General features: G+C 73.7%; 94 protein-coding genes and 1 tRNA gene (2 of these 95 cut by a window edge). 51 read left to right on the top strand and 44 right to left on the bottom strand.

Going from position 1 to position 115343, the window contains the following annotated elements; translation table 11 throughout:
- Nucleotides 1–50, top strand: partial view of an NAD(P)-dependent oxidoreductase gene (locus tag ABZO31_RS11485; RefSeq protein ID WP_406861050.1) — the end only. Its footprint begins 1072 nt before the window's first position; only the last 50 of its 1122 coding nucleotides appear in the window; its start codon lies beyond the left edge, outside the window; it ends in the stop codon at nt 48–50.
- Nucleotides 51–246: 196 nt separating this feature from the next.
- Here ABZO31_RS11485 and ABZO31_RS11480 read toward each other — a convergent pair whose 3' ends face one another.
- Nucleotides 247–1749, bottom strand: a complete 1503-nt coding sequence (locus tag ABZO31_RS11480) for a PucR family transcriptional regulator (protein ID WP_406861049.1) — start codon at nt 1747–1749, stop codon at nt 247–249.
- A gap of 120 nt (nt 1750–1869) precedes the next feature.
- Between ABZO31_RS11480 and ABZO31_RS11475 the strand changes: the two genes are divergently transcribed.
- The 8 genes from ABZO31_RS11475 (at nt 1870) to ABZO31_RS11440 (ending at nt 12583) form a co-directional block, all read left to right on the top strand.
- Entirely contained in the window at nt 1870–2712 is an 843-nt protein-coding gene (locus ABZO31_RS11475) for a nitrilase-related carbon-nitrogen hydrolase (protein ID WP_406861048.1), read from the top strand.
- A 55-nt stretch (nt 2713–2767) separates the two neighbouring features.
- Entirely contained in the window at nt 2768–3745 is a 978-nt protein-coding gene (gene speB / locus ABZO31_RS11470) for an agmatinase (protein ID WP_406861047.1), read from the top strand.
- 76 nt (nt 3746–3821) lie between these two features.
- Entirely contained in the window at nt 3822–5504 is a 1683-nt protein-coding gene (locus ABZO31_RS11465) for a thiamine pyrophosphate-binding protein (RefSeq protein WP_406861046.1), read from the top strand.
- 140 nt (nt 5505–5644) lie between these two features.
- Nucleotides 5645–6034 (top strand): hypothetical protein, encoded by a 390-nt coding sequence (locus ABZO31_RS11460; RefSeq protein WP_406861045.1) that lies wholly within the window; start codon nt 5645–5647, stop codon nt 6032–6034.
- Nucleotides 6035–6194: 160 nt separating this feature from the next.
- The gene (locus ABZO31_RS11455; protein ID WP_406861044.1) at nt 6195–9923 is read left to right on the top strand and encodes an ABC transporter ATP-binding protein; all 3729 of its coding nucleotides are present in this window, start codon (nt 6195–6197) and stop codon (nt 9921–9923) included.
- Between the two features lie 88 nt (nt 9924–10011).
- Nucleotides 10012–10494 carry a hypothetical protein gene (locus tag ABZO31_RS11450; protein WP_406861043.1) on the top strand — a complete coding sequence of 161 codons (483 nt, stop codon included), beginning with the start codon at nt 10012–10014 and terminating at the stop codon, nt 10492–10494.
- Between the two features lie 96 nt (nt 10495–10590).
- On the top strand, nt 10591–12033 hold the full coding sequence (locus ABZO31_RS11445) for a S28 family serine protease (protein WP_406861042.1): 1443 nt from the start codon (nt 10591–10593) through the stop codon (nt 12031–12033).
- Between the two features lie 166 nt (nt 12034–12199).
- The gene (locus ABZO31_RS11440; RefSeq protein WP_406861041.1) at nt 12200–12583 is read left to right on the top strand and encodes an LppU/SCO3897 family protein; all 384 of its coding nucleotides are present in this window, start codon (nt 12200–12202) and stop codon (nt 12581–12583) included.
- An 80-nt stretch (nt 12584–12663) separates the two neighbouring features.
- Here the strand turns inward: ABZO31_RS11440 and ABZO31_RS11435 are convergent, their stop codons facing one another.
- Entirely contained in the window at nt 12664–14484 is a 1821-nt protein-coding gene (locus ABZO31_RS11435) for a glycoside hydrolase family 3 protein (protein WP_406861040.1), read from the bottom strand.
- A 326-nt stretch (nt 14485–14810) separates the two neighbouring features.
- Nucleotides 14811–15722 carry a LysR family transcriptional regulator gene (locus ABZO31_RS11430; protein ID WP_406861039.1) on the bottom strand — a complete coding sequence of 304 codons (912 nt, stop codon included), beginning with the start codon at nt 15720–15722 and terminating at the stop codon, nt 14811–14813.
- A 93-nt stretch (nt 15723–15815) separates the two neighbouring features.
- Between ABZO31_RS11430 and ABZO31_RS11425 the strand changes: the two genes are divergently transcribed.
- A complete protein-coding gene (locus ABZO31_RS11425) occupies nt 15816–16739 on the top strand; it encodes an EamA family transporter (RefSeq protein ID WP_406861038.1) in 924 nt (307 codons plus the stop codon).
- Between the two features lie 35 nt (nt 16740–16774).
- Nucleotides 16775–17332: an AAA family ATPase gene (locus ABZO31_RS11420; RefSeq protein ID WP_406861037.1), complete on the top strand. Its 558-nt coding sequence runs from the start codon at nt 16775–16777 to the stop codon at nt 17330–17332.
- A 97-nt stretch (nt 17333–17429) separates the two neighbouring features.
- Here the strand turns inward: ABZO31_RS11420 and ABZO31_RS11415 are convergent, their stop codons facing one another.
- Nucleotides 17430–18476 (bottom strand): LacI family DNA-binding transcriptional regulator, encoded by a 1047-nt coding sequence (locus ABZO31_RS11415; RefSeq protein WP_406861036.1) that lies wholly within the window; start codon nt 18474–18476, stop codon nt 17430–17432.
- A 118-nt stretch (nt 18477–18594) separates the two neighbouring features.
- On the opposite strand from ABZO31_RS11415, the gene ABZO31_RS11410 reads away from it, so the two are divergent.
- The 4 genes from ABZO31_RS11410 (at nt 18595) to ABZO31_RS11395 (ending at nt 22090) form a co-directional block, all read left to right on the top strand.
- Nucleotides 18595–19746 (top strand): Gfo/Idh/MocA family protein, encoded by a 1152-nt coding sequence (locus tag ABZO31_RS11410; protein ID WP_406861035.1) that lies wholly within the window; start codon nt 18595–18597, stop codon nt 19744–19746.
- Nucleotides 19743–20903, top strand: a complete 1161-nt coding sequence (locus ABZO31_RS11405; protein ID WP_406861034.1) for a dihydrodipicolinate synthase family protein — start codon at nt 19743–19745, stop codon at nt 20901–20903. The genes ABZO31_RS11410 and ABZO31_RS11405 overlap by 4 nt, the downstream gene beginning before the upstream one ends.
- 26 nt (nt 20904–20929) lie before the next feature.
- Nucleotides 20930–21733 carry a sugar phosphate isomerase/epimerase family protein gene (locus ABZO31_RS11400; RefSeq protein ID WP_406865320.1) on the top strand — a complete coding sequence of 268 codons (804 nt, stop codon included), beginning with the start codon at nt 20930–20932 and terminating at the stop codon, nt 21731–21733.
- Nucleotides 21734–21883: 150 nt separating this feature from the next.
- Entirely contained in the window at nt 21884–22090 is a 207-nt protein-coding gene (locus tag ABZO31_RS11395; RefSeq protein ID WP_406861032.1) for a hypothetical protein, read from the top strand.
- Here ABZO31_RS11395 and ABZO31_RS11390 read toward each other — a convergent pair.
- Both ABZO31_RS11390 and ABZO31_RS11385 read right to left on the bottom strand, forming a co-directional pair.
- Nucleotides 22065–22289 carry a DUF397 domain-containing protein gene (locus tag ABZO31_RS11390; protein WP_406861031.1) on the bottom strand — a complete coding sequence of 75 codons (225 nt, stop codon included), beginning with the start codon at nt 22287–22289 and terminating at the stop codon, nt 22065–22067. The genes ABZO31_RS11395 and ABZO31_RS11390 overlap by 26 nt on opposite strands.
- Nucleotides 22276–23097: a helix-turn-helix domain-containing protein gene (locus ABZO31_RS11385; protein WP_406861030.1), complete on the bottom strand. Its 822-nt coding sequence runs from the start codon at nt 23095–23097 to the stop codon at nt 22276–22278. Before ABZO31_RS11385 ends, ABZO31_RS11390 begins: the two co-directional genes overlap by 14 nt.
- Nucleotides 23098–23349: 252 nt before the next feature.
- Here ABZO31_RS11385 and ABZO31_RS11380 point away from each other — a divergent pair, with 252 nt between their 5' ends.
- Complete coding sequence (locus tag ABZO31_RS11380; RefSeq protein ID WP_406861029.1) at nt 23350–25572, top strand: ATP-dependent RecD-like DNA helicase; 2223 nt, start codon at nt 23350–23352, stop codon at nt 25570–25572.
- Between the two features lie 133 nt (nt 25573–25705).
- Nucleotides 25706–26995: a citrate synthase gene (locus ABZO31_RS11375; RefSeq protein WP_406861028.1), complete on the top strand. Its 1290-nt coding sequence runs from the start codon at nt 25706–25708 to the stop codon at nt 26993–26995.
- Between the two features lie 503 nt (nt 26996–27498).
- Here the strand turns inward: ABZO31_RS11375 and ABZO31_RS11370 are convergent.
- The 3 genes from ABZO31_RS11370 to ABZO31_RS11360 all read right to left on the bottom strand — a co-directional run bounded on the left by ABZO31_RS11370 (nt 27499) and on the right by ABZO31_RS11360 (nt 30875).
- Nucleotides 27499–29709, bottom strand: a complete 2211-nt coding sequence (locus tag ABZO31_RS11370; protein WP_406861027.1) for a heavy metal translocating P-type ATPase — start codon at nt 29707–29709, stop codon at nt 27499–27501.
- Nucleotides 29710–29839: 130 nt separating this feature from the next.
- Entirely contained in the window at nt 29840–30154 is a 315-nt protein-coding gene (locus ABZO31_RS11365) for a heavy-metal-associated domain-containing protein (RefSeq protein WP_406861026.1), read from the bottom strand.
- A 76-nt stretch (nt 30155–30230) separates the two neighbouring features.
- The gene (locus tag ABZO31_RS11360; protein ID WP_406861025.1) at nt 30231–30875 is read right to left on the bottom strand and encodes a TetR/AcrR family transcriptional regulator; all 645 of its coding nucleotides are present in this window, start codon (nt 30873–30875) and stop codon (nt 30231–30233) included.
- 169 nt (nt 30876–31044) lie between these two features.
- Between ABZO31_RS11360 and ABZO31_RS11355 the strand changes: the two genes are divergently transcribed.
- Nucleotides 31045–33273: an MMPL family transporter gene (locus tag ABZO31_RS11355; RefSeq protein WP_406861024.1), complete on the top strand. Its 2229-nt coding sequence runs from the start codon at nt 31045–31047 to the stop codon at nt 33271–33273.
- Nucleotides 33274–33297: 24 nt separating this feature from the next.
- Here the strand turns inward: ABZO31_RS11355 and ABZO31_RS11350 are convergent, their stop codons facing one another.
- Nucleotides 33298–33564 (bottom strand): helix-turn-helix transcriptional regulator, encoded by a 267-nt coding sequence (locus ABZO31_RS11350; protein ID WP_406861023.1) that lies wholly within the window; start codon nt 33562–33564, stop codon nt 33298–33300.
- A 193-nt stretch (nt 33565–33757) separates the two neighbouring features.
- Complete coding sequence (locus tag ABZO31_RS11345; protein WP_406861022.1) at nt 33758–34687, bottom strand: sugar phosphate isomerase/epimerase family protein; 930 nt, start codon at nt 34685–34687, stop codon at nt 33758–33760.
- 123 nt (nt 34688–34810) lie between these two features.
- Between ABZO31_RS11345 and iolC the strand changes: the two genes are divergently transcribed.
- From iolC to mmsA, 5 genes are read left to right on the top strand one after another with little or no spacing between them, the layout of a single operon-like run.
- Nucleotides 34811–35977, top strand: coding sequence for a 5-dehydro-2-deoxygluconokinase (gene iolC / locus ABZO31_RS11340; protein WP_406861021.1), 1167 nt, complete (start codon nt 34811–34813; stop codon nt 35975–35977).
- Complete coding sequence (locus ABZO31_RS11335; protein WP_406861020.1) at nt 35974–36876, top strand: Cgl0159 family (beta/alpha)8-fold protein; 903 nt, start codon at nt 35974–35976, stop codon at nt 36874–36876. The genes iolC and ABZO31_RS11335 overlap by 4 nt, the downstream gene beginning before the upstream one ends.
- A gap of 8 nt (nt 36877–36884) precedes the next feature.
- Complete coding sequence (gene iolB, locus ABZO31_RS11330) at nt 36885–37697, top strand: 5-deoxy-glucuronate isomerase (protein ID WP_406861019.1); 813 nt, start codon at nt 36885–36887, stop codon at nt 37695–37697.
- Complete coding sequence (gene iolD, locus ABZO31_RS11325; protein ID WP_406861018.1) at nt 37694–39568, top strand: 3D-(3,5/4)-trihydroxycyclohexane-1,2-dione acylhydrolase (decyclizing); 1875 nt, start codon at nt 37694–37696, stop codon at nt 39566–39568. The genes iolB and iolD overlap by 4 nt, the downstream gene beginning before the upstream one ends.
- A 13-nt stretch (nt 39569–39581) precedes the next feature.
- The gene (gene mmsA, locus ABZO31_RS11320; protein WP_406861017.1) at nt 39582–41084 is read left to right on the top strand and encodes a CoA-acylating methylmalonate-semialdehyde dehydrogenase; all 1503 of its coding nucleotides are present in this window, start codon (nt 39582–39584) and stop codon (nt 41082–41084) included.
- Nucleotides 41085–41150: 66 nt separating this feature from the next.
- On the opposite strand, the gene ABZO31_RS11315 is transcribed toward mmsA, so the two are convergent.
- On the bottom strand, nt 41151–42341 hold the full coding sequence (locus tag ABZO31_RS11315; RefSeq protein WP_406861016.1) for a S8 family peptidase: 1191 nt from the start codon (nt 42339–42341) through the stop codon (nt 41151–41153).
- A gap of 202 nt (nt 42342–42543) precedes the next feature.
- Here ABZO31_RS11315 and ABZO31_RS11310 point away from each other — a divergent pair, with 202 nt between their 5' ends.
- Nucleotides 42544–45216, top strand: coding sequence for an alpha/beta fold hydrolase (locus ABZO31_RS11310; RefSeq protein WP_406861015.1), 2673 nt, complete (start codon nt 42544–42546; stop codon nt 45214–45216).
- Nucleotides 45213–46115, top strand: a complete 903-nt coding sequence (locus ABZO31_RS11305) for an ABC transporter permease (protein ID WP_406861014.1) — start codon at nt 45213–45215, stop codon at nt 46113–46115. The genes ABZO31_RS11310 and ABZO31_RS11305 overlap by 4 nt, the downstream gene beginning before the upstream one ends.
- A gap of 36 nt (nt 46116–46151) precedes the next feature.
- Here the strand turns inward: ABZO31_RS11305 and ABZO31_RS11300 are convergent, their stop codons facing one another.
- Nucleotides 46152–46889 carry a helix-turn-helix transcriptional regulator gene (locus tag ABZO31_RS11300; protein WP_406861013.1) on the bottom strand — a complete coding sequence of 246 codons (738 nt, stop codon included), beginning with the start codon at nt 46887–46889 and terminating at the stop codon, nt 46152–46154.
- Nucleotides 46890–47099: 210 nt separating this feature from the next.
- Between ABZO31_RS11300 and ABZO31_RS11295 the strand changes: the two genes are divergently transcribed.
- Together ABZO31_RS11295 and ABZO31_RS11290 are read left to right on the top strand one after the other, a co-directional pair.
- Nucleotides 47100–48650: a vWA domain-containing protein gene (locus ABZO31_RS11295; protein WP_406861012.1), complete on the top strand. Its 1551-nt coding sequence runs from the start codon at nt 47100–47102 to the stop codon at nt 48648–48650.
- A 55-nt stretch (nt 48651–48705) separates the two neighbouring features.
- The gene (locus tag ABZO31_RS11290) at nt 48706–49176 is read left to right on the top strand and encodes a DUF1772 domain-containing protein (RefSeq protein ID WP_406861011.1); all 471 of its coding nucleotides are present in this window, start codon (nt 48706–48708) and stop codon (nt 49174–49176) included.
- Here ABZO31_RS11290 and ABZO31_RS11285 read toward each other — a convergent pair.
- Nucleotides 49169–50140 (bottom strand): ScbA/BarX family gamma-butyrolactone biosynthesis protein, encoded by a 972-nt coding sequence (locus ABZO31_RS11285; RefSeq protein WP_406861010.1) that lies wholly within the window; start codon nt 50138–50140, stop codon nt 49169–49171. The two genes, ABZO31_RS11290 and ABZO31_RS11285, sit on opposite strands and share 8 nt — an antisense overlap.
- Before the next feature lie 363 nt (nt 50141–50503).
- Between ABZO31_RS11285 and ABZO31_RS11280 the strand changes: the two genes are divergently transcribed.
- The 4 genes from ABZO31_RS11280 (at nt 50504) to ABZO31_RS11265 (ending at nt 53879) form a co-directional block, all read left to right on the top strand.
- On the top strand, nt 50504–51199 hold the full coding sequence (locus ABZO31_RS11280) for an HAD family phosphatase (RefSeq protein ID WP_406861009.1): 696 nt from the start codon (nt 50504–50506) through the stop codon (nt 51197–51199).
- Nucleotides 51200–51252: 53 nt separating this feature from the next.
- Complete coding sequence (locus ABZO31_RS11275; protein ID WP_406861008.1) at nt 51253–52023, top strand: glucose 1-dehydrogenase; 771 nt, start codon at nt 51253–51255, stop codon at nt 52021–52023.
- Nucleotides 52024–52123: 100 nt separating this feature from the next.
- A complete protein-coding gene (locus ABZO31_RS11270; protein ID WP_406861007.1) occupies nt 52124–52759 on the top strand; it encodes a ScbR family autoregulator-binding transcription factor in 636 nt (211 codons plus the stop codon).
- Between the two features lie 283 nt (nt 52760–53042).
- A complete protein-coding gene (locus tag ABZO31_RS11265) occupies nt 53043–53879 on the top strand; it encodes an AfsR/SARP family transcriptional regulator (protein WP_406861006.1) in 837 nt (278 codons plus the stop codon).
- 107 nt (nt 53880–53986) lie between these two features.
- Here the strand turns inward: ABZO31_RS11265 and wrbA are convergent, their stop codons facing one another.
- The 5 genes from wrbA to ABZO31_RS11240 form a co-directional block, all read right to left on the bottom strand.
- On the bottom strand, nt 53987–54604 hold the full coding sequence (gene wrbA / locus ABZO31_RS11260) for an NAD(P)H:quinone oxidoreductase (protein WP_406861005.1): 618 nt from the start codon (nt 54602–54604) through the stop codon (nt 53987–53989).
- Nucleotides 54605–54732: 128 nt separating this feature from the next.
- The gene (locus ABZO31_RS11255; RefSeq protein ID WP_406861004.1) at nt 54733–55611 is read right to left on the bottom strand and encodes an arylamine N-acetyltransferase family protein; all 879 of its coding nucleotides are present in this window, start codon (nt 55609–55611) and stop codon (nt 54733–54735) included.
- A 58-nt stretch (nt 55612–55669) separates the two neighbouring features.
- Complete coding sequence (locus ABZO31_RS11250) at nt 55670–56431, bottom strand: aquaporin (RefSeq protein ID WP_406861003.1); 762 nt, start codon at nt 56429–56431, stop codon at nt 55670–55672.
- Nucleotides 56432–56576: 145 nt separating this feature from the next.
- On the bottom strand, nt 56577–58433 hold the full coding sequence (gene asnB / locus ABZO31_RS11245) for an asparagine synthase (glutamine-hydrolyzing) (protein WP_406861002.1): 1857 nt from the start codon (nt 58431–58433) through the stop codon (nt 56577–56579).
- Nucleotides 58434–58476: 43 nt separating this feature from the next.
- On the bottom strand, nt 58477–60063 hold the full coding sequence (locus tag ABZO31_RS11240) for a carboxylesterase family protein (RefSeq protein ID WP_406861001.1): 1587 nt from the start codon (nt 60061–60063) through the stop codon (nt 58477–58479).
- 238 nt (nt 60064–60301) lie between these two features.
- On the opposite strand from ABZO31_RS11240, the gene ABZO31_RS11235 reads away from it, so the two are divergent.
- The 5 genes from ABZO31_RS11235 to ABZO31_RS11215 all read left to right on the top strand — a co-directional run bounded on the left by ABZO31_RS11235 (nt 60302) and on the right by ABZO31_RS11215 (nt 65726).
- Nucleotides 60302–60844 (top strand): SRPBCC family protein, encoded by a 543-nt coding sequence (locus ABZO31_RS11235; RefSeq protein WP_406861000.1) that lies wholly within the window; start codon nt 60302–60304, stop codon nt 60842–60844.
- Nucleotides 60845–61124: 280 nt separating this feature from the next.
- Nucleotides 61125–62300 carry a 3-deoxy-7-phosphoheptulonate synthase gene (locus ABZO31_RS11230; RefSeq protein ID WP_406860999.1) on the top strand — a complete coding sequence of 392 codons (1176 nt, stop codon included), beginning with the start codon at nt 61125–61127 and terminating at the stop codon, nt 62298–62300.
- 53 nt (nt 62301–62353) lie between these two features.
- Nucleotides 62354–63136: a 2,3-dihydro-2,3-dihydroxybenzoate dehydrogenase gene (locus ABZO31_RS11225; protein WP_406860998.1), complete on the top strand. Its 783-nt coding sequence runs from the start codon at nt 62354–62356 to the stop codon at nt 63134–63136.
- Nucleotides 63137–63174: 38 nt separating this feature from the next.
- Nucleotides 63175–63801 carry an isochorismatase family protein gene (locus ABZO31_RS11220; protein ID WP_406860997.1) on the top strand — a complete coding sequence of 209 codons (627 nt, stop codon included), beginning with the start codon at nt 63175–63177 and terminating at the stop codon, nt 63799–63801.
- Nucleotides 63798–65726 (top strand): anthranilate synthase family protein, encoded by a 1929-nt coding sequence (locus tag ABZO31_RS11215; protein ID WP_406860996.1) that lies wholly within the window; start codon nt 63798–63800, stop codon nt 65724–65726. Before ABZO31_RS11220 ends, ABZO31_RS11215 begins: the two co-directional genes overlap by 4 nt.
- Before the next feature lie 58 nt (nt 65727–65784).
- Here ABZO31_RS11215 and ABZO31_RS11210 read toward each other — a convergent pair whose 3' ends face one another.
- The 7 genes from ABZO31_RS11210 to ABZO31_RS11180 form a co-directional block, all read right to left on the bottom strand.
- A complete protein-coding gene (locus tag ABZO31_RS11210) occupies nt 65785–66900 on the bottom strand; it encodes an NAD(P)/FAD-dependent oxidoreductase (RefSeq protein WP_406860994.1) in 1116 nt (371 codons plus the stop codon).
- Entirely contained in the window at nt 66897–68456 is a 1560-nt protein-coding gene (locus ABZO31_RS11205; RefSeq protein ID WP_406860992.1) for an FAD-dependent oxidoreductase, read from the bottom strand. Before ABZO31_RS11205 ends, ABZO31_RS11210 begins: the two co-directional genes overlap by 4 nt.
- Complete coding sequence (locus ABZO31_RS11200) at nt 68453–70846, bottom strand: molybdopterin oxidoreductase family protein (protein ID WP_406860991.1); 2394 nt, start codon at nt 70844–70846, stop codon at nt 68453–68455. The genes ABZO31_RS11205 and ABZO31_RS11200 overlap by 4 nt, the downstream gene beginning before the upstream one ends.
- Nucleotides 70839–72218: an MFS transporter gene (locus ABZO31_RS11195; RefSeq protein WP_406860990.1), complete on the bottom strand. Its 1380-nt coding sequence runs from the start codon at nt 72216–72218 to the stop codon at nt 70839–70841. Before ABZO31_RS11195 ends, ABZO31_RS11200 begins: the two co-directional genes overlap by 8 nt.
- Nucleotides 72215–73723, bottom strand: coding sequence for a lyase family protein (locus tag ABZO31_RS11190; RefSeq protein ID WP_406860989.1), 1509 nt, complete (start codon nt 73721–73723; stop codon nt 72215–72217). Before ABZO31_RS11190 ends, ABZO31_RS11195 begins: the two co-directional genes overlap by 4 nt.
- Nucleotides 73720–75717 carry an FAD/NAD(P)-binding protein gene (locus ABZO31_RS11185; protein ID WP_406860988.1) on the bottom strand — a complete coding sequence of 666 codons (1998 nt, stop codon included), beginning with the start codon at nt 75715–75717 and terminating at the stop codon, nt 73720–73722. Before ABZO31_RS11185 ends, ABZO31_RS11190 begins: the two co-directional genes overlap by 4 nt.
- A 140-nt stretch (nt 75718–75857) precedes the next feature.
- Nucleotides 75858–76349, bottom strand: coding sequence for a GNAT family N-acetyltransferase (locus ABZO31_RS11180; RefSeq protein ID WP_406860987.1), 492 nt, complete (start codon nt 76347–76349; stop codon nt 75858–75860).
- A gap of 174 nt (nt 76350–76523) precedes the next feature.
- Between ABZO31_RS11180 and ABZO31_RS11175 the strand changes: the two genes are divergently transcribed.
- On the top strand, nt 76524–78491 hold the full coding sequence (locus tag ABZO31_RS11175; protein ID WP_406860986.1) for a helix-turn-helix domain-containing protein: 1968 nt from the start codon (nt 76524–76526) through the stop codon (nt 78489–78491).
- A gap of 27 nt (nt 78492–78518) precedes the next feature.
- Here ABZO31_RS11175 and ABZO31_RS11170 read toward each other — a convergent pair whose 3' ends face one another.
- Together ABZO31_RS11170 and ABZO31_RS11165 are read right to left on the bottom strand one after the other, a co-directional pair.
- Nucleotides 78519–79709: an IS701 family transposase gene (locus ABZO31_RS11170; RefSeq protein ID WP_406860985.1), complete on the bottom strand. Its 1191-nt coding sequence runs from the start codon at nt 79707–79709 to the stop codon at nt 78519–78521.
- A gap of 500 nt (nt 79710–80209) precedes the next feature.
- Nucleotides 80210–81298, bottom strand: a complete 1089-nt coding sequence (locus ABZO31_RS11165; RefSeq protein WP_406860983.1) for an LLM class flavin-dependent oxidoreductase — start codon at nt 81296–81298, stop codon at nt 80210–80212.
- A 167-nt stretch (nt 81299–81465) separates the two neighbouring features.
- Between ABZO31_RS11165 and ABZO31_RS11160 the strand changes: the two genes are divergently transcribed.
- Genes ABZO31_RS11160 through crcB (ABZO31_RS11150) form a run of 3 tightly spaced genes read left to right on the top strand, consistent with a single transcriptional unit; the run spans nt 81466 to nt 82967 of the window.
- The gene (locus ABZO31_RS11160) at nt 81466–82194 is read left to right on the top strand and encodes a DsbA family oxidoreductase (protein WP_406860981.1); all 729 of its coding nucleotides are present in this window, start codon (nt 81466–81468) and stop codon (nt 82192–82194) included.
- Between the two features lie 9 nt (nt 82195–82203).
- Entirely contained in the window at nt 82204–82620 is a 417-nt protein-coding gene (crcB, locus tag ABZO31_RS11155; RefSeq protein WP_406860980.1) for a fluoride efflux transporter CrcB, read from the top strand.
- Nucleotides 82617–82967: a fluoride efflux transporter CrcB gene (gene crcB / locus ABZO31_RS11150; RefSeq protein ID WP_406860978.1), complete on the top strand. Its 351-nt coding sequence runs from the start codon at nt 82617–82619 to the stop codon at nt 82965–82967. The genes crcB (ABZO31_RS11155) and crcB (ABZO31_RS11150) overlap by 4 nt, the downstream gene beginning before the upstream one ends.
- Nucleotides 82968–82988: 21 nt before the next feature.
- On the opposite strand, the gene pucL is transcribed toward crcB (ABZO31_RS11150), so the two are convergent.
- From pucL to ABZO31_RS11135, 3 genes are all read right to left on the bottom strand, one after another.
- Nucleotides 82989–83933, bottom strand: a complete 945-nt coding sequence (gene pucL, locus ABZO31_RS11145; RefSeq protein ID WP_406860977.1) for a factor-independent urate hydroxylase — start codon at nt 83931–83933, stop codon at nt 82989–82991.
- A 204-nt stretch (nt 83934–84137) separates the two neighbouring features.
- Entirely contained in the window at nt 84138–84935 is a 798-nt protein-coding gene (locus ABZO31_RS11140; protein ID WP_406860976.1) for a thymidylate synthase, read from the bottom strand.
- Between the two features lie 341 nt (nt 84936–85276).
- Nucleotides 85277–85531: a hypothetical protein gene (locus ABZO31_RS11135; RefSeq protein WP_406860974.1), complete on the bottom strand. Its 255-nt coding sequence runs from the start codon at nt 85529–85531 to the stop codon at nt 85277–85279.
- A 207-nt stretch (nt 85532–85738) separates the two neighbouring features.
- Between ABZO31_RS11135 and ABZO31_RS11130 the strand changes: the two genes are divergently transcribed.
- A complete protein-coding gene (locus tag ABZO31_RS11130) occupies nt 85739–86866 on the top strand; it encodes a hypothetical protein (RefSeq protein ID WP_406860973.1) in 1128 nt (375 codons plus the stop codon).
- A 38-nt stretch (nt 86867–86904) separates the two neighbouring features.
- On the opposite strand, the gene ABZO31_RS11125 is transcribed toward ABZO31_RS11130, so the two are convergent.
- Nucleotides 86905–87768 carry an MBL fold metallo-hydrolase gene (locus ABZO31_RS11125; RefSeq protein WP_406860972.1) on the bottom strand — a complete coding sequence of 288 codons (864 nt, stop codon included), beginning with the start codon at nt 87766–87768 and terminating at the stop codon, nt 86905–86907.
- Nucleotides 87769–87834: 66 nt separating this feature from the next.
- On the opposite strand from ABZO31_RS11125, the gene ABZO31_RS11120 reads away from it, so the two are divergent.
- The 3 genes from ABZO31_RS11120 to ABZO31_RS11110 all read left to right on the top strand — a co-directional run bounded on the left by ABZO31_RS11120 (nt 87835) and on the right by ABZO31_RS11110 (nt 89361).
- Entirely contained in the window at nt 87835–88257 is a 423-nt protein-coding gene (locus ABZO31_RS11120; RefSeq protein WP_406860971.1) for a MerR family transcriptional regulator, read from the top strand.
- 98 nt (nt 88258–88355) lie between these two features.
- The gene (locus ABZO31_RS11115; protein WP_406860970.1) at nt 88356–89165 is read left to right on the top strand and encodes an alpha/beta fold hydrolase; all 810 of its coding nucleotides are present in this window, start codon (nt 88356–88358) and stop codon (nt 89163–89165) included.
- Between the two features lie 52 nt (nt 89166–89217).
- Nucleotides 89218–89361 (top strand): integrase, encoded by a 144-nt coding sequence (locus tag ABZO31_RS11110; protein ID WP_406860969.1) that lies wholly within the window; start codon nt 89218–89220, stop codon nt 89359–89361.
- A 166-nt stretch (nt 89362–89527) separates the two neighbouring features.
- On the opposite strand, the gene ABZO31_RS11105 is transcribed toward ABZO31_RS11110, so the two are convergent.
- Nucleotides 89528–89600: transfer RNA gene (locus ABZO31_RS11105), tRNA-Arg, on the bottom strand.
- A gap of 336 nt (nt 89601–89936) precedes the next feature.
- Here ABZO31_RS11105 and ABZO31_RS11100 point away from each other — a divergent pair.
- From ABZO31_RS11100 to ABZO31_RS11070, 7 genes are all read left to right on the top strand, one after another.
- Nucleotides 89937–91535, top strand: coding sequence for a dynamin family protein (locus tag ABZO31_RS11100; protein ID WP_406860968.1), 1599 nt, complete (start codon nt 89937–89939; stop codon nt 91533–91535).
- Nucleotides 91532–93313 (top strand): GTPase, encoded by a 1782-nt coding sequence (locus ABZO31_RS11095; RefSeq protein ID WP_406860967.1) that lies wholly within the window; start codon nt 91532–91534, stop codon nt 93311–93313. The genes ABZO31_RS11100 and ABZO31_RS11095 overlap by 4 nt, the downstream gene beginning before the upstream one ends.
- A 141-nt stretch (nt 93314–93454) precedes the next feature.
- The gene (locus ABZO31_RS11090; protein ID WP_406860966.1) at nt 93455–93934 is read left to right on the top strand and encodes a single-stranded DNA-binding protein; all 480 of its coding nucleotides are present in this window, start codon (nt 93455–93457) and stop codon (nt 93932–93934) included.
- Nucleotides 93935–94144: 210 nt separating this feature from the next.
- Entirely contained in the window at nt 94145–95533 is a 1389-nt protein-coding gene (locus ABZO31_RS11085) for a Cys-Gln thioester bond-forming surface protein (RefSeq protein ID WP_406860965.1), read from the top strand.
- A 277-nt stretch (nt 95534–95810) separates the two neighbouring features.
- A complete protein-coding gene (gene ettA, locus ABZO31_RS11080) occupies nt 95811–97475 on the top strand; it encodes an energy-dependent translational throttle protein EttA (RefSeq protein WP_406860964.1) in 1665 nt (554 codons plus the stop codon).
- 7 nt (nt 97476–97482) lie between these two features.
- Nucleotides 97483–97908 carry an acyl-CoA thioesterase gene (locus ABZO31_RS11075; protein ID WP_406860963.1) on the top strand — a complete coding sequence of 142 codons (426 nt, stop codon included), beginning with the start codon at nt 97483–97485 and terminating at the stop codon, nt 97906–97908.
- Complete coding sequence (locus ABZO31_RS11070) at nt 97905–98579, top strand: hypothetical protein (protein ID WP_406860962.1); 675 nt, start codon at nt 97905–97907, stop codon at nt 98577–98579. Before ABZO31_RS11075 ends, ABZO31_RS11070 begins: the two co-directional genes overlap by 4 nt.
- A gap of 23 nt (nt 98580–98602) precedes the next feature.
- Here the strand turns inward: ABZO31_RS11070 and ABZO31_RS11065 are convergent, their stop codons facing one another.
- The 11 genes from ABZO31_RS11065 to ABZO31_RS11015 form a co-directional block, all read right to left on the bottom strand.
- Nucleotides 98603–99550 carry an ABC transporter ATP-binding protein gene (locus tag ABZO31_RS11065; protein ID WP_406860961.1) on the bottom strand — a complete coding sequence of 316 codons (948 nt, stop codon included), beginning with the start codon at nt 99548–99550 and terminating at the stop codon, nt 98603–98605.
- Complete coding sequence (locus ABZO31_RS11060; RefSeq protein ID WP_406860960.1) at nt 99547–102324, bottom strand: FtsX-like permease family protein; 2778 nt, start codon at nt 102322–102324, stop codon at nt 99547–99549. Before ABZO31_RS11060 ends, ABZO31_RS11065 begins: the two co-directional genes overlap by 4 nt.
- 213 nt (nt 102325–102537) lie before the next feature.
- Nucleotides 102538–105876 carry an FtsX-like permease family protein gene (locus tag ABZO31_RS11055; RefSeq protein WP_406860959.1) on the bottom strand — a complete coding sequence of 1113 codons (3339 nt, stop codon included), beginning with the start codon at nt 105874–105876 and terminating at the stop codon, nt 102538–102540.
- A 196-nt stretch (nt 105877–106072) separates the two neighbouring features.
- On the bottom strand, nt 106073–108268 hold the full coding sequence (locus ABZO31_RS11050) for a hypothetical protein (RefSeq protein ID WP_406860958.1): 2196 nt from the start codon (nt 108266–108268) through the stop codon (nt 106073–106075).
- Nucleotides 108265–108957 carry an ABC transporter ATP-binding protein gene (locus ABZO31_RS11045; protein WP_406860957.1) on the bottom strand — a complete coding sequence of 231 codons (693 nt, stop codon included), beginning with the start codon at nt 108955–108957 and terminating at the stop codon, nt 108265–108267. Before ABZO31_RS11045 ends, ABZO31_RS11050 begins: the two co-directional genes overlap by 4 nt.
- A gap of 2 nt (nt 108958–108959) precedes the next feature.
- Nucleotides 108960–109307: a hypothetical protein gene (locus ABZO31_RS11040; protein WP_406860956.1), complete on the bottom strand. Its 348-nt coding sequence runs from the start codon at nt 109305–109307 to the stop codon at nt 108960–108962.
- Between the two features lie 172 nt (nt 109308–109479).
- On the bottom strand, nt 109480–109884 hold the full coding sequence (locus ABZO31_RS11035) for a globin (RefSeq protein WP_406860955.1): 405 nt from the start codon (nt 109882–109884) through the stop codon (nt 109480–109482).
- A 137-nt stretch (nt 109885–110021) separates the two neighbouring features.
- Nucleotides 110022–111521 carry an FHA domain-containing protein gene (locus ABZO31_RS11030; RefSeq protein WP_406860954.1) on the bottom strand — a complete coding sequence of 500 codons (1500 nt, stop codon included), beginning with the start codon at nt 111519–111521 and terminating at the stop codon, nt 110022–110024.
- 67 nt (nt 111522–111588) lie between these two features.
- Entirely contained in the window at nt 111589–112941 is a 1353-nt protein-coding gene (locus ABZO31_RS11025; protein ID WP_406860953.1) for a vWA domain-containing protein, read from the bottom strand.
- A gap of 30 nt (nt 112942–112971) precedes the next feature.
- Nucleotides 112972–114633 (bottom strand): protein phosphatase 2C domain-containing protein, encoded by a 1662-nt coding sequence (locus ABZO31_RS11020; RefSeq protein ID WP_406860952.1) that lies wholly within the window; start codon nt 114631–114633, stop codon nt 112972–112974.
- Between the two features lie 2 nt (nt 114634–114635).
- Nucleotides 114636–115343 carry the 3' end of a serine/threonine-protein kinase gene (locus tag ABZO31_RS11015; RefSeq protein WP_406865319.1) on the bottom strand. The gene runs 2073 nt beyond the window's last position, so the window shows 708 of its 2781 coding nt (coding positions 2074–2781); its start codon lies beyond the right edge, outside the window — the gene reads right to left on this strand; the stop codon is at nt 114636–114638.

Raw genomic sequence — 115343 nt, 5'->3', positions numbered from 1 at the left:
GCGACCAGGGCTTCTCCAGCCTCTTCGAGCTGCTCCCGCCGCAGGCCTGACGACGGCGGGAGCGGGGGACGTGGAGGGGGTCGTGTTCGGGACGTAGAGCGTGATTTGTGGCGCGTAAGAAACGCTCACAACACCAGTGACCCGAGCGCGCCGTAAATCATGCAGTCCCGGACACGACCCCCGGAACGTCCCACGCGCCACCCACCGAGGTCACAACGCGACACCACACCGCACCCACAGAACAGATCACAACGCCGCCCGCCGAGCCCGAGCAGCCAGCCACAGATCGAACCGATCGTCCCCGTCGTCGATCCGCCGCCCCGTGAGCCGCATCGCCTTGTCGAGCCGGTTGCGCACCGTATGCCGGTGCAGCCCCAGCCGCCGCCCGGTCTCGTCCCAGGAGCACCCGGAGTCGAGCCAGGTGACCAGCGTCTCGACGAGCTCGCCCGACGGATCGGCAACATCCAGCGGCCCCAGCACCGTATCCGCGTACCCCGCCAACGCGTCCCGCTCGCCCAGCCCCAGCAGCAGCCGACTGGAGTGGCTCCGCTGCGCCTCCGCCGGCCGCCCCGAGCGCCGGCTCACCTCCAGCAGCCCGCTCGCCTGCCGCAGCGAGGTGACGGCCGCCTCCGGCGCGACCGCCGCCCCGATCCCGGCCGGACACCCCGGCGCGAACCGTTCGAGCAGCTCCAGCACCTCCGTGTCCCCCGCGGCGACCGCCTCCACGACACCACCCCCGGTGGTACGCGTCAGCCCACCCGGCAGCGCGAGCGCCAGGCCCGCCGCGACCTCGGAGGCGTCCTCCTCCGCCCCCGCCGCCACGACCACCACCCGCACCGCAAGCCCCGCCGCAAGCCCCGCCGCCGCCAGCGCATCGCCTGCCGCCTCCGCCGACCCCGCCTCGTCGAGCAGCCGCCCCAGCAGCGCCGCGCGCCGCCGCCGCTCCGGCTCGTCCGCCAGGTGCCGCCGCTCCAGCTCCAGCGACAGCAACGCGACGAGCCCCGACACGAGCAGCCGGGTCTCGGGCGACAGCTCGCCCACCAGTACCAGCACCCCCCGCAACCGCCGCGCCCCCAGCGGCTGCACCTCCACGTGCGCCCCGCCCTCCACGCTGACCGCACTCGCCTGCATGCCCCGCACCGCGACCCGCTGGATCAGCTCGTCGGCCACCGGGGGCACCCCGGCAGCGCCTCCCGCCAGCACCCGCCCCACCGGGTCCGTCACCACCGCCGGAACCCCGGTCGCCCGCGTCCACGCCTCCAGCGTCGGCGCGAGCCCCCGCCCCGAGGCCGCCGCAGCGGTCAGCCGGCGCTGCGTCTCGAAGGCGTCCTCCAAGGCCGCCCGCTGCTCCGCCGCCCGCGCCGCGAACACCGCCTTGGTGACGGCGATGAACGGCACCTCGTCCGCCACGGTCAGCAACGGCAGCCCCGCCGCCTCCGCCGCCGCGACCAGCACCGGCGGCGCGGACTGGTGGGGGAGCGCCGCACCGAGCCCCAGCGCCAGCGCACTCGCCCCGCTCGCTCGCACATCGTCCACGTACGCCCGGCACGCCTCCGCCTCCATCGGCAGCAGCAGTCCGATCGTCATCAGCAGCTCGCCGCCCTGGAGCCAGCGCCCCGGCCGGACCAGCTCGGAGGCGTGCGCCGCGAGGACCGGCCGGTCGAGGGCCGCGGCCCCCGCGACCACGGACAGCCGGAGTTCGGACCGGGCGACAAGATCGGCAAGCGTGAGACCGGCACGGGGATCCATGGACACAGTGTCCACCCACTCGGCCCAGTTTCGCCCTGCGGGCGATCGTCCGGGCGCCGCACCCGGCATACGGTGCAGGACGATCACCCGTCCCACGCCGTGAACGGAGGGCACCCGCCCATGGAGGACACGCACGCCCCGGACACCGTCCTCGTCGCCTGCGCCCAGCTCTCCCTCGCCGTCGGCGACGTGGCCGGCAACCGCGCCGCCGCCGACCGCGCGATCGAGGCCGCCGCGGCCGCCGGCGTCCGCGTCCTCGTCCTCCCGGAGCTCGCCAACACCGGCTACGTGTTCCGCGACGCCGCGCACGCCGCCGAGCTGGCCGAACCGGCCGACGGCCCGACGGTCACCGCGTGGGCGGAGGCGGCGGCCCGCCACGACATGGTCCTGGTCGCCGGCTTCTGCGAGCGCGACGAGACGGGCGCGACCCGCAACTCCGCCGTCCTCGTCGACCCCACCGGCGTCCGCGCGGTCTACCGCAAGGCGCATCTCTTCGGCGCCATCGAGAAGGCCGCCTTCGTACCGGGCGACCAGCGCCCGCCGGTCGTCGACACGGCCGTGGGCCGGATCGGCGTGATGGTCTGCTACGACGTGGAGTTCCCCGAGTGGGTCCGCGACGCCGCCCTCCGCGGCGCGGAGCTCCTGTGCGCCCCGGTGAACTGGCCGCTGTTCCCGCGCCCCGAGGGCGAGCGCGCCGCCGAGGTGATCCGGGTCCAGGCCGACGCCGCCGTGAACCGGATGTTCGTCGCGGCCTGCGACCGCGCCGGGACGGAGAACGGCGTCGAGTGGACGGGCGGCTCCGTGATCACGGACCCCGACGGCTTCCCGCTCGCGGGCCCGGCGACCGAGACCGGCGAGTCGCTGCTGATCGCGGCCTGCGCCCTCGGCCAGGCCCGCGACAAGCGGATCGGCGAGCACAACGACGTACTGGCGGACCGCCGCCCCGAGCTGTACGACCTCTGACCTGGCGAAAGCCGCACTGAACCCCCTGTCCCAGGCACCCCGGAAGGCACCCGTCATGACCACCGAGCAGCAGCCCCAGTTCCGCGGCCCCGTCGACTCCTCCCGCATCCCCCGCTACGCGGGCCCCGCGACCTTCGCCCGGCTGCCGCGTCTCGACGAGGTCGGCACCGCGGACGTCGCCGTCGTCGGCGTGCCCTTCGACTCGGGTGTCTCGTACCGCCCCGGCGCCCGCTTCGGCGGCAACGCGATCCGCGAGGCGTCCCGCCTGCTCCGCCCGTACAACCCGGCGCAGGACGCCTCCCCCTTCGCGCTCGCGCAGGTCGCCGACGGCGGCGACATCGCGGTCAACCCGTTCAACATCAACGAGGCCGTCGAGACGATCGAGGCGGCCGCGGACGACCTGCTCGGCACCGGCGCCCGCATGATGACCCTCGGCGGCGACCACACCATCGCGCTGCCCCTGCTCCGCTCCGTCGCGAAGAAGCACGGCCCGGTCGCCCTGCTGCACTTCGACGCGCACCTGGACACCTGGGACACCTACTTCGGCGCCGAGTACACGCACGGCACCCCGTTCCGCCGGGCCGTCGAGGAGGGCATCCTCGACACGGAGGCGCTGTCGCACGTCGGCACGCGCGGCCCGCTGTACGGCAAGCAGGACCTCACCGACGACGAGAAGCTCGGCTTCGGCATCGTGACGTCGTCCGACGTGTACCGCCGCGGCGCGGACGAGGTCGCGGACCAGCTGCGCCAGCGGATCGGCGACCGTCCGCTGTACATCTCCATCGACATCGACTGCCTGGACCCGGCGCACGCGCCCGGCACCGGTACGCCGGAGGCGGGCGGCATGACGTCCCGCGAGCTGCTCGAGATCCTGCGGGGCCTGTCGTCCTGCAACCTGGTCTCCGCGGATGTCGTCGAGGTGGCCCCGGCGTACGATCACGCCGAGATCACCTCGGTCGCGGCCTCGCACACCGCGTACGAGCTGACCACGATCATGAGCCGCCAGATCGCGGCGGCGCGACAGCAGGGCTGACCGCCCGACCGCAGGCTGCCGGCCCGACAGGAGGGCTGACAGCCGTGGCGGGCGCAGACGAAGGGGACGTACGCGCGTGACGCACGACCACGACCTGGTACTCCGACCGACCGAGGCGCAGACGGCGGCCGCACTCGCGCCGCCGCCGGGCCGGACCGGCGGGGACCTGGTCGTGGAGACGCTGCGCAGCCTGGGCGCGACGACCGTGTTCGGGCTGCCGGGGCAGCACGCGCTGGCGGTGTTCGACGCGGTCCGCCGCTCCGACCTGCGGCTGGTGGGGCTGCGGGTGGAGAACAACGCGGGCTTCGCGGCGGACGCGTACGGCCGGGTCACCGGCGAGGCGGCGCCGCTGCTGCTGTCCACCGGCCCGGGGGCGCTGACGGCGCTGCCCGCGCTGCAGGAGGCGGCGGCCGCGTCGGCGCCGGTGCTCGCGATCTCCTCGCAGATCCCGCTCGCCGGGCTCGGTGGCGCGCGCCACGGCTACCTGCACGAGCTACGGGACCAGCAGGCGTCGTTCCGGGACGTCGTGAAGTCGGTCCACACGGTGCGGGCGGCGTCCCAGATCCCGTCCGCGATCGCCGCCGCGTGGCAGTCCGCGCTGACGGCCCCGCACGGGCCCGTGTGGGTGGAGATCCCCGAGGACGTCCTGCGCGCGGAGACCGTGCTGCCGCAGGTCACGGGCGTGGACGCGACGCCGCCGGAGCTGGCGCCGCGCCCGGAGCTGACGGCCCTTGCCGCGCACTGGCTCACGCAGGCGGCGCGGCCGGTGATCGTCGCGGGCGGCGGGGTGATCCGGTCGGACGCCGCGGGCAAGCTGAAGCAGCTCGCGGAGCGGCTGGACGCACCGGTGGTCACCACGTACGGCGGGAAGGGCGCGTTCCCGTGGGCGCACCCGCTGTCCCTCCGGTCCTGGGTGGAGGACCGCCATGTGACGGACCACCTGGAGGACGCGGACGTCCTCCTGGTCGTCGGCAGCGGCCTGGGCGAACTCTCCTCGAACTACGGCACGTTCGCCCCGCGCGGCCGGATCGTGCAGATCGAGGCGGACCTCGGCAAGCTGGAGTCGAACTACCCGGCGCTGGGCATCCACGCGGACGCGCGACCGGCGCTGCAGGCGCTGCTGGAGACGGTGGGCGAACGCACCGATCCGCAGGCGCCGAAGCGGGTCGAGGAGACCCTGACGAAGGTCCGGACCCGCATCGAGGGCCAGGACCGCGCCCTGGAACAGAACCTCCTCACCGCGATCCGCAAGGCCGTCCCCGACAGGTCGCCCACCTTCTGGGACATGACGATCCTCGGCTACTGGGCGTGGGCCGGCTTCGACGCCCGCCGCCCCAACACGATGCACTCCGCCCAGGGCGCGGGGGGCCTCGGCTACGCCTTCCCGGCGGCCCTCGGCGCGGCGGTCGCCGAACCGGACACCCCGGTCCTCGCGGTGTCGGGCGACGGCGGCGCGATGTACGGCCTGGCGGAGCTGGCTACGGCGCAGCAGTACGGCCTGGACGTCACCTGGCTGATCGTGGACGACGGCGGTTACGGGATCCTGCGTGAGTACATGACCGACGCGTACGGCGCGTCGACGGCCACGGAACTCGGCCGCCCCGACTTCGTGGCCCTGGCGGAATCCTTCGGCGTCCCGGCGGTCCGCAGCACCCCCGACACCCTGACGGCGGACCTGAAGCGGTGCCTGACCACCCCGGGCCCGTCCGTCGTGGTCCTTCCGGAGACTCTGCGGATGTTCGCCCCAACCCACGAGTAGACATGGGCATGAGGCATATGCGGGCGTAGCCTGGAACCACCCGTACGTCCTCCCGGACGCGCCCGCGTCATGCTCAGCGCTTACCCGATGAGGCGAGCACCATGCGTCGTCGTCATTCAGTATTCCTACTGCCCGCCGGGGTGGCCATAGGCATCCTGGGCCTCCTCGCCCCCACCGCCGAGGCGGGAAGCGCGCACTTCGTCGGCACCCCGACGGCCAGTGCCTCCGGCAGCACCCTGACGGTCAAGGGCAAGGAGGCAGGCCTCGGGAACCTCGCGCAGATCACCGTCACGGTCTCGGCCGACGCCCAGTGCATCAACAAGGGCGGCAACAAGCCGTCGGCCGAGAACAAGCAGTCCTTCGGCGGGGGCGCCACCGTGCCCGTCCAGAACGGCAAGGCGAACTTCAGCATCACGGTCACGGCGAACTTCCAGCCGAAGTGCAGCCCTCCGATGACCCTCCAGTGGTCGAACGTCGTGGTCACTGACGTGACCAACAGCCTCTCGGTGACCCTGCCCGGTCCCTTCTAGCCCGTCCGGAGCGTCAGCCCCGTCCTGGCCGCCGCCGGGGGCGGGGCTCTTCGCGTCGCCGGTCCTAGGACCAGCGACCGTACTTTGTTGCGGCGGGATGAAATCCCTGGCCGGCCGCGTTGGTGACTTCCGGTAGAGCAGCGGAAACGGGAGGTATCACGTGGCGGCGGGGCGGAAACAGGACGGGTGGGCGCACCGGCTCGCCGGGTATGCGTGGCGGTACCGGCTGAACGTGATCATGGCGCTCGGCTCCTCGCTGGCCGGTATGGCGCTGCTCGCGCTCGTCCCGCTGATCACCAAGGTGATCATCGACGACGTGATCGGGGCGAAGACCCGGTCCCTCTCCGTGTGGACCGGGCTCCTCATCGCCGCCGCCGTCCTCGTCTACGTCCTCACCTACATCCGCCGCTACTACGGCGGGCGGCTCGCGCTCGACGTGCAGCACGACCTGCGGACCGAGATGTTCGGCACGATCACCCGGCTCGACGGGCGGCGGCAGGACGAGCTGTCCACCGGGCAGGTCGTCGGGCGGGCCACCAGTGACCTGCAGCTGATCCAGGGGCTGCTGTTCATGCTGCCCATGACGATCGGCAACATCCTGCTCTTCCTGATCTCCCTGGTCGTCATGGCCTGGCTGTCGATCCCGCTGACCCTCGTCGCCCTCGCCGTCGCCCCCGCGCTCTGGTTCATCGCCAAGCGCAGCCGCACCAAGCTGCACCCCGCCACCTGGTACGCCCAGGCGCAGGCCGCGCACGTGGCCGGCGTGGTCGACGGGGCGGTGACCGGCGTCCGCGTGGTGAAGGGCTTCGGACAGGAGGACCAGGAGACCGGGAAGATCCGGGAGGCCGGGCGGAAGCTGTTCGCGGGACGGCTGCGGACCATCCGGCTGAACGCGAAGTACACCCCGGCCCTCCAGGCCGTCCCCGCCCTCGGCCAGGTCGCCGTGCTCGCGCTCGGCGGCTGGCTGGCCACGCGGGGGCAGATCACCCTCGGCACCTTCGTCGCCTTCTCGGCCTACCTGGCCTCCCTCGTCGGCCCGGTCCGCATGCTCGCCATGGTCCTCACCGTCGGCCAGCAGGCGCGCGCCGGCGTCGAGCGCGTGCTGGAGCTGATCGACACCGAGCCCGCCATCTCCGACGGCACCAAGGAGCTGCCCGCCGACGCACCCGCCACCGTCGAGTTCGACGACGTGTCGTTCGCGTACGAGGACGCCTCCGGCAGGACCAGCCCCGTCCTCGACGGGTTCTCGCTCCGGATCCGCCCCGGCGAGACCGTGGCCGTCGTCGGCGCGTCCGGCTCCGGCAAGTCCACCGTCTCCCTCCTCCTGCCGCGCTTCTACGACGTCACCCACGGCGCCGTCCTCGTCGGCGGCCACGACGTTCGCGAGCTCACCCAGTCCTCGCTGCGCGCCGCCATCGGCCTCGTCCCCGAGGACAGCTTCCTGTTCTCGGACACCGTCCGCGCCAACATCGCCTACGGCCACCCCGACGCCACCCAGGAGCAGATCGAGACCGCCGCGCGCGCCGCGCAGGCCGACCGGTTCATCGCCGAGCTGCCCGCCGGCTACGACACCAAGGTCGGCGAGCACGGCCTCACCCTCTCCGGCGGCCAGCGCCAGCGCATCGCGCTCGCCCGCGCCATCCTCACCGACCCCCGGCTGCTGCTCCTCGACGACGCCACCTCCGCCGTCGACGCCCGCGTCGAGCACGAGATCCACGAGGCGCTGAGGTCGGTGATGGCGGGCCGCACGACCCTCCTCATCGCCCACCGCCGCTCCACCCTCGGCCTCGCCGACCGGATCGCCGTCCTCGACGACGGCCGGCTCTCCGACATCGGCACCCACGAGGAGCTGGAGCGCCGCTCCCCGCTGTACCGCCGGCTGCTCACCGACCCCGACGAGCTCGGCGGCGTCTCGCCCGGCCACGTCCTGCCGGCCGAGACCGAACCCGACGAGGACCACCTCCTGCGCGCCGAGCTCGACGCCGAGTACGACGCCGAGCGCGGACTGACCCCCGCCCTGTGGGTGCGGGAGGAGCAGGCCGACGACGACAGCGCCGTGCCCGGAGCCACCCCTGAGCTGCTCGCCGCCGTCGAGGCCCTGCCGCCGGCCGTGGACACCCCGGACGTCGACGAGCGGCGGGCCGTCGCGCCGGAGGACTCGTACGGGCTGCGCCGCCTGCTGCGCGGCTTCGGCCTCGTGCTGCTCGCCAGCCTCGGCCTGGTCGCCGTGGACGCCGGCATGGGCCTGCTGCTGCCGGTCCTGATCCGGCACGGCATCGACGACGGCGTCAACCGGCTCGCCGTCGGCGCGGTCTGGGCGGCCTCCGCGCTCGCCCTGGTGACCGTGCTCGTGCAGTGGGTCGCGCAGACCGCCGAGACCCGGATGACCGGCCGCACCGGCGAGCGGATCCTCTACTCGCTGCGCCTGAAGATCTTCGCCCAGCTCCAGCGCCTCGGCCTGGACTACTACGAGCGCGAGCTCACCGGCCGGATCATGACCCGGATGACCACGGACGTGGACGCCCTGTCCACGTTCCTGCAGACCGGCCTGGTCACCGCCTTCGTCTCCGTCGTGACCTTCTTCGGGATCATGGTCGCGCTGCTGGTGCTCGACGTGCAGCTGGCCCTCGTCGTCTTCGCGACGCTGCCGGTGCTCGCCGTCGCCACGTACTTCTTCCGCCGCGCCAGCGTGAAGGCGTACGAGCTGGCCCGCGAGCGGATCAGCGTGGTCAACGCCGACCTCCAGGAGTCGGTGTCCGGGCTGCGGATCGTGCAGGCCTTCGGCCGCGAGCAGGACGGCGCGGCCCGGTTCGCGGAGCGCAGCTCCGGCTACCGCGAGGCCCGGGTGCACGGCCAGTGGCTGATCTCGGTCTACTTCCCGTTCGTCACCCTGCTGTCCTCCGTCGCCGCCGCGGCCGTCATGATCGTCGGCGCGAACCGGATCGAGGCCGGCACCCTGACGACCGGCGCGCTCGTCGCGTACCTGCTCTACATCGACCTCTTCTTCGCGCCGGTGCAGCAGCTGTCGCAGGTCTTCGACGGGTACCAGCAGGCCGCGGTCTCGCTGGGGCGGATGCAGGAGCTCCTCCAGGAGCAGACCTCGACGCCGCAGTCCGCGAAGCCGATGGACGTGCCGTCCCTGCGCGGCGAACTCGCCTTCGAGGACGTCTCGTTCCGGTACGGCTCCGACGAACCCGCCCTGCGCGACATCGAGCTGCGTATTCCGGCCGGCCAGACCGTCGCCTTCGTCGGCGAGACCGGCGCGGGCAAGTCGACGCTGGTCAAGCTGGTCGCCCGGTTCTACGACCCGACCGCGGGACGGGTCACCGTCGACGGCACCGACCTGCGGGACCTCGACCTGACCGCGTACCGGCACCGGCTCGGCGTCGTCCCCCAGGAGGCGTACCTGTTCCCCGGGACGATCCGGGACGCCATCGCGTACGGCCGGCCGGACGCGAGCGACGCCGAGGTGGAGGCCGCGGCCCGCGCGGTCGGCGCGCACGACATGATCGCCACGCTGGACGGCGGCTATCTGCACGAGGTCGCTGAGCGGGGCCGGAACCTGTCGGCCGGTCAGCGCCAGCTGGTCGCCCTCGCCCGCGCCGAGCTGGTCGACCCGGACGTGCTGCTGCTCGACGAGGCCACCGCGGCCCTGGACCTGGCCACCGAGGCCCAGGTCAACGCGGCGACGGACCGGCTCGCCGGGCGCCGTACGACGCTGGTCGTCGCGCACCGGCTGACCACGGCCGCCCGCGCCGACCGGGTGGTCGTGATGGCGGGCGGCCGGGTCGCCGAGGACGGCACGCACGACGAACTGCTGGCCCGCGACGGCCGGTACGCGTCGCTGTGGCGCACGTTCATCGGCGAGGAGGAGCCGCAGCGGGTCTGAGGCGGTGGCGGGTCCTCGCCACCGCGCAACCGAAGGGTCCCTTCCCGCGTCGTACGCATGTACGGCTCTGATGCGGGAGGGGACCCACGTGTTCGACGGCACTGGCGCGAGGAAACGCAGCGGGCGGGGCGGACGCGGCGGACAGAGCGGTCACAGGGAAGAGGGCGGACGCAGTGGACAGGGCGGACGCGGCGGGCGGCTGGTCGCACGGATCCTCGCGGTGTGCCTCGCGGCCGGCGCGCTGACCGTCGCCGCCCCGGGCACGGGACAGGCCGACGCCGCCTCCGTGTGCACCGGCCGGCCCGCCAAGACCGTCGCCTTCGCCACCGGCGAGCTGCGCCTCTACCGCACCCGCCACTACGCCTGCGCGATCGCCGTGGCCAAGGCGCCGGGCGCGCGCCGGTACATGAGCGTGCAACTGCAGCCGCGCGGCGGCCGGGCCGCCGTCGACGAGGGCCGCTTCACCCGGCAGGCCGGCCCGGTCACCGTCCACGCCCTCAACCGCTGCGTCCGCGCCACCGGCAACGTCGGCGGCGCCACCGTCTCGACCGGCTGGATCCTGTGCCGATGAGGAGCAGGAACGACAGGTAAGGGGCAACTGGGTCTGGCGATACGCACGTTGCCCCCGCTAGGTTCGCGACACCGTTGTGAATCAAGGGGAGGGTGAATGCGCAAGGCGCTGACAGGGATCCTGTCGCTCGCGGTGCTCATGGGCACCGTCGGCGCGACCGGTGCGGCCACCGCCGCCGAGCCGGCGGCCGAGTTCGCGTCCACGACCGCGGACGCGAACAGCACGGACATCAAGGACCGCATCCTGGCGATCCCCGGGATGAGCCTGATCGAGGAGAAGCCGTACGCCGGTTACCGATTCTTCATCCTGAATTACACTCAACCGGTCGATCACCGCCGCCCCTCCGCGGGCACGTTCCAGCAGCGGATCACGGTCCTGCACAAGGACACCGGCCGGCCGACCGTGTTCCACACGAGCGGCTACGGCCTGAGCACCACGCCCAGCCGGCGCGAGCCCACCCGCATCATCGACGGCAACCAGGTCTCCATGGAGTACCGATTCTTCACGCCGTCCCGGCCGCAGCCCGCCGACTGGAGCAAGCTGAACATCTGGCAGGCGGCCAGCGACCAGCACCGCATCTTCACCGCGCTGAAGGCGATCTACGCGGAGAACTGGCTGTCCACCGGCGGCTCGAAGGGCGGCATGACCGCCACGTACTACGAGCGCTTCTACCCGCGCGACATGGACGGCGTCGTCGCGTACGTGGCGCCGAACGACGTGGTGAACAAGGAGGACTCGGCGTACGACCGCTTCCTCGCCACCGTCGGCACCAAGGAGTGCCGCGACCGGCTGAACGCGCTGCAGCGCGAGGCGCTGGTCCGCCGCGTGCCGCTGCAGAAGAAGTACAAGGCGTGGGCCGAGGAGAACGGCGCGACGTTCAACACGGTCGGCTCCCTCGACAAGGCGTACGAGGCCGTCGTCCTCGACTTCGTCTGGGGCTTCCGGCAGTACTACGGCGAGGCCGACTGCGGGAGCATCCCGGAGGCCGCCCAGGCCACCGACGACCAGGTGTACGAGACCATCGACGCCTACTCCGGCTGGTCGTTCTACAGCGACCAGGGCCTGGAGCCGTACACGCCGTACTACTACCAGGCGGCCACCGAGCTCGGCTCGCCGGACATCCGGCAGCCGCACCTCGACGGCCTGTCCCGGTACGGCTACCAGCCCGCCCGGAACTTCGTGCCGCGCGACATCCCGATGACGTTCAAGCCGCGGGTGATGCGCGACGTGGACGACTGGGTCCGCAAGAACGCGAACCGGATGCTGTTCGTGTACGGCGGCGACGACCCGTGGGGCGCGGAGCCGTTCCGGCTCGGCAAGAAGGCCAGGGACAGCTACGTCATGACGGCGCCCGGCGCCAACCACGGCGCGAGCGTCGCCCAGCTGACGGACGCGGACCGGGAGAAGGCGACCGCCCGCATCCTGGCCTGGGCGGGCGTCGAGGCCCCGGCGGCCGCGGCCGCACCGCTGGCCCGCTTCGACGCGACGCTGGACACGGCGGACCCGGAGGTCGTGCGCAGGCAGGTGCGCCTCCCGTAGGGGACCGGCCGCGGTGACCGGACATCAGCCCGACCCGGCTGATGTCCGGTCAGAATCACGAGTTCACAACTGATCAGGAAGTGGATCTTCGGAGTCCGTTTTGCCTGGGGCGGGCGATGTAGCGTTCGCGTCCGATCATGTACACGTTCTCCAGAAAGCTCCTCCCATGACGACTCCTCCCGCCGCCCCCGACCAGCCGCTCACGCCCGCCGAGCCGGAGAAGAAGAAGCGGGGGATCGGCAAGAAGATCCTCGGCGTCGTCGTGGCGATCGCCGTCGCCCTGGCCGTGAAGCTCGGCCTCCCGTACCTCACCGGCGACACCCCCGTGCACGCCAAGGCCGGCGACTGCGTGACCGTGAGCGGTCCGGAGAACGCCCCCGAGGTCGAGAGCGTGTCGTGCGGCGAGAAGGCCGCCGACCTGTACAAGGTCGTCAAGGTCTACGACAACACCTTCGACGTGAACAAGTGCGGCGAGGCGAGCGAGGTCGCGCTCGCGCAGCAGTGGGACGCGGACAAGTTCGTGCTCTGCCTGAACGCCGTCAAGAACTGACGACGGGTACGGCGTGACGAACGCCGGTCTCCACGATCCGGATGCGGTCGTGGAGGCCGGCGTTCCTTTCTGCTTCTGCGCTACGTGTACGAGAGCCCGTACCCGACCGGGTACAGGACCGTCTTCGGGTCGTCCGCGCGGACGACCGGTACCGGCAGCCGGCCCTGCGGGCGGGCCGCGCCGGCGATCACCCGGGCGGCGGCGCGCAGTTCGACGTCCGTCCAGGAGTACGTGGCGACGGTGGCCCGCTGACCGGCGAGCTGGGCCACGTCGTACGGGTTGCGGATCGCGACCGTCACGACCGGGACCCCGGTCGCGACCAGCCGGGACACCAGGGTCCGCTGGGTGCCGGCCGCGGTCACGTTGTACGTGCCGACGACGACCACGTCCTGCCCGGCCGCGGCCGCCACCGCCTCGTCGATCTTCGCGGCGGTCGGGGTGATCCCGGTGGACAGCGCGCGGGCGGTGAAGCCGAGTTCGGCGAGCGCCCCGGCCAGGGTGGCGGTCGGCGGACCGGTCGTGCCGGACGGGGAGGCCGGGTCCGCGCCGACGACCAGCACCTTGGAGTGGGTGCGGCGGTCCAGCGGCAGCAGTCCGCCCTCGTTGCGCAGGAGGGTCGTGGTCTCCTCGGCGATCCGGTCGGCGGCGGCGAGGTGCGTGGCGGTGCCGACGGTCAGGTCGATCTCGGAGGGCTTCACGAAGGGCTCGCGGAACAGCCCGAGCTTCCACTTCAGCCGCAGGATCCGGAGGATCGATTCGTCGAGCCGGCTCTCCGTCAGCTCGCCGCTCTTCACGGCCTGGAGCACGGCGTTCCAGGCGACGCCCAGGTTCGGCGGATTGAGGAGCTGGTCCACGCCCGCCTTGAGGGCGAGTACGGGCACGCGCTCGTCGCCGTACTTGGTCCGCACCCCCTCCATGCCGAGCGCGTCGGTGACGACGACGCCGTCGTAGCCGAGTTCCTCGCGGAGGATGCCGGTGAGGATCGGGCGGGAGAGCGTGGCCGGGTCCTCGCTCGGGTCGAGGGCCGGGACGACGATGTGCGCCGTCATGATCGAGTCGATGCCGGCGGCGATGGCGGCGCGGAACGGCGGGGCGTCCAGCTCGTCCCACTGCGCGCGGGTGTGGGTGATGGTCGGCAGGCCGTAGTGGCTGTCGGTGGCGGTGTCGCCGTGGCCGGGGAAATGCTTCGACGTCGCGGCGACGCCGCCGCTCTGGTAGCCCCGTACCTGGGCGGCGACCAGGCCGGCGACGGCCTCCGGGTCGGAGCCGAAGGAGCGGACGCCGATGACGGGGTTGGCGGGGTTGACGTTGACGTCGGCGACGGGCGCGTAGTTCTGCCGGATGCCGACGGCGGCCAGTTCCGTGCCGGCGATCTGCGCGGCCTTGCGCGCGTCGGCGTGCGAGCCGCCCGCTCCGAGGGCCATTGCACCGGGCACGAGCGTGGCGGGCTTGCCGACCCGGCAGACGATGCCGTGCTCCTGGTCGGTGGAGATCAGGAGGGGGAGGGGCGTGGCCTGGCCGAGCCCGGCCCGCTGGATGCCGTTGGACAGCTCGGCGATCTGGTGCGGGTCGCGGGTGTTGTGCGCCCAGGCGAAGTAGATGATGCCGCCGACGTGGTACTTCGCGATCAGCTCGGCGGCGGTGCGGACGCCGATCTCCTTGAGGTTGGCGTCGACGTCCGCCTGGTCGGGTGCGGTGGCGGAGTGGCCGTACACCCGCATGACGAAGAGCTGGCCGACCTTCTCCTCGAGGGACATCCGGGAGATCAGCCGTCTGAGCGCATGCTCGTGCCCCGCGGCGAACGCGCTGCCCGCGGGCAGCGCGGCGCCGGTGACGGCGACGACGGCGGTCGCGGCGGAGGCGGTGAGGAGGGTACGTCGGGAGGTGGCGCGGTGGTGCACTGGTGCTCCTTCCGGCCGTGCGGGGGAAACTGAAGGAAACTTCCAAGGTGCAGGGTTAGCCCGAAAGTAACTGCCAGGTCAAGGACCGGCGCACGAACACGTACCCGTTGTGGGGGTTCGTTCCGCCGGGGGCGGGGGTGCGACGGCCGGCCCTTTCGGCCGTCGGCCCGCGGGAACCGACCTCCGCGCCGTCCCGTCCAAGGGCCGCTGGACGGCCTCGCGATGCGCTCCCCCTCCCAGCCGCTCGCGCCCGACAGCACGCCGCCACCGGTGCGCCCCCCAACCTGCGCCGGTGGCGGCCCTCTGACGGACCCTTTGACGCGGCCTCACGCGGCCGACGCGACTCCAGGCCACAGCTCCTGCAGCAGCCGGACCGTCTCCCGGATCGCCGGCCGGCGGGCCGCCCCCTCCCGCCACAGCGCGCTCAGCCGCCGCACCGGCACCGGGTCGAGCCGTACGGCCGTCACCTCCGGGGGCAGCGGCCCGCGTCCGAGCCGTGGCACCAGCGCCACGCCGAGCCCGGCCGCCACCAGGGCCACCTGGGTGTGGTTCTCCTCCGCCTGGTGCGCGATCCGCGGCTCGCAGCCGGCCGCCCGCATCGTCCGGACCAGCCAGTCGTGACAGACGGTCCCCGGGGGCTGGGTGATCCAGCGCTCGCCGGCGAGGTCCTCGCGCCGGATCGCCGCCCGCTCCGCCAGCGGATGGCGGCGCGGGACGAGCACGTCGCACAGGTCGTCGCCGATGACGGCCTGCTCGACGCCGGGCGGCGCCGGCAGCGGCGCGATGTCCCAGTCGTGCGCGACCGCCAGGTCGAGCGCGCCGCGCGCCACGAGGTCCACGGACAGGTGCGGGTCCACCTCCGTCAGCCGGGCGTCGAGCGCCGGGTGCCGGCGTGCCAGCTCGGCGAGCGCGCCGGGCATCAGCCCGCGCGCGGCGCTGGCGAAGCAGCCGATGGCGAGCCGCCCCGAGGGCTGCCCGCGGCGCTCCTCCAGCCGTACCTCGGCCTCCTCCACGAGGGCCATCAACTGCTGTGCGGTACGCGCGAGTTGGTGCGCGTCGTCGGTGAGCCGCACGCCCCGGCCCCGACGTTCGAGCAGCGTCGTCCGGGTCTCCCGTTCCAGCTTGGAGATCTGCTGCGAGACGGCGGAGGGCGTGTAGCCGAGAGCCGCCGCGGCCGCGCCGACGCTGCCGTGCACGGCGACGGCGTGCAGTGCGCGGAGCCGTCCGAGATCGAGCACGCTTCCCACCTCCCACACGTAAGGGCTGCTACATCCAACCATGAAGAAATCCGCGCTGGTGCTACATGGTTCGGCGGCGCGATGCTCGACGTCATGCGCCCCGTACACATCGCCCTCGCCGCGCTGGTCGCCGCGGTCTGGGGGGTCAACTTCGTCGTCATCGAGATCGGTCTCGACCACTTCCCGCCGCTGCTCTTCTCCGCCCTGCGCTTCCTGGCCGCCGCGCTGCCCGCGGTGTTCCTGGTCGGCCGCCCGAAGGTCGCCTGGAGGTGGATCGTGGCCGTCGGGCTGACGCTCGGCGTGGCCAAGTTCGGCCTGCTGTTCACCGGCATGGACCTGGGCGCGCCGGCCGGTCTGTCCTCGCTGATCCTGCAGGTCCAGGCGGTGTTCACGGCGCTGTTCGCCTTCGTCGCGCTGGGGGAGCGGCCGCGGCGGCTCCAGGTCGCGGGGATGGCGGTGGCGCTCGCGGGGATCGGCGTGGCCGCGTACGACGAGGGCGCGTCGGGGCCGCTTGCGGGCTTCACGCTCTGCGTGGCCGCGGCGGCGTGCTGGGGCGTCTCCAACGTCCTGACCCGCAAGGCGTCCCCGCCGGACGCGCTCAACTTCATGGTCTGGACGTGCACGGTCCCGGTCCTGCCGCTGCTGGCCCTGTCGTTGCTCCTGGAGGGCCCGGAACAGGACCTGGCGGCACTCCGCGCGCTCGACCCGACCGGCGCCGGCGTGATCGTCTACGTCGCCTGGATCACCACGGTCTTCGGCTTCGGCGCCTGGTCCTGGCTCCTGCGCCGCTACCCCGCCTCGTCCGTGGCCCCCTTCTCCCTCCTGGTCCCCGTCTTCGGCATGTCCTCGGCGGCCCTGTTCCTCGGCGAGACGGTGACCCCTCTCCGCTGGTGCGCGGCGGCGCTGCTGGTGGGGGGCGTGGCCCTGACGTCCCTGAAGCCGCGGGGCCCCGTGCCGCGGACGCGGCCCGACGGGGCGGCGCTCGCCCCGGTCGCCGCGGGCCGCCCCGAGGGCTGACGGCCGTACGGGGCGGGGGCGTTACGGTGGGCCGCATGGAGCTCGTACCGATCGACCGTGCCGCCGCCCCCGCCGTCGTGCTGCTCAGCGGGATTCCCGGCAGCGGCAAGACCACCGTGGCGGCGGCGCTCGCCGCGCGGTTCGCCCGGTCCGCGCACATCGAGGTGGACAAGCTCCAGTCGCTCATCGTCTCCGGCGGCCACTGGCCCACCCCGGACGGCGACCCGGAGGCGGACCGGCAGATCTTCCTGCGCGCCCGCCACGCCTGCCTGCTCGCCGAGAGCTTCGGCGCGGCGGGTTTCCTGCCCGTCGTCGACGACGTCGTGGTCCGCCGCAGCCACCTCGCCTTCTACCGCGACCGGCTGAAGGCCCACCGCTTCCACCCGGTCTTCCTCGCCCCGGGCCCGGACAAGGCGTGGGAGCGCAACAACGCCCGCCACAAGCGCCTCACCACCGACTGGTCCTTCCTGGACGAGGCGATGCGCGCGGAACTGTCCGCCGACGGCGTATGGATCGACAACGCGGCCCTGACGGCCGACGAGACCGTCGACGCCGTCATCGAGGCCACGGGACTCACGCCCGAGGACCGCTGACGCCCGAGGACCGCTGACGTCGAGGACCGCTGAGGCCCGATGACCGCTGACGCCCGAGGGCGCTGACGCCCGATGACCGCAGACGTCGGTCGGTCCGTCAGGCCCGCGGCGGGGCCGTCGACTCCCGTACGACCAGTTCCGCCTCCACCGTCGTCAGCCCGCCCGCCGGGACGTCTCCCGTGCCCATCGCCAGGAGCCCCGCGCGCCGGCCGGCGTCCTGGAGGGGGAGGCGGACCGTGGTGAGGGCGGGGGAGGCGTCGATGGCGAAGGGGAGGTCGTCGAAGCCGGTCACCGAGACGTCGCCGGGAATGCTCAGGCCCAGGTCGCGCAGGGCCGCGCAGGCGCCCAGCGCGACCGTGTCGCTGGCCGCGACGATCGCCGTCAGGTCCGGGGCGCGGCGCAGGAGTTCGCGCGTCGCCTCGTAGCCCGAGGCCCGGTCGTACAGGCCGTGGACCGTCGGCACGTCGCCCAGGCCCGCCGCCGCGAGCGCCGCCCGGTGGCCGTCCAGACGGTGGCGGGTCGTGGTGTACCGCTCGGGGCCCATGATGAGGGCGATCCGGCGGTGGCCCAGCGACAGCAGGTGCTCGGTGAGCTTCCGCGCCCCGCCCCGGTTGTCGAAGGCCAGCGTCGTCGCCGTCGCGTCGCCCGGGACCGGCGGCCGGCCGCACAGAACCACCCGCGTCCCCGCCTCCGACAGCCGCGCCAGCTTCGTCGCCGTCGCCGCCAGATGCTCCGGATCGTCGTACGAGCCGCCGGTCAGCACCACCGCCGCGGCCCGCTGGCGCTGCAGCAGCGTCAGGTACATCAGCTCCCGCTCCGGCGAGCCGCCCGTGTTGCAGACCACGGCCAGCTTCTCCCCGCCGGCCCGCCCGGACGCGCACGCGCCGATCGCGTTCTGCGCCGCGCCCGCGATGATCCCGAAGAAGGGGTCGGCGATGTCGTTGACCAGGATCCCGACCAGGTCGGACGTGGCGGCGGCCAGCGAGCTCGCGGGGCCGTTCAGCACGTAGTCCAGCTCGTCCACCGCCTGCAGCACCCGCTCGCGGGTGGCCTCGGCGACCGGGTAGTTGCCGTTCAGGACGCGGGAGACGGTGGCCGGGGACACCCCTGCGTGCGCCGCCACATCCGCCAGCGTGACGGTCATCGCGTACCTCCGGGGAGACGGGGGAGAGTCGGGCCCACCCCTTGTCCGGGGTGTTCTCGGCAGGCTAGCGTCAGCCAGCGTAGAAAGCGCTTTCTATCCGAGCTATCGGAGGCAACTCGTGACACGCAGGACCGTGCGCATCGCCATGAACGGCGTCACCGGACGCATGGGGCACCGCCAGCACCTCGTCCGTTCCGTCCTCGCGATCCGCGAGCAGGGCGGGCTGCCGCTCGGCGACGGCACCGTGATCTGGCCCGAGCCCGTGCTCGTCGGCCGCCGCGCGCACGCGCTGCGCGCGCTCGCCGAGCGGTACGGCCTCACCGAGTGGTCGACCGACCTCGACGCCGTGCTCGCCGACGACTCCGTCGAGATCTACTTCGACGCGCAGCTCACCTCCGCCCGCGCCGACGCCCTCAAGAAGGCCGTCGCCGCCGGCAAGCACGTCTACACCGAGAAGCCCACCGCCGCCGATCTCGCCGGCGCGCTGGAGCTGGCCCGCCTCGCCGAGACGGCCGGCGTCCGCCACGGCTGCGTCCAGGACAAGCTCTTCCTGCCGGGTCTGCGCAAGCTGAAGCGGCTGGTCGACGGCGGCTTCTTCGGCGAGATCCTGTCCGTACGGGGCGAGTTCGGCTACTGGGTCTTCGAGGGCGACTGGCAGCCGGCGCAGCGTCCGTCGTGGAACTACCGCGCGGAGGACGGCGGCGGGATCGTCGTCGACATGTTCCCGCACTGGGAGTACGTGCTCCACGAGCTGTTCGGCCGGGTCACGAGCGTGACCGCGCACGTCGCCACGCACGTCCCGCGCCGCTGGGACGAGGACGGCAAGCCGTACGCGGCGACCGCCGACGACGCCGCGTACGGGATCTTCCGCCTGGAGGGCGGGGCGATCGCGCAGATCAACTCCTCCTGGGCGGTCCGCGTCCACCGCGACGAACTGGTGGAGTTCCAGGTCGACGGCACCCACGGCTCCGCCGTCGCGGGCCTGCGCGGCTGCCGCGTCCAGCACCGCTCGGCGACCCCGAAGCCGGTCTGGAACCCGGACCTCCCCTCCGCCGAGTCCTTCCGTGCCGGGTGGCAGGAGGTCCCCGACAACGAGGAGTTCGACAACGGCTTCAAGGTTCAGTGGGAGCTCTTCCTGCGCCATGTCGTGGCCGGTGAGCCGTACCACTGGGACCTGCTGGCCGGCGCCCGCGGCGTGCAGCTCGCGGAACTGGGCCTGCGCTCGGCGGCCGAGGGCCGCACCCTCGACGTCCCGGAGCTGACCCTGTGATCGGCCTGCCGCAGCCGGACGGGAGCCTGCGGGCGTACGAGCCGAAGCGCCCGGCGCCGCTCGCGTCCGTACCCCCCGACCGCGCCCCCCTCCTCTCCCGCACCGTCTACTCCGCCGCCCACGTCGTCGCCGACCCGTACGCCGACGTGTCCCCCGACGGGCCCGCCGTCGTCGACTGGGACGCCACGCTCGCCTTCCGGCGGCACCTGTGGGCGCACGGGCTCGGCGTCGCCGAGGCGATGGACACCGCGCAGCGCGGCATGGGCCTCGACTGGGCGGGGGCGGCCGAGCTGATCCGGCGGTCCGCCGCCGAGGCGAAGGCCGTCGGCGGTCGGATCGCCTGCGGCGTCGGCACCGACCAACTCACCGTCCCCACCGACCTGGTGACCGTCCGCGAGGCGTACGAGGAGCAGCTCGCGCTCGTCGAGGAGACCGGCTCCCGGGCGATCCTCATGGCCTCCCGGGCCCTCGCGGCCGCCGCCGAGGACCCGGACGACTACCTCGACACGTACGCCCACCTCCTGCGCCAGTCCGCCGAGCCGGTGATCCTGCACTGGCTGGGCCCGATGTTCGACCCGGCCCTGGAGGGGTACTGGGGCTCGTCGGACCTGGACGCCGCCACCGAGACGTTCCTCCAGGTCGTCGCCGCACACCCGGACAAGATCGACGGCGTCAAGATCTCGCTGCTCGACGCGGAGCGCGAGATCGAACTGCGTCGCCGTCTGCCCCCGGGTGTCCGCTGCTACACGGGCGACGACTTCCACTACCCGGAGCTGATCGCCGGAGACGCGAAGGGCTTCAGCCACGCGCTGCTCGGGATCTTCGACCCGCTGGGCCCGCTCGCCGCCCGGGCCGTACGCGTCCTGGACACGGGCGACACCGCCGGCTTCCGCGCCCTCCTCGACCCCACCGTCGCCCTCTCCCGTCACCTGTTCCAGCCGCCCACCCGCTACTACAAGACGGGCGTGGTGTTCCTCGCCTGGCTGGCCGGCCACCAGGACCACTTCGCGATGGTCGGCGGCCTGCAGTCCGCCCGCTCCCTCCCGCACCTGGCCCGCGCCTACGAACTCGCCGACGGACTGGGCCTGTTCCCGGACCCGGAACTCGCCGAGGCCCGCATGAAGTCCCTCCTCACGGTGTACGGAGTCGACGCGTGAACCGTGACCGCTTCTCGATCAACCAGATGACCGTCCGGCAGCTCGCCCTGCCCGAACTGGTCGCCCACTGCGTCCGGCTCGGCATCGGCGGCGTCGGCCTGTGGCGCGAGCCGGTGCAGGAGTACGGGCTCGGGGCCGCCGCCGCGCTCGTCCGCGACGCCGGGCTGACCGTCACCAGCCTGTGCCGCGGCGGCTTCTTCACCGCCGACGGCCGGGAGGCCGACAACCGCGCCGCCGTCGACGAGGCGGCCGCCCTCGGCACGGACACCCTCGTCCTGGTCTCCGGCGGGCTGCCCGCCGGCAGCCGCGACCTGCCCGCCGCGCGGGCCCGGATCGCCGACGGGATCGCCGACCTGGCCCCGTACGCCGCCGAACGCGGCGTCCGCCTCGCGATCGAACCCCTCCACCCGATGTACGCGGCGGACCGCTGCGCCGTGTCCACCCTGGACCAGGCCCTGGACCTCGCCGCGCCCTTCCCCGCCGCACAGGTCGGCGTGGTCGTGGACACGTACCACGTCTGGTGGGACGACCGCGCCCCGGCGGCCGTGGCCCGCGCGGGCGCCGAGGGCCGCCTGCACTCCTTCCAGCTGGCCGACTGGACCACCCCGCTCCCGGCGGGAGTCCTCACCGGCCGCGGGCAGTTGGGCGACGGCGTGATCGACCTGGCGGCCTGGTGCGAGCAGGTCGCGGCGGCCGGGCACACCGGCCCGGTGGAAGTGGAGCTGTTCAACGAGGAGTTGTGGCAGCGGGACGGCGTGGAGGTCCTGGAGGAGACCCTGGACCGCTTCGGAGAAATAACTCCCCGCAGCCGTACAACCATCCCCGGGTGACGGGTGTCGTACTGGGTGTCGGGACTTCCGGGGAGGGGATCCGGGGGGATCAGGGAAGCCCGACATGGAGGGGGAGTACGTGGGGCCCGGTCTGGGGGGACCGGGCCCCAAGCAGTCTGCGGAACGGATCCTGAGATCGATGGGGAACGCATGACCGTACGACGCATCGGCACCGCCTGGTCCGTCACCGCCTGGTGGATGCTGCTGACCCTGTTCCTGTGGTTCCTGGGCACGGTCTTCGACCAGCCGGCGTCCCTCGCGGCGTACGCCGCCTCCGCCGCACTCATGGTCGCCATCGGCGAGGCCGGTGACTGGCTGCGCCGACGCCTGGTCAGGCTTCGAAGCACCCGCCCTTGACGGCGGCGACGAAGACCGACCAGCCGTCGGCGGAGAAGACGACGGCCGGACCGGCCACGGCCTTGCTGTCGCGGACGGGCACGCGGGCGTGGCCGCGGGCCACTTCCAGGCATTCGCCCTGGCCGCCTCCGCTGTAGCTGGACTTGTACCACCCCTCAAGGGTGGACGAGTCGGAGACTGTGCGCTCACTGCTGACCATGTGCGTAATCCTCTGCTGCCGCCCTGACCAGGGCGAGTGACTCCTGCTGCGACAGAGCGTCGCTCAGAGCCAGAGCGTAGGCGGTCTGACAGGTACTCACCAGGGCGGGATCATCCATCAGGTTGCCTGTCAGGAAGCCCTCGACGTAGGCCACCGGCGCGGAATCCTCGAAGCTCATCAGCGTCAGCAGACTCTCCATGAGCGCATGCGCTCCGACGCCGTACGGAAGGACGTGCATGCGAAGTCGGCCCGTCTGGGCGAGGTCGGCGACTCTCCCCAATTGCTCTGCCATGACATGTCGGCCGCCGCCTTCGCGTCGCAGAACAGCCTCGTCGAGCAGCGTCCAGATGACCGGTTGGGCCGGCCCGTCGAGAACGTGACGGCGCTTCGTGCGGATGGCAACGGCCTCGTCAAGCTGTTCGGCGGTGTGGTTGGGGCTGTAGGCGCGGAACAGCGCGCGTGCGTACGCGTCGGTCTGCAGCACCCCTGGGACGAGAGTCAGCGCGAACTGCCGGATCAGCGTGGCCTGCTGTTCGAGCTGCGCCGCCGACGCGAAGTGATCCGCGTATTTGGACTCCAAGTCCTCCAGCCACCGTTCGAAGAACCCGTCCGTCCCCAGCGCCCGGTCGATCCGCCGGGCGTCGTCCCGGTTCGGGAGGCGTCTTCCCGCCTCGAAGTGGGCGATGTGCGTGCGCGAGCACACCACCTGCTCGCTCAGCTGCTCCTGCGTGAGTCCGGCGGCCGCTCGCCGGAGTCTCAGTTCCTCCCCGTACTTCTCGCGAGCCGTCCGCGGTTTCCGGCGCTGCATGCGATCAACTCCCCACCCGAACCAGCCCGATCCGACCGAAGCGCTGTCACGGCTTCGCCCCCTGCAGCGTAGCCACGGTGCTGCCGCTCCGTGACGGGTTGTCCACAGATGGCGACGGTTGCGCGAACCGTGCCGGACCGCGATGTCCGAGGTCTTCGCTAACGTCGGAGCATGTCCAGTCCCACGTCTGGCCCCACGTCCGGTCCTACGTCCGGTCCCACGAGCGGTCCCGCGCCCGTTCCCGGCCCGCGGATGGCCGTGCTCGAAGGCGTGCTCGAGCGGATCACGTACGCCAACGAGGAGAACGGGTACACCGTCGCCCGCGTCGACACCGGGCGTGGCGGCGGTGACCTCCTGACGGTGGTCGGTTCGCTGCTCGGGGCCCAGCCGGGCGAGTCGCTGCGGATGGAGGGCCGGTGGGGCTCCCATCCGCAGTACGGCAGGCAGTTCACCGTCGAGAACTACACGACCCTCCTGCCCGCCACGATCCAGGGCATCCGCCGCTATCTGGGCTCCGGGCTCGTGAAGGGCATCGGGCCGGTCTTCGCCGACCGCATCACCAGCCACTTCGGGCTCGAGACCCTGGACATCATCGAGCAGGAACCGGCCCGTCTGATCGAGGTGCCCGGCCTCGGGCCGAAGCGGACGAAGAAGATCGCCGCCGCCTGGGAGGAGCAGAAGGCCATCAAGGAGGTGATGGTCTTCCTGCAGACCGTCGGCGTCTCCACCTCCATCGCGGTGCGGATCTACAAGAAGTACGCGGACGCCTCGATCTCCGTGGTGAAGAATCAGCCCTACCGGCTGGCCGCCGACGTCTGGGGCATCGGCTTCCTCACCGCCGACCGGATCGCCCAGGCGGTCGGCATACCGCACGACAGCCCCGACCGGGTCCGGGCCGGCATCCAGTACGCCCTGTCGCAGTCCACCGACCAGGGGCACTGCTTCCTGCCCGAGGAGCAGCTGATCTCCGACGCGGTGAAGCTGCTCCAGGTGGACACCGGCCTGGTCATCGACTGCCTCGGCGAGCTGGCCGAGGACCCGGAGGGCGTGGTGCGGGAGAAGGTGCCGGGGCCCGACGGGCAGCCGGTCACGGCCGTGTACCTGGTCCCGTTCCACCGGGCCGAACTCTCCCTCGCCGCCCAGGTGCTGCGCCTGCTGCGCACCCCCGAGGACCGGCTGCCGGGCTTCGCCGACGTGGACTGGGGCCGCGCCCTGGACTGGCTGGCCCGGCGTACGGGTGCCACGCTCGCGCCCGAGCAGGAGGAGGCCGTCCGGCTGGCCCTGACCCGCAGGGTCGCGGTGCTCACCGGCGGCCCGGGCTGCGGCAAGTCGTTCACGGTCCGCTCCGTGGTGGAGCTGGCCCGCGCCAAGAAGGCCAAGGTGGTGCTCGCCGCGCCCACCGGCCGGGCCGCCAAGCGGCTGGCCGAGCTCACCGGAGCGGAGGCCTCCACCGTCCACCGCCTCCTGGAGCTCAAGCCCGGCGGCGACGCCGCGTACGACCGGGACCGGCCGCTGGACGCGGACCTGGTCGTCGTCGACGAGGCGTCGATGCTGGACCTGCTGCTCGCGAACAAGCTGGTCAAGGCGGTGGCTCCGGGCGCGCATCTGCTCCTGGTCGGCGACGTGGACCAGCTGCCGTCGGTCGGCGCCGGCGAGGTGCTGGGCGATCTGCTGGCCCCGGACAGTCCGGTGCCCGCCGTCCGGCTGACCCGGATCTTCCGGCAGGCCCAGCAGTCCGGCGTGGTCACCAACGCGCACCGGATCAACGCGGGGCAGCACCCGCTCACCACCGGCCTGCCGGACTTCTTCCTCTTCGCCGAGGACGAGACGGAGGACGCCGGCCGGCTCGCGGTGGAGGTCGCGGCCCGCCGGATCCCCGCGAAGTTCGGCCTCGACCCGCGCCGGGACGTCCAGGTCCTCGCCCCGATGCACCGCGGCCCGGCCGGCGCGGGGACGCTCAACGGTCTGCTCCAGCAGGCCATCACCCCGGCCCGCCCCGACCTGCCCGAGAAGCGCTTCGGCGGCCGGGTCTTCCGCGTCGGCGACAAAGTCACCCAGATCCGTAACAACTATGACAAGGGAGCGAACGGCGTCTTCAACGGCACCGTCGGGGTGGTCACCGCGCTCGACCCGGAGGAGCAGCGGCTGACCGTCCGCACGGACGAGGACGAGGAGATCCCGTACGACTTCGACGAGCTGGACGAGCTGGCCCATGCCTACGCTGTGACCATCCACCGTTCGCAGGGCAGCGAGTACCCCGCGGTCGTGATCCCGATCACCACGGGGGCCTGGATGATGCTCCAGCGGAACCTGCTCTACACCGCCGTGACCCGGGCGAAGAAGCTGGTCGTACTGGTCGGCTCGCGCAAGGCGATCGGTCAGGCGGTACGCACGGTCTCGGCGGGCCGGAGGTGTACGGCACTCGCCCATCGGCTCGGCGGACTTTCCCCAACCGGGGCGAAGGGGGCAGGATGAGCAGGTTGACGGCACTGAGTGCCGCCAAATGGCCTATTGGCCGACCCCGAGTGCACTCTGCTGAGCCAAATGGGGGATGGTAGAGACAGTCAGGGCACCTCGAAGAAGAGGCACTACGTCGGTGAGGGATGACGTGAGCGACAACTCTGTAGTACTGCGGTACGCGGACGGTGAATACACCTACCCGGTGGTCGAGAGCACCGTCGGCGACAAGGGCTTCGACATCGGGAAGCTCCGGGCCCAGACCGGTCTGGTCACGCTGGACAGCGGTTACGGCAACACCGCCGCCTATAAATCCGCCATCACCTACCTGGACGGCGAGCAGGGCATCCTGCGGTACCGCGGCTACCCCATCGAGCAGCTCGCCGAGCAGTCCACCTTCCTGGAGGTGGCGTACCTCCTGATCAACGGTGAGCTGCCGAAGGCGGACGAGCTCAGCGTCTTCCAGAACGAGGTCACCCAGCACACGCTGGTCCACGAGGACGTCAAGAACTTCTTCCGCGGTTTCCCGCGGGACGCCCACCCGATGGCGATGCTGTCGTCGGTGGTCTCCGCGCTGTCCACCTTCTACCAGGACAGCCACAACCCGTTCGACGAGACGCAGCGTCACCTGTCGACGATCCGGCTGCTGGCCAAGCTGCCGACGATCGCGGCGTACGCGTACAAGAAGTCGGTCGGCCACCCGTTCGTCTACCCGCGCAACGACCTCGGCTACGTCGAGAACTTCCTGCGGATGACCTTCTCGGTGCCGGCGCAGGACTACGACCTCGACCCGGTCGTGGTCTCCGCCCTGGACAAGCTGCTGATCCTGCACGCGGACCACGAGCAGAACTGTTCGACCTCCACCGTGCGTCTGGTCGGCTCCTCGCAGGCGAACATGTTCGCCTCGATCTCCGCGGGCATCTCGGCCCTGTGGGGCCCCCTGCACGGCGGCGCCAACCAGTCCGTCCTGGAGATGCTCGAGGGCATCCAGGCCAATGGCGGCGACGTCGACTCCTTCATCCGCAAGGTGAAGAACAAGGAGGACGGCGTCCGCCTGATGGGCTTCGGCCACCGGGTGTACAAGTCCTTCGACCCGCGCGCCAAGATCATCAAGGCGGCGGCGCACGACGTCCTCTCGGCGCTCGGCAAGTCCGACGAGCTGCTGGACATCGCGCTGAAGCTGGAGGAGCACGCGCTCTCCGACGACTACTTCGTCTCGCGCAACCTCTACCCGAACGTGGACTTCTACACGGGTCTGATCTACCGCGCGATGGGCTTCCCGACGGAGATGTTCACCGTCCTCTTCGCCCTGGGCCGCCTGCCGGGCTGGATCGCCCAGTGGCACGAGATGATCAAGGAGCCGGGCTCCCGCATCGGCCGCCCGCGCCAGATCTACACGGGCGAGGTCCTGCGCGACTTCGTGCCGGTCGAGGAGCGCTGAGCGCGAGGGACCGCGACCCCGAGGGCCCTCTGCCGGGGGTCCGGGGGTTGTGCTCCGGGTGGAGGCGCCACGGGCGAGGTCCTGCGCGACTTCGTCCCGGTCGAGGAGCGCTGAGCGCCTTCGGGCCGCGCCTCGTGAGGGCTCGCTGAGCCCCGTACGACTGGCCCCGTACGACGAAAAGCGCCCCGCCGCCGATCCCCCCACGGGTCGACGAGCGGGGCGCTTCCCATATTCCCGGTGCGGATTCCCCCCACGGGATCCGGGCCGGGCGCCTGTGCGCGGTCTGCCGGGGTACGTACGTACGGGAGGGCCGCTCAAAGCTCCCCGGTGCACGTGCCCCGGCCAACGCTTGCCTGGGACGTCCCCCAAGACATCCCATGAACGTCCCCCAAGACGTTCTCGGCATCGCCCACTTAGACTCGCGAACAGCCCAGATGGTTACCCCCAAATATCTGTGATCTAGGTCTCTTTGTGAAGGTCTTGTGCGTCACGTGAACGTGAATTCACGTGAACGTCCGAAGTCGCAGGCTATTTGTCACCACAAAAACGGATGAAAAGGCCATCGCGAGCCCCGCGATCATCGGGTTGAGCAGTCCGGCCGCCGCGAGCGGCAGCGCGGCCACGTTGTAGCCGAAGGCCCAGAACAGGTTGCCCTTGATCGTCGCGAGGGTTCGCCGGGAGAGCCGGATCGCGTCCGCCGCGACCCGCAGGTCCCCGCGGACGAGCGTCAGGTCGCCGGCCTCGATCGCGGCGTCGGTCCCCGTCCCCATCGCCAGGCCCAGGTCCGCGACGGCCAGCGCGGCCGCGTCGTTGACCCCGTCGCCGACCATGGCGACCGTCCGGCCCTCGCCCCTCAGCCGCTCGATCACCGCGACCTTCTCCTCGGGCAGCACCTCCGCGATCACCTCGTCGACGCCGACCTGAGCCGCCACCTCCTCGGCGACGGCCCGGTTGTCGCCGGTCAGCAGCATCGGGGTCAGACCCAGGGCGCGCAGCCGGGCGACCGCCTCGGGGCTGGTCTCCTTGACGGCGTCCGCGACGGTGAGGACGCCGCGGGCGACCCCGTCCCAGGCGACCGCGACGGCGGTGCTCCCGTGGTCGTCCGGCAGCGGCGGCGGCGCGATCCCGGCCGCCTCCAGGAGCGCCGGGCGCCCGGCGAGGACGCGGTGGCCTTCGACCGTGCCGCGGACGCCGAGGCCGGGCACGTTCTCGAAGTCCGTCACCGCGGGGAGGGTGCCCAATCGCTGCGCCGCCCCGCCGGCGAGCGCGCGGGCGACCGGGTGCTCCGAGGCGTGCTCCAGTGCGCCGGTGAGGCGCAGCAGCTCGTTCTCGTCGGTGTCGCCCTCGGCGTACGCCTTGCGCAGCTCCATGCGGCCGGTGGTGACCGTGCCGGTCTTGTCGAGGACGACCGTGTCGACGCGGCGGGTGGACTCCAGCACCTCGGGGCCCTTGATCAGGATGCCGAGCTGCGCGCCGCGGCCGGTGCCGACCATCAGGGCGGTGGGCGTGGCCAGGCCCAGCGCGCAGGGGCACGCGATGATCAGTACGGCCACGGCGGCGGTGAACGCGACGGTCGGGCCCGCTCCCGTACCGAGCCAGTAGACGAGCGTGGCCAGGGCGATCACCAGGACGACGGGGACGAAGACGGCGGAGATCCGGTCGGCGAGGCGCTGCACCTCGGCCTTGCCGTTCTGGGCGTCCTCGACCAGCTTCGCCATCCGGGCGAGCCGGGTGTCGGCGCCGACCCGGGTGGCCTCGACGACGAGCCGGCCGCCCGCGTTCAGGGTCGCCCCGGTGACGGCGTCGCCGGCGGTCACGTCCACGGGGACGGACTCGCCGGTGAGCATCGAGGCGTCCACGGCCGAGGCGCCCTCGACGACCGTACCGTCGGTGGCGATCTTCTCCCCGGGGCGTACGACGAACCGGTCGCCGACCCGCAGTCGCGTCACGGGTACGCGGACCTCCGCGCCCCCGCGCAGGACGGCGACGTCCTTCGCGCCGAGCTCCATGAGGGCGCGCAGGGCGGCGCCCGCCTTCCGCTTGGCGCGGGCCTCCAGCCAGCGGCCGAGCAGGATGAAGGTGGTGACCCCGGCCGCGACCTCCAGGTAGATCGTGGAGGCGGCGTCGGAGCGGGAGACCGTGAGGTCGAAGCCGTGCCGCATCCCGGGCATGCCGGCGTCGCCGATGAAGAGCGCCCACAGGGACCAGCCGAAGGCGGCGATCGTGCCGAGCGAGACGAGGGTGTCCATGGTGGCCGCGCCGTGCCGGGCATTCGTCCAGGCGGCGCGGTGGAAGGGCAGCCCGCCCCAGACCACGACCGGCGCGGCGAGGGTGAGGCTGAGCCACTGCCAGTTGTCGAACTGGAGGGCAGGGACCATGGCGAGCAGGATCACGGGCGCGGCGAGGACCGCGGAGACGAGGAGGCGCTGCCGGAGGGAGGCGGCCTCGTCGGCGGGTTCGTTCGTACGGGAATCGGGTTCCGGTTCCGGTTCCGGCGGAGGGGGCGGTTCGGCCGTGTAGCCGGTCCTGACGACCGTGGCGATGAGGTCGTCGACGGAGACCTCTGCCGGATGCTCGATCCGTGCCTTCTCGGTCGCGTAGTTGACGGTGGCGGTCACGCCGTCCATCCGGTTGAGCTTCTTCTCCACGCGGGCCGCGCAGGAGGCGCAGGTCATGCCGCCGACGAGGAGCTCGGTGGTGGTGCTGGAGGTCATGTGCCTTCCCGACGCGAACAGGGTCGTACCGTTGCCACGGTACGACCCTGCGGGGGTGGTGCGGGTGCCGGGCCCGCGCGGCGGGTTTCCGGCGGGCGCCGGGGGGTGCCCGGCGCGTGCCCGGCGCGTGTCAGGCCTGGACGCCGACCAGTTCGTAGCCGGCCTCGTCGACGGCGGCGGCCACGGCGGCCCGGTCGAGCGGCGCCTCGGAGACCACGGTGACCTGGCCGGTGGCGGCCACGGCGGTCACGGAGGTGACACCGGCGAGCTCGGAGATCTCGCTGCGGACCGCGCCCTCGCAGTGCCCGCAGGTCATGCCCGTGACCTCGTAGACCGTGGTGACGCCGCCGGCCTGCACGTCGGCCGCGCCGTCGTGGCAGGAGCCGGTGGACGAGCAGCAGGAGCCGGTGGCCTGGGGGAGCTCGGTCTTCGTCTCGGCGGTCATGGCGTTCTCCTCTTTCGGGACAGTGCGGTGTGGTGCCCGGTACGGAACCACACTCTATACCCCTGGGGGGTACCTTTCAACGTCGCGGCGCGCCGAGCTCCCGCGGGGCGAGCAGCGGGTCGAGGTAGCGGACGAGCGCGCGCTTCAGCTCGGCGACCGTCCCGTCCCGCTCCTGCCCCTCGGGGGCGGCGAGGACCAGGTCGAGGCCGGCCTTGACGATCCCGAGGGCCATCGCGGCGACCCGCCGCCGCTCGCCGGCGTCCAGGCCGGGGGCGAGGGCCTCGATCAGCCCGTCGACGCGGGCCAGCATCGACTCGTGCACCGCCTCGTGCTCCTCGGCGATCCGGCCGGGGACGTCGCCGCTGCCGTGCATGAGGGCGAGGAAGGCCGGGTTGCGGCAGTTGAACGCGATCACCGGCTCCAGCACCGCGTCGACCAGCTCGGGCAGCGGGAGGTCCAGGTCGGCCCGCTCGAAGGCCAGGCCCTCGGCGTCCCGCATCTCCTGCAGCAGGCGGTCGCCGAGCTCGACGGCGATCGCCTCCTTGTTGGGGAAGTACTGGTAGAGCGTGCCGGGCGAGACCTTCGCCTCGCGGGCGATCGCGTTGGTACTGGCCGCCGCGTATCCCGTCCGGCAGAAGACGCTCGCGGCGGCCTGCAGCAGCTGCGCGATGCGACGCTCGCCGCGGGCCTGCCGGCGGCGCGGCGCGGGTTCCTCGGACATGGATGTCCCCAGCTTTCGTGACGCGTTTGACAAACACGAGCGGTCACTCGCATTCTTGAAAAACGCGAGCGATGTCTCGTGTTTGCCAGTGTATGGCAATGGTCGACTCCTGCGGCCTGCCCGGAATCGGGTACAGGCGCACGGGTCTCGGTGAAGGGGACACCGCGTCATGGCCGAAGTCAAGAATTCAGCGCCGCCGCGGGGCGGGGGGTGGACGCGGTTCGTCGCCGCGCGCCCGCGCCTGACGCTGCTGGTCGCGCTGATGATCACCGCCCTGGCGGTGCTCGCCGGGAGCGGGGTCGCGGACCGCATGGGCAGCGGCGGCTGGCAGGACCCCGACGCGGAGTCCACGTACGCCACCGAGGTGCTGCAGCGCGAGTTCCCGGGCTCCCAGCCCAATCTGCTCCTGCTCGTCGACGCCGGGAAGACGGGGGTGGACACCCCGGCCGTCGCCGCCGAGGCGGCCCGGCTGGCGGAACGGCTCGACGCCGAGCCGGGCGTCACGGGCGTCGGCTCGTACTGGGCCGCCAAGTCCCCGGCGCTGCGCTCCGAGGACGGCCGGCAGGCCGTGATAGCCGCCCGGATCCAGGGCGACGAGAAGGCGGCCGGCGAGACGCTGGAGCGGATCGCGCCCCACTTCCGCGGCGCACAGGGGCCGGTGGAGGTGAGCCTCGGCGGGCCGGTGGCCGTGCAGCACGAGATGCAGACGGTCATCCAGGAGGACCTGCTGCGGGCCGAGCTGATCGCCCTGCCGATCACGCTGATCCTGCTCGTGATGGTCTTCGGCAGCGCCGTCGCCGCCCTGCTGCCGCTGGGCGTCGGCATCGTCGCGATCCTGGGGACGAACGCGGTGCTGCGCGGACTCACCGAGTTCACCGACGTCTCCGTCTTCGCGATGAACCTGACCACGGCCCTCGGCCTCGGACTGGCCATCGACTACGCGCTGTTCATCGTCCGCCGGTTCCGGGAGGAGCTGGAGACCGGGGCCGACACCCGTACGGCCGTGGCGACGACGCTGCGCACGGCGGGGCGGACGGTGCTGTTCTCCGCGCTGACCGTCGCGGTCTCGCTCGCGGCGATGATGGTCTTCCCGCAGTACTTCCTGCGCTCCTTCGCCTACGCCGGCATCGCCGTCGTGCTGCTGGCCGCGGCCGCCGCGCTGACCCTGCTGCCCGCCGCACTGCTGCTGCTCGGGGACCGGGTGAACGCGCTGGACCTGCGGAAGCTGTTCCGGCGCCGCAAGGACGCCGCCGGAGCCGGGCCGGGCAAGCCCGCGGGGGCGGGCTGGGCGCGGGCGGCGACACTCGTCATGCGGCGGGCCCCGGTCTTCGCGGTGGCCACGGTCGTGGGCCTGGTCCTGCTCGGACTGCCGTTCCTGAACATCGCGTTCGGCACCGCCGACGACCGGCAGCTGCCCGTGAGCTCCGAGCCCCGGGTCGTCCAGGACGCGCTGCGGCACGACTTCCCCGCCAGCCCCGGGGGTGCGCTGACGGTGCTCGCCGAGGGCCGGGGCACGCCCGCGCAGTACGCCGACTACCGGAGCCGGATCGACGCGCTGCCGCACACGGTCCGGGTGGACGGGCCGCTGGTGCAGGGCACGGACGCGTACTTCACCGTGCTGGTGGAGGGCGAGGCCGTCGGGCCCGAGGTCAAGGCGCTCGTGGACGACCTGCGCGCCGAGCCGGCCCCCTTCGACACCTCGGTGACCGGCACGGCCGCGGTGCTCACCGACTCCCAGGACGCGATAGCGGAGCGGCTGCCCTGGGCGCTGGGGATCATCGTGGTGGTCACGCTGCTGCTGGTCTTCCTGCTCACCGGAAGCGTGCTCATCCCCGTGCAGGCCGTCGTACTGAACGCGCTCAGCCTGACCGCGATGTTCGGCGCGATGGTGTGGGTGTTCCAGGAGGGACATCTGTCCGGGCTGCTCGGCTTCACCCCGACCGGCGACATCGAGACCACCCTGCCGGTGCTGATGTTCTGCGTGGCGTTCGGACTCTCCATGGACTACGGGGTGTTCCTGCTCTCCCGGATCAAGGAGGAGTACGACGCCACCGGCGACCACGAGCACTCCGTACGGTTCGGCCTCAGCCGCACCGGCGGGCTGATCACGGCCGCCGCGGTGATCCTGGCCGTGGTGATGGTGGCGATCGGCACCTCGCGGGTGACCAACACCAAGATGCTCGGGCTCGGGATCGCGCTCGCCGTCCTCATGGACGCGATGGTGGTGCGCAGCCTGCTCGTCCCGTCGGTGATGAAGCTGACCGGCCGGCTGACCTGGTGGGCCCCCGGCCCGCTGCGCCGGCTCCACGACAGGTTCGGCATCAGCGAGGGCGGCGAGCCGGTGTCCGTCCCGGCGAAGGCCGCGGACGACCGGGAGAAGGAGCCGGTGGGGACCTGACGGTCCCCACGGTCCCGCCGGGTGTCACGCTCTGCGGGACCGGTTGCCGGGGCGGTTGGCGACCCAGGTGCGGATCGTGTCCACGTACCAGTACGGCTTGCCGTTCTCGACCCGGTCGGGGGGCGGGAGCAGGCCGTGCTTGCGGTAGGAGCGGACCGTGTCCGGCTGCACCCGGATGTGCGCGGCGATGTCCCTGTACGACCAGAGCCTTCTGTCGGTCATGCGTGGTACCTCCCTGCGTGCGGCGCAGGTGCGGCCGGGGGGTGCCGTCGGGGGAGCTGCGCCGCGCACGCTGGCGATCACCGAGCCTGTGCCCCGCGTGCGGCGGGCGTCTTCCGGGAGAGCGGCCTTGTCGATCTCCTGTGACGGAAAGCCCGTGAAACGGAGATATACGTGACGAGGACGGGATCCAGGTGATGAAAGTGACGTGTGGTTATATGCGTGGCTCTTCAGGTCGCTTGGGTCCCGTAGGTCCGGTACGCCCTCAGGCGCCGCAGGAGCGGAGATAGCGCCTCGTCCGTGCGGCGATCGGGTACGGCTTGTCCGGCGGGCAGGGGTACATGTCCTGCTCCACGATGGCGAACAGCTCCACGCCCAGTGCCTGCGCCGCCGCGAGGACCGGCTCCAGGGCCGGCACCCCTGCGGGCGGCTCGCACATCACGCCCTGCGCCACCGCCGGGCCGAACGGCACCTCGTCCGCGGCCACCCGGGCCAGGACCTCCGGGGCGACCTGCTTGAGGTGGAGGTAGCCGATCCGCTCGCCGTACGTCTCGATCAGCTTGACGCTGTCCCCGCCGCAGTACGCGTAGTGGCCGGTGTCCAGGCAGAGCGCGACCAGGCCGGGATCGGTGGCGTCCAGGAAACGGGTCACGTTCTCCTCGGTGTCGATGTGTGTGTCCGCGTGCGGGTGGACGACGATGCGCAGGCCGTACTCGTCCTGCACCCGGCGCCCCAGGCGCTCCGTCAGGGCGGTCAGATCGCGCCATTGCGCGGGGGTCAGCGTGCGGTCCTCCAGGACCTCGCCCGTCTTGTCGTCCCGCCAGAACGACGGGATCACGACCAGGTGTTCCGCCCCCATGGCCCGGGCCAGCGCCGCGTTGTCGGCGACATGCGCCCAGGTGCGGTCCCAGACCGCGGGGCCGTGGTGCAGGCCGGTGAAGACCGTGCCGGCCGAGACCCGCAGCCCGCGCCGCCGCGTCTCCTCGGTGAGCCGCGCCGGATCGGTGGGCAGATAGCCGTACGGGCCGAGTTCGATCCACCCGTACCCGGCCCGCGCGACCTCGTCGAGGAACCGTTCCCAGGGGACCTGGCGGGGGTCGTCGGGGAACCACACCCCCCAGGAGTCGGGGGCGGAGCCGATGCGGATGCGGGAGAGGAGAGGGTGCGCGGGCGACTGCGGGGGCGTCGGCGTCATGCGGCTCAGCTTGGCCGGGGGCCCGGAAGCGGTCAAGAGTTCGTCCGAATGTAAGGACAAAATGTTGACAGGCTTCCGAGCCCGGACTAGATCTGGTGCCGGGCCACACGAGAGGCGGCACGCATGCGGCGGCAGGACGACGCGTACGACGTGATCACCATGGGGCGGATCGGCGTGGACCTCTACCCCCTGCGGACGGGGGTGCCGATCGCGGACGTGGACGCCTTCGGCAAGTTCCTCGGCGGCTCCGCCACCAACGTCGCGGTCGCCGCCGCCCGGCTCGGGCGGCGCACCGCCGTCGTCACCCGCACCGGTGCCGACCCCTTCGGCGACTACCTGCACCGCGAACTGCGCGCGTTCGGGGTCGACGACCGCTGGGTGACCCCGGTTGACGGGCTGCCGACGCCCCTCACCTTCTGCGAGCTGTTCCCGCCGGACGACTTCCCGCTGTACTTCTACCGCCGCCCCAAGGCCCCCGACCTGGAGATCCGCGCCGACGAGCTCGACCTCGACGCGATCGCCGCGGCGCGGGTCTTCTGGATGACCGGCACCGGCCTCAGCGCCGAGCCCAGCCGCGGCGCGACCCTGGAGGCCCTGCGCGCCCGCGGCCGGGCCGAGCACACCGTCTTCGACCTCGACTGGCGGCCGATGCTCTGGGACGACCCCGACCCCGAGGACGTACGACGGCACTACCGCGAGGCGCTGCGGTACGCGACCGTCGCCGTCGGCAACCTCGAGGAGTGCGCGATCGCCACCGGCGAGCACGAACCGCACGCCGCCGCCCGCGCCCTGCTCGCCGCCGGCGTCCGCCTCGCCGTCGTCAAACAGGGCCCCAAGGGCGTCCTCGCCCTCGCCGCCGACGGCGAGAGTGCCGACGTCCCGCCCGTCCCGGTCGACGTCGTCAACGGACTCGGCGCCGGCGACGCCTTCGGCGGCGCCCTCTGCCACGGACTCCTCGCGAAACGCCCCCTGGAGCACGTCCTGCGTTACGCCAACGCCGCCGGCGCCCTCGTCGCCTCCCGCCTCGCCTGCTCCTCGGCCATGCCCTACGACGGGGAGATCGAGGAGACGCTGGCCAAGGGCGCGGTCGTCGCCGACCTCGCGCCCGCCGCAGGCGACCCGGCCGCCCCGGCCCGCCACGACGGCTCCGCGAGCCCCGGCCGGTCCCGCGACTCCGCCCGTCCGGCGGCGGCCCGGCCCGGCGACCCCACCCACCCCGACGACCCCACCCACCCCGACGACCCCACCCACCCCGACGACCCCACCCACCCTGGCGGAGGCGTCTCATGACCTCCCGCGCCCCCATCGACGTCGCCGAACTCGTCGACGTCCGCGTCCGGCACCCGGAGGCCGTCGCCGAGGCGGCGGGCCGGCGCAAACGACGGGCGCTGGTGGGGGAGCGCGGGCGGGTCCTGATCATCGCGGCCGACCACCCGGCCCGCGGGGCCCTGGCCGTCGGCGGGCGGCGGCTCGCCATGGCCCACCGGATCGACCTGCTCGAACGGCTGCGGCTCGCGCTGTCCCGGCCCGGGGTCGACGGCGTGCTCGCCTCCGCCGACATCCTCGACGACCTGCTGCTCCTCGGCGCCCTCGAAGAACGCCTCGCCGTCGGGTCCATGAACCGCGGCGGCCTCGCCGGGGCCGCCTTCGAACTGGACGACCGGTTCACCGGACACCGCCCCGAGGACCTCGCCCGGCTCGCCTTCGACGCCGGGAAACTGCTGCTCCGCCTCGACTACGACGACCCCGGCTCCCTCGACACCCTGCACTCCGCCGCCCGCACCGTCGACGCCATGGCCGCGCTCCGGCTGCCCGTCTTCGTCGAGCCGTTCGTCTGCCGCCGCGGCCCCGACGGGCGGCTGCGCACCGATCTGTCCGCCGAGGCCGTCACCACCTCCCTCGCCGTCGCCTCCGGGCTCGCCGGCACCTCCGCGTACACCTGGCTCAAGGTCCCCGTCACCGACGACCCGGACGACATGGCCGCCGTCATGGAGACCTCGACCCTGCCCGCCGTGCTGCTCGGCGGCGACGTCGGCCCCGACCAGGACGCCACGTACGAGCGATGGCGCGCCGCGCTGCGGCTGCCCACCGTCCGCGGCCTGGTCGTCGGCCGCTCGCTGCTCTACCCGCCCGACGGCGACGTGGCCGCCGCCGTCGACACCGCCGCGGACCTGCTCGCCGGACCCTGAGAGGGACCATGGACACGACCCTTCACCTGCCCGCCGGCACCGCCGCCGACGGCCCGTACGCGCTGCGCGTCGAGCCCGCGTGGGCCGGCTGGGACCACTCCGCGCTGCGCGTCCTCGACCTCGTACCCGGCGGGAGCCACACCCTCGACAGCGGGGAGTTCGAGTGGATCGTGCTCCCCCTGTCAGCCCGCGACGGTACGGTGCAGGTGAACGGTGAGAGCTTCAAACTGCGGGGCCGGACAAGCGTGTTCGACGGGGTCACCGACTTCGCGTACGTGCCCAGGGACGCCCGCGTGCTGATCGCCTCCGGTGCGGGAGGCCGCTTCGCCCTGGCAGGAGCGAAGTGCGAGCGACGACTCCCCGCCCGCTACGGCCCCGCGCCGGAGGTTCCGGTCGAGCCCCGCGGCAGCGGCGGCACGGCCCGCGAGGTACGCGGCTTCGCCGCCGCCGACGCGTTCGACTGCGACCGGCTGATCGCCGTCGAGGTCGTCACCCCGGGCGGCAACTGGTCCTCCTACCCGCCGCACAAGCACGACGAGCACGTGCCCGGCGAGGAGTCCGCACTGGAGGAGATCTACTACTACGAGATCGCCGGCGAGGGCTACGGCTACCAGCGCGTCTCGCCCTCCCGGCCCGGCGGCGCGGACCTGCTCGCCGAGGTCCGCACGGGTGACGTCGTCCTCGTCCCCGACGGCTGGCACGGCCCGTCGATCGCCCAGCCCGGCCACACCATGTACTACCTGAACGTGATGGCGGGCCCGGGCGCCGAGCGGGAATGGCGGATCCGCTTCCACCCCGACCACACGGAGGGCTACCGATGACCGTCGAGCGGCTGACCGTCGCACAGGCCCTGGTGCGCTTCCTCAGTCACCAGTACACGGAGCGGGACGGCGTCCGGCGCCGGCTGATCCACGCGACCTGGGGCATCTTCGGCCACGGCAACGTCGCCGGCGTCGGACAGGCACTCGTCGAGTACGCCGACGACATGCCGTACCTCCAGGGCCGCAACGAACAGGCCATGGTGCACGCGGCCGTCGGCTTCGCCCGGCAGAACGGCCGGCTCTCCGCCCAGGCCGTCACCACCTCCATCGGCCCCGGCGCGACCAACCTCGTCACCGGCGCCGCGCTCGCCACGATCAACCGGCTGCCCGTCCTGCTGCTCCCCGGCGACGCCTTCGCCACCCGCCCCGCCGACCCCGTGCTCCAGCAGCTCGAAGTCCCCTCCGCGGGCGACGTGTCCGTCAACGACTGCCTGCGGCCGGTCTCCAGGTACTTCGACCGGATCACCCGCCCCGAGCAGCTGATCCCCGCCGCGCTCGCCGCCATGCGGACCCTCGCCGACCCCGCCGAGACCGGCGCGGTCACCCTCGCCCTGCCGCAGGACGTGCAGACCGAGGCGTACGACTGGCCCGTCGAGTTCTTCGCCGAGCGCAACTGGCGGGTGCGCCGCCCGCTGCCCGACGAGACCGAACTCGCCGCCGCCGTGCACGCGATCCGTGCCGCCGAGCGGCCGCTGATCGTCGCCGGGGGAGGGGTGAAGCACAGCGGCGCCGAATCCGCCCTCGGTGTCCTCGCCGCCGCCACCGGCATCCCCGTCGCCGCCACCCAGGCCGGCAAGGGCGCCCTTCAGCACGGCCACCCCTCCGACGTCGGCGGCATCGGCCACACCGGCACCGCCGTCGCCGACCACCTCGCCCGCACCGCCGACCTGATCCTCGGCGTCGGCACCCGGTACACCGACTTCACCACCGCCTCGGGCACCCTCTTCGCCCGCCCCGGCGTCCGCTTCGTCAACCTCAACATCACCGGCTTCGACGCCCACAAGGCGGCCGCCCTGCCGCTGGTCGCCGACGCCCGCGCCGGCCTGGAACGGATCCGCCGCGACCTCTCCGGACACGGAGTCCCGGCCGGCTACGAGCACGAGTACCGCGCCGAGCGGGACCGCTGGGAGGCCCGCGTCTCCGCCGCGTACGCCCCCGGCCGGGAGGACGCCCGGCCCACCCAGCCGCAGGTCCTCGGCGTGCTCGACACCCTGGTCACCGAGGACGACATCCTGATCAACGCGGCCGGCTCGCTCCCCGGCGACCTGCACAGGCTCTGGCGCACCCGTTCCGCGGACCAGTACCACGTCGAGTACGGCTACTCCTGCATGGGCTACGAGATCCCGGCGGCCGTCGGCGTCGCCCTCGCCGCGCCCGGCCGGCCCGTCTGGGCCCTGGTCGGCGACGGTACGTACCTCATGAATCCCACCGAGATCGTCACCGCAGTCCAGGAGGACCTGCCGATCAAACTGGTGATCCTGCAGAACCACGGCTACGCCTCGATCGGCTCGCTCTCCGAGTCCGTCGGCGCCGAGCGGTACGGCACCGCCTACCGCTTCCGGGCCGCCGACCGCACCTACACCGGCCCCCCGCTGCCGGTCGACCTGGCCGCCAACGCGGCCTCCCTCGGCATGCGGGTGCTGCGCGCCCGCACCATCCGTGACCTGCGGGAAGCACTTGCCGATGCCCGTGCCGCGACCGTCCCCACATGTGTCTACGTCGAGACCGAAACGGCAGACACAGTGTCGGGCGCGCCCCCGGCCGAGGCGTGGTGGGATGTGCCCGTGGCCGAGACCGCCACCCGCCCGTCGGCGGTCAAGGCACGCGAACAGTACGACCGGCACGTCACGGCCCGACGCCGCCATCTGTGAAGGAGCAATCGTCATGACGAAGTCCGTCCACCACTGGATCGGTGGCAAGACCGTCGAGGGCACGTCGGGCAACTGGGGCCCGGTCACCGACCCGGCCACCGGCGCCGTGACCACGCAGGTGGCGCTCGCCTCCGTCGACGAGGTCGACGCGGCGGTGGCCTCCGCGAAGGCCGCGTTCGCGACCTGGGGCCAGTCCTCGCTGGCGCAGCGCACCACGATCCTGTTCCGCTTCCGGGCGCTGCTCGACGCCAACCGCGACGCCATCGCCGAGCTGATCACCGCCGAGCACGGCAAGGTGCACTCCGACGCGCTCGGCGAGGTCGCCCGCGGCCTGGAGATCGTCGACCTGGCCTGCGGCATCACCACCCAGCTCAAGGGCGAGCTGTCCACCCAGGTGTCCAGCCGGGTCGACGTCGCCGCGATCCGCCAGCCCGTCGGCGTCGTCGCCGGCATCACGCCGTTCAACTTCCCGGCCATGGTGCCGATGTGGATGTTCCCGCTGGCCATCGCCTGCGGCAACACCTTCGTGCTCAAGCCCAGCGAGAAGGACCCCTCGCCGTCGCTGAAGATCGCCGAGCTGCTCGCCGAGGCGGGCCTGCCGGACGGCGTGTTCAACGTCGTGCACGGCGACAAGGTGGCCGTCGACCGGCTCCTGGAGCACCCCGACGTCGCCGCGATCTCCTTCGTCGGCTCCACCCCGATCGCCCGCTACATCCACACCACCGCCTCCGCCAACGGCAAGCGGGTGCAGGCCCTCGGCGGCGCGAAGAACCACATGCTCGTGCTGCCGGACGCGGACCTCGACGCGGCCGCCGACGCGGCGGTCTCCGCGGCGTACGGCTCGGCCGGCGAGCGCTGCATGGCGATCTCCGCGGTCGTCGCGGTCGGCGCCATCGGCGACGAGCTGGTCGAGAGGATCCGCGAGCGGGCCGAGAAGATCAAGATCGGTCCCGGCGACGACCCGACCTCGGAGATGGGTCCGCTGATCACCAAGGTCCACCGCGACAAGGTCGCCTCGTACGTGCACGGCGCCGCGGCCCAGGGCGCGGAGGTCGTCCTGGACGGCACCGGGTACACCGTCGAGGGCTACGAGGACGGTCACTGGATCGGCCTGTCGCTGCTCGACAAGGTCTCCACCGACGCGGACGCCTACCGCGACGAGATCTTCGGCCCGGTGCTGTGCGTGCTGCGCGCCGACACGTACGAGGAGGGCCTCGCCCTCATCAACGCCTCGCCGTTCGGCAACGGCACCGCGATCTTCACCCGCGACGGCGGCGCGGCCCGCCGCTTCCAGCTGGAGGTGGAGGCGGGCATGGTCGGCGTGAACGTGCCGATCCCGGTGCCGGTGGGCTACCACTCCTTCGGCGGCTGGAAGGACTCGCTCTTCGGCGACCACCACATCTACGGCAACGACGGCGTGCACTTCTACACCCGCGGCAAGGTCGTCACCACCCGCTGGCCGGACCCGTCCGAGGCCCCGGCGGGCGTGGACCTGGGCTTCCCGCGCAACCACTGAGGCCCCTCGCGCCGAGGCCCCGTACGGATCGACCGTCCGATCCGTACGGGGCCTCGGCCGTGGTCGCTACCGGGTGTGGAGGAGCTTGTTCGGGGAGCCGGTGAGCGGGTTCTGGACCTTGTCCGGGGTGGCGTTGTCCACCAGGGCCGCGTTCACGTGGGCCGGGGCGGCCGTGGGGTGGGTGGCCAGGTAGAGGGCGGCGGCGCCGACGGTGTGCGGCGTCGCCATGCTCGTACCGGAGATGGTGTGGGTGGCGGAGTCGCCGTCCTTCCAGGCCGAGGTGATGTTCACGCCCGGGGCGAACAGGTCGACGCAGCGCCCGTAGTTGGAGAAGGAGGCGCGGCGGTCGGTGCTGTCCGTCGCGCCGACCGTGAGGGCCTCGGGGACGCGGGCCGGCGAGTAGTTGCAGGCGTTCGCGGGCAGGCCGAGCAGCGGCAGGCCGTTGCCCGCGGCCACGCCGTAGGTGACGCCCGAGGCGATCGAGCGCTTCACCGCGTCGTCCAGGGAGGCGTTGGCGCTGCCGCCGAGGCTCATGTTGGCGACGGCCGGCTTCTGCGCGTTGGCGGTGACCCAGTCGACGCCGGCGATGACGCCCGCGGTCGTGCCGGAGCCGTCGCAGCCCAGGACCCGGACGGCCACCAGCTTCACGCCCTTGGCGACGCCGTACTTCGCGCCGCCGACCGTGCCCGCGACATGCGTGCCGTGGCCCTGGCAGTCCTGGCCGTTCTGCCCGTCGCCGACGGTGTCCTTGCCGACCGAGGCGCGGCCGCCGAACTCGCCGTGCGAGGTGCGGATGCCGGTGTCGATGATGTACGCCGTCACGTTCGAGGCGGTGGTGTCGTACGTGTACGTCGTCGACAGCGGCAGGTTCCGCTGGTCGACCCGGTCCAGGCCCCAGGTCGCGTTCGGCTGGGTGTCGGCGGCCATCCGCACGACGGCGTTCTGCTCGACGTACTTCACCCGCGGGTCGGCGGCGAGCCGCGCGGCCCGCGTCCGCGACATCGAGGCGGAGAAGCCCTTGAGGACGGAGCGGTACTCGTGCTGCGGCGTCACACCGAGGTCCGCCGCGCGCGTCGAGCCGTCCTTGAGGACGACGATCCAGCTGCCGTCCACGGCCACGGCCTCGGGCGCGAGCCGGAGCTCGCCGATCGTCGCGCTCTGCGCGGTGGGGGAGGCGGCGAACTGGACGCCGCCCACCAGCGCGACGACGGGTATCAGCGCGCCGAGACGGCGGGACCGGCGGGATGCGGAAGTCATGAAAGGGGCACCTGACCTTTCGTTTGTCCGATCGGGGGTGCCACAGGGTCTCTTGTTGTCATGTGCGGCACAAGAGGGGATCACGCGACGTCCACATACCGCAGCGGGTGTACGCGGAACCTCCTCGTACGCCTCAAGGAGGCCGCCCGGTTCCGCCTGACGGGCCGCGCCGCGCACAGGAGCGCCGCTTAGGGTTTGGCGCATGAAGCCCCGACTTCCCCGGTGGACCGCGGTCCTCGCCGTCCTCGCCGTCCTCGCGGGCGGCGGGGCCTGGGCCGCCGCCGCCTCGGACCGACCCCCGCCCGTGCAGCGCGCCGACCGGGTCCTCGACCTGCCCGGCGCGCAGATCGACACCTCGTACTTCACCGCCGGCGGTGACGGCCGCCGCCCCGCCGTGCTCCTCGGGCACGGCTTCGGCGGCAGCAAGGACGACGTGCGCGCCCAGGCCGAGAAGCTCGCCCGCGACGGGTACGCCGTGCTCACCTGGTCCGCCCGCGGCTTCGGCCGGTCCACCGGGCGGATCGGGCTCAACGACCCCGCCCACGAGGTCCAGGACGTCCGCCGGCTGATCGACTGGCTGGCCGCACGCCCCGAGGTCCGTCTCGACGAGAAGGGCGACCCGCGGGTCGGCGTCGCCGGCGCCTCCTACGGCGGGGCGATCGCGCTCCTCGCCGCCGGGTACGACCCGCGCGTCGACGCGATCGCCCCGGCGATCACGTACTGGAACCTCGCCGACGCCCTGTTCCCGAACGGGGTGTTCAAGAAGCTCTGGGCCGGGATCTTCTTCTCCACCGGGTCCACCTCGGCGACCCCCGGCGGCCCGGGTGCCGGCGCCGGCCGCCCCGTCGCCGCTCCCTCCGCCTGCGGGCGGTTCACCGACGAACTCTGCGCCCTCTACCAGCGCGTCGCCGTCAGCGGAAAGCCCGACGCCGCCGCCCGCGCGCTCCTGGAGGCCCGCAGCCCCTCCGCCGTCGGCGCCAGGATCAAGGTCCCGACGCTGATCGTCCAGGGGCAGGCCGACTCGCTGTTCCCGCTCTCCCACGCCGACGCCATGGCCCGCACCATCGCCGCCAACGGCGCACCGGTCGCGGTCGACTGGATCGCCGGCGGCCACGACGGCGGCGACCGCGAGACCGACCGGATCGAGTCCCGCGTCGGCGCCTGGTTCGACCGCCACCTCAAGGGCGAGGCGAACGCCGACACCGGTCCCGCCTTCCGCGTCAGCCGCACCGGCGGCGTCGACTCCACCGACGGCCGGGCCACCCTGCGCGGCGCGACCGCCGACCGCTACCCCGGCCTCGCCGCAGGCGCCCGCACCGTCGAACTCGCCGGCCGGGCGCAGACCTTCGCCAATCCGGCCGGCGCCAACCCGCCCGCCATCTCCGCCGTCCCCGGCGTCGGCGGCGCGCTCGGCTCCTTCTCCTCCCTCGGCGTCGGACTCTCGCTGGACTTCCCCGGCCAGTTCGCCGCCTTCGAGTCCCGCCCGCTGACCGTGCCGATGCGGATCACCGGCGCGCCGACCGTGCGCGTCAAGGTCACCTCCGACACCGGCGAGGCCGTCCTGTTCGGCAAGGTGTACGACGTCGGGCCGGACGGCCGGCAGCAGGTGCTGCCCGCCCAGCTCGTCGCCCCCGTCCGCGTCGACGGCGCCCAGCAGGGCCGGAGCGTCGACCTGACGCTGCCCGCCGTGGACCACGAGGTCGAGGCCGGGCACCGGCTGCGCCTGGTGCTCGCCGCCACCGACCTCGGCTACGCCTCGCCGGCCACCCCCGCCGCGTACACCGTCGCCGCGGAGGGCCCGCTCACCGTGCCCACCGCGCCGGCCGTGCGCACCCAGGCGGCCGGACTGCCCTGGTGGGTCTGGGGCCTGCCCGCCGCCGGCGTCCTGATCGCGGCGGCCCTGCTGCTCACCGCCCGCCGCCGCACCGCCGCGCCCGCCCCGGACCCGGAGCTGGCCGCCGTGCCGCTGCAGATCACCGGGCTGACGAAGAAGTACGCGGGCGCCACCGACCGGTACGCCGTACGGGAACTCTCCTTCCGCGTCGAGCAGGGCCAGGTCCTCGGCCTGCTCGGCCCCAACGGGGCCGGGAAGACCACCACCCTGCGGATGCTGATGGGTCTGATCACCCCGGACGACGGCGAGATCCGGGTGTTCGGCCAGGCCATCCGGCCCGGTGCTCCCGTCCTGTCCCGGGTCGGCGCGTTCGTCGAGGGCGCGGGCTTCCTGCCGCACCTGTCCGGCCGGGACAACCTGGAGCTGTACTGGAAGGCCACCGGCCGGCCCGCCGAGGACGCGCACCTGGAGGAGGCCCTGGAGATCGCGGGTCTCGGCGACGCCCTGGCCCGCGCCGTGCGCACCTACTCGCAGGGCATGCGGCAGCGCCTCGCCATCGCCCAGGCCATGCTCGGCCTGCCGGACCTGCTGATCCTCGACGAGCCGACCAACGGCCTCGACCCGCCGCAGATCCGCGAGATGCGGGACGTGATGATCCGGTACGCGGCCGGGGGCCGGACCGTCATCGTCTCCAGCCACCTCCTGTCGGAGGTGGAGCAGTCCTGCACCCATCTCGTGGTCATGGACCGCGGCCGGCTGGTGCAGGCCGGGCCGGTCGAGGAGATCACCGGCTCCGGCGACACCCTGCTCGTCACCGTCTCCGGCGAACTCTCCGAGCCGCTCGTCGAGAAGATCGGCGCGCTGCCCGGCGTCGGCTCCGCGGCCCGTACCGAGGGCGGCGTCCTGGTCCGGCTGGACGGCGCGGCCCCGACCGCCCTGATCGGCGAACTCGTCCGCCTGGACGTGCCGCTGACCGGGGTGGGCCCGCACCGCCGCCTCGAGGACGCGTTCCTCACCCTGATCGGAGGGGACTCCGCATGACCGCCCCGACCACCCCGAAGGCTCCGCCCCCGGCGCCCGTCGCCCTGGCGGAGACCGCGCCCGGCTACCGGGCCCGGCGCACGCTGCCGCTGCGCGTGGAGGCCCTGCGCCAGCTCAAGCGCCGCCGCACCTATGTGATGGCCGGGATCCTCGCCGCCCTGCCGTTCGTGCTCGCCGTCGCCTTCTGGATCGGCGGCGGCCCGGACGGCGACGGCCGGGGCAACAACCGGATCAACCTGATGGACACGGCGACGGCGTCCGGCGCGAACTTCGCCGCGACCTGTCTGTTCGTCTCGGCCGGTTTCCTCCTCGTGGTGCCCGTCGCGCTGTTCTGCGGTGACACGGTGGCCTCCGAGGCCAGTTGGTCGTCGTTGCGCTACCTCCTTGCCGCGCCGGTGCCGCGGGCCCGGCTGCTCTGGTCGAAGCTGGTCGTGGGTCTGGCGTTCAGCGCGGCGGCGATGGTGCTGCTGCCGCTGGTCGCGCTGGCCGTGGGCACGGTCGTGTACGGCTGGGGGCCGCTGCAGCTGCCGGCCGGGGGAGCGCTGCCGGCCGGGGACGCCGTGCTGCGGCTCGCGCTGGTCGTCGCCTTCGTGTTCGTCTCCCAACTGGTCACCGCCGGGCTCGCGTTCTGGCTGTCCACCCGCACCGACGCCCCGCTGGGCGCGGTCGGCGGCGCGGTCGGGCTGACGATCATCGGCAACGTCCTGGACGCGGTGACCGCGCTCGGCGACTGGCGCGAGTTCCTGCCGGCGCACTGGCAGTTCGCCTGGGCCGACGCGCTCCAGCCGCAGCTGGAGTGGGGCGGCATGGTCAAGGGGGCGGCGGTCTCGGTGACCTACGCGCTGATCCTGGTCGCGTTCGCCTTCCGGGGTTTCGCCCGCAAGGACATCGTGTCCTGATCCGAAAGCCCCGGCGGGCCGCCCCCGCCGCGGTGTTCACAGCCACCCCCGACGAGCCGCTTCCGCACCCGCCCGGAAGCGGCTCGTCGTGCCGAGGGCGCTCAGCAGCTCGCCGACGCGTCTGCTGTACGTGCGCGCCGACATCCCGAGCCGGGCGGCGGCGGCCTCGTCGGTCTGCCCGGCGAGCAGCGCGTCGAGCACCGGCCGGAGCTGCGGGGACAGCTCGCGGTGCGGGACGACGGCGCCGGTCAGTTCCTCGCCCGCTTCCCAGGTGGCGCGGTGGGCGCGGACGAGGGCCTGCACGACCACCGGGTCGCGGATCAGCAGCAGCCCGTTGTAGAGCAGTTCGAGGTCGAGCGGGACCGCCGCCACCCGCCGGTCGACCAGGATCATCTTGAACGGGATCGACCGGGCGATCCGGGCGCGGCCCGCCCGGACCGTCCCGGCCACGTACGGCAGTGCGTGCCGGGGCACGATCCGCCGCACCGATCCGGCCCGTTCCGCCGCGGTCCGCATGCACGCTCCTGCCAGTTCCAGGAACGGCCCGGGGATCGCTCGGTCCGCGGAGGCGGCCGGATCGTCGTAGGTCAGCACCTCGTACCGCGCGGAGCCGGCGAGTCCGGCGAGGACGGCACTGATCTGCCGCACCCCGCGCACAGGCCGCCCGGACGGCCGCAACACCACCGCCGGCCCGTCCCGCACCCCCGCACCGTCCCGCACGGAGACGTCCGTCGTCGCCGTCCGGCCCAGTACGGAACCCGCCAGGTCCGCCACCGTCACCACCCCCCGCAGAAATCGGTGTGCGCCACTCCATGTACTCACGTGACTGCACACGGTGACAAGACCCAGGTCGCAGGATGGCGAGTCCCTGCCACGGCGGGTGGCCGTTGCCGCATTGAGATCCTTCCGCAATCCCTTCGTCTGCTCCTTCGGGCGGCCTCGAACGTCACATTCACAAGTGCCGTACACAGAGGGGGAGATGACATGAACCGACGTCAGGGAAGGGTGTTCGTCGCCGGACTGCTGGTCACCGGCCTGCTGCTCACCGGCTGCAGCTCCGGCGACGCCCACCGCAGCAAGACCTCCGACAGCGCCGCGCAGAACCCCGGCGCCGGCGGCGGCCACACGGGCGGCACCACCGGCGGCGGAAGCGCCAGCCGTGCCCCCGCCGCCCCCGACGGCTCCCGCGACGAGGTGGCCGAGGGCGAGCAGCGCCCCGCGCCCGCCCCCGACTACCTGTCCACCTTCGCCCTCGACGTGGACACCGCCTCCTACGGCTACGCCCGCCGCACCCTCGCCGACGGCCGGCTGCCCTCCCCGGACACGGTGCGGCCCGAGGAGTTCGTCAACAGCTTCCGTCCCGACTACAAGCGCCCCGAGGGCGACGGCTTCAGCGTCACCGTCGACGGCGCCCGCACCACCGCCGAGGGCTGGTCGCTGGTCCGGGTCGGGCTCGCCACCCGCGCCGCCGACCGGACCGGCCCGCGCCCGCCGGCCGCGCTGACCTTCGTCGTCGACATCTCCGGCTCGATGTCCGAGACCGGCCGTCTCGACCTGGTCAAGGAGTCCCTCGGAGTGCTCGCCGGCCAGCTGCGCGACGACGACTCGATCGCCCTGGTCACCTTCAGCGACGAGGCCGAGACCCGGCTGCCCATGACCAGGGTCGGCGGCGCGCGGGACCGGATCCGCGAGGTGGTGAACGGTCTGGAGACCACCTCGTCCACCAACGTCGAGGCGGGCGTCCGCACCGGCTACGACGTCGCCGTCGAGGGCCGCCGCAAGGGCGCGACCAACCGGGTCGTGCTGCTCTCCGACGCGCTCGCCAACACCGGTGACACCGACGCCGAGTCGATCCTGCGCCGGATCGAGGAGTCCCGCCGCTCGTACGGCATCACCCTCTTCGGGGTCGGTGTCGGCAGCGACTACGGCGACGCGTTCATGGAGCAGCTCGCCGACAAGGGCGACGGCCACACCACGTACGTCTCCGACTCCGCGCAGGCCGGCAAGGTCTTCGTCGACCAGCTGCCCGCCCACATCGAGCTGCGCGCCCGCGACGCCAAGGCGCAGGTGGCCTTCGACCCGCAGACGGTCGAGAAGTTCCAGCTGATCGGGTACGAGAACCGGGAGGTCGCCGACGAGGACTTCCGCAACGACCGGGTGGACGGCGGCGAGGTCGGCGCGGGCCACACCGTCACCGCGCTGTACGCGGTCAAGGTCCGCTCCGGCCGCTCCGGGCACCTGGCCACCGCGACCGTCCGCTGGCTGGACCCGGCCACCCGGGCCCCGCACGAGCGGACCGGTGCGGTGGAGACCGGGGCGCTGGCCGGCTCGGTGTGGGGCGGCGGGCACGACAGCCTGCAGCTGACGGCGATCGCCGCGTACTTCGCCGACCGGCTGCGCGGCGGCGAGCTGCCGGGCGCTCCGAGCTACGCGGACCTGGCCTCGAAGGCCGGTGCGCTGGCGGAGCGGGCGGAGTCCAAGGCCGTACGCGAACTGGCCGCGGCGATCCGGCAGGCGGACGAACTCAGGAGCTGACGCCGGTCGAGTGCTCTTCCGGGCAGGGTGGGTGAGGGTCCGTCATGATGGGTCCATGCCCACCCTGCTGCTCGCCCTCGCCGTCGGATGCACCGGGCTCTACGCCGGTTTCATGGTCATCTTCCAGACCGGGATCATGCCCGCCCTGGCCCGCCTCACGGACGCGGAGTTCGTGCACGCCATGCGGCGGATCAACGAGTACGTGCCGAAGCCGCTGTTCCTCGTCGTGTTCCTCGGGATCGTGGGCTTCCCGGTGGCCGCGTTCTTCGTGCCGATCGACGACCGCACGGACACCCAGAAGTGGCTGATCCTCGCCGGACTGGTCTGCGTGCTGCTCAACCACCTGGTGACGATCGCGGGCAACATCCCGCTCAACAACGCGCTGGCGGCCTCGGAGGGCGGCGCGGGCGACGACCCCGCCGCGGTCCGGGCCGCCTTCGAGCGACGCTGGAACGGCTTCCACCGGATCCGTACGCCGCTCGTCACCGCCGGCTTCGGCCTGCTGATCGCCGCCTCGCTCACCTAGGTCCGGGGCAGGGGGCCACCGTCGTGATCGCCGTGAAGACCAGCTCGTCGTCCTGCCGGCCGCTCACCGAGACCAGGCTCTCCGAGGTCCCCGGGTAGTCCACGGCCTGGTCGATCTCTATCCAGACCGGGCTGCCGAACTCGGCGTAGCGGTGGTAGGCGCTGTCCATCGCCACCGGCATCAGCTCCAGGCCCAGCGGGGCCCGGCTGCGCACCGCCTGCCGGGCCGCCTCCAGGAGCACCATGCCGGGGATGTGGTCGCCGGGGTGGTCGAACAGGACGGGGTGGGCGGTGTCGACCCGCAGCCGCCAGCGGTCGCCGGTGCCGCCCGCGTCGTCGGGGGAGAGCACCACGTCGAACGGGTTCAGCCGGCCCACCGTCGCGGGCTCGACCGGCGCCGGCAGCGGGCCGGCCAGGAGGTCCGGCACGGCCGGCCGGTCGGCACGCAGCCGCCGGTAGACCTCGGGGCTGGTGCACGTGTAGCGGGCGTCGCCGACGGCGAGGGTGCGGCCGTTCTCGCTGATCACGACCTCGTACGAGAGCCCCACGAGCCGGCCCGCCCGCCGGCGGATGTCCGTGCAGGTCACGTCGAGCCGCAGGTCCGCCGGGGCGCCGCCCACCGCCATCAGGCCCGGTGTCACCCGGTAGTTGAGCTCCCACATCAGGAACTGGTGGCCCAGCGGCACGTCGAAGCCGACGTGCGCGAGCAGGGCGCCGACCTGACGGATCGTCTCCGCGGCCATCATGGGGTCGTAGTGGCTGCCGCCGAGCGGTCCGAGGAAGCTGTGCGCCCGCGGCCACTGCGCCCCGAGGGTGAAGTGCGCCTCGTCGTGCCGGGTCCAGCCGGACGTCAGGAAGACCTCGGCGAGTGCGGCCCGGTGCACGTACGCACGCGGGGCCGTCGTGGTGAGCGGTGGCACGGCGGCGTCGACCGCCGTCACGGACGGTGCGGACGTCTGGAGCATGGGGGATCCCCTCGGCCTTCGTCGTTGAGGTCGGGCTACCGGCTGGGCCGGAAGTTACGAACCCACGGGTCGGTTTACAAGGCGCGCGCTCAGGCTGTGTCAGGTCTGTTCGACATTCGTTCACAAGTGCGTCGCGACCTTCCGACGTCTGAATTTCCTTCCGGCGAACGGTACATGTCCGGTATCGGAGAGCCCCGGGGTTCAAAGCCGCAGTGGCTTCAGGTATCTTCCAGACGCCGGAAATCTGTACCGCATGGTTTGTTTCTCGGAGTCGAGAGTGGCCGGTCCGGGCCGGGACCTCCCGCGACGGGCGGTTCGACGCGGTGTGCCCGGCTCGTTGTCTCGGCTGTCCTGGGAGATTCCGTGGAACACCTGCGCCACCTGCGCCTCGCGGCCGTCAACATCGACGGCGTCCTGCTCAACGACACGTTCAGCCTGGTGATCCACCGTTTCGTCACCAGCCGCGGCGGCCGCTACACCGCCGAGGTCGAGCGGGAGATCTTCTCCCAGGGCCAGCTCACCGCCGCCCGCGCCCTCGGCGCCGCCGCCGGACTGCCCGACAGCCCCGAGGACGTCCTCGCCCGGTACTTCGAGGAGCGCGCCGCCCATCTCGCCGACCACCCGCTGCGGGTGCTCGACGGCGCCGAGGCGCTGCTGCGCCGGCTGCGCGCGCTCGGTCTGAGGACCGTCTGCTACGGCGGCCTGGACCGACGGCACTTCGACACGTACCTCGGCGGGCTCGCCGGACTCTTCGACGAGCCGGGCTACGTCTGCACCAACGACTTCCGTCCCGGGGTGCACGAGATCACCGCGGAGATCTTCGGACTCACCCACGACCGGGCGCTGTTCATCGACGACGTGGCCCGGGTCGCCGAGTCCGCGCGCGAGCTCGGCGTCGCGTTCGTCGGCCACCCGAGCGACTTCGCCCACGGCTTCCAGGGCGAACTGATGCGCGGCGCCGGCGTCCGCCATGTCGTCGGCTCGCTCGACGCGATCGACGAGCCGCTGCTGCGCGCCGTCGACGCCGAGGCCGCCGCCGGTCGTGTCTGGACGGGCTGAGCCCCGACGTGTCCGCGTCCCACACCCATCACCCCGAGGGAGACCACTCCGCCATGACCGCAGACCACCGCCTGCTCACCGACAAGGTCGCCCTGATCACCGGCGCCAGCAGCGGGATCGGCGCCGCAGCCGCCCGGGTGTTCGCCCGCGAGGGGGCGCGGCTCGTGCTGGCCGCGCGCCGCGAGGACCGGCTGAAGGAGCTGGTGGCCGAGCTGCGCGAGAGCGGCGCGGAGGCCGCGTACGTGGTGGCCGACATCACCCGCCGCGCCGACACGAAGGCGGCGGTGGCCTGCGCGGTGGAGACGTACGGGCGGCTCGACGCGGCCTTCAACAACGCCGGCTGGGGGACCGGCCGGGAGCCGCTGCACACGATGGACGACGAGCTGTACGACCGGATCATGGACGTCAACGTGCGCGGGGTGTGGAACTGCCTGCGCGAGGAGATCGCGGTGATGCTGCCGGCCGGCGGCGGGACGATCGTCAACAACAGCAGCGTCGGGGGGCTGCTCGCCACCCCGGTCGCGGCGCCGTACGTGGCCGCCAAGCACGCCGTCGTCGGGCTGACGAAGGCGGCCGCGGCGGAGTACGCGGCGCAGGGGGTACGGATCAACTCGGTGGCCCCGGGGACCACTCGTACCGAGGTCGTCACCGAGTGGTTCGCGGCGGTGCCGGGCGTCGAGGAGGCGCTGCACGCGGCGACGCCGCAGCCGCGCACGGCCGAGCCCGAGGAGATCGCGGAGGCGGCCGCGTGGCTGCTCAGCGACCGGGCGTCGTTCGTCACCGGGGTCACCATGCCGGTGGACGGCGGCTTCACAATGGTGTGAGCCTCGAGGGACGGCGAGACGATCGGCGCCGGGAGCGGCGGCCCAGCGGTGCCCGGCGCCCCGGCGGGGTACCAGGCAAGAGTGAAGGACGTGACCACCAATGGCTAAACAGGATCGGGCGATCCGCACCCGCCAGGCGATCTTGGAAGCGGCCGCCGCGGTTTTCGACGAGCGGGGGTACGACGCCGCCAAGCTCTCCGACATCCTGGAACTGGCCCAGGTCACGAAGGGTGCGCTGTACTTCCACTTCGAGTCCAAGGAGGACCTGGCGAACGCGGTCATCGACGCACAGGTCTCCGCCGCGCCCGAGCCGCTGCCCCAGGTGTCGAAGCTGCAGGAGTTCGTCGACATCGGGATGGTCTTCGCGCACCGGCTCACCCATGACGGCCTGCTGCGCGGCAGTGTGCGGCTCACCCTCGACCAGGGCGGTCACGAGCTCAACCGGGGCGGCCCGTACCGGGAGTGGACCGAGTTGAACCTGCGGGTGCTCCAGGAGGCGAAGGAGCGCGGGGAGTTGCTGCCGCACGCCGACCCGGAGGAGGTGGCTCCGCTGGTCGTGGGCTCGTACGCCGGGCTGAACCTCATGTCGCAGGCGCTGGGTTCGGGGCGGGCGGACATGGAGCGGTGGGCGTCCGTGCTCTACCGTCATGTGCTGCCGAGCATCGCGGTGCCGGCGGTGCTCGCGATGCTCGACATGGAGCCCGGTCGTGGTCAGCGGGCGCTCGGCGGCGCGTAAAACCATACCGACCTGCCGGTTTTCCCTGGGGTGCACCTGCGCGTCGCCCCGACGTTCCCTGGTTCTGCTCCATGAAAGCGTACCCCCCGGTCCAGATTCTGGACCCGGGGGTGCGCTTCTACGCGCGGAAAGCGTTTGCACGATCCTGTTAAATCATGAAACTTCGGGCAGGATCCCCGAGTTGGCGCAATACATATTCCATACCGAGAGGTTTCTTATTGACATGCCTCCCGGTCTCTTTTCTAATCGTCCAGGGCCGACTCGCATGCATGAGGGGGAAGCAGTGGACGTCCGGATCCTGGGTGGTCTGTCGGTACGCGAGAACGGCGTCTCCGTCGTCGCCACCGCCGCGGCGCCCCGCCAGGTCCTCGCCCTCCTCGCCGCCAAGGCCGACCAGGTCGTCCCCGTCACCGTCCTCCTCGAGGAACTCTGGCCCTCCGGCGCGCCCCGCGGCGCCCGCGGCGAACTCCAGGCCCACATCCAGGGGTTGCGCCATCTGATCTCCGCCGCCCTGCGCAACGCCGAGGCCCCGCCGGCCCGCAGCGCCTGGCAGGAGCGCCGCACCGCCGAGACGGTCCTGGTCAGCCTCCCCGGCGGCTACCGGCTCGACACGGGCGGCGGCTCGCACGACGCCTGGCAGTTCGAACGGGCCACCGGCGCCGGCTACCGGGCCATGGAGTCCGGCGACCTCCACCGCGCCTCCGGCAGGCTCGGCGAGGCGCTGGAACTGTGGCGCGGGGACCCGTTCGCCGACGTCGCCGCCGGCCCGCACCTGCGCGCCGAGATCGAGCGCCTGGAGGCCTCCCGGCTCAGCGCCCTGGACCAGTGGGTCGAGGCGCGGCTGCAGCTCGGCCGGCACGTGGAGATGGTGCCCGCGCTCTCCGAACTCGTCGCCCTGCACCGCACCAACGAGTCGCTGCACTGCCAGTTCATCGTGGCGCTGCTGCGCTGCGGCCGGCAGGACGAGGCCATGGAGGTGTACCAGCGGCTCCGCGACGGGCTGCGGCGGGAGACCGGCCGCGAGCCCTCGCCCCGGCTGCGCCGGCTGCAGCGCTCGATCATGACGGTCCGTCCGCCGCTGCGGCCGCTGGTGGGCACGCCGGCCGGCTCGTTCGTCTGACCCCACGCGCACGCCCGCCGGCAGGACCACGCGCACGCCTTTCCGGACATGCGACGGCGGGGGCAGGACGAGTGTCCTGCCCCCGCCGTCGTACGGCGCGCCGGTGCTCAGGCCGCGGCGAAGCCCTTCTTCAGCGCGGTCGCGATCTCGACGCAGCGCCGCGCCTGGAACTCCACCGCGCCCAGGTTCTCCTCGTGCACGTTCCCGCCCTGGTTCGCCGAGACGCTGCTCGCGCCGTACGGGTTGCCGTTGGTCTCGGCGAACTGGACCGGGTCCGCGTAACCGGGGGCCACGATGATCGCGCCCCAGTGGTAGAAGGTGTTGCCCAGGGCGAGCAGCGTCGACTCCTGGCCGCCGTGCGCGCAGGAGGTAGAGGTGAAGCCCGAGGCGACCTTGTTGACCAGCTTGCCCTCGGCCCAGATGCCGCCGGTGGTGTCGATGAACTGCTTGACCTGGCTGGCGGGCTGGCCGAAACGGGTCGGCGTGCCGATCAGCAGCACGTCCGCCCAGAGCAGGTCCTCCAGGGACGCGACCTCGACGTCACGGGTGGCCTCGGCGTGCGCGGCCCACGCCGGATTGGTCTCGATCACGGCCTGCGGGGCGAGCTCGGCGCACCTGCGCAGCCGCACCTCCGCGCCGGCCTTCTCGGCGGCCTTCACGGCCGCGGTGGCCATGGTGTGGACGTTGCCCGTCGACGAGTAGTAGATGACCGCGACATTCGTCATGACTGCCCTGCTCCTTTTGACGCTGACCGGTGGCGATGAGTGGGGGAGACCCGTCGCCGACCCTTCCGCAACCGCGCGCCGGGCCGCCCGCGCGGCCCGGCGAATCCGTCAAGTCCCGGCGCCGGACGTCACTTCGAGGCGAAGAACTCGAGCAGTGCCCGGGAGTCGTCGTCGGTCAGCGCGATGCCGAAGGACTCGCGCAGCACCTGCACGGTGTCCCCGGCGGACAGCTCGGCCACCTCCGTGGTGCCGTCCGGGCGGCGCCGCTCCAGCCGCCGGTCGCGCAGCAGCAGCCGCTGCTTCTCCTCCTGCCGCTGCGCGACGACCTGGCCGACGAACGGCGAGCCCGGCCGGGTGGAGCTGACGTAGTGCGCCGCCTCGAAGTCGATCCGGTACTGCGGCTCCTGGCGGAACGAGTACATGTCGAACCACTCGCCGGCCTCCCGCCGCGCCGCGTCCTCGTGCGCGATCTGCAGCACCCAGTCCGGGCCGTCGGCGAGCAGCCGCCAGGACCAGTCGTATGTGTCCACGCGCGCCCCGGACTCCAGCGGCATCGCCTGCATCAGGTTGCTGTAGCCGTAGCCGGTGTCGGCGAGCCAGATCCGGTCGTCCGCCCGGACCAGCAGCACCGTGTGGCTGCGGAACCGGCGGCGCGGCTCGCCCTGCCGGATCCGGGCGAGCAGCCGCGTCACGGGGAAGCCGAGCCGGTCCAGGGCGGCGGCCAGCAGCAGGTTGTTCTCGTAGCAGTAGCCGCCGCGGCCCCGGTGCACCAGCTTGTCCTGGATCGGCCCCAGGTCGATCGAGACCGGCCGGTCCAGCGCGATGTCGAGGTTCTCGAAGGCGATCGCGTCCACGTGCCCGCGCACGACGGCGTGCAGCGTCTCGGCGGTGGGGGTGCGCGGGCCGGTGTGCCCGATCCGGGCCAGATAGGCGTCCAGGTCGAGCAGTTCGCTCTGCCACTCCGGCGCGGTCTCCACCGCGGTGGGGATTCCGTAGGTACCCAGCATGCTGTGTCTCCTGACTCGTACGGCGACTCGTTCGGGCGGACTCGATCAGCGGACTCGATCAGCGGACGCGCTCGGCGGGCGCGTGCGGGGGGACGAACTCGGGGGCGGGCGGCGCCGGCGGCCTGAGGCCGGCGGCCAGGGCGGCCGCGAGCGCCGCACCGAGCACCGGCCCGATGAGGTACGCGGCCAGGAACGCGGTGTTGCCGGAGAGTACCGCGGGCCCCAACTGGCGGACCGGGTTGACCGATCCGCCCGCGACCGGCCCCAGGACGAAGATGAAGCCGGCGATGCAGGTGCCGACCACGGACGGGATCAGGAACTCCCAGCGGGGCCGGATCAGCAGTCCGGCCACCAGCGTCATGCAGATCAGCTGGCCCACGGTCTCGGCGGTCAGCACGTCCCACACGTCCCAGCCCGGAGCCGCGCCCACGGCCGAGTAGTCCACCGACTCCACGGCCGGACCCCACACCAGCCGGCCCAGCGCCGTCCCGGCGAACGCGCCGGCGAGCTGCGCCAGGCAGAACGGCAGCACGTCACGGCCCGGGAAGGCCCGCAGCAGCCACAGCCCGATGCTCACCGAGGGGTTCATGTGCCCGGCGGTCCTCCGGGTCATCGAGTAATGGATGATCACCGTGTTGGCGATGCCGAAGATCACCGCCATCACGGCGAACGCCGCCCGGCCGTCGATCTCGGAGCCGAGCGGCGCGTCCGGAGCGAAGATCCAGCGGGCGGCCGTGACGATGAGGAACAGGATCCCCGTGGTGATCAGGAACTCGAGGACGTACATGCGGGCGCGCCGCGAAGGTCGGTTCGTGGCCATGTGACCAGCTCCCAGCTGTGGTTCGGGTCGTGCGGGCGGTGCGTGGGACGCGCGGGGCGGGAGGGGACGGGGCAGGACACGCGTGGGCGGCGCCGCGCCCGGCCGGGGGAGCCGTGCGCGACGCCGCGTCCGCGGGGAGCGGGGGTCAGAGTTCGATGCGTACGCCGTACCGCTCGGCCCAGGCGTCGAACTCGACCAGGCGCTCCATCACGCCGCGGGTGCCCCAGGGGCCGCCGAGCGCCGCGTACTCCTCCACCGGCCGGTCGAGCAGCGCCCGGATCCCGTCCCGGGAGACCAGCTTCAGCACGGGCGAGTCGCCGTCGAGCAGCCCGGCGACCTTGTCGCGCAGCGCGGTGACGTACGCGGTGTCCTGCGTCGAGGGGTACGGGCTCTTCCTGCGCTCCAGGACCGACTCGGGCAGCACGTGCGCGGCGGCGGCGCGCAGCAGGGACTTCTCCCGGCCGTCGAAGTTCTTCATCGCCCACGGCACGTTGTAGACGTACTCGACGAGCCGGTGGTCGGTGAACGGGACCCGGACCTCCAGGCTGGCCGCCATCGAGATGCGGTCCTTGCGGTCGAGCAGGAACTTCTCCCAGTGCCAGATGTTGAGCCAGGTCAGCTCGCGCATCCGGGCCTCCTCGGGAGAGTCCTCCGGCAGCTTCGGCACCCGCTCCAGGGACTCCGTGTAGCGGCGCTTGACGTACGCGTCCAGGCCGAGCCGGTCCCACAGGCCGATGTCGCGCAGGGTCGCGATGCCGCCGAGCCGGCGCCAGGCGTCGTACCAGGGGAAGGTGTCGCCCTCCACGGCCTCCTTGTCGAAGAACCAGTTGTAGCCGCCGAAGATCTCGTCCGCCGCCTCGCCGGACAGGGCCACCGTCACGCGTTCCTTCAGCGCCGTGCACAGGTGGAACAGCGAGTGCTCCATGTCGCCGGTGGAGACCGGAAGGTCCTGGGCGCGCAGCACGGCGGCGCGGACGTCCTCGTCGAGGATGTGGTGGTTCTCCAGCTCCACGATCACGTGCTCGGCGCCGGAGTGCTCGGCGACGTCGACCGCGTACGGGGTGTCGGGGTCCATCCAGATGCCGTTGTCGCGGAACGTCTCCCCGTGGTCCTTGTAGTCCACCGAGAACGCCTTGATCCGCTCGTCGCTGCCCTGGTCGCGCAGCGCCTTCGCGGCCAGCGCGGTGACCGCGGAGGAGTCCAGGCCGCCGGAGAGCAGCGTGCCGACCTTCACGTCGGCGATCAGCTGCCGCCGGACGATGTCCTCCAGGAGCTCCCGGGTGTGCGCGATCGTCGCGTCCAGGTCCTGGGTGTGCGGCTTCGCCTGCAGGGTCCAGTACGTGGTCGTCGTCGCGCCGGAGCGGGTGAAGGTGACGACCGTGCCCGGGACGACCTCGTGCATGCCCCGGAAGACGGCGTGGCCGGGGGTGTTGACGAGGGCGAAGATCTCCGCGAGCCCCTCGGCGTCGACCACCGCCTCCGCCTCCGGGTGCGCCAGGATCGCCTTCGCCTCCGAGCCGAACAGCACCCCGTCCGCCGTCGGGTAGTAGTACAGCGGCTTGACGCCCATCCGGTCGCGGACCAGCAGCAGCTCCTCGGTGCGCGGGTCCCAGATCGCCATCGCGTACATGCCGTTGAGCCGCTCGGGGAACTCCGCGCCCCACTCCAGGTAGGCGTGCAGCACCACCTCGGTGTCGCTGGAGGTGCGGAAGGCGTGCCCGAGGCCCTCCAGCTCGGTCTTCAGCTCCAGGTAGTTGTAGACCTCCCCGGTGTAGACGAGCACCGGCTGCGCGTCGTCGCCGGGGGTCACCTGCATAGGCTGCCGGCCGAGCTCCAGGTCGATCACGGAGAGCCGGCGGTGACCGAGGGCGGCGTGCCGGGACAACCAGATCCCCTTGTCGTCGGGGCCCCGGCACTCCAGCGTCCGGGTCATGGCCTCGGTCGTGTCGCCGCCGAGGGTCAGATCGCGGTCGTAGGAGACCCAGCCGGTGAGTCCGCACATGGCGTCTCGGTTCCTTTCGTGGAGGACGAGCGGAGGGAGGGGTTCAGGGGCGCGGCACGGGGACCCACCCGGCGGTGTCCCAGTGGGCGAGCTGGGGGAGCGCGGTGCGCTCGGCGACCTCGGCGACGCACCGGCCGCCGAGGATCATGGTGCTGGGCCGGGCGGGCGCGAACACCGGCCAGGCCGGGGCGTGCGGGCTGTTCGGGACCTCGCCGCGGGCGAACGACGCCACCAGGTCGATCAATGTGTCGGAGACCAGCCGCTCCTGCGGACCCGCGCCGTAGTGCGGGGCGTTGACCTCGTTCGCGTACGAGCCGAAGAGGAACTTCGAGGTCGCCTCGTGCGGGGTGCCGGTCAGCGGCGGGGCGACGGGGTGCGCGAACTCCATCAAGTAGGCGGGCACGTCCGGTCGTTCGACGGCGTGCCGTTCCGCGAGCCGGGTGATCTGGTACCGGAACAGCGCGTCGCCCCAGATCGCGCTCCACAGGCCCACCGGGTCCGACGGCAGCCCGTCCGCCTCGGCGGCGGCGCGGTACGCGGCGATCGCCGCCGTCACCCGGTCGTCCGTGACGGTGACCGTGCCCTTGAGCAGCACCTCCCGCACGGCGGCCCGCAGTTGGGCCTCGTCGCCGGGCAGCGGGCCCGGGTACGGGTAGCCGGGGCCGGTGGTGAAGAAGGTGCCCTCGGTCCGGGCGTACACGGCCATCGTCGGCACGTCCGGGGTCGGCAGCTCGAAGTCGTGCCCGCGCATCCAGCGGCCGTCGACCACCGGGCCCTGGTACTCGCGCCAGGCACCGATCTCACGCTTCTCCGGAGGGCCGGAGAAGATCTTCTCCCAGGCGTCCCTGAGCAGCGGCGCGGGCACGTCGCGCAGCCCGCGGACCGTGGTGCCCAGGCCGCGGGCGAGCAGCTCGAAGGTCTCCCGGGACTCCGCCGGGCTCGCCGAACTGGCCGGACGCCACACGTGCTTGACGCTGAACGGAACGATCCGCCGGATGTCGTCGCGCAGTTCCGGCAGCAGCGCCAGCTGCCAGGCGGACGAGCCGCCCGCCGACGTGCCGGCGACGGTGATGTTGTCCGGGTCGCCGCCGAAGGCCGCCGCGTTCTCCCGGACCCAGCGGACCAGGGCCGCCTGGTCCTGCAGGCCCCAGTTCGAGTACCCCTCGGTCTCCTCGTCGAGCAGGTGCTCGTGCAGGCCGAACCCGAGCGCGCCCAGACGGTAGTTGAAGGTCACCACCACCAGGTCGCCGTGGACGGCCGGCCGGGCCCCGTCGTAGTCGGGCTCGCTGCCCGCGCCGAGGAACCAGCCGCCGCCGTGGATGTACACGAGGACCGGGCGCGAGCCCTTCACGTCGGGCGTCCACACGTTCGCGTACAGGCTGTCCTCGGACGAACCGGGCAGCCACGACTGCAGCGAGACCGGGCCGAAGGCGGTGGCGTCCCGGACACCGTGCCACGCGGGCGCCGGCCGGGGCGAGCGGTAGCGCAGCGGACCGACGGGCGGAGCGGCGTACGGCACCCCGCGGAAGACGCAGAGGCCGTCCGTCCGCTCGCCGGACACGAGCCCCCCACTGGTGCGGGTCACGACGGGCCGGGCGCTTCCCGGGTGGACTGCTCCCGAATGGGCCATGAACGAACTCCCCCGATGGGCGAATGGAGAAAGGCGGAACGGCGAAGAACGGAAAGTCAGGAAGGAACCTGCGGAACGGTCGGGCGGAACGGTTCGGCGCGATCGTGCCCGAGCCGCCGACCGGGGCCAATGCCGTCCGCCGTACTCAGTCAGGTCCATTCGCACCCGGCCGGGAACCTGACGGATTCCCGCGAGCGGCTTTGTACCGGCCGTCCGGACATCGGCAGGATCCGGGGACATGACAAAGTCGATTCTGGACTCGCGCCCGCTTTTCGAACTGGGCGCCGAGATTCGCGTCGCGGCCACCGCCGAAGAGATCTACTCGACCGTCAGTGACATGAAGCGCCACGCAGAGTGGAGCACCGAACTCCGGGACGGCGAGTGGATCTCCGGCGAGCCCGGCGCGGTCGGTTCGGTCTTCCGCGGCGAGAACTTCCGCGCCGACGACGTGGTCGCCTGGGCCCCGCTCATCCGCGGCGTCTGGCACACCAGCTCCGAGGTCGTCGCCACCGAACCCGGCCGTGCCTTCCGCTGGAAGATCCACTCCAAGACCGGTGAACCGCAGGAGCTGGTCTGGTCCTTCGAGATCGAGCCCGAGGACGACGGCTGCCGGCTGACCCAGACTTTCCGCATGGGCTGGGCCTCGCCCGGAATCCACGAGATCACCAAGAACATGGACGAGGGCGACAAGCGGAAATTCATCGCCGACTGGACCGAGAAGATGAAGCGCGACGTCGCCGCCACCCTGGAGCGGATCAAGTCCGTCGTCGAAAAAGCCTGACCCGCCGCCGCGGAACGGCGCCCACCCCCGCCGTTCCGCGGCCCCATTCGGGCCCCTGTGCCCCCTTATTCCGGCGCCGTGGTTACTTGACTTAGTCCGCGCCGATCCTTTGTCCCGACCGCCCGCCGCGTCGGATGATCCCGGAGGAATATTCCCGGGGAGGCGCCGCCCGCACGACGCGCCGCCACGGCAGGCGGGCCCCTCTTCCCCGCGCCGCAGCCCCCGACGCACGCCATCGACGCCCGTTCCACCGCCTCCCCTGTTTCCCTAGGAGACCACCGTGGACAACACGCTGCTCGACATACGCCGGCGGCCGGCCCTGCAACAGCCCGACTGGGAGGACGCCTCCCAGGTCGAACGGGTCCGCGAGGAACTCGCCGCCCGCCCCGCCCTGGTGACCCCGCGCGACATCCGCACCCTGCGCTCCCATCTCGCCCGCGTCGCCGCCGGCGAGGCCGTCGTCGTCCAGTCCGGCGACTGCGCCGAGGACCCCGACGAGTCGTCCGCCGCGCACGTCGCCCGCAAGGTCGCCGTGCTCGACCTGCTGGCCGGCGCCATGAAGATGGGCGCCCACACCCCCGTCGTCCGCATCGGCCGCATCGCCGGACAGTTCGCCAAGCCCCGCTCCAAGCCCACCGAACTCGTCGAGGGCGTCGAACTGCCCGTCTACCGCGGGCACATGGTCAACGGACCGGAGCCCGACGAGGAGAGCCGCCGCCCAGACCCGCTGCGGCTGCTCACCGGCTACATGGCCGCCGACGACGTGATCCGTCACCTCGGCTGGCGCCGGCCCGCCAACATCCCGGCCATCGACCCGCCGGTGTGGACCAGCCACGAGGCCCTGCTCCTCGACTACGAGGTCCCCATGTGCCGCCGCGACGACGACGGCCGGCTGTTCCTCGCCTCCACCCACTTCCCGTGGATCGGCGAGCGCACCCGCCAGGTCGACGGCGCCCATGTCGCGCTGCTCGCCGACGTCGCCAACCCGGTCGCCTGCAAGGTCGGGCCGAGCATGACCACCGACGAGATCCTCACCCTGTGCGAACGGCTCGACCCCGACCGCGAGCCCGGCCGCCTCACCCTCATCGCCCGCATGGGCGCCGACAAGGTCGCCGACCGGCTGCCACCCCTCGTCGCCGCCGTCCGCGCCGCCGGACACCCGGTGTCCTGGCTCAGCGACCCCATGCACGGCAACACCGTCACCGACCCCGGCAGCGGCCTGAAGACCCGGCTGACCACCGTCGTCGAGCGCGAGATCACCGGCTTCCGGCACGCCGTCCTGGCCGGTGGCGGCGTCGCCGGCGGACTGCACCTCGAGACCACCCCGGACGACGTCACCGAATGCGTCCACGAGGAGCAGCACCTCGCCCGCTGCGGCGAGCGCTACACCAGCTTCTGCGACCCCCGGCTCAACCCCGGCCAGGCCGTCTCCGTCGTCTCCGCCTGGCACGCGTGAACCGCCGCTCCGCCCCGCCCGCACCGTCCGTCCACCCGAAGGAGGACCCGACCATGGAGCAGCCCCTGCGCGGCAGGACCGCCCTCGTCACCGGCGCCGCCGGCGGCATCGGCGCCGCCGTGGTGCGCGCGCTCGCCGAGCGCGGCGCGGCCGTCGCCGCCGTCGACCGCGACGAGGCCACCCTCAAGCCGAGGGTCGCCGCCCTCGTCCTCGACGGCCTGAACGTCGAGGCGTTCCCCTGCGACGTCACCGACGCCGCACAGGTCACCGCCACCGTCGACGAGGCCGAGCGGCGGCTGGGCCCCCTCGACCACCTGGTCAACGCCGCCGGCGTGCTGCGCCTCGGCCCCGTCCGCACCTTCAGCGACGAGGACTGGGCCGCCACCTTCGCCGTCAACGCCACCGGCGTCTTCCAGGTCTCCCGCGCCGTCGTCGACCGGATGATCCCGCGCGGCTCCGGCTCCGTCGTCACCGTCGCCTCCAACGCCGCCGCGACCCCGCGCAGCGAGATGGCCGCGTACGCCGCCTCCAAGGCCGCCGCGACCATGTTCACCAAGTCCCTCGGCCTCGAGGTCGCGCAGTACGGCATCCGCTGCAACCTGGTCGCCCCCGGCTCCACCGACACCCCGATGCTCAGCTCCATGTGGCACGACGACTCCGGGCCCAAGGGCACCATCGAGGGCTGCCCCGAGGCGTTCCGGGTGGGCATCCCGCTCCGCAAGCTCGCCCTCCCGACCGACGTCGCCGCCGCCGTGCTGTTCCTGCTGTCGGACCAGGCCGCCCACATCACGCTGCACGACCTCACCGTCGACGGCGGCGCGTCGCTCGGCGTCTGAGCGCGCCCGCCCCTACGAGTACCCAGGAGAGGACGGTCATGGCCACCGGCATACCGCCCATCGAGGCCTATCCGCTGCCGACGGCCGGCGCCCTGCCGCCCGCCACCCCCAACTGGTCCGTCGACCCGGACCGCGCGGTGCTGCTCGTCCACGACATGCAGCGATACTTCCTCGCCCCCTTCCCGGCCCCGCTGCGCGACGAACTGATCGCCAACGCGGCCGTGCTGCGCGAACGCTGCGCCGCCGCCGGCATCCCCGTCGCGTACACCGCGCAGCCCGGCGACATGACGCGCGAACAGCGCGGACTGCTCGCCGACTTCTGGGGGCCGGGCATGAAGGCCACCCCGGCCGACCGCGAGATCGTCGAGCCGCTGACCCCCGCCCCCGGCGACTGGCTGCTCACCAAGTGGCGCTACAGCGCCTTCTTCCGCACCGACCTGCTCGAACGGATGCGCTTCCAGGGCCGCGACCAGCTGATCGTCTGCGGGGTGTACGCGCACGTGGGCGTGCTCGCCAGCGCCGTCGAGGCGTACACCAACGACATCCAGACCTTCCTGGTCGCCGACGCCCTCGGCGACTTCACGGAGGCCGACCACTGGCAGACCATCGACTACGCCGCCCGCCGCTGCGCCGTCGTCACCACCGCCAAGCAGGTGCTCGGATGACCGCCGCGCAGGGGCTGTTCGCCCGCGTCCTCGGCCCCGACGCCCCGGCGTTCGCGCTGCTGCACCGGCCGGAGAGCCCCACCGGGCCCGACGCGCTCGACCTGCTCAGCGGGCCGGTCACCATCCCGGCCACGCTCGCCGAGATCCCGCTGCCGGACGACCCCGGCGCGGCCGGCGGCCCCCGGCACGACGTCCTCGTCGTCGTCCCGTACCGGCAGATCGCCGAACGCGGCTACGCGTGCGCCGACGACGGCGCCCCGCTGCTCGCCATGACCGTGGCCGAGCAGGAGACCGTCCCGCTGGACGACGTGCTGCGCGCCGTGGCCGACGTGCCGATCCGGCTCGCCGGCGGCGGGTTCGGCACCGACGCCGACGACGAGGCGTACGCCGACACCGTCCGCCGGATCGTCTCCGACGAGATCGGCACCGGCGTCGGCGCCAACTTCGTGGTCCGGCGGTCCTTCACGGCCGAGATCACCGACTACGGGCTGCCCTGCGCGCTCGCGTTCTTCCGCCGGCTCCTGGAGCGGGAGGCCGGCGCGTACTGGACGTTCCTCGTCCACACCGGCGAGCGCACCTTCGTCGGCGCGTCCCCCGAGCGGCACGTCAGCCTCGACGCGGGCACCGCCGTGATGAACCCCATCAGCGGCACCTACCGCTACCCGCCGAGCGGCCCCACCCTCACCGGCGTCCTCGACTTCCTCGCCGACCGCAAGGAGGCCGACGAGCTGTACATGGTCGTCGACGAGGAACTGAAGATGATGGGCCGCATCTGCGAGTCCGGCGGACGCGTGGTCGGCCCGTACCTCAAGGAGATGGCACGCCTCGCGCACACCGAGTACTTCATCGAGGGCCGCACCTCCCGCGACCCGCGCGAGATCCTGCGCGAGACCCTGTTCGCGCCGACCGTGACCGGCTCCCCGCTGGAGAGCGCCTGCCGGGTGATCGCCGCGTACGAGCCGGAGGGCCGCGGGTACTACAGCGGGGTCGCCGCGCTGCTCGGCCGGGACGCGGAGGGCGGGCACGCCATGGACTCCGCGATCCTCATCCGCACCGCGGAGATCGACGCCGGCGGGCGGGTCCGGATCGGCGTCGGCGCGACGCTGGTACGTCACTCCGACCCGCTGTCCGAGGTCGCCGAGACCCGCGCCAAGGCCGCCTCGCTGATCGCCGCGCTCACCCCCGACGTCAGTGCCGGCCGGTTCCGAGGCCACCCCGAGGTGCGGGCGGCGCTGGAGCAGCGGAACACCGGGCTCGCGGGCTTCTGGCTGGCCGAGGACGCGGAACGGGGCCGCCCCGACCCGCTGCTGGCCGGGAAGCGGATCCTCATCGTCGACGCCGAGGACACCTTCACGGCCATGATCGCCCGTCAGGTCCGGGCGATGGGGCCGGAGGTGGAGGTCCGGCGCTTCGACGAGCCGTACTCCTTCGACGGGCACGACCTCGTCGTCATGGGCCCCGGACCGGGCGACCCGCGGGAGACCGGCCACCCGAAGATCGCGCACCTGCGGGAGGCGATCACCACGCTGCTCGACGAGCGGCGCCCGTTCCTGGCGGTGTGCCTGAGCCACCAGACCCTGGCGCTCACGCTGGGCCTGGAACTGGCCCGGCGCGACGTGCCCAACCAGGGCGTGCAGAAGGAGATCGACCTGTTCGGGCGGCGGGAGCGGGTGGGCTTCTACAACACCTTCGCCGCCCGCTGCGACGCCGACCACCTGCACAGCCCCCGCGCCGGCCGCATCGAGGTCAGTCGCGACCCGCGCACGGGCGAGGTGCACGCCCTGCGCGCGGAGCGCTTCGCCTCCATGCAGTTCCACGCCGAGTCGGTGCTCACGAAGGACGGTCCGCGCATCGTCGGGACGCTGCTGGGCGGGCTGGTGACGCGCGGCGCGGCGCTGGCCGGGCAGGGAGCCGCGGCGGTGTGACCCCACGCGTACGGCCGGACCCGCGGTGCGGGTCCGGCCGTACGTGCGTGTGCGTCGCCTACCGGTCGGCCGTCGGGCCCACCTCCACGCGGCCCAGGACCGTGCGGCCGTCCTGCGCGAGGACGAGCTTGCGGTAGCGGCCCGTCCTGCGGTCCGACTCGGCGAACTGCATCGCGCCGGCGGTACGGGCGTGGACGTCGCCGAAGCTGTCGGCCGCGACGCCCGGGAGCTTGAGGCGGGTGGGGACCGGGGTGTCCGCGAACGGCTCCGGGGTGAGGCCCAGCAGCTGGCGGGCGACCGACTCGGCCATGCGGTACCCGGGGGCGACCAGGCCGTGGCAGCGGCCCGCGACCGCCGCGCACTCGCCGATCGCCCAGATCCGGTCGTCCGGCGTGCGCAGCCGCTCGTCGACGAGGAACCCGCCGCGCTCGCCGCGCGGCAGCCCCGCCGGTTCGGCGAGTTCGTCGCGGGGGCGGACACCGGCGGCGACCACCACGAGCGCCGCGTCGAGCTCCGTGCCGTCGGCCAGCGTCGTACGGCCCCCGTCCGCCACTCCCGCGATCCCCGTGCCGCAGTGCGTGGTCACCCCGCGCGCGTCCAGTAGCGCGGCCAGCTGTGCGCCGGCCGCCGTGTCCAGCTGCAGCGGCATCGGGCCCGGGCCCGGCTCCACGACGTGCGGCCGCATGCCGAGGCGGTGCAGCGCGTCCGCTGCCTCCAGGCCGAGCAGCCCGCCGCCGACCACGACCGCCTCCCGGCCCGGCCGGACCGCGGCGCGGATCGCGGAGACGTCGGCGACGGTCCGGTACGGCAGCACGCACGGCAGGTCGTGCCCCGGGAACGGCGGCACGAACGCCCGCGACCCCGTGGCGAGCACCAGCGCGTCGTACCGCTGCGCCGTCCCGTCCCCGCACCTGACCGCCCCGGCCGCCCGGTCGATCCCGGTCACGGCCGCGCCGACGCGCACCTCCACGCCCGCGCCGTGGCGTTCGAGCGCCAGCGCGCGCGGATCGCCGCCGGCCAGCGCGGCCGAGAGCCGCACCCGGTCGTACGCGGCGCTCGGCTCCTCGCCGAACACCACCACCCGCCAGGTGCCCAGGCCGCCGAGCTCGGCGAACTCGGTCAGCAGTCGGTGGCCGGTCATGCCGTGTCCGGCGACGACGAGCGTCCGGTTCATCGCACGGTCTCCAGACGGGGAAGGGGCGCGGGTTCCTTGAGCACGCCGCACAGCGCGCGCAGCTTGTCGCCGCAGCCGCCGCAGCCCGTCGTGGCGCGGGTGGCCGTGGCGAGCGCGTCGGGGGTGCGGGCGCCGGTCTGCCAGGCGTGGGCGACGTCGGCCTTGGTGACGTTGTTGCAGTGACACACGACGTGCGCCTCCGGCCAGGCGTCCGGGTCGTCGTCCGGCGCGGGGGAGCTGCCGAGCAGCAGCGCCAGGCGGTCGGCGGGGACCGGGAGGCCCCGGTCGTACAGCTGGCCCGCCGCGGCGATGGCCTCCGGCAGCCCGACGAGCACGGCGTACCGCAACCGCCCGCCGCTCAGTTCGAGCCGGGCGTGCCGGCCGCCGGCGGGATCGGCGAAGGTGACGACCTCGTCGGGGACGGGGGGTGCGGCGGGGGTGGCGGGGAGGTCGGGTGCGCCGGGGACGGCCGGTCGGTGGGTCCCGCGGGCGCGCACGTCGGACGCGTGGGACGTACGCGGGCCGCCGGTCGCACCGGGCGCGCGGGGCGCCTCGGAGCCATCCGGTTGTCGGAGCCGGCCGGCTTTCCCGTCGGTCTCGTCGGGTATCGCCGGTCCGTCGGGCGACCCCGGCGCGTGGCGCTCGTCGGCGGTCGCACCCGGCGTACCCGGCCGGTGGGAGCCGTCCCCGTCGGGCCTCCCCAGGACCGCCACGTCCAGCCCCGGCAGCCGGGGTCGCAGGAGGGTGGGCGGGGCGGTGTACGGGGCGTCGGTGCGGCCGGTCAGCCGGGCGGCCAGGTACTCCGCCTGCGCCGAGGCGGTGGCGAGCAGCCCGTCCGTACCGTCCACGCAGGAGCCGACGGCGTGGATCGCCGGGTCGGCGGTGCGCAGGAAGCCGTCGACGACGACGCCCCGGCGGACCGGCAGCCCGGCCGCGCGGGCCAGTGCGGTCTCCGGGACGCCGCCGGTGCAGCGGACCACGGTGTCCGCGCCGAGGGTGTCGCCCGCCCCGACCCGCGTGTCGCAGCGCAGTTCGACGCCGAGACCGGTCAGATACGCGGCGACGAGCCCGCCGGCGGCCTCGTCCAGGACGCGGTGCATCGGGTACGGGCCGGCGTGCGCGAGCAGCACGTCGTGGCCGCGCCGCCGCAGCGCCGCGGCCGTCTCCACGCCGAGCACCCCGCCGCCGACGACGGCGACGCGGCCGCGCGCGGGGGCGACGCCGCCGTGCAGGGCGTGCCGCGCGCCGGTCGCGAGGACCAGCGTGCGGTACGGCACGACGGAACCGTCCGCGCAGGTGACGGTCCTGGCGCCGCGGTCGATGCCAGTGACCCGGACCCCGGTGCGCACGGTCACGCCGTCCGGGTGGGCGGGCAGTTCGAGCGCGTCGCCCGGCAGCGAGCCGGCCAGTACCCAGGGCAGCAGCGGCCGGCGGTACGCGGGCCGCGGCTCCGCCCCGAGCACGGTCACGGGCCCGTGGTGGCCGTGCGCGGCGAGCCGCTCGACCAGCCGGTGCGCGGCCATGCCGTTGCCGACGACGACGATCGGGCCGGTCATCCCGCGCTCCCCGGCTCGGGTTCGATCCGTACCGCGCTCACCTTGAACTCCGGCATGCGGCTGGTGGGGTCGAGGGCGGGGTTGGTGAGCAGATTGGCCCGCCCGCGGCCGGCGAAGTGGAACGGCAGGAACACGGTGTCGGTCCGCAGCCCGTCCGCGAGCCGCACCCGGGCGACGACGGATCCGCGCACGGAACTGACCCGCGCGAGCTCGCCCTCGACGACCCCGAACCGCCGCGCGGTGTCCGGATGCACCTCCACGAACGCCTCCGGCTCCGCGCCCTGCAGTGCCGGGACCCGCCGCGTCTGCGCCCCGGACTGATAGTGCGCCAGCACCCGCCCGGTGGTCCCCACCAGCGGAAACTCGGGGGACACCGGCTCGGCCGCGTCCCGGAACTCCACAGCACCGAACCGCGCGAGCCCGTCGGGGTGCGCGAACCGGTCGAGGAACATCCGGGGGGTGCCGGGGTGGGGGACGGCGGTGGCGGTCGGTCCGCCGGCAGCCGCTGCGACGGCGGCTGCCCGGGGCGGGTAGCCGGTCGTGTCGGCCTCGGGCCGTGTGTCATCCGGGCGGCGCGCCGTGGCGTCGGGCTCCGGCGCGGCCGGACAGGCCGGGTCGGCTTCCCGAGGCTCTGGCTCGGCCGTCGCCGAACGGCCCTGTGGGCCGGGCGCGTCGAGGTCGGCGGACGGCCGCGGGTCCCGGGCCGGGTGCGCCCCGGTGGAGGTTGCCTCGGCCGCGGTGGTACCAGCCCTGCCGGCCTCCGCCCCCGTCTCCGGGCACGGCCAGTACAGGGCCTCGCCCGCGTCCAGGCGGGGGTAGGTGATGCCGGAGTAGTCGGCGCGGGCGCCTGCTGTCGCGCGGCGGATCTCGTCGAAGACCTCGCGGGGGTCCGTCGGGTAGTGGGCCCTCGGTTCGCCCAGGCGGACGGCCAGGCCCTGGAGGACCTCCAGGTCGGTGCGGACGCCCGGGGGAGGGGACAGCAGTGCGCGGCGACGGAGGACCCGGCCCTCCAGGTTGGTGAGGGTGCCCTCCTCCTCCGCCCACTGGGTGACGGGGAGGACCACGTCCGCCATGCGGGCCGTCTCCGAGGGGACGAAGTCCGCGACGACCAGCAGGTCCAGGGTCGCCAGACGTTCCGTCACATGGCCCGCCCGCGGCGCCGAGACGACCGGGTTCGAGCCGGCGACGAGCAGGGCGCGCGGCCCGCCGGGGCGGCCCAGCGAGTCCAGGAGCTCGTACGCGCTCGGGCCCGGGCCCGGCAGCCGGGACTCCGGGACGCCCCACACCTCGGCCACCCGCGCCCGCGCCGCCGGGTCCGTGATCGACCGGTAGCCGGGCAGCTGGTCGGACTTCTGGCCCAGTTCGCGGCCACCCTGCCCGTTGCCCTGCCCGGTCAGGCAGCCGTACCCGCTGCCCTCCCGGCCCGGCAGCCCGAGTGCCAGCGCCAGGTTCACGAACGCGGCCACCGTGTCCGTGCCCTTGCTGTGCTGCTCCGCACCCCGCCCGGTCAGGACGTACGCGCGCTCCGCGCCGGCCAGCAGCCCGACCGCCTCGCGCAGCGCCGACGCGGGGACGCCGGTGACGCGTTCCGTCCGCTCCGGCGGCCAGGCCAGCGCGAGCCGCCGCGCCTCCTCGAAGCCGCGGGTGCGCTCCGCGACGTACGCCTCGTCGACCAGGCCCTCCAGGACCGCCGTGTGCAGCAGCCCGAGCGCCAGCGCCAGATCGGTGCCGGGCGCGGTGCGCAGGTGCAGCTTCGCCCGCGCCGCCGTCGGCGTGCGGCGCGGGTCGGCCACGATCAGCGCGGGCCGGTCGAGGTGCCGCATCAGCGGCGGCATCGTCTCGGCCGGGTTCGCCCCGGCGAGCAGGACGACGTCCGCCGCGCCCAGGTCCGTCACCGGGAACGGCAGCCCCCGGTCGATCCCGAAGGCCGCGTTCGACGCGGCCGCCGCCGACGACATGCAGAAGCGGCCGTTGTAGTCGATCCGGCTGGTGCCGAGCGCGAGCCGGGCGAACTTGCCCAGCAGGTACGCCTTCTCGTTCGTCAGGCCCCCGCCGCCGAAGACGGCGACCGCGTCGGGCCCGGACGCGGCGCGCAGCTCCCGCAGGCGGCCCGCGACCAGGTCCAGCGCCTCGTCCCAGCCGGCCGGGGCGAGCGCCCCGTCCGCGCCGCGCACCAGCGGGGTGCGCAGCCGGTCCCGTACGGACAGCACCTCGGGCGCCGTCCAGCCCTTCTGGCACAGCCCGCCCCGGTTCACCGGGAAGTCCGACGGCGCGACGGCCGGCGGACCGCCGCCGGGCGCGGCGCGCAGCTCCGTCCCGCACTGCAGCGCGCAGTACGGGCAGTGCGTGCGCACCGCGGCGGGTATCCGCTCCTCAGACGCCTCAGACACGCGTGACTCCCGAGGTCCGCACCGGCCGCCGCACCCCGTCCGGGCGGCCGCGCGCCGGGCGCATGTACACCGCCCAGGTCAGCACCACGCACACCACGTAGAAGCCGATGAAGGCGAGGAACGCGGGCGTGCCGCTGCCGCCCTGGGTCCCGTACGCCGCCCGGAACGCCAGGTTCACCGCGACGCCGCCGAGCGCGCCGACCGCGCCGGCGATGCCGATCACCGCCCCGGACAGCCGCCGCGCGCGGGCGAACGCGTCGGCCGCGTCCGCGCCTTCGGTGACCTTCTTGCCGGCCCGGTCCGCGAAGACCGCCGGGATCATCTTGTACGTGGAGCCGTTCCCGAGCCCGGTGAGCACGAACAGCACCGTGAACCCGGCCACGAACAGCGGGAACGAGCCGAGCCGGGAGGCGACCAGCAGCACGCCCGTGCCGGCCGCCATCGCCACGAACGTCACCGCGGTCACCGGCGCGCCGCCGAAGCGGTCCGCGAGCCTGCCGCCGAACGGCCGGGCCAGCGAGCCGAGCAGCGGCCCCAGGAAGGTGTACGAGGCGGCCTGCAGCGGCGTCGAGCCGAACTGGGTCTGCAGCACGAGCCCGAAGGCGAAGCCGTACCCGATGAACGAGCCGAACGTGCCGATGTACAGCACCGAGATCCACCAGGTGTGCGGATGGCGTGCCGCCTCCTTGAGCCCGCCGCCCGCGCGGCGCACGGCGGTCACGTTGTCCATCCGCAGCGCGGCGAACAGCGAGACCAGCACGATCAGCGGCAGGTACACCGCGGCCACGTACGCCGGGTGGTGGTCGCCGGCCGTCGCGATCACCAGCAGGCCGAGCAGCTGGACGACGGCGACGCCGAGGTTGCCGCCGCCGGCGTTCATGCCGAGCGCCCAGCCCTGGTACCGCTGCGGGTAGAAGGCGGTGATGTTGGTCATCGAGGAGGCGAAGTTTCCGCCGCCGACGCCGCCGAGCGCGCCGATCAGCAGGAACACCCACAGGGGCGTGCCGGGGCGCTGCACGAAGTACGCGGCGAGCGAGGTCGGCACGAGCAGGACGGCCGTGGCGAACACGGTCCAGTTCCGGCCGCCGAACCGGGCCACGGCGTGGCTGTACGGCAGCCGCAGCACCGCGCCGACGAGGGTCGGGGTGACGACGAGGAGGAACTTCTCGCCCGGGGTGAAGGGGAAGCCGATCTCGGGGGAGAGGAACAGGACGAGCACCGACCACAGGCTCCACACGGAGAAGCCGATGTGCTCGGAGGCGATGGACAGGACGAGGTTCCGCCGCGCGACCCGCCGCCCCCGGGACTCCCAGAACGTCTCGTCCTCGGGATCCCAGTCCTCGACCCATCCCTTCCGCCGCCCGGCGCTCACCGCGCCCCTCCGTCGAACCGCACGTCGCCCGCGAGCGACCGCCCGTACTCGGCACCGTGCCCGTCCTCGACGGTGGCGGGTCGTCCGCCCGGAGCGAGGGGCTCGCCCTTCAGGGCGGTGTCCACCAGGACGCCCGCGGCGCCGGTGTACGACGTCGGGTCGCACAGGGCCGTAAGGTCCTCCGGCGACAGCACGCCGGTCAGTTCCGGGGTGGTCGCCAGGACCTGCGGGAGCGGGACGCCCCCTGCCTCCGCCCGCGCCGACGCCCGCGTCAGGAGGTCCTTCGCCTTCGCCTTGCCCAGGTGGGGGGCGAGGACCGCGGCGATGCGCTCCGAGACCAACTGGCTGCCGGTGAGCGCCAGGTTGGACCGCATGCGGTCCTCGCGGACCTCCAGGCCCTCGGCCAGTTCGACCGCGGTGTGCGCCGCGCCGCCGGTCAGCCGCAGGCACTCGCGCAGCAGCTGCCACTCGGCGTGCCAGACGCCCGCCGACCGCTCGTCCTCGGTGACCAGGCACTGCGTCAGCGCCCCGGACAGCGCGGGCACCTGCAGCGCGGCGCTGCGGATCAGGGTGGCGAGGACCGGGTTCCGCTTGTGCGGCATCGCCGAGGACGCGCCGCGCCCCGCCGCACCGGCCGGCTCGGCGAGCTCGCCGACCTCGGTGCGGGCCAGCGACTGCACGTCCACCGCGAGCTTGCCGAGCGCCCCGGCGGCGTACGCCAGCGCGCCCGCGAGATCCGCGACCGGGCCGCGCAGCGCGTGCCAGGGCAGCACCGCCTCCGCGAGCCCGGTCTCCTCCGCGAACGCGGCGCCCAGCTCCCGCGGATACGTCTCCGCGTCGAAGTCCCCGGGGGCCGCGAGCCGCGCGTACTCCACGTACCCCGCCAGCGTCCCCGCCGCCCCGCCGAGCGAGGTCGGCAGGGACGCGTGGACGCGGGCCAGCCGGGTCTCCGCGTCCAGGACCAGACGGTGCCAGCCGGCCGCCTTCAGACCGAAGGTGGTCGGCACCGCGTGGAGCGTCAGCGTGCGGCCGGCCAGCGGGGTGTCGCGGTGCCGGCGGGCCAGCGCGGCCAGCGCCGCCGCCGTACGCGTCAGATCCGCGCGGGTCAGCCGCAGCGCCCGCGCGGCCACCAGCATCGCGCCGGTGTCGAGGATGTCCTGGCTGGTCGAGCCCCGGTGGACGTACTCCGCCGCCTCCGGGTCCTCCGCCGCGACCAGACGGGTCAGTTCACGGACCAGGCCGACGACCGGGTTCGCGGTCTCCCGCGCCGCCAGCGCCAGGCCCCGGACGTCGAGCCGCTCCGCGCGGGCCGCCGCGCCGATGGTCTTCGCCGCGGCCTCGGGCACCGTACCGAGCCGGGCCTGCGCCCGGACGAGCGCGGCCTCGGCGTCCAGCATGGCCTGCAGCCACGCCGGGTCGCCGACCGCCGCCTCGACGGGGGTGCCGGCCCGCACCGGGGACAGCAGCCCCACGTCGTCGTACGCCCGGGAGGGACGCGCGGTCATACGATCACGCCCACGAGTTCGTCGTGCTCCGCGTCGTCCACCGGCCGCACCCCGGCCGGCACCCACGCCGCCGGCGGCAGCGCGGCCAGCGCCCGGGCGATGGCGTCCGAGTCGCCGAGGGTCACCGAGTCCACGCCCGGCCGGATGCCGGCCGCGGTGACCCAGTGCACGGACTCGGTCGGCACGCCGTACGCGAAGCGCCGCGGGTGCGCCCGGCCGCGGCCGTCGACGACCCGGTACGGCCGCTCCGTCACCGCCAGGCCCCCGGTCTCGTACGACGTCCCGCAGGCGCCGGCGATCCGGTACGGCGCGGCCTGGTCGGTGTTGAGCAGGTGCCGCATCAGCGGGTCGTCGGTGCGCCGCAGGTCCGGCTCCGGCAGCCGCGCCTCGATCAGCACGCCCGCCCGGACCGGCGGTCCCGGCACGGTGCCGGAGTGCGCCACGAACGAGGGCGCGGCCGCGTCGAGCCGGATCTGGGTGCCGGGGCCCATCACGTCCAGGACGCCCGCCTCGATGAGCGCGATCATCTCCTCGATGCGAGAGGCCGGCGGGCCGATCGACAGGAAGCCGTTGAGCGGCGTGTACCAGCCCTCCAGGTCGTCCCGGTGCGAGTTGCCCTCCAGACCGCCGTGGTCCACCGCGAGCCGCACCTCGTTGCGCAGGTCGCGCAGCACGTCCAGGGCCGCCTTCAGCGGACCGTCGACATTGCCGGCGCGGGCCTCGGCGACGTCGTGCTCCAGGTGCCGCAGCAGCCAGTCGCGGAACTCGTCACGGGAGGCGAACTCCCGCTCACCGTACGGCCGGGACAGCTTCTCCCAGTCCCAGCGGTCCGGCTCGGCTATACCGAACTCGGCGGCCAGCGCGGCCCGTTCGGCGTCGTCGGCGGTGGCGAGGTACCGGTCGGCGAACGCCTCCCGCTCCGCGCCGCGGCCCAGGGACTCCAGGAGCGTGCCGTAGTACACGCTCTCCACCTCGCGGGATATCAGCGGCCACAGGTCCTGGGCGAAGTTGACCCGCTCGCCGTCCACGGCCCGGGAGCGCAGCTCCGCGATGAACTCGGGTGTCAGCAGCCGCGGCAGGTACCGCCCGTACGCGCCCTTCTGGTTGTCGCCGCGCGCGTGGTACGGCACGCCGCGCCGCGAGGTCGCGAACAGCTTCGGCTCCCGCCCGGACGGCAGGTACACCAGCCGGCCGTCGCGGCGCTCGAACACGCCGCCGCGGCCCGCGGTGAACAGCGCCATGTGGTCGAAGAAGTTGAGGCCGAGGCCGCGCAGCAGCACGTGCTGGCCGGGCGCGACGCAGGTCAGGTCCAGATCGGCCGGGTTGGCCGGGGTGACGTAGCGCAGGTTGTGGATCCGGGCCAGGCTCGCGGTGCGCGCCTCGCGGGCGGTCAGCCGGGCCGGGACGTGGCCCTGCGCGAGGACCACGCCGTCCAGGTGGTTGAGCCGGGTGCCGTCCTCCAGGCGCACGCCCTGCGGGCCGCCGGGCACCCCGTGGGTGTCGGCCATGGCGACCGCCCGGGAGCGGTGCACCCGCACGGTGACATGGCCGGGCGCGTGGGCCACCACGCGGCGGAAGCAGTCGTGCAGGTAGCGCCCGTAGAAGGCGCGCGTGGGGTACGCGTCCGGGCCGAGCCGGCGGGCCTCCTCCAGGGTGGCCTCGTCGTACCCCTCGGGCGGGGCGCCGGCCTCGGAGAGCACCGTCAGCTCCCGGGCCCACTCGTACAGGCTCGGGCCGGGCTCGATCGGGCCCTCGATGCGGGCGCTGTCGTCGGTGTACACGGTGACCTGCGAGGCGACCGTGTTCATCAGCAGGTGTCGCGACTGCTCGGTCCGCCAGACGGCGCCGGCGCCCGGGGCCGACGGGTCGACGACGTGCACGACCAGGCTGGTGCGGCTGGGGGCGCGGCGCTCGTGGGCGCACAGTCGCTCGAGGACGGACAGGCCGCGAGGGCCGGCGCCGACGATGCAGACTTCCGCGTGACCGCTGTTCATGGGGACTCCCGCGCTTTCGTCGAGTCGAGTTCGAATGAAGTCGAGTGAATTCGTGAGGGGGAGAACGTCGGAGAATGTGCCGGCCTGCGGGTGCGGGTTCTCCTCGGTGACGAAATCCTCGTGACGCGGCGGGCGAACGGTCAATGAAGCGAATCAGGGTCGGTCAAGTCGTCCGTCAGGTCGAGCGCGAAGTGAAGGGCCGTGATCCGCAGCCTCCGTGCGTGGTAGAAGCGCTGCGCGCCGTGGTTCGCGGTGCCGGTGTCGAGTTCGACGGCGGTGCAGCCGGCCCGCCGGGCGCGGTCCGCGAGGTGGCCGAGAAGCCGCGCGCCCACCCCCGACGACCTGGCGTTCTCCGCGGTGACCAGGTCGTCCACGCACAGCATCCGGCCCCGGCTGGTGGCCAGGAGCCGGTGCGTGGCGACGCCGAGGCAGCGGCCGTCGGCGTCGTACGCGGCGGTGAACACCAGGCCCTGGCGGTGGGCCTCTTCGGCGAACGCGTGGAACGCCTCCCTGCTCAAGCCGGGGCGCAGGGTCCGTATCAAGGGGCCGATGTCCTCGGCCATGGCCGCATCGCGCGGATTCACGTCGGTCCACTCGATCGGCTTGTCCGCCGTCGTCAACGCCGCTTTCACGGCAGTCACCTTAGGGCGTGAATCCGTCCCGTCCAGGGCCATGTGACAAATAACCGCGACCGGTCGGAAGCGGTCGTAAGCGGAACGGGGAACACCCGAACCGGGCCGGCCGTTGGAACCCGGGGGAGCCGGGGTCCGCCGGCTCGTGGGGCGGGACGACAGTGGGGGCAGTGCGTGTACACGGACGGGGCGGAACACGACGCGGAGGAGCCGGGCCTGATGGCCGTGCTCGAACTCCTCGCCCGGCAGGCCCCGCCGGGGGAGTACGAGGACCTGCTGCACCGGACCCGCCGCTCCGGCGCCTTACCCGACGCTCTCGAACGGCTGGACCGGGCCGTCCGGTTGGCCCGCCGCGTCATGTCCTCGGCCGGCCGGCGCGAACAGCGCGAGGCCGGGCTGGCCGCGCTCGTCGACACCGCCCGGGACCTCACGTTCCCGTACGACGTGGACGGGCTGATGCGGATCGTCACCCGGCGCGCCCGTGGCCTGATCGACCTGGACCTGGCGTACGTGAGCCTGTGCGGCCCCGGCGGCGTCTCGTACCTGCGCACCTCCGAGGGGGCGGCCGGCTCCCTGCTCACCGGGATGCGGCTGCCCGACGACCGCGGCATCGCCGGCATGGCGCAGGCGGCGGGCGCGCCCGCCTGGTCCGCGGACTATCTCGCCGACGAACGGTTCCGGCACGACGACGCGCTCGACGAGGTGATCCGCGCCGAGGGGGTGCGCGCCGTGATGGCGGTGCCGCTGCGCGACGGGGACGCGTCCGTCGGCGTGCTGTACGGCGCGGACCGCCAGGTGCGGCACTACACCCCCGACGAGATCGGGCTGATGAGCGCGCTGGGCGATCTCGCAGCGGTCGCCGTCGTGAAGGCGGGCCTGCTGGACCAGACCCGCGCCGAGGTCACCGAGCTCGAACTGGACAGCTCCCGCACCCGCTCCAGCCTGACCCGGATGCGGTACGTCAGCGAGGCGCACAGCCGCATCATGAACCTGGTGCTCTCCGGCGGCGACCTGTGCAACGTGGCGAAGGCGGCGGGCGACGCCCTCGACGGCACGGTCCTGATCCGCGACCCCGGCGGCCGGGCGCTGGCCACCGGCGGGGAACTGGACGGTCTGGACGAGGAGGCCGTGGCGAAGGCGTCGCTGGACGCCCACGCCGGCCGCAGACCCGTGGTCACCGGGGAGAACACCTGGGTGGCGCCGGTGATCGCCGGCTCCGAGGACCTCGGCGTGCTCGTCATCCGCACGGCGACCGGACTGACCGAGGAGGACGAGCGGCTGCTCGAACTGTCCGCGCAGTCCGTGGCGTTCCTGCTGCTGATGCGCCGCTCCACCGCCGTCGCCGAGGGCCCGGTCCGCGACGAGCTGCTCGACGACCTGCTGAGCGAGACCCCGCACGCGCCGCAGCAGATGACGCAGCGCTCCCGGCGGCTCGGCATCGATCTGAGCGCCCCGCACGTGCTGGTGGTGGCCAGACCGGAGGGCGGCGAGCAGGGCCGGGCGGTGGTGTGGGCGTCCTCGTACGCGTACCGCATGGCCGGGCTGAAGACGGTGCAGGGAGGCTGCATCGTGCTGCTGCTGCCCGGAGCCGACGCCTCCGCCGCCGCGCGGGCCGTCTCGGACGAGCTGACGCCGCTGCTCGGCCACCCGGTGTCGGTGGGCGCGGCGGGACCGGGCCGGGACGCGGACGCGGTGGCCCGGATGTACCAGGAGGCGATGCGCTGCCTGGACGCGCTGACCGCGCTGAACGGGGCGGGCTCGGCGGCCTCCGTGCAGGACCTGGGCTTCCTGGGGCTGCTGCTCTCCGACGACCACGACGTGGCCGGCTTCGTCGACTCGGCGATCGGGCCGGTCCTCGCCTACGACGCCGAGCGCTTCACCGAGCTGACCCGCACCCTGGAGGCGTACTTCGCCTCGGGCGGCAGCCCCACCAACGCGGCCGAGGAGCTGCACGTCCACCCCAACACGGTCTCCCGCCGGCTGGACCGCATCGGCGAACTCCTGGGCGCCGACTGGCAGAAGCCCGGCCGTGTCCTGGAGGTCCAACTGGCCCTCCGCCTCCAGCGCACCCGCGACGTCCTGTCCCGCCAGCGCACCACCACCCCGCCGGAGCGGACCGGCCGGGACGGCGGGGCGGGGTAGCGGAGGCCGGGACGGGCGGCGCGGACCTCAGCCGGTGCGGCGGACGGCGGGGCGGTACGCCTCGCCGTTGTCGCCGGCGAGGACGGTGACCGCGTGGGCGGCGGAGGCCAGGGTGATGTGGCGGTTCCAGCCGCGGAAGGAGCGGCCGACGAAGTCCCGCAGGCCCGCGCCCTCGCCGACGTGCGTGAAGTCCCGCTCGACGCGCCGGGTCAGCTTGGTGAGCCGCAGCACCTGGCCGACCGGGAGCCCGGTCAGGTCGGTCAGCCAGATCCGGGCCAGCGCCCGGCGCGGATCGTCCCACTCGCCCACCAGCAGCATCGCCCGCGGCCGTTCGCCGACCGCGCCCGGCATCGCCACCCGCACCGCGGTGGCCAGCGAGGTCCGCGAGGTGCGGCTGCCGCAGGCGATGTCCAGCCAGCTCACCGGCCGGCGCAGCGCCTTGAGCGACTCCAGGATCTGCTGCGCGGGCAGCGGTCCCGCCCCGAAGCCCGGCAGCGCCCGGTCCGCGACCATCAGCCGGCACGTCGCACCGATCCGGGCGATCACCGGCAGCCCGGCCGTCGCGAGCCGGGTCAGCGCCCCGCGCCCCGCGCCACCGCGGATGTCGAGCAGCACCGGCTTGCGGGTGACGTCCTTCCAGCGGGCGACCTCCAGCGCCGCGGCCACCCCGCACTCCTCCAGGGTCTCCTCGCCCGCGCCCGCCGGGACCTCCGCCCGGTCGCGCCGGGTACGGTCCTTCACCCACGGGTCCGGCAGGAACAGCCGCCAGTTGACCGGCACGCTCAGATCCTCCGCGGCGAACCACACGCCGAACGCCTGCTGCCCCCGGAAGACCTGGCCGCGCTCCGGGTCGAAGCTGCGGTCCACGCCCACCGAGTGCTCCCCAGCCTTCGGGATCGGCATCGAGCGCACCACCCACGCCTGCGGGCAGCTGCTGCGCTCCAGGAACCCGGCGAGCGAGGCGCGCATCGGCCGCCAGTCCCAGGTGGAGCTGGAGATGAAGTGGTGCAGGCTCTGCTCCGCGGCCGGACCGCCGAACTGCGCGGCGATGTTCCGGATCGACTTGCGTCCCTGCGCGGTCAGCAGGCCCCGTAAGTACTGCTCGGCCTTCAGCCGCTGGTCCCGTCGCGGGAACGCGGTGAAGAGCGCCGTACACAGTTCGCCGAAGACCTCGTCGGTCACCGTGTCGCCGAAGCCGGGCGCGGCGCCGGCCGGCACGGTGCGGGGGGACTCGGATCGGGTGGCGCGCCGGGGGGCGGACGTCCCTCCGGAACGGGGCCCGAGCGGGTGCGGAACGGTCGTCCTCGAGATTGCGACGGGGGTGCTCACGACACTCACGACTCTCCTGCCAGGGGTTGGGCAGCTCCCTCAAGCTGCCCCTCCACCGTCCCGTCTCCGGGCCCGCGGCACGAGGTGGACCCGGCACCCGTCTTCGCGGCCCGATGGTGGCCGGACCACCACGGGCCGCAGGACGCCGCGGACAAAGCGGTTCCGTTTCCCGCCGGTGGTGCCCGCACCGGTGCTCGGAGCACCGGCGGGTGTGGTCCGACCACACCGCCGCCCCTGCGGTGTGACAGTGGCCGGTGGCATGTGACAGATTCCGCCCGCCGGCTTTGACCGGTGCCCGCGCCGGTCGCACGATCGCTTCACGAGGCAGCAAGGGGACGGCCCCGGTTAATGCCCCAGGCCGGGCGCCGCCCCTGCTGTCTCCGCGCGGCTCAGGGCGCTTGGGGAGCCTTCTGCTCCGCGACCCGCGCCGCGTGCGTCGGCCCGTCCGGCACACCCGCAGGCCGCAGCGCCGCGAACTCCTTGCGCAGCACCGGCAGCACCTCCTCGCCGAGCAGGTCCAGCTGCTCCAGGACCGTCCTCTGCGGCAGGCCGCCCGAGTCCACCAGGAACAACTGCCGCTGGTAGTCGCCCACGTACTCGCGGAAGGACAGGGTCCGGTCGATGATCTGCTGCGGCGAGCCTACGGTCATCGGCGTCTCGCGCATGTACGTCTCCAGCGACGGCCCGCCGCCGTAGACCGGCGCGTTGTCGAAGTACGGCCGGAACTCCCGTATCGCGTCCTGCGAGTTGCGGCGTACGAACACGTGCCCGCCGAGCCCGACGATCGCCTGCTCGGGCGTGCCGTGCCCGTAGTGCGCGAACCGGCGGCGGTACAGGTCCACCATCCGGGCCGTGTGCTGCTTCGGCCAGAAGATGTGGTTGGCGAAGAAGCCGTCGCCGTAGTACGCGGCCTGCTCGGCGATCTCCGGCGAGCGGATGGAGCCGTGCCAGACGAACGGCGGCACCCCGTCGAGCGGGCGCGGCGTGGCGGTGAAGCCCTGCAGCGCCGTACGGAACCGCCCCTCCCAGTCGACCACGTCCTCGCGCCACAGCCGGTGCAGCAGCGCGTAGTTCTCCACGGCGAGCGGGATGCCCTGCCGGATGTCCTGCCCGAACCACGGGTACACCGGGCCGGTGTTGCCGCGGCCCATCATCAGGTCGACCCGGCCGTCCGCGAGATGCTGCAGGAAGGCGTAGTCCTCGGCGATCTTCACCGGGTCGTTGGTGGTGATCAGCGTCGTGGACGTGGAGAGGATCAGCCGCTCGGTCCGCGCCGCGATGTGGCCGAGCAGCGTGGTCGGGGAGGACGGCACGAACGGCGGGTTGTGGTGCTCGCCGGTCGCGAAGACGTCGAAGCCCGCCTCCTCCGCCCTGACGGCGATCTCGACCATCGCCTTGATGCGCCGGTGCTCGTCCGGCGTGCTGCCGTTCGTCGGGTCGGTGGTCCTGTCCCCGACGGTGAAGATCCCGAACTGCACTGCTGACTCCGTCCCGCCCCAGGATGGTGCCCGCACGACCGTGCGCGCCCTTCCATGGTGCACGACCGCGGGGCTAAACGGAAACTTATCCGGAAAGCTCGCGCCATGGTGACGAACTGTGCCGCCGGCGCTGGACGGGGCACGGATCGGCACTCACCCTCGCCCCCATGACACCCGCGACACGTGAAACCACCCCCGCCCCCGACCCGGTCGCCCCCACCCCGGTCGCCCCCGTCGTCGTCGCCTGGTCCGACCTCGGCTGCCCCTGGGCCTCGCTCGCCCTCCACACCCTGCGCACCACCGCCGCCGCACGCGGGCAGGACCTGCTGATCGACCACCGCGCCTTCCCGCTGGAGCTGTTCAACCGGCAGCCCACGCCCAAGCACATCGTGGACGCCGAGGTGGTCATGCTCGGCGCGCACTTCCCCGAACTCGGCTGGCGGCTGTGGAACGCCCCCGCCTGGGAGTACCCGTCCACCGTGCTGCCCGCGATCGAGGCGGTCCAGGCCGCCAAGGCCCCCGAGATCGGCGGGCTGCGCGGCTCCGACCAGCTCGACGCGGCGCTGCGCCGCGCCTTCTACACCGAGCACCGCTGCATCGCCGTGCACTCCGTGATCCTCGACCTCGCCGCGGACTGCCCCGACGTCGACGCCGCCGCGCTGGAGGCCGCGCTCGCCCGCGGTGCCGGGCGGCGCGAGGTGTACGAGCAGTGGCACGAGGCGCAGGGCCCGGACGTCCAGGGCAGCCCGCACTTCCTCGCGCCCGGCGGCTACACGGCCCACAACCCGGGCCCCACGTACGTCTTCACCGGCGACCTGTACGACGGAGGCTTCCCGCGCCTCGACGCCTACGACCCCGGCTGGGCCGTCGCACTCCTGGACTCGCTCGCCGACTAGCCTGGGCGCATGCACGTACGCGCCCAGCTGCCGGTGGTCGGTGCCGTCGCCGCCGGCGGAGCGCTCGGCGCGGCGGCCCGCTACGCCGCCACCGTGGTCTGGCCGACACCTTCCGGGGCGTTCCCCTGGACGATCTTCGGGGTGAACGTCCTGGGCTGCGCGGTCATCGGCGTCCTCATGGTGCTGGTCACGGAGACCGCGGCGGTGCCGCATCCGCTGGTCCGGCCCTTCCTCGGCACCGGCGTGCTGGGCGGCTTCACCACGTTCTCGACGTTCGCCCTCGACGTGCAGCGGCTGATGGAGGCGGGGGAGACCCTGCGCCTCCTCGCGTACCTGGCGGCCACACCGGTCGCCGCGCTCGCCGCGGTCTGGGCGGGCACGGCCACGGCCCGGCTGGCCCTGGCCGGAAAGGGACGGACCGCGTGAACTGGCTGCTCGTCCTGGCCGGCGGAGCGGTCGGCGCGCCGCTGCGCTATCTCGTCGACCGGGCGGTGCAGTCCCGGCACGACATGGCCTTCCCGTGGGGCACGTTCACCGTCAACGTCGCCGGCTCGTTCGTGCTCGGCCTGCTGACCGGCGTCAGCTCCGCGCACGCCCAGCTGCTGCTCGGCGCCGGGCTGTGCGGCGCCCTCACCACGTACTCCACGTTCTCGTACGAGACGCTGAAGCTGTACGAGAGCGGGGCGGGGCTGCAGGCGGCGCTCAACGTGCTCGGCAGCCTGGCCGCCGGACTCGTCGCCGTGTGGCTCGGCGTCGCGGCGGCCGGACTGTGAACCCTCAGCAGCCGGTCAGGCTCAGGCGACGATCCAGTCGCTCGTCGAGATGACCGGACGCACCCCGTCGCGGTGGATGGTGCCCTCGATCAGGCCGTACGGCCGGTCGGCGGCGAAGTACACCTCGTTGTCGTTCTTCAGCCCGAAGGGCTCCAGGTCGACGAGGAAGTGGTGCTTGTTCGGCAGGTTCAGCCGCACCTCGTTGACGCTCGCGACGTTGTCCAGGACCCGGTCCGCCATCGCGTGCAGCGTCTGCTGCAGCGAGTAGCTGTAGGTCTCCGCGAAGGCCTCCAGCATGTGCGTGCGGACCTTCGTGTACGAGCGGTCCCAGTCGTGCGCCGCGTCGTCGCCGGCCGAGGCGGAGTGCGCCCAGCGGGCGGTGACCTTGGTCGCCAGGATGCGGTCGTACGCCTCCTTGAGCGTCGTGTACCTGTCCTTGATGTAGCCGTGGAACTCGGAGTTGGTCGAGTTCATCACCGTCAGGTCCTTCAGACCCGAGATGACCTGCAGGCCGGTGCTTCCGCCGTAGGTGATCTGCGCGGTACGGACCTCCTGGCCGCTGCGCACGAAGGAGTGCTGCTCCTTGCGGGTCGGTACCGGGATCCGCTCCCAGGCGAACTCCTCGACGCGGATCTGCGCCTCGTGGATCACCGCCTGGGAGTTCACGAAGTGCTTCGCCAGCAGGATGCCGAACGCCTCCGGCGACGTGACGTCGTGCTCCTTGGCGAAGGCGTACACGGTGTTCTTGGTGGTGTCGGTCGGCAGACAGTTGCCGTTGTCACCGGTCAGATGGACGTCGCGGAACTCGCCGCGCAGCGCCACCGACACGTTCAGGTCGCGGATCTCGTGCCAGGAACCTCCCCCAGACTCCGTCCGGGAGGTGCCCGCAGAGCCCTTGCGGGTGACCTTGACGATGCGGTTCTCGGCCTTGCCGTACTGGTTCTGCGCGAGGACGTGCTTGCTCATGTGCCTGCTCCTGCGGGTACGTGGATACGGAGATCCCGTACGCCCGGCGTCCAGCGCCCTCACGATCGAGGGTCGCTCCCCGCCGTCCGGCCCCGGCAGAAGCGGGGCCGCCCCGGGACTGACGAGCATCCCGGTCCGTAGGTGTCCGCTCGAAGATAAGTCGCATTCCGGCCGGTGGCAATGGGGGTGCGGCGGGGGGCGGTGTCACACCGCCACGGGTGCCTTGATGGCCGGGTGGTGCCGGTAGTCCGGCACCTCCACGTCGGCGAGGGTGTACGCGAAGAGCGAGTCGGCCTTGTGCAGCCGCAGCTCGGGGAACGCGTACGGGGTGCGGGAGAGCTGCTCCGTCACCTGCCGGAGGTGGTTGTCGTAGATGTGGCAGTCGCCGCCGGTCCAGATGAAGTCGCCCGGCTCGAGGCCGGTCTGCTGCGCCACCATGTGCGTGAGCAGGGCGTAGCTCGCGATGTTGAACGGAACGCCGAGGAACAGGTCCGCGCTGCGCTGGTACAGCTGGCAGGAGAGCCGGCCGTCCGCGACATGGAACTGGAACAGCGCGTGACAGGGCGCGAGCGCCATCCGGTCCAGCTCGCCCACGTTCCACGCGGAGACGATCATCCGGCGGGAGTCCGGGTCGTGCCGCAGCGTGTCGAGCACCTGGGCGATCTGGTCGACGTGCCGCCCGTCGGGGGTGGGCCAGGAGCGCCACTGCACCCCGTACACCGGACCGAGGTCGCCGTTCTCGTCGGCCCACTCGTCCCAGATGGTCACCCCCTGCTCGCGGAGCCGGCCGACGTTCGAGTCCCCGCTCAGGAACCACAGCAGCTCCGCCACGACCGACTTGAGGTGCACCTTCTTGGTGGTGACCAGCGGAAAACCGCGGGAGAGGTCGTAGCGGAGCTGGTGCCCGAAGACACTCCGCGTCCCGGTGCCCGTCCGGTCGGCCTTGGCCGTCCCGGCCGTGAGCACGAGCTGGAGCAGGTCTTCGTACTGGGTGTCCACCATGGCGGACGAGTCTAGGCCGTCCGCCGGTGTCAGCCGACGAGGCACGCGACCGCGCCGACCACGTGCGGCCCGTGACCGAAGGCCGCGGCGAGGCGTTCGAGGTGCTCGTACGTCGCCGGGGTCGGCGACACGGAGTACGTGCTGCCCGCGCAGAGCAGGAACCGGAACGCCGGCTCCGCGCAGACCGTCCCGGCGGAGCGGCCAGGTCCAGCACCTCCGCCGTGCGGCGGCGGTGCTCGAACGCCGCCGCCGACGTGCCGTCGACGTCCGGCGCGCCACGGCCCACATCAGACGAACCCGTCCCGCTCGCGCACCGGATCGTGCGAGGCACTGCTCCCGCGCTACCCGGCGGCCACGACCTCCCCGGCCGTGATCTGAGGAGCCTGGGGGAGCAGCGACGCGAGGTTGTCCCGCACGAAGTCCGCCGCCTTCCTGACCGACTCGTCGGCCCCGGCCCGGTCCTCGAAGACGCTGGTGGAGACCATCACCCCGTCCCCCGCGTCGACCCAGTAGTAGGCCACGAACCCCGGCACCTGCCGAAGCAGCGGAACGAACCCCTCGCCGACCCGCCGCCCCGCCTCGGCGGAATCGGTCACCCCTTCGTATCGCCGAATCACCGCGTACACAGCCACTCTCCTCACGCATCCCAAGCCGCCCTTGCGCGAAACGACCTACCCCCACGGCGCGCATCCGGCCCGGGAGACGTCCGGACGTGACCCGGATAGCCGCACCGCGGCGCCGCCCCCGAGCGGCGAGAAGAACCCTGTTGCCTGCCGGCACGGCTATCCGTGATGATCACGCGCGTGTCGTTCCTCATCCCCGTCGCCGTCGCGTTCCTCATAGGCACGCTCATCCGCAAGGTCATGCTCCGGCCGCCGTCCGCCGAACGCCGCGGCGTGGACCGGTGGGTGCGCGACAGTTTCGTGCCCGCCGCGTACGGACTGGTGCCGCGCGCCGCCCTCGACGCCGGGCGGGCGGGGCCTCCGCCGCCGGCGCACCGGCTCCAGCAGATGCAGGCCGTCGCCGACGCGGCCTGGGACGGCGACTGGCGGCCGGCCGCCTCGTACGTCGCGGACGCCGGCGACGACTGGGACGCCCGGTGGTCCCGTACCGAGTTCCTGCAGCACCTCGCGACCGAGGACGAGGGCTGGCTGCGCGCCTGGCGGGCCGAGCAGCCGGGCAACTGCGACGCCGCCACCCTGGACGCCGGCCTGATGGTGCACCGGGCCTGGCAGATCCGGGGCTCCGGGTACGCCCACCAGGTCCCGGCCGACCGGATGCAGCAGTTCCGGCAGATGCTCCCGGCCGCGATGCAGGCCGCGCGCGAGGCATCGGCGCTCGACGCCCGCAACCCCGGCCCGCTCGTCGTGATGATCACCGTGGCGCGTGCGGTGTCGTGCTCCCGCAGGGAGTTCCGCGCCATGTGGGCGGAGCTGACCGCACGCGCTCCGCACCACTACGCCGCCCACTGGCAGGCGCTGCAGTTCTGGTGCGCGAAGTGGCACGGCTCGGAGCGGCTGATGATGCGCTTCGCCGTACGCGCCGTCCGCTCCGCGCCCGACGGCAGCCCGCTCTCCGGAATGTACCTCCACGCGCTGGAGGAGCTGGACGAGCGGAGCAGCGGCGCGGGACGCATGCGGGCCCAGCTGGGCACCCGGCGGCTCGTGCGGGTGGCCCGCTCGCTCGACCAGGTCGCCCCGGACCGCGAGGAACTGCCCCGGCTCCGGCACATGCTGGCGCACTACCTCGTCGAGGCGGGTCGCCACAAGGACGCCCTGGAGCAGTTCCGCCTGATCGGCCCCTGGTGCGGGGCGTCCCCGTGGGACGACTCCCCCGACCCGATCGCCGCCTTCGACCGCGCCCGCGGCCGCGCCGCCAAGCGCACCAAGGCCCAGGCCAACCCCAAGGGCACCACCTCGATGCGCCTCTGACCCCCACGAGGCACAACCGACAAGCCACAGGCCCCGCTTCACCCAGCGTCAGGCGCGGCCCAGGGCCCGATCCCGAGGGCCCGCGGTCGGGCGAGACGGGCGAACTCCCAGGGGTCGTGCGCCGAGAAGACCTCGATCTCGTCCGCGTGCTCGCGGACCAGCTCGCGCAGCCGGGCCTGGGTGCCGAGCCGCAGGTCGCGGTGCACCTCGGAGTCGGTCTGGACGACGTCCAGCAGCGGGTGGGGTTCCTTGGTCGGTCCCATCTCACGGTGGTAGTAGTACGCGTCGCCGCAGTGGAGCAGCCAGCGGTCGCCCCGGTGCACGGCGACCCCGGTGTGGCCGGCGGTGTGACCGCCGAGCGGGACGAGCCGGAACTCCGGCGGCAGCCCGCGCGGCCGGAGCGCGGCGAAGCCGAACCAGTCCTCGGCGGTCTCCGGGCGGGCGGGGCCGTCGGTGTCGTACGTGACCCAGTGGGGCTCGTGGGCCCAGTGGGCCGGGCGGTAGCGCCGGCTCGGGGTCTCGGCGCGGGCGGCGGCGAGCTCGTCGGCCAGTACGTGGACCCGGGCGCCGGGGAAGTCGGGAAGGCCGCCGCAGTGGTCCACGTCCAGGTGGGTCACCAGGATGTGGCGCACGTCGGAGGGGTCGAGGCCGAGCCGGGCGACCTGCCGGACCGCCGTCTCCTCCTCGTCGAGCACCGGCGCGGCCATCTCGACCCAGTCGGCGCCGAGCGTGCCCTCGGGGTCGCGGACGTCGCCGAGTCCGAGACCGGTCTCGACCAGGACCAGACCGTCGCGGTCGGTCTCCACGAGCAGGCAGTGGTTGACGGCGGGCGCGGGGGCGGGACCGTCGTAGGTGGCGTCGATCGTGCGGACCGAGCCGCAGTTGAGGTGATGGATCTTCATGCCGACTAGGCTGCGACCTGAACCGCGCTTCAAGTCAAGGCCGCACGCTCTCACACGGAGGACGCCGTGCCCGACGAACCGCTCCTCGACATCGGCGAGGTCGCCCGCCGCTCCGGCCTCGCGCCCTCAGCGCTGCGCTTCTACGAGAAGAAGGGGCTGATCGCCCCCGAGGGCCGCAACGGCCTGCGCCGCACCTACCGCCCGGAGGTCCTGGAGCGCCTCGGTCTCATCACCTGCGCGCGCAGCGCCGGCCTGCCGGTCGCCGAGATCGGCCGCTTCCTGGCGGCCCGCCCGTCCGACGGGGACCTGCGGGACCGGATGACCACCCGGGCCGAGGACCTGGACGAACAGATCGCCCGCCTGACGCGACTCCGGGACAGCCTGCGCCACGCGGCCGTCTGCACCCACGAACCGATCGTCGCCTGCCCGGACTTCCAGCGCGCGATCGGCAACGTGGCAGCGGGAGCAAGCCGAGCCGTCACGCCCTGAGGCCCCGCTCTCGCAGGGGCAAGGTGTCCGGTGAGCGTCAGCCTCGCGACGACATTTGTACAAGACTGACAGCGGGCAGCTCAGGGATCGTCCCGTACATGGGACATGACGACGTCACGCACGTGCACGGGATGCATGTGATCCACCACGGCCCGCGGCAGGCGCCGCCGCTGGTGCTCATCCACGGATCGGGATTCTCGGGCGGCTCCTGGAGCCCGGTGGTGCCGGCACTCGCCGACCGGTATCACGTCGTCCGAGTCGACCTCCCGGGCCACGGCCAGTCCTCGCCCGCGCCGTCGTACGACGTGCCTGATCAGGCGGGCCGCTTGGCAGCGGTGCTCGACGAGCTCGGCCTTCGTCCGGTCACCGCGGTCGGGCACTCCAGCGGTGGATACATCACCACCGCGCTAGCCGAACAGCGCCCTGACCTGGTTGGCTCGCTCGCGCTGATCAGCAGCGGCCCGAGTCCCGACGCGCTCCTTCCGCAGCCCGTCCTCCTTCGGATGTTGATTGCCCCGCCCCTGGGCCCGCTCCTCTGGCCGATCCGTTCGGACGCGATGCTCCGCAGGGGGGTGACCGCGGTGTGCAACCGCCCGGTGGACGTCCCGGACGACCTGGTCGCCGAGGTCCGGGGCATCGGCTATCGCACGTTCAGGACGGTGCTGCGCCGCAACACGGCGTACATCGTCGAGCGGAGCCTTCCCGAGCGCCTCGCCGCCCTCGACGTCCCGGTCCTGGTGATCTTCGGCGCTGCCGACCGCCGCTGGGATCCGGCTGCGGCACACCACTACGACACGGTGCCGAACGCGCGCGTCGAGCAACTGCCCGACGTCGGACACCTCCCCATGTTCGAAGCGCCGGAGACGACCAGCGAGTTGCTGCTGGCCTTCGCGGCGGCAGGCCGTTGACACCGATCGCCACCTGGTGAGGTGCGGGCCACAGAGTCACCACCCACCGGCCGTGACGGTGGCCGAGTGGGCGGGTATCAGCGTCCCCGTACTCCTCGCCACGTACGCCCAGTGCATCGACGGCCAGCTCGACGACCTGAAGCAGCGGATCGAGGGGGCGGGGGAGCGCCCGGACCCGGCCGCCGGCCGGGCCTGAGAATTTCCCCGCGTATTCACCGCAGCCACCCGCGGAAACCCGGAATCAGCCGGACACCGCCGGACGCGCTTCCTGCTCGCCGAGGAGCGCGTGCGGCCCTGCCCCGTTCGCCGGGAACCGCTCCGACCAGCAAAAAGGACCCTCCCGAAGGAGGGTCCTGATCTTGCGCCCCCGGCAGGACTCGAACCTGCGGCCAAGTGCTTAGAAGGCACCTGCTCTATCCGCTGAGCTACGGGGGCCGGTGGTGGCCGGGTGGCTGGGGGGTCCTGGGGGACTCCCGTGGCCGTGACGGGTCAAGGATAGGGCTCGGATCGCCTTGGCCCGCATGCTTCACCTGCGTGCCACGATGTGGAGGTTCGGTGAAGCGGAACGATAATCGCAGGCAGGTGCGATTCACGCAGCGCTTTTTGCGCGTCCCGGCTCGGGTGTTGTGCACTCGTTATGCCTGAGGCCGCCTCGCCCCTTCCGTTCCTTCTGTCCGTGCGTGCCGTTCGCACACCCGTGGTATCGGCGCGCAGGAGCGTTATACGCTTCAAAAAGACTCCAAAATTGGGCATTCTTCGCATGTGGTGACCATGGAAGAACGGCCTCAGCTCATCGACGCACTCTCCGCCCTGCGCGACCGAGTCGCCGCGCTGCGTCTGCCCCTCCCCCTTCCCGGTGCGCCACGGGCCCGCCAGACCCGGGCCGAGCTTCTCGCACAGCTCGACGACTATCTGGTGCCCCGGCTGAAAGATCCCGACGCCCCTCTTCTCGCCGTTGTCGGCGGATCCACCGGCGCCGGCAAGTCCACGCTCGTCAACTCCCTTGTGGGGCGGGCCGTCAGCGAGGCCGGGGTGCTGCGGCCCACCACCCGCACCCCCGTCCTCGTCTGCCACCCCGACGACCACCACTGGTTCGCCGGGATGCGTGTCCTGCCGCAGCTCACGCGGGTCTGGCTGCCGCAGCACGAGGAGGAACGGCCCGACCACACCGCCTCCGACGGGAGCGTCCTGCGCGTCGAGACCGCCTCCTCCCTGCCCCGCGGCCTCGCCCTGCTCGACGCCCCCGACATCGACTCCCTCGTCGTCGAGAACCGCGTCCTGGCCGCCGAGTTGATCTGCGCCGCCGACATCTGGGTCATGGTCACCACCGCCTCCCGCTACGCCGACGCCGTCCCCTGGCACCTGCTGCGCACCGCGAAGGAGTACGACGCCAGCCTCGTCACCGTCCTCGACCGCGTCCCGCACCAGGTCATCGGCGAGGTCTCCCGGCAGTACGAGGCGCTGCTGATCAAGGCCGGGCTCGGCGACGTGCCCCGGTTCACCGTCCCCGAGCTGCCCGAGTCCGCCGGCGGCGGCAGCGGACTGCTCCCCGACACCGCCGTCGCCCCGCTGCGCGCCTGGCTCGCGCACTGCGCCCAGGACCCCGCCGCCCGCCAGCAGGCGGCCGGCCGCACCGCCGCCGGCGTGATCGACTCCCTCGACACCCGGATGCCCGAGCTCGCCGGCGCCGTCGCCGCCCAGTACGCCGCCGCCGTCCGCCTCGGCGGCGCCGTGGAGGCCGCGTACGACGACCAGGCCGAGCGGGTCCGCGACCGCCTCGCCCGTGGCGCCGTGCTGGCCGGCGACGCCCGCACCCGCTGGCGCGGCTACCCCCGGGACAGCTCCGCCACCGAGCTGCTCGACGCCCTCGCCGAGTCCCTCGGCTCGCTGCTCCAGTGCGCCGTGGCCGCCGCCGACGAGCGCGTACGGGACGCCTGGCGGCGCGAGCCCGCGGCGGGGGCGATCGGCGTCCACGGGATGCCCGACCGCGAGTCCGGCGAGCGCATCGGCATCGCCGTACGGCGCTGGCGGCGCGAGCTGGAGGAGCTCGCAGAGGAGGAGCTGGGCGGCGTCGAACGCTCCGCCGCCCCCGACGCCGAGACCGTCGCCGCGCTGCTCGCCGCGGCCCTCCTCGGCGGCCGCCGCACCCGTGCCGCCGGCGACCGGCTCGCCGAACTCCTCGGCGCCCAGGGCGCGCTGCGGCTGCGCGACCGGGGCGGTGAGCTGGTCGCCGCGTACCTCGACCGGGTCCTGCACACCGAACGGGACCGCCGCCTCGCCCCGCTCGACGCCCTGGACGTGACGCCGGAACCGCAGGCCGCGCTGATCGCCGCCCTGTCCGTACTGAAGAAGGAGAAGGGGAGCCGGTGAGCAGTTCGGTGGACGACCGCTGGGACGACGGGCTGATCGCACGGCGGGTGGCCGGCCGGGCCGCGCCGCAGGACCCCGCGCAGGACGCCGTCGAGGCCGGGGGCGACGTGGGCGCCGGTGACCCCGCCGTCGACGCGCCCGAGGACGGTGAGCGCCGTGATCCGGGCCTGCCCGTCGGAGGCGCGTACGGGGGCAGTCTGCGGGTCCGCCTGGACGCCCTGCACGAGCTCGTCGGGCTGTCCCGGGCCCGCCTGGAGGCGGAGACCCTCGCCGAGGCGGGGCGGGTGATCGACGAGGCCACCGCCCGGCAGCGGCTGTCGGCCCGGCACACCGTCGTCGCCATCGCCGGGGCCACCGGCAGCGGCAAGTCGACGCTGTTCAACGCGCTGGCCGGGGTGCCGGTCTCGGAGACCGGGCTGCGCCGGCCGACCACCTCCGCACCGATCGCGCTCAGCTGGTCCGAGGGCGCCGCCGGACTGCTCGACCGGCTCGCCGTGCCCGGCCGGCTGCGCCGCCGTCCGCTCGCCGGCGGGGCCGCCGACGCCGATCTGCAGGGCCTGGTCCTGATCGACCTGCCCGACCACGACTCCGCCGTCACCGCCCACCGCGACCAGGTCGACCGGGTGCTCTCCCTGGTCGACGCGGTGATCTGGGTCGTCGACCCGGAGAAGTACGCCGACGCCGCGCTGCACGAGCGCTACCTGCGGCCGCTCGCGGGCCACGCCGAGGTCACCTTCGTCGTCCTCAACCAGGTCGACCGGCTCTCCACCGAGGCCGCCGACCTCGTCCTGGACGATCTGCGCCGGCTGCTCGACGACGACGGCGTGGCCCTCGGCGAGCACGGCGAGCCGGGCGCGACCGTGCTCGCCCTGTCCGCGCTGACCGGCGAGGGCGTCGGCGAACTGCGCGACCTCCTCGGCCGGTTCGTGCAGGAGCGCTCCGCGCCCGCCCGACGGCTCGCCGCCGACGTCGACGCTGCGGCACGGCGGCTGCGCCCGGTGTACGTGGCCGACGGCCGGCCCGGTCTCGGCGAGCGCTCCCGGGAGGACTTCGCCGCCCGGCTCGCCGTGGCGGTCGGGGCCACCGCGGCCGGCGAGGCCGCCGAACGCGCCTGGCGGCGCAACGCCAACCGGGCCTGCGGCACGCCCTGGCTGCGGCTGTGGCGCTGGTACGAGCGGACCCGCGACCACGGGAGCGGCACGGACCCGCGCCTGCAGTCGCCGGTGGAGGAGGAGCCGACCGCGCGGCAGCGGGTCGAGCAGGCGGTGCGGATCGTCGCCGACGAGGCGTCCCGCGGTCTGCCGGTGCCCTGGGCGCAGGCGGTGCGCGAGGCGGCCGACCGCGGGGCGGAGGGGCTGCCGGAGGCCCTCGACGCCCTCGCCGTCGAGGCGGGCGAACCGGCGGGGCGGCCGCCGAGGCCCGCGTGGTGGCCGGCGGCCGTGCTCGTCCAGGCGTCGATGACGCTGCTGCAGATCTTCGGCGCGCTGTGGCTGGTGGGCCAGATCATCGGGGTCCTCGAACCGGGGCTGCTGCCGCCGGTGTTGGTGATGCTCGGCGGCATCGTCGGCGGCCCGCTCGTGGAATGGGCGTGCGCGGCGGCCGCGAAGGGCCCGGCGCGGCGCTACGGGGAGGAGGCCGAGCGCGGTCTGCGGGAGGCCGCGGCGGCCTGCGGCCGGGCCCGGGTGCTCGACCCGGTGGCGGCCGAACTGATGCGGTACCGGGAGGTCCGGGAGCAGTACGTACGGGTGTCGACGGTGCCGGTTCACTCGCACCGGTGACGGACTTGTCCACAGCGCGGCCCCTGTCCACAGGCGCGAGCACGGATCGGCCGGGCGCTCCATCATGAAGTCATCCCACGGGCAAGGGACTCGTGGGGTGGCGGGCGTGCGGGGAACGGGACGACGGACGGGGGCAGGGCCGTGAACGAGACGACGGTGACGCTGGTCGGGAACGTGGCGACGGGGGTGGAGTACCGCGAGACGCCGTCGGGCGGGGTGGCGCGGTTCCGCTTCGCGGTGACCGCGCGGCGGTGGGTGCGCGAGCAGTCGGCCTGGGCGGACGGGAGCACCAGCTTCTACACGGTGTCCGCGTGGCGCTCGCTGGGCGCGAACCTGGCGGCGTCGGTGACGGTGGGCGATCCGCTGGTGGTGCACGGGCGGTTGAGGGTCCGTGAGGAGGAGCGGGACGGGCGGCGGAAGACGTTCGTGGACGTGGACGCGGTGGCGGCGGGGCACGATCTGGCGCGCGGCACCGCGGCGTTCAGACGGGCGGTGCGGCCCGTGGCGGTGCCGGAGCCGGCTTCGCACGAGCCCCCACTGCAATCGCAGTCGCAAAGTGGAATGGAGGGGTCCGTGACGCCCGGAACACCCTCCGTAGAGCAGCCGACGCCCGTGTTCTGAGCTGCAGTTGTGCTGATTTGTCGACAGTGCGAGCTGCGGTGATAACGATTACGATTCGAAATGGTTATGTGATGGCATGACGGGGGATCAGGGCCGGTCGCGTCCCTAGGATTCCCGCGTACTCATGCGGAACTTGAGTCTGCCGGCGAAGCGCTCGCCCCACGCGTACCGACCAACGACGCGGAGCAGCATCGCCTGAAGGGGAATCCAATGTTTTCTGTTCGGAGGCGTGGCGTTGCCCGCCTTGCCGCCGCGACCGTGGTCTCGGGCCTCGTCGCTGCGGGTGCGATAGCCGTTGCGGGACCGGCGGCGGCCGACGAGGGTGCGCAGAACTCCGGTGGCGCGAGCGCCACGCTCGGCAAGCTCGCGATCCACGACACCGTCACCATCGAGGAGACGGACGGCAAGAAGTGGAGCGCCGAGGCCGGCCTCTTCGAGATGGCCGTCACGCCGGGCGGTGCCATCCAGACGTACTGCATCGACCTGCGCACCCCGGCCCGTAAGGGCACGGAGTACAAGGAGGTCGGCTGGGACCAGTCGTCGCTGCACAACAACGCGGACGCCGGCAAGATCCGCTGGATCCTGCAGAACTCCTTCCCGCAGGTCAACGATCTGACCGCGCTGGCGAAGAAGGTCGGCGCCTCGAAGCTCACCGAGGACACCGCCGCCGCCGGCACCCAGGCCGCGATCTGGCACTTCTCGGACAAGGTCGAGGCCACCCCGAAGGACGCCGACGCCCAGAAGCTCACCGAGTACCTGGAGAAGGAGGCGAAGAACCTCGAGGAGCCGGGCGCGTCCCTGACCCTCGACCCGCCGTCCGTCGCCGGTAACCCGGGCTCGAAGCTCGGCCCGATCACCGTCAAGACCAACGCCGCCAAGGCCGCGCTCAGCCTCGCGCCCGGTGCGCCGGCCGGCGTGAAGATCGTCGACAAGGACGGCAAGGTCCTCGACTCCGCCGCCGACGGCACGAAGATCTTCTTCGACGTCCCGGCGGGCACCGCCGACGGCTCCACCACGCTGAACGTCCAGGCGGACACCACGGTCCCGATCGGCCGCGCGTTCGTCAGCGAGACCAAGAGCCAGACCCTGATCCTGGCCGGCACCAGCACCTCCACGGTCACCGCCAAGGCGACCGCGACCTGGGCCAAGAAGGGCGCGATCCCGGCGCTCTCGGCGGAGAAGAACTGCGCCAAGGGCGGCGTGGACATCACCGCGTCCAACGAGGGCGACGAGGACTTCACCTTCGAGCTCAAGGGCCAGAAGGTCACGATCAAGCCGGGCAAGTCCGAGACCGTGACCATCCCGGTCGCCGAGGACCAGGCCTACGAGTTCACCATCACCGGCCCGAACGGCTTCGAGAAGACCTTCAAGGGCGTCCTCGACTGCAAGACGGCCACCCCGGGCACCCCGACCGAGCAGCCCTCGCCCCAGCCCTCCGCGGCCACCGCGGGCGGCGGCACCGGCGGCGGTGACGGCGACCTGGCCGAGACCGGCAGCTCCAACGCCACCCCGATGATCGCCGGCATCGCCGCGGCGCTCGTCCTGGTCGGCGGCGGCGCGGTCTTCTTCCTCCGCAAGAAGAAGCCCGCCGGCGAGTAGAGCCCAGCGTTGACGCTCAGCACCCCTGAGCGAAGAACGGCCCCGGAGCGCCCCGCGCACCGGGGCCGTTCCGCATGCGCTGCACAGGGCCCGGACCGGCCTCCGCGTCTGCGACCACGCACCGCAGAGACATGGCGACGCCACGTAGCGGCCCGCTCCCGCCCCCTGCCCGTGCCCTCGGCTGACAAGGGCACGCCGGATCTGGTTTCCATCGCGGGGTGGACGTCAGGCAAGATGGGGTGTATCTGCCCACTCACTCTTTGCCGGACGGTTTCTCTTGGCTGAGTACATCTACACGATGCGCAAGACGCGCAAGGCGCACGGCGACAAGGTCATCCTCGATGACGTGACGCTGAGCTTCCTGCCGGGTGCGAAGATCGGTGTGGTCGGCCCGAACGGCGCCGGTAAGTCCACCGTGCTGAAGATCATGGCCGGCCTGGAGCAGCCGTCCAACGGTGACGCGTTCCTCGCCCCCGGGTACTCCGTCGGCATCCTCATGCAGGAGCCGAAGCTGGACGAGTCCAAGACCGTCCTGGAGAACGTCGAGGACGGCGTCGCCGAGATCAAGGGCAAGCTCGACCGGTTCAACGCCATCGCCGAGGAGATGGCCACGAACTACACGGACGAGCTCATGGCGGAGATGGGCAAGCTCCAGGACGACCTGGACCACGCGAACGCGTGGGACCTCGACGCCCAGCTGGAGCAGGCCATGGACGCGCTGGGCTGCCCGCCCGGCGACTGGCAGGTCGTCAACCTCTCCGGTGGCGAGAAGCGCCGCGTCGCGCTCTGCAAGCTGCTGCTCGAGGCCCCCGACCTGCTGCTCCTCGACGAGCCCACCAACCACCTCGACGCCGAGTCGGTGAACTGGCTCGAGCAGCACCTCGCCCAGTACAAGGGCACCGTCGTGGCCATCACCCACGACCGGTACTTCCTCGACAACGTCGCCGAGTGGATCCTCGAGCTCGACCGCGGCCGCGCCATCCCGTACGAGGGCAACTACTCGACGTACCTCCAGCGCAAGTCCGAGCGCCTCAAGGTCGAGGGCAAGAAGGACGAGAAGCGCCAGAAGCGCCTCAAGGAAGAGCTCGAGTGGGTGCGGTCGAACGCCAAGGGGCGCCAGGCCAAGTCCAAGGCCCGCCTCGCCCGCTACGAGGAGATGGCCGCCGAGGCCGACAAGATGCGGAAGCTGGACTTCGAGGAGATCCAGATCCCGCCGGGCCCGCGCCTGGGCTCCGTCGTCGTCGAGGTCAACAACCTCTCCAAGGCCTTCGGTGAGAAGGTCCTCATCGACGACCTCAGCTTCACCCTGCCGCGCAACGGCATCGTCGGCGTCATCGGCCCGAACGGCGCCGGCAAGACCACGCTGTTCAAGATGATCCAGGGCCTGGAGACCCCGGACTCCGGCGACATCAAGATCGGCGACACCGTCAAGATCTCGTACGTCGACCAGGGCCGCTCCAACATCGACCCCAAGAAGACGCTGTGGGCCGTCGTCTCCGACGAGCTGGACTACATCAACGTCGGCCAGGTCGAGATGCCGTCGCGGGCGTACGTCTCCGCGTTCGGCTTCAAGGGGCCGGACCAGCAGAAGCCGGCCGGTGTGCTCTCCGGCGGTGAGCGCAACCGCCTCAACCTCGCGCTCACCCTCAAGCAGGGCGGCAACCTGCTGCTCCTCGACGAGCCGACCAACGACCTCGACGTCGAGACCCTGTCCTCGCTCGAGAACGCGCTCCTCGACTTCCCCGGCTGCGCCGTGGTCGTCTCCCACGACCGCTGGTTCCTCGACCGGGTCGCCACGCACATCCTGGCGTACGAGGGCGAGTCCAAGTGGTTCTGGTTCGAGGGCAACTTCGAGTCCTACGAGAAGAACAAGGTCGAGCGGCTCGGCCCGGACGCCACGCGTCCGCACCGCGCCACCTACAAGAAGCTGACCCGGGGCTGATCGCCGCATGGCACGGCACATCTACTCCTGCCCCCTGCGCTGGGCGGACATGGACGCCTTCGGGCACGTCAACAACGTCGTCTTCCTGCGGTACCTGGAGGAGGCGCGGATCGACTTCATGTTCCGCCTGGCACCCGGGGACGGGTCGCCGTCGTTCTCCGGCGGGTCCGTCGTGGCCCGCCACGAGATCGACTACGTGCGGCCGCTGGTGCACCGGCACGCGCCGGTCACCATCGAGTCGTGGGTGACGAAGATAACGGCGGCGTCCCTGACGATCGCCTACGAGATCAAGGACCCGGACGTCACGTACGTGCGCGCCTCGACGGTCATCGTCCCCTTCGACCTGGAGGCCCAGCGTCCGCGCCGGATCTCCGCGGAGGAGCGGGCGTTCCTGGAGGAGTACGTGGACGACGGGATGACGTCCGCCGCATGACCGTGCTCGCTCCGTTGCACTTCGCCGACGCCCGGGAGGCGGCGGATCTCGCCGGCTTCCTGCGGCGGCTGCTGCGGTACGACCGGGCCGCCGCCGTCCGCCTCCAGGCGGGCGGCGGGGCGCTGGCCGTGTTCGGGCGGCCGCCGTCGTTCGAGGTGCTGGCGATCCGTACGGCGCGGCTCGTCGACGACGAACTCGTCCTGGACGTGACTGTGTCCGCCGGTGAACTCCTGGAAGGCGTCGAGGAGTCGGCGGGCAAGGCGGTCGTGCCCGCGGCCGTCACCGGGCCGCCCTGGGCCGGCGTCCTGCCGCCGCGGGGCGGCTGGCGGGGCGTCGAGGACGTGCCCCCCGCCGGCGAACTGCGCGCCGCCGTCGCCGCGGCGGTGGCCGAGTTCCGGGCGCGGGACGAGGCGCTGCCGGAGGAACGGCGTACACGGGCGGAGCGGGACCGGATCGGGCGGGAGATCTGGTCGCGGACGGTCGCGACCACGGGCCTCCCGCTGCGGGCGGTCCACGCCGCCCAGGCCCTCGGCTTCCTGCCGTCCGCCGACATGCCGGTGACCGTCCTGGCCGCCGGGCCGTGGCTGCGGCTGCGGACGCCGTACGGGTCGGTGGCGGTGCGTTCCGTGCCGGGCGGTTCTTTGTCCGTGACGCCGGTGGCGGGCGGCTGACGGGGTACGCCCCGACCCGCCCCTCAGTTCTCCTGGCCGTCCGGCCAGACGCCGATGTGGTCGGCCTCCAGTTCCAGCAGGACTCGGTGCTCCATGCTCAGGGCCTCCGTGTACTCCGCGGGGAGTTGGAGGCGGCCGGCGCGGTCGAGCATGGCGTACTCCTTCGAGACCAGGGACTCCTGGCCCTCCGCGTCGATCTCCGTGCGGCGCAGGACCTCCGAGGACGTGCGGCCGTCGCGGATGGCCACCGTGCGGCGGACCTCCGTGGCCACCGCCTGGTCGTGCGTCACGATGACGATCGTCGTGCCGAGTTCCTCGTTGGCGCGGCGGAACGCGGCGAAGACCTGCTCGCCCGTCGCCGAGTCCAGCTCGCCCGTCGGCTCGTCCGCCAGCAGCACCGCCGGATGGTTCGCCAGCGCCACCGCGATCGCGACCCGCTGCTGCTGACCGCCGGACAGCTGGTGCGGGCGGCGGTCGCGGCAGTCCGCGATGCCCAGCATGGCCAGGAGTTCCTCCGCCCGCCCGGTCTTCGCCCTGCGAGACGTCCTCTTCCCGCTCAACTGCATCGGCAGCGCCACGTTCTGCGCCGCCGTCAGGTACGGGAGGAGGTTCCGCGCCGTCTGCTGCCAGACGAAGCCGACCACCTCCCGCCGGTACCGCAGCCGCGCCTTCGCGTCCATCGACAGCAGGTCGCGGCCCGCCACCTTCGCCGCGCCCGCCGTCGGCACGTCCAGGCCCGCCAGGATGTTCATGAGGGTGGACTTCCCCGAGCCGGACGCCCCCACCAGGGCCATCAGCTCGCCCTCCCGTACCAGCAGGTCCAGGCCCTGCAGGGCCTGCACCTCCACGCCGTCCGTGGTGAAGATGCGCACCAGCCGGTCGCAGGCGATCAGCGCGTCGTGCCCGTACGAGGGCCGGGCGCGCCGCGCCGTCGCCCGCTGCTCCAGGTCCGCCAGGGTCGTGTCGCTCATCGCGTGTCTCCCGCCCTCAGTTCCTTGATCGATCCGCTGCGCGACGACCACCACGCCTGCAGCCCCGCCGTCCCGGCCGTCAGCAGCACCACACCGAGCGCGGGCAGCGCCAGCGACCAGCCGTCGGCGCGCAGCACCGCGTGCTCCACGGTCACCCGCTCCATCGTCGTCAGCTCCGGCGCGGCCGCGAGCGCCAGCCGGAGCAGGTCAACGCCCGGCGCGAGCAGCAGGACCGTCGCCCAGCCGACGAGCGTCCCGCCCACCGCCGCGAGCAGCGCCTGCGGCAGCGCCTCCAGGCCGAGCAGCCGCCGGCCCTGCCGCCGCGTCAGGCCCATCGTCCGCAGCCGGGCCAGCAGCATCGTCCGCTCCGGCGCGGAGCGCACCAGCGACAGCAGCACCGCAAGACCCGCGTACCCCGCGCCCGCGCCGATCGCCGTCGCGTAGACCCGCTCCGCGCCGGTCTGCATCGGCGAGTCCACGTACACGTCGCGCTGCTCCTGCCGCAGCCGCACCGAGAAGCTCTGCGCCCGCTCCTGCACCACCGCCCGCAGCGCCGGCCCGTCGAGGCCCTTCCTCCCGGCCGTGACCAGCAGCGCGGTCGGCGGGAGGGGGCGCAGGGCGGCCCGGTCGACCAGCAGGAAGTCCGTCTCGGTGACGGCGGGGGTGCGGTCGAGCACCGCCACCACCCGCACCTCGAACTGCCCGGCGTACGAGGGGATCTCGTACGGCTCCCGGCCGAGCCGCTTCGCGACCGCGGGCGAGGCGATCACCGGCACCACCCGGTCGCCGTCGCGGGCCCGCAGCAGCCCGGCGTCGAACGCGCCGGTGCCGGTCTCCCGCGCCAGCCGCGCGTACGGGCCCGGGTCCACACCGAGGACCGTGGCGTACTTCGGGCCCGCCCCGTCGTCGAGGCGCTCGTCCGAGGCGTTCTCCGCGGTCCGCACGTCCGGCGTCAGCGGCACGCCGTACGCGAGGTGCACCGGCAGCGCGTCCTCGACGCCCGCCGAGCCGCGCACCGCCCGGTCGAGCCCGGCCGGCAGCGGCGCCGTACCGGTGGGGGAGGTGATCCGGGCGTCCGCGCCGGTCGTGAGCAGCGCGGCCCGGTCCCGGGCGTCCGCGACACCCGCGAGCACCGAGCCGCCGAACGCGGCCGTCGTCAGCGCCACCAGCAGCGCGAGCAGCGGCAGCGGGCTGTTCGCGGACGAGCGGCCCGCCCGCGCGAGCGACAGGTACCCGACCGCGCCGCGCAGCCGCGCCGCCGGGCGGGCCGCCCAGCGCAGCGGCAGCGGATACAGCCGTACGAGCACCAGCGCGGCGATCAGCGCGACGAGCACCGGGGCGGCGCTCACCAGGTGGTCGCCGGCGTCGGAGGTACCGCGCCGGCGCAGCGCGGCGACCGCCCCGGCGGCGAGCACGAGCAGCGTCAGCTCGGCGACGGCGCGGCGGCGGGACGGCCGGGCCTCGGTCAGGTCCTCCCGCGCGCCGTGCAGCCGCGGAGTGCGGTGCACGTACACCGCGCGGAGCGGCAGCGCGAGGGTCGCGACGAGCGCGACGCCCGCGGCGGCGAGGGCGGCGGGCAGCAGGCGCGCGGACGCGTCGCCGACGACCAGCACCGCGGCCAGCAGGCCGAGCCCAGCCGCCGGCACGGCGATCACCGCGGTCTCGCCGAGCAGCCGGACGCCGATGCCGGCCAGCGAGCCGCCGCGGGAGCGGAGCAGCGCGAGTTCGGCGTGGCGGCGGGCGGTGAACAGGCCGCCGGTCATGGCGAGCACGACCAGCGCCACCGTGCCCATGCCGAACGCGGCGACCGCGACGACAGGGGAGATCGCGTCGCGCATCCACGCGTGGCCGCCGACGAGTTCGTCGAGGCCGGTGCGCACGCTGGTGACCTCGCCGAGCAGGTCCCGCAGCCGGACGAGGTCGGGGCCGGTGCCGAGCGAGGCGAGCACGTCGGTCAGCGCGGACGCGTCCCGCCCGGTGAGGTGGGCGCTCGCCGGGGCCAGCCGCCAGTACACCTCGGAGCCCGCGGTGGTCCGCTGCACGGCCTCGGCCGCCTCGGGGGCGAGGAGCAGGGCGGCGTCCCAGTAGAACTCGGGCGAGTCGGCACGCGGCACGGACGCGTACACGGGGGTGTGCAGGGTGGGCTCGAACGCCCAGTACGCGCTGGTCCGGTCGTCCGGCTCGACGATCCCGGTGATCCGGATGCCGAGGGGGCGGGCGTCGTCGCCGGGTACGTGGATGACGACGCCCGGCTTGATGCGCAGGGCCTTCGCGGTGGCGACGGTGACGACGGCCTCGGGCTCGGCGCCGCCGCCCGCGAACCGGCCCGCGCGCAGGGTGCTGTGCCGCGGCACGCCGGACTGCGTGGACAGGGTCAGCTGCGGGAGCAGCTTGCTGGGCTTGGGCAGCCAGCGGTCCAGGGCGCCGACGCGCTTCGAGGTGCGCACGCCGTACGCGGAGTCGGCGGGCAGCGTCCGTACGGGCGGCGGCAGTTCGCGCAGCAGCGCGGCGTAGTCCTCGGCGAGCCGCTCGGGCGTCACCTCGTCGGCGTCCGTCCGGTCCTCGTTGAGCACCTCGACGACCCGCTTCGCGGCCGGGGCGCTCGCGACCGCGTGCCGCAGCCCCTCGGTCTCGTAGACGTCCACGGCCCGGGGCAGCGCGGCGGCCAGCAGCGCGGTGACGAGGACCAGCACCCCCACCGCACACGCCGCCCACGGCGCCACCCGCAACCGCGTCCGCACCCAGGGCGCCACGGCACCAGGCGTACGAGCCATGTCAGGCACCTCCCAGGGGACGCGGACGGGGTCGGGGGACGGGCGGGGCGGGGGCGCCGCCGGGCTCGGCCGGCGCGGGCCGCGGTGTCGCCGTGGCGAGCGGCGGCGCGGGTGGTTCCGTGATCAGTGCACGCCTCGACGGCCCCCGGGCGTCGCGACGTTCCGCGGGGCGAGGCGTGCGCGCGGTCGGTGCATCGCCTGCCGGCCGGGGTGTCATTCCGCCCCCTGGGTTCGGAGGGTCTTCGCCGGGTCCTCGCGGCGCAGGGCGATCGCGGTGACGATCAGGACGGGGACGGCCGCGACCGCGGCCAGCAGGACGGCCACCTGGCCGGGCGGGAGTTCGACCAGGACCGGGGGGACCGGGCGGGTGGCCTGGGGGGTGAGGAGGATCAGGGGGACCACCGCCCGGGTCAGGGCCGCGCCCAGGGCCAGGCCGACCAGGAGGCCGATCGCGACCAGGAGGCCCTGCTCGGCGGCGATCAGGCGGGCCAGCTGGCGGCGGGGTGCGCCCAGGGCGCGGAGCAGGCCGAACTCGGCCGCCCGCTCCCGTACCGAGCCCGCCGCGCTCACCGCGAAGCCGACCGCCGCCAGGGCCGCCGCGGCGGCCGCGACCGCCATCAGCGCGGAGCGCGGGCCGGCGCCGAGCGGGTCGCCGACGAGCTCGGCGGCGGCCTCGTCGCGGACGAGGACCTGCGCCGGGTCCATGTCCGGCAGCGCGCGCAGCGCCGCCGCGACCTCGGCGGTCCGGCCCCGTTCGGTCGCCAGCCACCACTCGTCGGGCTGCAGCGGCGGGCCGGGGGTGAGGGCGAGGAGACGGTTCGCGGACCGCAGGTCGATCAGGATCCCGCCGCCGTCGCCGGCGCCCGCCGGCACCCCGGCCTTCGCCGTGCTCGGGCCCGTCGTCGGCAGCTGCCGCACCGTCTCCGCGATCCGCACCGTCACCGTCCGCCCGGCCACCAGCACGTCCACCGTGTCGCCGCGCCGCGCCCCGGCCGCGGACAGGAACGCGTCCGAGGCCACCGCGGGCAGCGGCGCCGTCCGCTTCTCCCGGACCGGGGTGAGGCGCAGGCCGTACCCCACGACCGGGGCGTACGCGTCGGGGGCCGCGGCGGAGCCGAACCGGTAGCCGAGGTCCAGCGGTGCCGCGGCACCGGCCGACGGCTTCGGGCGCGCCGTCGAGCCGTCCCCGCCGTCCGGCGCGTCCTCCGTCAGCTGCGCGGACCAGCCGCCGAGCCGCGCGGGCACGGGCTGCGGAGCCCCGTCCGCGCGGGCCGCCGTCAGCGCCTCGACGACCAGCCGTTCCGTGCCGCCCTTGCCGTACGCGAGCTGGCCGTCGAGCTCCAGGCGGGTGAGGGTCAGCGGGCCCGCGGGCTTGTCGCGCCGGCCGTCGGCCGGTCCGCTCAGGTCGGCGGTGAGCCGGTGGACCTCGGCGTCCGCCGGGAGCGTGCCGAGGCCGCGGCTGTACGGGATGCCGTACCGGTCCTCCAGGGTGACGGTCACCCGGGGCGGCGCGTAGTGCGCGGCCGTGGACGTGAGTCGCAGGTCCAGCGTCAGCGCCTCGGCGCCGTCGGGGAGCCGGACACCGGGGGCGGCGGGTCCCGAGGGCTTCAGCGCGCCGAGGACCTCGTCGACCGAGCGGTCGCCGGCCAGGTCGCCGCGCAGCATCAGCGCGTCGCCGGCCGCGGCGTTCGCGACGTCGAGGGCGAGCACGTCCGCGGTGCGGTTCCCGCTCAGGCCCATGGTGTCGCGCAGTGCCGGGGCGACGGCCCGTACGCCGGGCAGCGAGGTGTACCGGCCGGCCTCGCCGGGGTCCGAGCCGCGGGTGCTGAGGACGCGCACGGCTGCGCCGGTGCGGAAGTCGGCCTGGTCGTTCTGGGAGCGGCCCCACGACGCGCTCTGTCCGATCGCCAGCATCCCCATCGCCACCGCGAGCACGAGCAGCAGTACCGGGCCCGCGCCGCGCAGCGGCCGGCGGCTGAACTGCCAGCCCGCGAGCGCCGCCGGCAGCCCCCGTCCGCCCGCAGCGCGCCGTTCGGCCAGCCGGGCCGCGGGCGGCAGCAGACGCAGCGTCAGGACGGTGCCGGCGAGCAGTGCGAGCGCGGGCGCGGCGACGAGCAGCGGGTCGATGCCGAGCCGGCCCTCCCGGTCGCCGCCGATCGCGCCGCCGCCCGACGCGGTGGTCTGCCGGTCGAGTTGCCAGTAGGCGACGGCCGCGACGACCAGCAGGCCGACGTCGGCCCCGGCCCGCACCGACGCGGGCAGCGCGGCCGCACGGCCCTTGCGCAGCCGGATCGTTCCGCCGCTTCCGGCGGCCAGCGCGGGCGCGACCACGGCGGCCGCGCAGCACACCGCGACCCCGGCGGCCACCAGCCACACCTGCGCGGCGGGCGTCGCGTCGAGCCGCAGCCCGGCGTCGGCGAGCGCCGCGTGCGAGCCGAGCAGCCGGGTCAGCGGGCCGGCGAGCAGCGGCGCGATAACGGCCGCGGGCAGCGCGAGCAGCGCGGCCTCCACCGCGGCCAGCCACACCAGGCGGCCACGCGAACCGCCGCGGGCCCGCAGCAGTTCCGTCTCGCCGGACCGCTCGGTGCCGAGCAGCCGGGCGACGAGCAGCAGCGCGTACGCGGCGAGCAGCACCAGCTGCACGGCCACGATCAGCAGCGTGGACCGGGCGACGAGCAGGGGCCGTTCGGCCTGCTGGAGCACGGTCGGCAGCGAGGTCTGCGCGGTGACCTGGCCGCCGCCGAACGGTCCGGCGTCGGCGGCGAGCGCCGCGGCCCCGGCGGCGGACGCGGTGCGCAGCGGCCCGATCCGGTCGGTGGTCATGGCGGTGAAGTCCGCGGTCGCCTGCCAGGCGGTGTCGCCCCGGCTGAGCCGGCCGGAGCCGAACAGCGCCTCGTCGGCGAGCAGGGGGCCGTACGTCGTGAACACCACGGTCCGTACGCCGCGTCCGGCGGCCTCGTCGAGGAGCCAGTAGGTGTCGGCGAGATCGGCGGGCCGGTAGACGCCGGTCACCCGGGCCTTCAGGGTGCGCTTCTCGTCGAGCCGGTCCGTGAGGTCGAGGACGGCCCCGGGGGCGATCCGCAGCCGCTGGGCGGCGGCCTCCGGGACGGCGACCTCGACGGCCGCCGCGGACGCGCGCGGGAAGGCACCCCGGACCAGCGTGACCCGGGAGCGGTCGAGCGCGGCCAGCCGGGTCAGGTCCGGCTCGCCGCGCCGGGCGGCCGGGTCCTGGAGACCGCGCGGCAGCGCGTACGGGCCGGAGCGCTCAAGCCTGCGCACGGTCACCGGCAGACCCTCGAAGGTCTCCCGGGCCCCGGCGCGGACGGCCTCGTCCGCCGAGGCCCTTTTGTCCGGGGGCACTTGCGCGGTGACGACGAGCGCCGAGGCGCCGGCCTCCCGGCCCTGGAGCGTGGACCGCAGCGCGGCGTCGCCGACGGAACCGGAGAATCCGGCCAGCGCGGCGAGGACGGACGTGGTCAGCAGGACGGCCAGCAACGCGGCCGAGAGCAGCAGTCCGTGCGCCCTGACGCGCAGCAGTACGAACCCCGTCACCCCGTCACCCATCCCCCCGAAGGCGTCCCCCGATGACCCGTAAACGTTCACCGGATGCTTTCAGAGGCCACGGAGGGTGGAAACCGCTTTCGCCGCGTTACGGCCCGACCTTGACGCGATCGTGACCGTTATCCGGCATCAGCTCACCGGATTCCGCCCGTCCGTGTCCGGAGCCGTACATTCAGTCAACTTTCAATCAACTCCGGTCGCCGCGCGGGACCCAGGCGTGGGTGTAGCGGGCCCCGAGGAGGCCGCCGGCGAGGGTGGCCGCGGCGCACACGAGGACGGCGAGGGCGAGGCCGCCCGCGAGGACGGGGAAGGGGGAGTTGCCGGAGGGGGCGAGGAAGGCCAGGTTGAAGGCGGCGAGCAGGCCGCCGAACGCGGTGGCCAGGAGCAGCGCGCCGACCGTCGGCAGGCCCATGCCCCACCAGGCGACACGCAGATGGAACCCGGCGCCCGAGGTGTAGCCGGCCAGCGGGCGCAGCTCCTCCGCGCGTTCCAGGAAGGCGTGCAGCAGGCCCGCCGCGCCGGTCAGGACGAGGAAGCCGAGGCCGAGGCCCGCCGTGAGCAGCACCCAGTCCGCGATCCGGGCGCGGGCCGCCGCGCCGACCGTGTACTCGGCGCCGGGGACGTGCACGTCCGTCAGCGGCAGCGTCGCGTAGGCGGCGCGCTCCACCCCGTCCACACCGCCCCGGTCCGCGGCGAGGACGACGAACGCGCCCTGCCCGGCGAGCAGTTCGGCCCGGTCCGGGGTGCCGCGGACCGTCGTCGTGCCGAACGTCGTCCAGCGCAGGGCCTCCGTCCGCGCGGTGCGGGCGGCGAAGACCCGGTCCAGCGGGACGGGGGTCCGGGGGCAGGCGTCCCGCAGCGGGGCGAGAGCGGCCAGGGTGCCGCAGTCGGCGACCACGACCGGCGGCGCCTCCTCGGTCGGATGGACCACCCGCAGCGCCCGCGCGCCCGGGTCGAGCGCGGCGAGGAAGCGGGACGCCTGCTCCGGGGTGCGGACGCCGTTCACCTCCACCAGCCGGCCGTCGAGCTGTTCGGCGAGCGCGGTCGCGTGCCGGGCGTCCGTGGTCAGCTCGCCGACCGTGATGTACGTCTGGGCCAGCAGCCCGAGCAGGACCGCGATCGCCGCGCTGCCCCGGGCCAGCGCCCGCGGGTGGGCGGCGGCCCAGCGGCTGCCGACGAGCCGGGCAGGATCACCCTCGGGCCGCCGGGTCACCGCCGCCGAGACCCGCGCGGCGGCCCGGCCCGCGAGCGGCGGCAGCCCGGCCAGCGCCAGGATCACGCCCACGCCGAACAGCCGTGCCCCCCACGCCCCGCCGAGCATCGCCCCCCACAGCGCGGCGAGCGTCCCGGAGCCGCAGATCCGGCCCGGCCACACCGACGGACGGTCGGACTCCGGACGCGGCCGCGCGCCGGCCGCCTCGCCGACCCGCAGGTGCAGGGCGGCGAACGCGCCGCAGAGCAGCGCCCAGAGCACGAGCAGCGCGAGCGGGAACGCCCAGCGGAGCGCGGTGAGATCGCGGGCGGCGATCGCGTATCCGGTGACGGGCAGGGTGAGTCCGGTGTACGCGAGGGCCGCCAGGGGCGCGCCGCCCGCCAGCACGCCCGCGGCCAGCGGGCGCAGGCAGACGCCCGCCGCGATCCTCGCCCGGACCGAGCGGCCCGCGCCGATCGCGTGCAGCACGGCGAGCCCCCGGTCCCGGTCGCGGGCCCCGAGCCGGGAGGCGACGACGAGCAGGACGCCGACGGGGAGCCCCAGCAGCGGCGCCATCAGCCAGTACAGGTCCGCCTCGGGACGGTCGAAGCCGTCGCCGATCAGGAAGTTCGCGCCGTCCGCCGGTGCGCCGAAGCCGGTGACCGGGAAGGCGTTCGGCCGGTCCGCGAGCGCGGAGCCGACGGCGGGGCGGCGGTAGACGAAGAGTTCGCCGGGGTCCTTGAGGCCGCTCGGCGCGATGACGCCGGCGAGCCGGCCGTACCGGGTGGCGGACTGCGGCAGGGCCTCCAGCAGCGCGGGTGACACGAACGCCTCGCCGGGCGCGGGCCAGCGGGACAGCCCGGGCGGCAACGGGGCCCGGTCGGCGACGGGTTCGAGGGTCACGACGGAGAACGCCCGGTCGTCCACGGTGTCCGAGCCGTCCGCCCACCGGGCGAGCGGCGCGGTCCCGGGCGCGGCGCGGACCGGGAGCCGGGCCTCGGTCCGGCTCTCGCGCGCCCCGTACACGGCGGCGTTGACCTGCACGCCCCAGACGAGCAGCGCGGCGGCGACGCCCGCGAGCAGCAGGCAGAGGGTCCGGACGAGGTGCCGCGGATCGCGCCGGTCCCCGGCGGCCCGCCGCCCGACGGCGAGCAGTTGCGCGGTCGCGCCGCGGCGGGCGCCGCTCCTCACGCGTCCGCCTCCGCCGCGCGGTCCTCCGTCAGCCGTCCCGCGTGCAGCCGCAGCCTGCGGTCGGCGCGGTGGGCCACCAGGGGGTTGTGGGTGACGGTGAGCACCGTCGTGCCGTAGCGCGCGGGGAGCGCGTACAGCAGCTCGCAGACGTCGTCGGTGGCCCGCTCGTCGAGCGCGCCGGTCGGCTCGTCGGCGAGGATCAGCGGCGGGCGGGTCGACAGCGCGCGAGCCACCGCGACCCGCTGCCGCTCACCGCCGGAGAGCACGCCCGCCGGGGAGTCGGCCACGGCGCCGACCCCCAGCTCGTCGAGGAGCCGGCCCGCGGTCTCGTACGCCTCCGTCCGCCGCGTGCCGCCGATCAGCAGCGGCAGGGCCGCGTTCTCGACGGCGCTCAGCTCGGGCAGCAGCTCGCCCGCCTGGTAGACGAAGCCGATCGTCCGCAACCGCCACGCCGCGGCCTTCGCGGGCCGCAGCGCGGCGGTGTCCGTCCCGCACACCCGGACCGTCCCGGCCGGCGCCGGGCGCAGACCGGCGAGCAGCGCCAGCAGCGTGGACTTGCCGCTGCCGCTCGGGCCGGTGACGGCGAGGGACTCGCCGGCGCGGGCGGTCAGCGTGACGTCGCGCAGCAGCGCGCGCCCGCCGAGTTCGCAGCTCAGGCCGGTGACGTCCAGGGTGGGGGAGGAGGTCATGGTCAGTAGTGCTCTTTCCAGGCGGAGCAGGAGTCGGGCGCGAAGGGGTAGTTCTCGCAGGTCTTCAGCCGGTAGACCTTCGAGCTGCCCGTGGCGCCCCAGCGGCAGTAGCCGCCGCTCTCCTCCACCCGCCCGGTGGCGCCGGACAGCCGGACGAACTCGCTGTAGACGTTGAAGCCGTCGACTTCGCGGTCGCACACCCTCACGTTCAGGTGATCGCTGCTCGTGTAGGCGAAGTCACTGCCGTGGTACACGTAGAACACGCTGCCGAAGGCGGCGTTCTGCGCGAGCAGGGCGGTGACCGTTCCCGCGGCCGCGGCGGCCGCCAGACGCATGGTTCTCCGACGCACGATGAACCTCCACAAGAAGAAGGACATCCGCCGGGTGCGGATGTCCGTTCGATGTGTTGCGATCGTGAAGGTAGTGGTGGGTGTGTGCGAGGTGTCGGATGTTGCGCGCCGTTGACCGGAACACGACCAAGGGTGACCGAAATGTAGTCAACCCTTCACGGAGTGTGGCTTCTCAGTTCTCCGTGTTGACCATGGAGGCCGCGGCGTACGTGAGGTAGTTCCACAGCTGCCGCTCGTGCTCCTCGGCGAGCCCCAGCTCGTCGACGGCGTCGCGCATGTGCCGCAGCCAGGCGTCGTGCGCCGCCCGATCGACCGTGAACGGGGCGTGCCGCATCCGCAGCCGCGGGTGCCCGCGGTGCTCGCTGTACGTGCGGGGGCCGCCCCAGTACTGCATCAGGAAGAGCGCCAGACGCTCCTCGGCGGGGCCGAGGTCCTCCTCCGGGTACATGGGACGCAGCAGCGGGTCCTCCGCCACGCCCTGGTAGAAGCGGCGGACGAGGCGCCGGAAGGTCTCCTCGCCACCCACCTGCTCGTAGAAGGTCTGCTCCTGAAGTGTGCCGCGCGGAATCTCCATCACCGTTCCATGGTCTCAGACCGCCCGGCCGAGGACCGGGGGCCTAGGACCCCACCCCTCCGGCCCCGGGCGTCCGGGCCCGGACGCACGACGTCCCGGGGCCGTGTGCACGGCCCCGGGACGCGAGTACGGCCCGGCGCTCAGCCGCGGCGGATCGTGATCGTCGTCCAGGCGCCCACGTGCACCCGGTCGCCGTCCTGCAGCGGGATCGGCACGTACGGCTGGATCGGCTCCTCCGCGCCGTTGACCGTGGTGCCGTTGGTGGAGTTCTGGTCCACCACCGCCCACGAGCCGTCCGGCTGCGACACCAGCACCGCGTGCTGGTGCGAGACGCCCGGGTCCTCCGGCGGCACCGACAGGTCGATGTCCGGGGACTCGCCCGTCGAGTGCCGGCGGCGGCCGATCGACACCTGGTTGCCCACCAGCGGCAGATGCTGCTCGGGGGAGTACGCGGGCAGGTTCAGGCCCGACGCCTCCGGGCCGCTGCGCTGCATCATCGCCAGGAAGTACTCACGGTCCGGACCGACCACCGCGGTCCAGCCCGCGCCCTGCATCCCCGGGCCGGGGAACGGCGGCTGCTGCTGGACGCCCGGCGGAGGCCCGCCGAGCGGACCGCCCTGCGGCGGCATCGGCGGCTGACCGCCCTGGAACTGCGGGGCGTGCGGCTGCGGCGGCGCCGGCGGCGCGTGCTGCGCCTGGGGAGCCTGCGGCGCCTGCGGAGAGGCGGACTGGGCGTGCGACGGCGGCGGCAGCATCCAGTCGTCCGCGCCCGGCACCGGCGGCTGCTGCGGACCGGGCGGGGGCGGCGGCGGACCCTGCTGCAGGAACGCCGGCGGGGCCGGCGGACCCGGCTGCGGACCGGGACCCGGCATCTGCGGGCCGGGCGGCATCGGCGGACCGGCCTGCGGACCGGGACCCTGCGCACCGAGACCCTGCGGACCAGGACCCTGCATGCCCTGGCCCAGCGGGCCGGGGTCCTGCATGCCGAGACCGCCCTGCGGGCCGGGACCCTGCGGACCCGGGCCGGGCGGCGGCGGGCCGGGCTGGTTGAAGGCAGGCGGGGGCGGCGGCCCGGGCTGGCTGAAGGCCGGCGGGGGCGGCGGCGGGCCCTGGTGCTGCGCGGGGTCGCCGGAGAGCGGCTCGGCCGGCCGGTTCATCTGCGAGGGGCGCGAGCCCTGGTAGTCGAACGGGTCCGGCGGCCGCTGACCCTGCGGTCCCGGCGGCGGCATCTGCGGACCCGGACCGGGGCCGGGGCCCGGGGCCGGACGGCTCGGGCCGGGGCCGGCCTGGAAGCCGGGCGGCAGGTTCAGACCGGGCGGCGGGCTCGGCATCCCCGGCGGCGGGCCGGCCGCACCGGGCGGCGCGACGGGCGTGTACGAGGTCGCCGTGTTCGTCAGGAAGTTCCAGCGGCACTCCTCGCAGAACGGGGCCATGGCCTCGCGCGGGGTGCGGCACTGCGGGCAGAGCTCCGCCTGGGCGGTGGCGTTCGGGTCGCCGGGTCCCGGGTACCCGTACCCGGGCGCCGGCGGCGGTGGGGGCGGCACGGCACCCGCAGGCGCGCCCGCCCCGGCCATGCGATGGCCGCAGACCTCGCACCAGTCGTCGGAGACCGACTGGTGTCCGTTCGGGCAGGTCGGCATGTCGGTGCTTCCCCCTCTCGTCGTCCGGCCCCTGTGGCCGGGCTACTTCTTCACTGCTGCTTTGCTGCTACTTCTTGACGCGAACCGTCTTGGTGGAGCGGGTTTCGAGAGTCATCTCGTCCGCTTCCGCGACCTTCGCCTTCAAACGCACAGTACCGGTCGCCGCGTCGACGACGTCCACCACCTTCGAAAGCAGTTTCGCGGTGTCCGTGTTCCCCGAGGCGGCCGCGAGCTGCACCGCACGGCCCAGTTTCGCGGTCGCCCCGCCGAAATCGCCCGCTTTGCGGGCGTCGAGTCCCTGCTGGATCGCCTGGGCGAGTTCCGCCTGCCCCGTGTAGTGGGCGACCTGCGGGTTGATCGCGGTCGACGCGGCCATGTCGTCCGTCCACACCGCCCGGATCAGCCCGTGGGAGAGGGTCTCCGGCGCGCCGCCCGCCGGGTCGGGGCGGATCAGCGAGACCCGGGCGGCCAGCATCTCCTGGCCGACGGCGGCCTCGGGCACCCGGACGCAGACGTGGTAGTCGCGGGACTCGTCGCCCCAGGAGCCGGTCGGGTAGTCGCCGGCCCGCGGACCGGCCTCGGTGCGCCGGGCCGTCAGGTCCTCGACGGTCGGGGCGACCTGCTTCACGTACCGGATCTCCGTGCCGACCGGGGTCCACAGACGCAGCGTCACGTCCGCGACCTCCTTGCCCATCGCGGCCTCCATCATCCGCGTGAAGTCGGCGGCGAGACCGGACGGGTCGGCGACGATGTCGGCGGTGCCGAGGAGGGCCGAGGCGATCCCGGTGACCTCCTTGACCTCCCAGTCCGTGCCGACGCCGCGGGCGTCGCAGGTGAAGCGGCCCGCGCAGGCGTCGAGGGCGGCCTGCAGATCGGCCGGGGTCTCGTGCTCGTTTCGGCCGTCGGTGAGCAGGATGCCGTGCCGGATCGGCGCGCCGCCGCCGGAGAGCAGCCGGTCCGCGAGGCGCAGCCAGGTGCCGATCGCGGTGCCGCCGCCGGCGGAGAGCCGGCGCAGCGCCTCCTTGGCCTCGGCACGGGTCCGGTCGCCGGCGACGGCCAGCGCGCCGCCGCCCGGGTAGACCTCCTTGGCCACGTGCGTCCCGGCGACCACGGCGAACGCGACGCCGTCGCGCAGGGTGTCCACGGCGGCGGCCGTCGCCTCGCGGGCGTTGCGCATCTTGGTCGGCGGGTAGTCCATGGAGCCCGAGCAGTCGACCATGACGACGACCGCGGCGTCGGGCGCGTCCGGGTCCGTACGGGGCTGCGGCACGCCGGCGCCCAGCGTGCCGCCGCTGGTGCCGCCACCGGTGGCGGTGACCGTCACGATCGCGTTGACCTCGCGCCCGCCCTCCGGCAGGTACTCGTTCTGGTACACGTCCACCGAGAAGTGCGGCACGTTCGATTTGGAGAAGTTGGCCATCGGTTCGGCTCCTGTGGACGAAGGCTCGGGCTACGCGGTGGGGCTGCCGCCGACGGCGCCGCTTGCCGATCCTGCCCCCTCGTGCGGCACGGCGAACGGCACCAGCGCCACTGTTACGTTGTCGTGCCCGCCGCCGTCCAGGGCGTGGCCCACGAGCACCTGCGCGGCGTGCAGCGGACGGCCGGCGGCGTCCGCCGGCAGGACCCGCGCCATCTCCTCGGCGGCCTCCGCGTAGTTCCACAGGCCGTCCGTGCAGACCACGACCACACCGGGGCGGTCCGGCTTGAAGGCGGCCGTGTGCGGCTCCAGCTCGTACGCGTCCGCGCCGAGCCAGCCGGTGATCGCGTGGGCGCGCTCGTCCGCGTACGCCTCGGCCTCGTTCATCAGGCCCGCGGCGACCATCTGGGCGGCCCAGGAGTCGTCCTCGGTGAGCCGGGCGGGCGGGGCGGAGCGGTCGTCCGGCACCCAGTACGCGCGGCTGTCGCCGACCCAGCCGACCACCAGGAGTCCGCCGGTCACCACGGAGCCGACGATGGTGCAGGCCGGCGCGTTGCGGTGCGGGTCGTGGTCGCGGGCCGAACCGGGCTCCTCCGCGAGGGAGTTGACCGCGTCGGCGGCGGCCACGATGGCCTCCAGCATGGCCTGCTGGGGGTGGGTGCCGCGGGGCAGCGCGGCGAGCAGCGACGCGTTCGCGGCGGTCGCGGCGGCGGCGGAGGCGTCGTCGGGGCGGGTGGCGGAGGAGACGCCGTCGCAGACGATCGCGACGGCGGCGGGGGAGCCGTCGGGCAGCGCGGCCGACGACACGGCGAACGCGTCCTCGTTGCGGTGGTGCCGCAGCCCGCGGTCGCTGACCGCGGCCACGCAGTCGAGCTCCCGCTCCATGTGGTCCCGCTCGCGGGGCTGGGCGTGCCCGCAGTTCTCGCAGTACCCGTCGGTGTCGACGCGGCCCGCGCGGCAGGCCACGCACACCTTGACCTGCGCGGCGGCGGCCGCCACGCGCGGGTCGGGGGCGGCGAGTTCGTAGTCCCCGCCTTCCTGCCCGGCGGCGGAGGCCCCGTCGTGCCGCACGGCGTCACCGGCCGCCGCCCACGGCTCGCCCCCGGCGGGGGGAGCGGGCACGGGCGACGGGCCGTCGGCGGAGGGGGAGGCGGGCGTGGGGCCGTCGGCGGAAGGGCCGGTGGGCGTGGGGCCGTCGGCGGCCGGGTCGGCGGGGCCGTGCGGCGCGGGGATGCCTACCGCGAGGCCGCCGGCCGCCTGGTCGACGGGCGCGGGGGCGGTGGGGTCCGCGGTCGCGAGTCCGTCCGCCCCGTCGGCGGCGGCGTCCGCCGAGTCGTCGGTCGCCAGGGCCGCGGAGCCGTCCGGGCCGGGACCCACGCCCGTCACACCCGTGCCTCCGGCGACGGCCTGCGCCGCGCGCGAGCCGCCGGGCACGCTGAGGCCGTTCCCGCCCGTCGTGCCCGCCGCCGTGGGCAGGTCGCCCGGGTGCTGGGTCTGGGTGGAGAGGTCGCGGGGGGCGGGCGCCGGCCAGGTCGCCGGGGGCTCGGAGCCCAGGGCGATCGTGGGGCGGTCCGCCGCCGGCTCCGGCTCCGTCAGCGCATGGCCGCAGGCTCCGCAGAAACGATCAGTCGGGTCCAGCGGCTCGGCACAGCCGGGGCACGCGGAGAGCCGGTGCTCGGGATTCCGGTCGTTCATCATCACACCCACGTCCGGGGGCGGAGGCGGTTCGCCCGCTCCACCAGTTCGATCCTCTCCTCGCCCCGCTGAGCGAGCCGGGCGAGCACCCGGTACGAGCGTTCCAGGCCGAAGCGCAGTCCCCGCTCGTCCAGTTCGCTGCCGAGCAGCAGCGTCCGGCCGGGGGGAGCTCCGGGACTTCCGGAGAGTACCCAGTCCAGTGCGGTACCGAGGACCTCCGTCGACAACCGTTCCCGCCGCACCGCGTCGAGACCGAACCCCTGCAGGGCCGAGACCTGGGCCGCGGCCGCCGTCAGATCGGCGGCCAGCGGGTCCTGCGGGGCGCGCCGGCGCAGCCGGGCCCGTACCGCCGCGACCCGCGCCGCCGTGTAGTGGATGGAGGCCTCCGGCACCGACTCCAGCGTGCGCACCGCGCCCACCCGGTCCCCGGCCGCCAGCTGCACCCGTGCAAGGCCGAACGCCGCACTCACGTACGAGGGGTCGGTCGTCCACACCAGGCGGTAGTACTCCGCCGCGTTGTCCAGCTGCCCCAGCACCTCCGCGCACACCGCGAGCGCCAGCTTCGGCGCCGGCTCGCCGGGGAACGCGTCGTACACCGCGTCGAACGACAGCGCCGCGTTCTCGTCGTCGCGGGTCGCCAGCGCGACGACGCCGCGGTACCAGACCACCCGCCAGTCGTCCGGGTGCTGCTCCTCCAGGACCGCGAGCGC

Source organism: Streptomyces solicamelliae (assembly GCF_045348655.1).
Classification (GTDB): Bacteria; Actinomycetota; Actinomycetes; order Streptomycetales; family Streptomycetaceae; genus Streptomyces; species Streptomyces solicamelliae.
This window is presented reverse-complemented; position numbering and strand designations above follow the sequence as displayed.

Excerpts from the sequence above, each read along its gene's own strand:
- ABZO31_RS11480 (WP_406861049.1), bottom strand. The coding sequence starts at position 1,749 with ATGGATCCCCGTGCCGGTCTCACGCTTGCCGATCTTGTCGCCCGGTCC.
- ABZO31_RS11475 (WP_406861048.1), top strand. The coding sequence starts at position 1,870 with ATGGAGGACACGCACGCCCCGGACACCGTCCTCGTCGCCTGCGCCCAG.
- speB (WP_406861047.1), top strand. The coding sequence starts at position 2,768 with ATGACCACCGAGCAGCAGCCCCAGTTCCGCGGCCCCGTCGACTCCTCC.
- ABZO31_RS11445 (WP_406861042.1), top strand. The coding sequence starts at position 10,591 with ATGCGCAAGGCGCTGACAGGGATCCTGTCGCTCGCGGTGCTCATGGGC.
- ABZO31_RS11440 (WP_406861041.1), top strand. The coding sequence starts at position 12,200 with ATGACGACTCCTCCCGCCGCCCCCGACCAGCCGCTCACGCCCGCCGAG.
- ABZO31_RS11425 (WP_406861038.1), top strand. The coding sequence starts at position 15,816 with ATGCGCCCCGTACACATCGCCCTCGCCGCGCTGGTCGCCGCGGTCTGG.
- ABZO31_RS11420 (WP_406861037.1), top strand. The coding sequence starts at position 16,775 with ATGGAGCTCGTACCGATCGACCGTGCCGCCGCCCCCGCCGTCGTGCTG.
- ABZO31_RS11415 (WP_406861036.1), bottom strand. The coding sequence starts at position 18,476 with ATGACCGTCACGCTGGCGGATGTGGCGGCGCACGCAGGGGTGTCCCCG.
- ABZO31_RS11400 (WP_406865320.1), top strand. The coding sequence starts at position 20,930 with ATGACCGTCCGGCAGCTCGCCCTGCCCGAACTGGTCGCCCACTGCGTC.
- ABZO31_RS11395 (WP_406861032.1), top strand. The coding sequence starts at position 21,884 with ATGACCGTACGACGCATCGGCACCGCCTGGTCCGTCACCGCCTGGTGG.
- ABZO31_RS11390 (WP_406861031.1), bottom strand. The coding sequence starts at position 22,289 with ATGGTCAGCAGTGAGCGCACAGTCTCCGACTCGTCCACCCTTGAGGGG.
- ABZO31_RS11385 (WP_406861030.1), bottom strand. The coding sequence starts at position 23,097 with ATGCAGCGCCGGAAACCGCGGACGGCTCGCGAGAAGTACGGGGAGGAA.
- ABZO31_RS11380 (WP_406861029.1), top strand. The coding sequence starts at position 23,350 with ATGGCCGTGCTCGAAGGCGTGCTCGAGCGGATCACGTACGCCAACGAG.
- ABZO31_RS11370 (WP_406861027.1), bottom strand. The coding sequence starts at position 29,709 with ATGACCTCCAGCACCACCACCGAGCTCCTCGTCGGCGGCATGACCTGC.
- ABZO31_RS11365 (WP_406861026.1), bottom strand. The coding sequence starts at position 30,154 with ATGACCGCCGAGACGAAGACCGAGCTCCCCCAGGCCACCGGCTCCTGC.
- ABZO31_RS11360 (WP_406861025.1), bottom strand. The coding sequence starts at position 30,875 with ATGTCCGAGGAACCCGCGCCGCGCCGCCGGCAGGCCCGCGGCGAGCGT.
- ABZO31_RS11355 (WP_406861024.1), top strand. The coding sequence starts at position 31,045 with ATGGCCGAAGTCAAGAATTCAGCGCCGCCGCGGGGCGGGGGGTGGACG.
- ABZO31_RS11345 (WP_406861022.1), bottom strand. The coding sequence starts at position 34,687 with ATGACGCCGACGCCCCCGCAGTCGCCCGCGCACCCTCTCCTCTCCCGC.
- iolC (WP_406861021.1), top strand. The coding sequence starts at position 34,811 with ATGCGGCGGCAGGACGACGCGTACGACGTGATCACCATGGGGCGGATC.
- ABZO31_RS11335 (WP_406861020.1), top strand. The coding sequence starts at position 35,974 with ATGACCTCCCGCGCCCCCATCGACGTCGCCGAACTCGTCGACGTCCGC.
- iolB (WP_406861019.1), top strand. The coding sequence starts at position 36,885 with ATGGACACGACCCTTCACCTGCCCGCCGGCACCGCCGCCGACGGCCCG.
- iolD (WP_406861018.1), top strand. The coding sequence starts at position 37,694 with ATGACCGTCGAGCGGCTGACCGTCGCACAGGCCCTGGTGCGCTTCCTC.
- mmsA (WP_406861017.1), top strand. The coding sequence starts at position 39,582 with ATGACGAAGTCCGTCCACCACTGGATCGGTGGCAAGACCGTCGAGGGC.
- ABZO31_RS11315 (WP_406861016.1), bottom strand. The coding sequence starts at position 42,341 with ATGACTTCCGCATCCCGCCGGTCCCGCCGTCTCGGCGCGCTGATACCC.
- ABZO31_RS11310 (WP_406861015.1), top strand. The coding sequence starts at position 42,544 with ATGAAGCCCCGACTTCCCCGGTGGACCGCGGTCCTCGCCGTCCTCGCC.
- ABZO31_RS11305 (WP_406861014.1), top strand. The coding sequence starts at position 45,213 with ATGACCGCCCCGACCACCCCGAAGGCTCCGCCCCCGGCGCCCGTCGCC.
- ABZO31_RS11295 (WP_406861012.1), top strand. The coding sequence starts at position 47,100 with ATGAACCGACGTCAGGGAAGGGTGTTCGTCGCCGGACTGCTGGTCACC.
- ABZO31_RS11290 (WP_406861011.1), top strand. The coding sequence starts at position 48,706 with ATGCCCACCCTGCTGCTCGCCCTCGCCGTCGGATGCACCGGGCTCTAC.
- ABZO31_RS11285 (WP_406861010.1), bottom strand. The coding sequence starts at position 50,140 with ATGCTCCAGACGTCCGCACCGTCCGTGACGGCGGTCGACGCCGCCGTG.
- ABZO31_RS11275 (WP_406861008.1), top strand. The coding sequence starts at position 51,253 with ATGACCGCAGACCACCGCCTGCTCACCGACAAGGTCGCCCTGATCACC.
- ABZO31_RS11270 (WP_406861007.1), top strand. The coding sequence starts at position 52,124 with ATGGCTAAACAGGATCGGGCGATCCGCACCCGCCAGGCGATCTTGGAA.
- wrbA (WP_406861005.1), bottom strand. The coding sequence starts at position 54,604 with ATGACGAATGTCGCGGTCATCTACTACTCGTCGACGGGCAACGTCCAC.
- ABZO31_RS11255 (WP_406861004.1), bottom strand. The coding sequence starts at position 55,611 with ATGCTGGGTACCTACGGAATCCCCACCGCGGTGGAGACCGCGCCGGAG.
- ABZO31_RS11250 (WP_406861003.1), bottom strand. The coding sequence starts at position 56,431 with ATGGCCACGAACCGACCTTCGCGGCGCGCCCGCATGTACGTCCTCGAG.
- asnB (WP_406861002.1), bottom strand. The coding sequence starts at position 58,433 with ATGTGCGGACTCACCGGCTGGGTCTCCTACGACCGCGATCTGACCCTC.
- ABZO31_RS11240 (WP_406861001.1), bottom strand. The coding sequence starts at position 60,063 with ATGGCCCATTCGGGAGCAGTCCACCCGGGAAGCGCCCGGCCCGTCGTG.
- ABZO31_RS11235 (WP_406861000.1), top strand. The coding sequence starts at position 60,302 with ATGACAAAGTCGATTCTGGACTCGCGCCCGCTTTTCGAACTGGGCGCC.
- ABZO31_RS11225 (WP_406860998.1), top strand. The coding sequence starts at position 62,354 with ATGGAGCAGCCCCTGCGCGGCAGGACCGCCCTCGTCACCGGCGCCGCC.
- ABZO31_RS11220 (WP_406860997.1), top strand. The coding sequence starts at position 63,175 with ATGGCCACCGGCATACCGCCCATCGAGGCCTATCCGCTGCCGACGGCC.
- ABZO31_RS11215 (WP_406860996.1), top strand. The coding sequence starts at position 63,798 with ATGACCGCCGCGCAGGGGCTGTTCGCCCGCGTCCTCGGCCCCGACGCC.
- ABZO31_RS11210 (WP_406860994.1), bottom strand. The coding sequence starts at position 66,900 with ATGAACCGGACGCTCGTCGTCGCCGGACACGGCATGACCGGCCACCGA.
- ABZO31_RS11205 (WP_406860992.1), bottom strand. The coding sequence starts at position 68,456 with ATGACCGGCCCGATCGTCGTCGTCGGCAACGGCATGGCCGCGCACCGG.
- ABZO31_RS11190 (WP_406860989.1), bottom strand. The coding sequence starts at position 73,723 with ATGACCGCGCGTCCCTCCCGGGCGTACGACGACGTGGGGCTGCTGTCC.
- ABZO31_RS11185 (WP_406860988.1), bottom strand. The coding sequence starts at position 75,717 with ATGAACAGCGGTCACGCGGAAGTCTGCATCGTCGGCGCCGGCCCTCGC.
- ABZO31_RS11160 (WP_406860981.1), top strand. The coding sequence starts at position 81,466 with ATGACACCCGCGACACGTGAAACCACCCCCGCCCCCGACCCGGTCGCC.
- crcB (WP_406860980.1), top strand. The coding sequence starts at position 82,204 with ATGCACGTACGCGCCCAGCTGCCGGTGGTCGGTGCCGTCGCCGCCGGC.
- pucL (WP_406860977.1), bottom strand. The coding sequence starts at position 83,933 with ATGAGCAAGCACGTCCTCGCGCAGAACCAGTACGGCAAGGCCGAGAAC.
- ABZO31_RS11140 (WP_406860976.1), bottom strand. The coding sequence starts at position 84,935 with ATGGTGGACACCCAGTACGAAGACCTGCTCCAGCTCGTGCTCACGGCC.
- ABZO31_RS11125 (WP_406860972.1), bottom strand. The coding sequence starts at position 87,768 with ATGAAGATCCATCACCTCAACTGCGGCTCGGTCCGCACGATCGACGCC.
- ABZO31_RS11115 (WP_406860970.1), top strand. The coding sequence starts at position 88,356 with ATGGGACATGACGACGTCACGCACGTGCACGGGATGCATGTGATCCAC.
- ABZO31_RS11100 (WP_406860968.1), top strand. The coding sequence starts at position 89,937 with ATGGAAGAACGGCCTCAGCTCATCGACGCACTCTCCGCCCTGCGCGAC.
- ABZO31_RS11085 (WP_406860965.1), top strand. The coding sequence starts at position 94,145 with ATGTTTTCTGTTCGGAGGCGTGGCGTTGCCCGCCTTGCCGCCGCGACC.
- ABZO31_RS11075 (WP_406860963.1), top strand. The coding sequence starts at position 97,483 with ATGGCACGGCACATCTACTCCTGCCCCCTGCGCTGGGCGGACATGGAC.
- ABZO31_RS11070 (WP_406860962.1), top strand. The coding sequence starts at position 97,905 with ATGACCGTGCTCGCTCCGTTGCACTTCGCCGACGCCCGGGAGGCGGCG.
- ABZO31_RS11065 (WP_406860961.1), bottom strand. The coding sequence starts at position 99,550 with ATGAGCGACACGACCCTGGCGGACCTGGAGCAGCGGGCGACGGCGCGG.
- ABZO31_RS11060 (WP_406860960.1), bottom strand. The coding sequence starts at position 102,324 with ATGGCTCGTACGCCTGGTGCCGTGGCGCCCTGGGTGCGGACGCGGTTG.
- ABZO31_RS11045 (WP_406860957.1), bottom strand. The coding sequence starts at position 108,957 with ATGACCTCCTCCCCCACCCTGGACGTCACCGGCCTGAGCTGCGAACTC.
- ABZO31_RS11030 (WP_406860954.1), bottom strand. The coding sequence starts at position 111,521 with ATGCCGACCTGCCCGAACGGACACCAGTCGGTCTCCGACGACTGGTGC.
- ABZO31_RS11025 (WP_406860953.1), bottom strand. The coding sequence starts at position 112,941 with ATGGCCAACTTCTCCAAATCGAACGTGCCGCACTTCTCGGTGGACGTG.
- ABZO31_RS11020 (WP_406860952.1), bottom strand. The coding sequence starts at position 114,633 with ATGAACGACCGGAATCCCGAGCACCGGCTCTCCGCGTGCCCCGGCTGT.